The sequence below is a fragment of the Streptomyces sp. NPDC079167 genome (assembly GCF_040686735.1).
Classification (GTDB): domain Bacteria; phylum Actinomycetota; class Actinomycetes; order Streptomycetales; family Streptomycetaceae; genus Streptomyces.
Genome location: NZ_JBFBLO010000019.1, coordinates 1 through 115343 on the forward strand (window position 1 = coordinate 1; position 115343 = coordinate 115343).

Consider the following 115343-nt stretch of genomic DNA (forward strand, 5'->3'; position numbering starts at 1 on the left):
GCCGCCCACACCCTCACATCACCAGGTACCCCACCCATAACCAGCCCAACGACCAACCTGGCCACCAGTCACGCCAAACGCCGTTGCAGTACTAGGCACTGTTTCTCGGATCTCCTGACGTGGGTGGGGCGTTGGGTCCAGGCTGGCTGCATGGGCCGTGGGGATCTGACGAATGCGGAGTGGGATCGGCTGGAGTCGTTCTTGCCTCGTGATGGTGCGCGTGGTGGTCGGTGGAGTGACCACCGGCGGGTGATCAATGAGGTTCTCCACCGAGTGCGGACCGGCGTGCAGTGGCGGGATCTGCCCGAGCGGTTCGGGCCGTGGGAGACGGTCTATAAGCGACATCGCCACTGGTAAGCCGATGGAACCCGGCAGATGCTGCTGTCCGGCATCCAGGCAGCCCAGGACGCGGCGGGCGGGATCGACTGGGACGTGTCGGTGGACTCGACAGCGGTACGAGCCCATCAGCACGCCGCCGGTGCGAGGAAGGCTCCTCCGGCCGCCCTTCCTCAAAAGGGGGTCGAGCAGGGGACGAACCGGGTCGATCCGGTACTACGGATACTGGTGGCCCGGTTGGAGAAGGTGGTCAGATCGGCGAATGCCTGGGACGTTCCCGCGGAGGATTCACCACCAAGATCCACCTGGCCGCCGAGGGACGATTCCGGCCCCTCGCCTTCGTCCTGACACCCGGACACTACGGTGACGGACCCCAGCTCGAGCGGGTCCTGGAGCAGGTATCGGTGCCCCGAACCGGAGTCGGCCGGCCTCGAACCCGGCCCGAGAAACCGCCGCAACCTGCGACCACGCGGTATCCCGCACACGATTCCCGAACGCCTCGACCAGCAAAGACACCGCAAGAACGAGGCTCCCGAGGCGGTCGCCCCACCGGCTTCGACAGCGAGCGCTACAAGAAACGAACACCGTCGAACGCACCATCAACCGCGTCAAGGTCTTCCGGTCCGTCGCCACCCGCTACGAGAAACGCGCCTACATCTACCTCGGTACCGACACGCTCGCAGCACTCGTTATCTGGCTCAGAACGTGATCCGAGAAACAGTGCCTAGGTCGTTTCCTGCTGCCACGACGACGTAATGGAGGAGGCCCGAATCACCAGCTCCGGCAGCACCAGCGTGCGCTGCACCGGCCGGTTACGGCCCTCCAGCAGCCGCGCCATCATCATGTCGACGGCCGTCCGTCCGACCGTCGTCTTGGGCGGCCGGACTGCGGTGAGCGCCGGATGGGCGAGGTGCGCCACCTCGTCGTCGTAGCTGACGAGCGCCATGTCGTCGGGGATGGAGGCCCCCTGCTCCGTGAGGTACTGGGCCACGGAGATGGCGTCCGGGTCGCTGTGGACGACGAGCGCCGTGATGCGGTCGCGGCGGCAACGGTCGACGATCCCGCCGATGATCTGCCGGTGCCCGGGAATGTCCAGCGCGACGCTCTCGCGTACGACGAAGTCGTCAGGCAGGTCCAGCTCCTCGCAGGCGCGGTGCCAGCCGGAGGCCAGATGGGCGGAGGTGGGGCTGCCCTTGGAGAGTACGAGACCGATGCGCCGGTGACCGAAAGCGTGCAGGTGCCGGACGGCCAGCTCCAGTCCCAGCGCGTGATCGCTGCGTACCCATTCGAGCGGGCGGGGCGTCGGCGTCCAGCGCGGGGGCTGCCGCTCCACGAAGATGGCCGGCACCGAGAGACCGCCGATCCAGTCGATGAGCTCCGCGACGCCGGGCCCCTCCAGGCTGGGCGCCAGCAACAGGCCCTGCACCTGGCCGGATTCGACCAGGCGCAGGATCTGGCGGCGGTCCTCAGCCTGGTCGTAGCTCGATCCGCGCAGTTGGATGTGGGTCCCGTGCGCGGCGGCCGCGCTGCGCGCCCCGTTGACGACCTGGGGCCAGTAGAAGTCCAGCGACGGCACGACCATGCCGATAGTGAACGCCGGAGCCGAGGCACGTCTGCGGCGGGCCGGCGTCTGGTCCAGGACGGTCGGCAGAGTCGCCCCGCCGTGCACCCGGGTCAGCAGCCCGCGGTCGGCCAGTGCCGCGATGTCCCGCCGTATCGTCAGCTCGCTCACGTCCAGGGCGGCGGCCAGCTCGCGCACCCGGACCGCTCCATGCAACCGCAGCCGCTCCATGAGCCTCTCGTGGCGCTGCAGTGCGAACGGCTGTTCCTCGGCCATGGATCTCCCCCTCCGGCGGGCTTCCCGGGCCCGGTCCTCGATGTTCGATGATGAACGTTTGGTATCGAATCCGATCGAATGCTAGTCGTGGTGTGCGCCAGGCCACTATCCCTGACTCAGCGACTTCTGGCTGGAACTCGCTGGAAACCCGCTCGGCACGTGCCGTTCACGAGAGGAGCCCCATGCAGTCCAAGCCCCATGCCCTGGTGGTGATGAGCAGGCCGAGCTTCGAGGCCCACTTCGACTCGCCCCGGCTGCGGCGGCTGGCCGCTCTCGCGGACATCGACGACCCGTGCTGGACGGACGAACTCGACAGCCCGGCGGCCCGCGCCCGGCTGGCCCGTGCCGAGGTCCTGCTCACCTCGTGGGGCGCGCCAGCGCTGACTCCCGACAGGCTGGCCGCTGCGCCGCGTCTGAAGGCCGTCCTCCACGGGGCGGGGAGCGTGCGCGGGCTGATGGGCGACGAGGTGTGGAGCCGGGGCATCCGCGTGACGAGCGCGGCGGACGCCAACGCGGTGCCGGTGGCGGAGTACACCCTGGCGGCCATCATCTTCGCGGGCAAGAAGGCGCCATTCCTGGCTGCCAGCGCGCAGGACGCATACGGCGGCTGGGGGTCGGTCACCGGCTACGGCGACCTGTCCAACTTCGAGCGGTGCGTGGGCATCGTCGGGTTCTCCCGGATCGGCCGCCGGGTGGTCGACCTGCTGAAGGTGCTTCCGGCCACCACGGTCCTGGTGGCCGACCCGTACGCGGACCCCGCCGAGGTCGCGCGGGCCGGGGCCACCCTCGTACCGCTCGACGAGATGCTGCCGCGCGTGCACGTGCTTTCGGTGCATGCCCCCGAACTCGCCGAGACCCGCCATCTCATCGGTGCCGGAGAACTGAGCCGGCTCCCCGACATGGCCACCGTCATCAACACCGCCCGCGGCAGCCTCGTCGACTCCGACGCGCTCGCCGCGGAATGCGCCGCCGGGCGGCTGTTCGCCATCCTCGACGTCACCGATCCCGAACCGCTGCCCAGCGACTCCCCGCTGCGGCACACCGCCCAGGTCATGGTCACCCCGCACATCGCCGGGTCGCTGGGCAGCGAGATCGGCCGGCTGACCGATCACGTACTGGACGAGCTGGCCCGCTGGACGGCGCGCCGGCCGCTGCGGGCCGAGATCACCGCCGAGCACTGGGCGCTGGGCCTCAGCGCCTGAAGGGCGGCCGGCGCACCTCCCGTACCACCACCCTCATCCAAGGAGAGCCGCAATGAAGAAGAGCCTCGCAGCTTTCGGCCCACTCGCGGTGGCCGCCTGTCTGGTGCTCAGCGCCTGCGACGCCAGCGGAACGAGCGACACCGCCTCGTCCGACGGCCGGACGGTTGTGAAGATAGCGCTCTGGAACTACAAGTCGACGCCCGAGTTCAAGGCACTGATCGACGGGTTCGAGGCCAAGTACCCGAAGATCCACGTCCAGCCGGTCGACATCCTCGCCGACAGTTACCCGGACAAGATCACCACGATGCTGGCCGGCGGCGACACCACCGACATCCTGACGATGAAGAACGTCACCGACTACGCCCGCTACGCGACGCGCGGCCAGCTCAAGCCGCTCACCGACGCGGTCGGCAAGCTCGACAAGGCGTCCTACTCGGGGCTCGACGACTACAACGTCAAGGACCAGTACTACGCGCTGCCCTACCGGTCGGATTTCTGGGTCCTCTTCTACAACAAGGACATGGTCGGCAAGAACGATCTGTCGAAGCTGACCTGGGACGACTACGCGAAGCTGGCAAAGAAGTTCACCAAGGGCTCCGGCTCCGACAAGGTCTACGGCACCTACCTGCACACCTGGCGCTCCGTCGTCCAGGCCATCGCCTCGGCCCAGACCGGCGGCGACCAGCTGGGCGGCGACTACGCGTACTTCAAGAAGCAGTACGACATGGTGCTCGACCTCCAGAAGTCCAAGGCGACCCTGCCCTTCTCGACCGCCTCCACCCAGCAGATCACCTACGACTCCCAGCTGACGACAGGCAAGGCCGCCATGGTCCCGATGGGCTCCTGGTGGGCGGCGGCCCTGCTCGCCGAGAAGGCCCAGGGCAAGAACGACATCAACTGGGGCATGGCCCCCATGCCGCAGACCACCGCGGTCGGCGAGACCGTCACCTTCGGCTCGCCGACCGCGTTCGCCGTCAACAAGAAGGCGCGCCACGCGGCGGAGGCCGAGAAGTTCGTCACCTGGGCCTCCGGCCCCGAAGGCGCCGCCGCCGTCGCCAAGATCGGCGTCACTCCCGCGTACACCAGCGACAAGATCCTCGACACCTTCTTCTCCGTCGACGGCATACCCGACGACGCGCTCTCCCGCAAGGCCATGGAGCCGGGCAAGGTCCAGCTGGAGATGCCGGTCAGCGACAAGTCCTCCGACATCGACCAGATCCTCAAGGAGGAGCACGAGATGATCATGAGCGGTGAGAAGTCCGTCGACTCCGGGATCAAGGAGATGAACGACCGGGTCAGGGACGAGGTCCGGTGAGCACCCTCACGTCGTCCCCCGCCGGACACGGGGCGCCCGGCGCTTCCGCGGCCCACCGGGCCGCCGAGAAGCGCCGGCGGCGCCGCACCATTCTGGTCGGCTGGTCGTTCATCCTGCCCAATTTCCTCGGGTTCGCGGCCCTCACCCTGGTGCCCGTCGTCGGCGCCCTGGCCATCTCCTTCACCGACTGGGACTCGTACGGCACGCCCCACTGGGTCGGCCTGGACAACTTCGAACGTCTCTGGAACGACTCGAACTTCTGGGCCGCGCTCCAGAACACTCTCTACTACGCGGCCGGCCACATCCCCCTCACCCTTCTGGCCTCCCTCGGCCTCGCGGTCCTCCTCAACCAGAAGCTGCGCGGTGTGGGACTTCTGCGCACCGCGTTCTTCTTCCCGTACGTCACCTCGCTGGTGGCGGTCGCGGTGGTCTGGAACATGCTGCTGAGCCCGGAGGAGGGCCCGGTCAACCAGTTCCTGATGTCGCTGGGCATATCCGACCCGCCGGGCTGGACCAGCTCCCAGGACTGGGCGATGCCCGCGCTCATCATCGCCAGCGTGTGGCGGGACATGGGCTACTACATGGTGCTGTTCCTGGCCGGGCTCCAGACCATCCCCGCCGAGCTGTACGAGGCCGCGCGCATGGACGGCGCCGGCCCCTGGCAGCGGTTCTGGCACGTGACCCTGCCCGGTCTGCGGCCGACGACCTTCTTCGTCACCGTCATGGTCACCGTGTCGAGCTTCAAGGTCTTCGACCTGGTCCAGATCATGACCGAGGGCGGCCCCGGCCGCTCCACCCTCGTCCTGTCCCAGCTGATCTTCCGCGAAGGCATCACCCAGGGGCGGTTCGGCTACGCCTCCGCCGTCTCCCTCGCGCTCTTCCTGATCTGCCTGGTGATCACCGTGATCCAGTTCCGGATGCAGCGAAGGAGCGAGCGATGAACACCACCGTCCTGCGCAAGGAGAGCACACCGCCGGAGCACCGGCCCCCCTTCGAACCCACGGCGCGGCAGACCGGCCGGCGCACCGGCCCGCTGGAACTCACCGGCCGGGCGGCCTTGTACCTCCTGCTCGCCGTCGTGGCGGTGGCCGTGCTGCTGCCGTTCCTCTGGATGGTGATCTCGTCCCTGAAGGACGACCGGGACGTCTTCACGGTGCCCATCCAATGGATCCCCGAAGAGTTCAAGTGGTCCAACTTCACCGACATCTGGACCCGCGTCCCGTTCGCCGCCTACCTCGGCAACTCGCTCTTCCTGAGCGTCGTGATCACCTTTCTCCAGGTGGTCACCGGCAGCTTCGCGGCGTACGGCTTTGCCAAGATGCGCTTCCCCGGCCGGGACCTGCTCTTCACCGGCTACATCGCGACGATCGCGGTGCCGTGGCAGGCGTACATGGTTCCGCAGTACGTCATCATGCAGAAGCTCGGCCTGGTCAACTCCTACCTGTCGCTTATCCTGTTGCAGGCGTTCGGCGCGTTCGGCGTGTTCCTGATGCGGCAGTTCTACCTGACGATCCCGGACGAGATCAGCGAAGCCGCCCGCCTCGACGGCCTCACCGAGTACGGCATCTGGGCGCGCATCGTCCTCCCGCTGTCCAAGCCGGCCCTCGCCAGCCTGGCCCTGCTGACGTTCGTCACCACGTGGAACGACTACATGGGCCCGTTCATCTACCTCACGGACAACCGGCTGTGGACCGTACAGCTGGGCCTGCGCGCCTTCATCGGACAGTACGACGCCGAATCGGCCATGATCATGACCGGCTCCGTGCTCTCCGTCCTGCCGATCCTGGCCGTCTTCCTGCTCGGCCAGCGCTACTTCGTCCGCGGCATCGCCACCACCGGCGTCAAGGGCTGACAGGAAGGCGGTACGACCATGAGCGACGCACACACGCCCCGCACCGGACTCCGACTGAATGTGGCCCACAGCTCCTGGGAATTGATCTGGTCCCATGTCCACCGCGTCCTCGTCGTCAATCTCGGCGTCGCGGCCGCCAACCTCCCGCTGCTCGCGGCGCTCCAGGCCTGGCACGAACCCTGGCGCTACCCCCTGCTGTTCGGCCCCCTGCTCCTCCTGCTGCCCGGGCCCTCCCTCGCCGCCGCCTTCGCCTACTTCGACGCGGCCGGCCCGGACGGCACCGCGCCCGTGCGGCTGTACGCCGGCGCCTACCGCCGGCTGTTCGGGCGGGCGGTACGGGTGTCGGTCCCGTTCCTCCTCGTGGCGACCGCCGCCGTGGCCGAGGTCGCGGTCCTGCGGAGTACGCCCGCCGGTGCGGTCCTCGTACCGATGGCGGTGGTGGTGGGCGTCGTCGCGGCCCTGGCCTGGGTCGTCGCCCTGGCCGCCGAGGCGCGCGAACGGACCACCGGATGGCCGGTCCACTTGCTCGCCCCCTACCTCGTGGTCCGGCACGCCCCGATGAGCCTGTTCCACCTGGTCCTGCTCGGCGGCGGGCTCCTCCTGGTCAACCAGGCGCCCCTGGCCGGGCTGGCCGTCGTGCCCGGGTGCGTCCTCTTCGTCGTATGGCACCACTGCCGCTCCCACCCGCTCCCGGGAGGAACCACACCATGGCACTCGCCGCGAAACGCCACGAACTGATCCTCGCCGCGGTCCGCGCCTCCGGCATAATCCGCCTCGCCGACCTGGTGGAACGACTCGGCGTCACACCGGTGACGATCCGCCGTGACGTGACCCTGCTCGCCGACCGGGGACTGGTGCAGCGCGTCCACGGCGGCATCGCCCTGCCCAACCGCGCCCCCGTGCCGCAGCAGACCCGCGCCACCGCACCCGGCCCGCTCGGGCCCATGCGCACGCGCGCGGTCGTCGGCATGCTGGTGCCCTCCGTGGAGTACTACTGGCCCGCCGTCATCCAGGGCGCCCACACCGCAGTCGCGGCGACCGACGGGCGGCTCATCATGCGCTCGTCGGGCTGGGACGACCCGGCCGAGGACCGCCGCCAGATCGACGCCCTCCTCGAACGCGGCGCGCAGGCGCTCCTCGTCGCGCCCGCCACCACGGGCGGACCGGCCAGGGAACTGCTGCGTCGGCTCGGCACCCTCGCCCGCGACCTGCCCGTCGTCCTCGTCGAACGCACCCCGCCCAAGGACCTCTTCACCCTGCCCCTGGACGCCGCGACCACCGCACACGCCCTCGGCGCCGGCCTCGCGCTGCGCCACCTCGTCACCCTCGGCCACGACCGCGTCGCCCTCATCACCACCCGCCAGAGCCCCACCAGCACCGCGCTCCGGACCGGCTGGCAGGAGACCGTCGCGGCCCTCGGACTGCCCCCGCACGACGGGCTGGACATCGAGATCCCCTCGTACGGGGCCGCGGGCTGGGCCGACGCCTACGACAAGGTCCTCGACCACAGCCGAGACCAGGGCATCGGCGCCCTGTTCGTCCACTCCGACCGCGAGGCCATCGGCCTGATCGAACGCGGCTGGGAGCGGGGGATCACCGTGCCCCGGGACCTGGCCATCGTGACGTACGACGACGAGATCGGCGCCGCCTCCGACCCGCCGCTCACCGCGGTTCGCCCGCAGAAACACCGGCTGGGCCGGCTAGCCGCCGAACTGGCCCTGGCCCGGCTGGCCGACGTCAGCGGCGAGTGGCCCGTCCACCGCGTCGAGCTGTGGCCGAGTGTCGTCGTACGCGAATCCTGCGGCACCCTGCCCACGGCGACGGCCGCCGCCTGACCACCCGCAACGCAACCGGACGGTGAACGCATGACCCTTCTCCCGGACGCCCCGAGCGCCCTGTCCCCGTACACCGGCTGGGAACGGCACCACTGGGCGTCGTACGCCGACCGGCTGCTGGCCGCCCTCGACCCGTACCGCTCACCGGCGGGCGCGCGCATCCTGCTCCCCGGCCCGAACAGCTCCTACGGCCCTGACTCCGACGGCCTCGAAGGCTTCGCCCGTACGTTCCTGCTGGCCGGCTTCCGCATCGCGGGGGAACGGGGGAAGGACCCGGGCGGCCTGCTGGAGCGCTACGCCGAGGGCCTGGCGGCGGGGACCGACCCGCACCACCCGGAGGCATGGCCCAGGCCCGACGAACTCGGCCAGGCGAAGGTCGAGGCGGCCTCCGTCGCGCTCATCCTCCAGCTCACCAAGCCGTGGCTGTGGGACAGGCTGGACAGCGGCGTGCGGGAACGGACCGTCGCGTGGCTGGCCACCGTCATCGGACAGCCGTACCCGCCCATCAACTGGGTGTGGTTCCGCATCGTCGTGGAGTCCTTCCTGCGCGAGGCGGGCGGCCCGTGGTCGTCCGCCGACATCGAGGAGGACCTGGCCGTCCACGCCTCGCTCCGGCGCGCGGACGGCTGGCTCTCGGACGGCCAGGACCGCGCCTTCGACCACTACACCGGCTGGGCCCTGCACACCTACCCGCTGCTGTGGACCGCGCTGTTCAACGTCACGGGCACCCTCTGCGCACCCGCGCTGCGCCGGGAATGGGAGAGCGACCTCGGCCGCTACCTGGACGACGCGGTCCGCCTGACCGGCGCCGACGGCTCCCCACTCATGCAGGGGAGGAGCCTGATCTACCGGTTCGCCGCCGCCGCGCCCCTGTGGACGGGCGCCTTCACCGGGGCCTCCCGGCTTTCGCCCGGACTGACCCGGCGGGCGGCGAGCGGGGTGCTCGACCACTTCGCGCGCCGGGGCGTGCCCGGCGCCGACGGACTGCTGACCATGGGCTGGCACGGGCCCTGGCCCGCGATGCGCCAGTCCTACTCCGGGCCCGGCTCTCCGTACTGGGCGAGCAAGGGCATGCTGGGCCTCGCCCTGCCCGCGGACCACCCGGTGTGGACCGCCGTCGAGGAGCCCCTTCCGGTGGAGCGCGCACCGCAGGCCCGGGTGGTCGCGGCCCCCGGCTGGCTGGTGAGCGCGCGCCCCGATGACGGCATCGTGACCGTCCTCAACCACGGCACCGACCACGCCCACCCGGGCACGGTGAGCACCGACGCCCCGCTGTACGCGCGCCTCGGCTACTCCACCGCGACCGTCCCGCCCCTGACCGGCCTCACCGTCGACGACCCCGTGGACAACTCGGTCGCCCTGCTCAACACCGAGGGCCGGGCCTCGCACCGCACCGGCTTCGAGAGCCTGTACGCCATGGAGCTGCCCCATGGGGTGCTCGCCGCAGTCTCCACGGGTGCCGTGCACTGGGTGGACGCCGCCAGGGAGCTGGACCACGACCACGGTTCGGGGCGCACGGGCGCCTCGGCGGCGGGCCCCCGGGTGACCGTGGCCTCGGTCGTCCGCGACGGCACGGAGGTGCGGCTGGTCCGCGTCGACGGCCCGCCGGGGCGGGCGGTCCGGGTCCGCCTCGGGGGATGGCCGCTGGCCGGTGACCGACGGCCGGAAACGGAGACCGGGACGGACCCCGTGCGCGCGACGGCGACGGCCGGCGCCCTGACCTCGGACCTGAGAGGGCTTATGGGGCTGGATGAGGCGGGGCGGACCGGCTTTGAGCAGGCGGGCGTGACCGGCTTCGAGGAGGCGGGTGTGACCGTCGAGCAGGGCACCAGCCCCCTCGGGAACTGGACCGCCGTGCCCTGGCTCGCCGCCCCTGTGCCCGAGCCCGGTGCCGTCCTGGCGGCCCGTGTGGTCCTCACGCGCGGGACCGCCGCCGCATGGGGCGCGGCGACGGTCTCGGCGTACGGGGACGGGGTCGTCGTGCGATGGGGCGATGGCGTGGAGAGCGTTGTGCCGCTGGTCTAGGGCCGGCCGGGGCCCTCCCGTGAGTTCGCTCCGGAACGCCCGCCGGGGCTCAGCGCGGAAGGGCGGGCTCCGCGACCACCCGGGACGCCGCCGCCTCCCACGCCGCCCGGTCCCCGCCGGGCGCGAAGTGGCGGAGCTCCTGAGTGGTGGCGACGAGCCGCCGCATCGAGGAGAGGCCGCCGACGAGGCCGTGGGCGCGCGCCTGCACCAGGATGTTGCCGAGGGCGGTCGCCTCGGCCGGGCCCGCGACGACCGGGAGCCCGGTGGCATCGGCGGTGAACCGGCAGAGCAGTTCGTTGCGCGAGCCGCCGCCCACCATGTGGATGCGGGTGATGTGGCGGCCGGCCAGCTCGGCGGCCTGCCGCAGCGCCCTGCGGTGGGCCAGTGCCAAGTACCCACCATGCGCATCCGTTCACGTAGATTCGTCGTCGCACTGGCCGTCACCACGGCCGGCAAGACCGACCCCAACGCGGCCACCGAGAAGGGCCTGACCGTCGGGTTCCTGCCCAAGCAGGTCAACAACCCCTACTTCAGCACTGCCGACAAGGGCGGCGGGGCCGCGGTCGAGGAGCTCGGGTCCACCTTCAAGGAGGTCGGCACCAGCAGCGGCACGAACACCTCCGGGCAGGTGTCGTACGTCAACACCCTGACCCAGCAGCAGGTCGACGCGATCGCGGTGTCCGCGCAGGACCCGGGCGCGCTGTGCACCGCGCTCAAGCAGGCGATGAAGAACGGTGTCAGCGTCGTAACGTACGGCCCTAACACCAAGACCGACTGCCGCAACGCCTTCTTCTCGCAGGCGAGCGCCGAGGACCTGGGCCGTACCGAGGTGCAGCTGCTGGCCGAACAGATCGACTACAACGGCGAAACCGCGACCCTCTCGGCGGCCCAAACGGCCACCAATCAGGACACCTGGATCGACTACATGAAGGAGGAACCGAAGAACCCCAAGTACAAGGACATCAAGCTGGTCAAGACCGCCCACGGCAACGATGACGCCCAGCAGCCCTTCCAGCAGACCCAGGGCCTGCTCCAAGAGCACCGAACCCGAAGAGGATCATTTCCCCGACCACGGTCGGCATCAAGGCGGCCGCACAGTACCTGTCGGGCTGCAAGTACAAGGGCAAGGTCAAGCTGACCGGCCTCGGCAACCCCAACGACATGCGCAAGTACGTCAAGAACGGCACCGTCGAGGCGTTCGAACTCTGGGACTCCGCCAAGCTCGGCGACCTCGCCGCCCGTCCGCCGTCGCGCTCGCCTCCGGGCAGATCACGGTAAGGAGAGGGAGACCTTCAAGGCCGGCACCACCACCTTCACCGTCGGCAAGGACGGTGTCATCAACCTCGGCAAGCCCACCGTCTTCAACGCGCAGAACATCGACAGCTTCTCGTTCCAATCCCCTCAGTCCCCAGGAGATCACGATGATGCGACGCCGTACCCTGCTCGCCAGCGCCTACGCGGCCACCCCGGGCCCTTCGGTCACCAAGTCCGGCACCAGCCAACTCGACGCCAAGGCCCTGTTCTTCGTCTCCTACGACGGCCTGGTCAACAACAACTCGTTCCAGAAGAACGGTCTGCTCACCTACAAGGGCTATCAGTACGCCGCCTGGTACACGTCCGACCGCAACGCCGTCGTGGCACGCCGCGCCGTCGGCTCCACCACCTGGTCCACCGTCAGGGCGGGCCACACCCTCAAGGCCAACGACTCGCACAACGTCATCTCCATGGGCGTCTCCAAGTCCGACGGCCGGCTACACCTCAACATGGACTCGCACAGCAACGGCTTCACCTACGTGAAGTCAGGAGCCGGCCTCCTGGACAACCCAGCGGGCACCGCCTGGACCACGGCCGTGTTCGGCGCCCCGCAGTCCACGCTCGACGGCCTCGCGCTCACCTCACAGTTCACGTATCCCCAGTTCCTCTCCACGCCCGACAACAAGCTCCAGCTCAGCTACCGGGTCGGCATCTCCGGCAACGGCCGCAACGCCCTCGCCGAGTACAACGGCAGCACCTGGACCAACCTGGGGGAGTGGTCGAGCTCGACGGGGACCTACACCAGCGAGCACGGCTCCTCCGGCGCCCGCAACATGTACCTCCACGGCATCGACTACGACGGCAACGGCCGCCTGCACTCCTTCTTCACCTGGCGCGAGCAGTCGGGCTCCGTGATGTGCAGCGGCGGCGGCCTCACCAACCACGATACCGGCTACGTCTACTCCGACGACAAGGGCCGCACCTGGCGCAACAACGCCGGAAACCTCGTCGGGACCACGGGCACCTCCAACCTGGTCGCCGTCACCGACGCGGGTCTGGTCGTGGACCCGCTCAACCCGGACCACTCCCTGATGAACCAGGAGAGCCAGTTCACCGACTCCGTCGGCCGCCCGCACGCGCTCATCAGCTACGTACCGGGCCGGTTCGGGCAGTGCACCACGAGCTACGCCGCCGACCGCATCGCCAACGGTCGCGTCTTCCACGTCCGCCGCAACGCCTCGGAGGCCTGGCAGAAGACCGAACTCCCCGTCGCACCGGCCTCCAGCCAGCGCACCAAGCTGGTCCTGGACAAGTACGACAACGCCTACGCGGTCCTCCCGTACGGCAGGATCGTCGGCGCCTCCGCGTCCTCCGGCTACACCGACTGGAAGCTGCTCTACGACGGCAGCGGCCTGAACGCATTCGGGGAGGTCGTCATCGACGACCTGAGGGTGAAGGCCGACAACGTGCTCTCCATGCTGTACCAGGAGAAGTCCACGGGCGCCACACCGTCGCCACTGCACGTGGTCGACTTCAAGCTCCCTGCCTGAGGGGCCTGAGGGGGACACGTACCGCGGGGGCCGCCCGATCGCGGATCGGGCGGGCCCTTCGGTTGGTGCTCGGCAGCTCAGCCCACCGCCACCGTGGACGAGCGGATCACCAGCCGTCCCGGTTGCAGCTCCACTCCGCTGCGGGTCTGCCCGTCCATTGCCTGGAACAGCGCCTGGGCGGCGGCCGAGCCGATCCCCTGGAGATTGTGGTCGACGCTGGTCAGTCCGGGGCGGGCGCCGTCCGTGAAGGCACGCCAGTTGTCGAAACCCATGACCGCCACGTCCCCCGGCACCGAGTGCCCGCGCTCGCGCAGGGTGTCGAGAACACCTCGTGCGATCTGGTCGCTGCCGCACAGGATGGCGTCCGTCTCCTCGCGCCGGTCGAGGAGCATCGCGGCTGCCGCCCTGCCCCAACCCTCCGACCAGTTGCCGTACAGCGGTTCCTCGACCAGGCCCAGGTCCGCCGCCGCCAGGGCCTGCACGGTCCCCTCGGCGCGCTCCCGCGCGGCCAGGTACCCGATGTCGCCGGTGATGTGGGCGATCCGGGTGCGCCCGCTGGACAACAGGTGCTGGACGGCCATATGTGCGGCGCCGACGCCGTCGGGGACGATCGAGAGGTCGTGGTCGAGGTCGGACGAGGGCGCGTACGCGTACACGACGGGCACCGGGAGTTCCCGGCCCAGAGAGGGCCGCGGATCGGTGCGGGAGCCCACCACGATGAGGCCGTCGACGCGACGCTCCAGCAGGGCCTGCACATGGTGCTGTTCCCGGATCGAGTCGCCCCGCGCGTCGCAGAGGAACACCGCCGCCCGTCCCGCGCCGAAGGCGTCCTCCGCCCCCATCAGGATGGGGATGCTGAAGCGGCCTTCGAGGTCGCTGGTCAGCAGGCCGACCGTCCCCGTGCGCCCCGCGAGGAGGCTCCGGGCCAGCGGGTTCGGGCGGAAGGAGAGCTGCTCGGCGGCCTCCTTGACCCGGGTTCGGGTCTCCGCGCGTACCTGGCGGCGTCCGTTGAGCGCCTTGGACGCCGTTGCCACCGAGACCCCGGCGAGACGGGCCACGTCGGTGAGTGTGGGGCGGGAGGCGGCCATACTGCCGGCCGGCCGGGAGACGTCGGTGGACTTCATGGCCGTGAGTGTAGTCGAGATTTCGCAGTCAACCGAAACTTTTTCGGCCGCTTTCCTAGTCGTTGCACAGGTTGGGAAAGGTGTCTGCGCGACTATTGACCCCGATCTGGTGATGGCCTACGTTTCAGGCCGAAAACCTTTTCCTGATGTTTCGGCACCGCCTTCCCGGCGGTCTCATCGAAGGAGCGCCACCATGAGGAGAGCCGCCTCGGCCGGATCCGTCCGGCGCATGGCCGCAACAGCCGTCACCCTCGCCGTGATGACGGCTCTCGCCACGGGGTGCGGCAAGGGAGCCGGTGCCGCCGGGGGCGACGGAGCGAGCACGACAGGGAGCACGAAGAGCGTCGATGACGGTTCCAAGCTGACCATGTGGACCCGGGCGGCCACCCAGGCGCAGAGCCAGAAGCTGGTGAAGGCGTACAACGCCAGTCACAAGAACCAGGTCGAACTGACCGTCATCCCCACCGATGACTACCAGGCCAAGATCGGGGCGGCGGCCGGCTCCAAGAACCTCCCGGACCTCTTCGCCACGGACGTCGTCTTCGCCCCCAACTACGCCACCAGCGGGCTGTTCGCCGACCTGACGAAGCGCATCGGGGCCCTGCCGTACGCCGACGACCTGGCCCCCTCCCACATCGAGGCCGGCACGGTCGACGGCAAGGAGTACGTCGTCCCGCACACCCTGGACCTGTCCGTCCTCTTCTACAACAAGGCGCTGTACAAGAAGGCCGGCCTCGACCCGGAGAAGCCGCCGACGACGCTTGCGGAGTGGGACAGCCAGGCGCGCAAGGTCGACAAGCTCGGCGGGGGCGTCGACGGAACGTTCTTCGGCGGCAACTGCGGCGGCTGCGGCGTCTTCACCTGGTGGCCGTCCATCTGGGCCGCGGGCGACGAGGTCATGAACGACGAGGGGACCGCCGCGAAGCTGGACTCCGAGACCGCGAAGTCCGTGTACGGCGTCTACCGCGGCTGGGCGAAGGACGGGATCGCGGCCCCCGGCGCCAAGGACGAGTCCGGCGCCACGTGGACCGGCCTGTTCCCCAAGGGGAAGATCGGCGTCATGCCGATGCCCTCGACCACGCTCGGCCTGATGCCGAAGAACCTCGACTTCGGCGTCGCCCCGATCCCCGGCCCCGACGGCGGCAACTCGACGTTCATCGGCGGAGACGCCATCGGCATCGCAGCCACCAGCAAGAAGGCCGACCAGGCCTGGGACTTCCTCAAGTGGCAGCTCAGCGACAAGGCACAGGTCGACGTGCTCGCCGCCGGCGGTGACATCGTGGCCCGCACGGATCTGGCCGACAACAAGTACGCCGCGACCGACCCGCGCCAGGTCACCATCAACAAGCTCGTCGCCAAGGGGCGCACCCCCTACGCGGCCAAGTTCGGCCAGACGTTCAACGACCCGAACGGGCCCTGGCTCAAGCTGATGCGGGACGCCGTGTTCGGCGACGCGAGCCGCATCGCCGCCGACAACAAGTCGATCACCGCCTCGCTGTCCGACTGACGAGGACCGCCCGGTGGCCGGGCGCGGGCCCCGCCACCACTCCATCCACCCCGTCCCACCCGGCCCCGGCCGGCGCCCACGCACCGTCTCCCCGCGAGCGTGTGCGACCGCCCGGGGCCCGGCGACCGACCACCACCCACCAGCGCATCCGAGGCCCCAGCCATGCCCGACCCGTTGTGTGCGCGCCGCATTCCAGGGAGCACCATGCCCACCCGAGCCGCCGATCCGCCAACCCGTACCCGAACCGCTTCCGGGCAGGACCCCGTTCGCTCAGGCCGCCGCCGGCAGCCCTGGTGGCGGAGCCGGAGCGCCATGGGCATGGCATACGCAACACCCACCGCCCTCTTCGTGACGGTGTTCTTCGTGGTGCCCTTGCTGTTCGTCGGACGCATGTCCGCCAGCGACTGGCCGCTGCTCTCCGGCTACCAGGGTCTCAACGCCCCGGCGAACTACACTGAGGTGGCCGACGGCGACCTGTTGTGGCCCGCCATCCAGTTCACCCTGCTGTACACCGTGATCACCACGGTCCTGCTCATCGGCGTCGCCCTGCTGCTCGCCCTGCTGGTTCAGGAGATCCGGCCCGGCGTCGGGTTCTTCCGTACCGCCTACTTCCTGCCCAGCGTGCTCGGCCTGGCCTCCGCGTCCCTGCTGTTCTGGGGTTTCTACAGCCCCTCCGCCGGACCGCTCGCCGATCTGCCCCACCGCCTCGGCCTGACGGACGGCCCCGTCTCCTTCCTCGGCACACCCACCGCGGCACTCCTGTCGACGGTCGGCCTCGTGGTCTGGAAGTTTGCCGGGTACTACATGCTCATCCTGCTCGTCGGCCTCCAGGGCATCGGGAACGACGTGTACGAGGCGGCGCGCCTGGACGGGGCGAGCCGGAGCCGGATTTTTTTCCACATCACCCTGCCGCTCCTACGCCCCTCCCTCGCGCTCACCCTCATCCTCTCCGTCACCGGATCGCTCCTCGCCTTCGACCAGTTCTTCATCCTCACCAAGGGCGGCCCCGACAACAGCACCGTCACCATCGTCCAGCTCATCTACCGGGAGGCGTTCCAGCGCCTCGACCTGGGTACCGCCGCGGCCCTGTCGGTCCTCGTGCTGCTCGCCCTGCTCATCCTGAACCTCGCCCAGTTCCGCGGTCTGCGCCGCGCCGACGAATCCTGAAGGAGCCGCCGCCATGGCCTCCCCGAGCGCAACGCGCAGCCCCGGCCGACGCACCGGACTCGGCAGCACCCCCTACTACGTCGTGGCCGGCGGGCTCGCCGTCCTGTTCCTCTTCCCTCTCGTCTGGTCGGCATGGGCCTCCGTCTCCCCCTCCGCGGGCACCTCCCAGGACTCGGGCTACGGCTTGGGTAACTACCGCGCCCTGCTCGACTACGACGCCGGGCTGTGGCGCTACCTCGCGAACAGCGCCCTCGTGTCGGTGCTGACCGTCGTCTTCACCCTCGGCGTCTCCCTGCTGGGCGGTTACGCCTTCGCCCGCTTCGAGTTCCCCGGCAAGAACCTGCTGTTCCTGGTGACCCTGGCCATCCTGATGGTTCCCTACGCCACCCTGCTCATCCCGCTCTACGTCCTGCTCGGGATGACCGGTCTGCAGAACTCCCTGGTGGGCCTCAGCCTCGTCCTGGCCATGTTCCAGCTGCCGTTCGCGACCTTCATGATGCGCATCTCCTTCGAGGCCATCCCGAAGGAGCTGGAGGAATCCGCGCTGCTCGACGGCTGCGGCACCTTCCGGGCGCTGACCCGGGTCATGGCACCGGCCGTCAAACCGGGTCTGATCACTGTCGGCCTGTTCGCCTTCCTGGCCGCCTGGAACGACTTCATCGCCCCGCTGATCCTCATCAGCGACAGCACCAAGGCCCCCCTGCCCCTGGCCATCGCCACACTGCGCCAGCAGAGCATGGGCGCCATCGACTACGGCGCGACCGAGGCCGGCGTCACGGTGCTGGCCGTGCCCTGTCTGATTCTCTTCATCGCGCTCCAGCGGCACTACATGCGCGGCTTTATGTCCGGCGCGCTCAAGGGCTGAGAGCTCCGCTCCCGCGTCTCCTCCTCGCCCCGCGCCAACCCCGTCATCTCCTGTGAAAGGCCCCCTCCATGGCCCTGCCCTCCTCCCGCCCTGCCCCGTTGCTGCCCAGCCGCGGCCGGCTGCTCCCCCTCGGCATGGACGAGGTACGTCTGACCGGCGGCTTCTGGGGCCACCGACAGCACGTCAACGGCGCCGCCACGCTGGAGCACTCCCTCACCTGGATACGCAAGTCCGGCTGGATCGACAACTTCCGTGCCGCGGCCGAGGGCCGCGCCCACCGCGACCGCCGTGGCCCGATCTTCGCCGACTCCGACGTCTACAAGCTCCTGGAGGCGATGGCCTGGGAGGCGGGCCGCCGCGACGACCCGGAGCTCGACGCCGTCATCGACGAGGTCACCGCCGTCATCGTCACCGCCCAGAGCGACGACGGCTACCTCCACACCGGCTTCGGCGGCCCCGGACAGTCCGCACGCTACAGCGACCTCGAATGGGGCCACGAGCTGTACTGCTACGGCCACCTCATCCAGGCCGGCATCGCCCAGGCCCGCGCCCGGGGTGAGGGAGAACTGACCCGGGCCGCGTTGCGCGCGGCGGACCACGTGTGCGAGGTCTTCGGGCCCGGCGGCATCGAACGCGTCGGCGGACACCCGGAGATCGAGCCGGCCCTCGCCGAACTGACCCGCCTCACCGGAGACCCCCGCTACCTCGCGCAGGCCGCCCTCTTCATCGACCGGCGCGGCCGGCGCACCCTCGCGGAGATTCCCTTCGGCCGCCCCTACTTCCAGGACGACCTGCCTGTTCGCGAGGCCGACGTGCTGCGCGGACACGCCGTGCGCGCCCTGTACCTCGCGGCCGGCGCGGTCGACGTGGCCGTCGAGCGGGACGACGACGAACTGCTCGACGCGGTCGTGCGGCAGTGGGAGGCGACGGTCGCCCGGCGCACCCACATCACCGGCGGTATGGGGTCGCACCACACCGACGAGTCCTTCGGCGACGACTTCGTCCTGCCGCCCGACCGGGCCTACGCCGAGACCTGCGCCGGCATTGCCTCCGTCATGCTTTCCCAGCGCTTGCTCTTGGCCACCGGCGAGCCCCGCTACGCCGACCTCGCGGAACGCACCCTCTACAACGTCGTCGCCGGCTCCACGGGCGAGGACGGGCGGTCCTTCTTCTACGCCAACTCGCTGCACCAGCGGCGCCGCGGCGAGGAGCCGGACGCGCACGCGGAGAGCCCTCGCGCCGACTCCAGTATGCGGGCGCCCTGGTTCGCCGTCTCCTGCTGCCCGACCAATGTCGCCCGCACCCTGGCGACCCTGGGCACGCACCTGGCCACCCGCGACGACGACGGACTCCAGATCCACCACTACGCCGACGCGGACATCCGCACGGAGGTGGCGGGCACCGGCCCGGTGGGCGTCGACATGCGCACGCGCTACCCGTACGAGGGGGAGGTGACCTTGCGGGTCACCCACGCTCCCGGAACCCCGTGGACCCTCACCCTGCGCGTCCCGGCCTGGGCGCGGGGCGCGGTGCTGACCGACGCGGCCGGCGACCGCCACGATGTGCGGCCGGGCACGACCGAGCTGACCCGCACCTTCGCACCGGGCGACGAGATACGCCTGCACCTGCCCATGGCGCCCCGCTGGACGGCCGCCGACCCGCGTGCCGACGCGCTGCGCGGTCAGGTGGCCGTCGAGCGCGGCCCGTTGGTCATGTGCCTCGAGTCGGTGGACCTGCCCGACGGCCGCGACGTGGACACGGTCGTCGCCGACCCCTCGGTCCCGCCCCGCGACGGCACGGGCGGGGACGGGAGCACAGTGGTGGCCGGTGCGCTGGCGGACACCGTGGACGAGGCATGGCCCTATCCCGCTCTGAGCGAGCGCCTGGAACCGGCGACGGACCAGGCGGAGTTGCTGCTCAGGCCGTACTGCGCCCGGGGCAACCGAGGTCCGTCGACCATGCGCGTGTGGCTGCCGGCGGTCCGGCCGGACCACGGCTGACCGGCGCGGGCCACCGGAAACCCCACACCCCCCGAGCTCCGGGCGGACGCGGACGTCCCCGGCGTCCGCCCGGGCAACGAAACCCTTTCGTTCGAGGCCGCACCCGCTGGGGACGAGTGGGGCGGCCCGCCACCAAGGAGATCCCGCATGAGCAGGAGCACCGGCAACGGAGCCGCAGACCACTCGGTGTCCAGGCGCGACATCCTCCGGCTGGGAACGGCAGCAGGCGTGGGGGCGCTGGGGCTGGGCCTGACCACCGGGGCGGCCGGCCCCGCGGGCGCAGCCGACGCAGGCCTCGAAGTACTCACATCCCCGAACTTCAACGTCGGCATCAGCCGGGCGACGGGCGGCATCTACCGGTTCTCCAACCCCACGGACACGGCGTACCTCACCAACTACGTCCTGAACCCGCAGCTCCGGCCGGCCTTCGACATCAACGACTCGCGCTGGCTCGGAGACATCGTCCTCACCACGAACGGCGTCACCCGGGTCACCTCGCTCTCCGACGACATCCGCACGGTGACGCGCAACGGTGACGAGGTGAAGGTGGTCTACGCCGGCACCGCCGCCCACGCCAACGGCATCCGCGGCTTCGGCCTCACGCTCTCGTACAAGCTGTCCGGGACCGCCGCACTGGACTGGACCATCACCCTCACCAACACCTCCGGCGCGCCCCTGGAGGTCCAGGATCTCGGCATCCCCATGCTGATGAACTCCTGGTGGACCGGTGGAAACCAGACCGGCATCTACGAGCAGAACGTGGGTCGGCACTCCTTCGTCGCGAAGCACGGCTCGTACGTGTACTGGCAACGGCCCAACGGCGTCGGCCCCTACCTCGTCATGGCGCCCAAGGACGGCACCTCGCTGGAGTTCCGCGACAAGGCGCGCACGGCCGAGGGGCCCTTCGGCGAGGTCGACCCGTCGTGGGAGGGCCTCATCCAGTTCAACATCCACTCCAAGACCCTGCAGACCGCGCGCGCCAACAAAATCGGCGGGTACCTCCCGGCCACCTCACTGACCCTCGCGGCGGGCGCCTCCCAGACCTACAAGTTCACCTTCCGGTGGGCCCAGAACTACGCAGACCTCCGCAACGTCCTCTACGACACCGGCGTGGTGGACGCGGTGTCCCTGCCCGGCATGGTCATCCCCCAGGACCAGACGGCCACCCTCGCCGTCCGGGCCAAGGGCGGCATCGAGTCGGTCGTCGGCGAGAGCGGCAAGGGAGTCACCGTCACCTCCCGCGGCAGCGCCAACGGCTACTCACTGTACGCACTGGGTTTCGCCCAGCTGGGCCCCGCGAACGTCGTGGTGCGGTACGCCGGCGGGCGTGAGTCGGTGCTCCAGTACAACTCGATCAAGCCCATCGAGCAGCTGATCGACACCCACGGCACGTTCCTCGTCGACCGCCAGCAGGCCCGGAACACCGGCCACGGCTACGAGGGTGCCTTCCTCCAGTGGGACATGAGCCGGCAGCAGCTCGTCACCTGGCACAACTACCCGGGCGGCGGCTGGAAGCAGTGGATGGCCGGCGGCTCCGACGACCTCGGCCTCTCGCCCGCGGTCTTCCTCACCGAGAAGAACCTCCAGAAGCCCGACCAGGCGCAGATCACCGCCGTCGACTACTACCTCACCCACTTCATCTGGGGATACCTCCAGTCCCACACCGACTCCTCGGGCAACCGCACCTACCGGGTGTACCACTGGTACGACGGCACCGACGGCACCGGCCCGGGCACCGCCGACGGGAAGGCCACCTGGCGGGTGATGAACTACCCGCACGTGTGGAACACGTACTTCAACATGTACCGCATCGCGAAGACGTATCCGGCGATCACGACCGCGCTCACCGCCGATGAATACCTGATGCGTGCCTACCGCACGATGCGCGCCTACTTCCTGCACCCGAACGTCGGCACGCTCGACGACGCCTCCCGGACCATGGGCTCCATGGGTGAGCACACCATGCCCGAGATCGTCGCCGCGCTCCGTACGGAGAAGCACTCCGCACAGGCGGACGAACTGGACGGCTACATCAGGACGAAGGCCGACGCAATGCTGTCGCGTGCCTACCCGTTCGCCTCCGAGATGAGCATCGACACCACCGCCTTCGAGACGACATACACCCTCGCCAAGCGGTACGGCAACGACGCGATGGTCAAGAAAACCACGCTCGCCTCCCTCGCCGCCCGCGGCACACAGCCGCTCTGGTATTACTACGGCTCCGACAACCGCCACATGGGCGAGTCGTGGTGGAACCTCGGCTACGAGACCCAGCTCGGCGCCTGGCAGCAGCAGGACTACCTGCTTAACTACGACCCGTCGGCCGCCGGCCTCGACACCGACACCGTGCTCCGGTCGACGTACGGCGCCTACCTGGGAGGCTGGGCCAACATCAACTCCGGGCAGATCAGCGGCGGTGCCGCCAACATCGGCGCCGCCTCCTGGCAGTACCAGAGCGAAAAGGGCACCGGCGAGGGCACCTGGAGCTTCATGCCTCAGCTGAACAACTGGTGGGCCTGGTCGGGCGAAGCCGATCTCGGCTTCTGGGGCGGCCTCAAGACGGCCTGCGTGCACGTCGTCAACGACGGAATCGTCGGCCTCTACGCCTACGGCGGCACCGTGAGCCTCACAGGCGGCAGCTACGTGATCACTCCGAAGGACGGTGTGCGCAAGCGCCTCGCGGTCCACCCCACGCAGAAGTTCGCCCTCGAACTGGTGGCGGCCCGGTACACCCGGGCGCAGATCACCACCGACCTCCGAGACATCCGCCTCCAGCTGGAGAACGTCACCAGCGGCAGCTACTCCCCGACGATCAACCTGCGTAACCTGCCGTCCGGTACCTACAAGGCGACCGTCGACGGGGCCACTGCGAGCACCACGTTCACGAGCGACGGCAGGACGGCCTCCGTCCAGCTCCTGAACCTGTCGGGTTCGACGGCGTCCGTCAGGATCACCCGCTGACCCTGTGAGCCCGGAGCCGGCAGCAACTCTGCCGGCTCCGGGCGATCCGATGTGGTGTGGCGCCGACGGGGCCGTCTACCTGATCACACCTGTGGCCGTGTCAACGGTCCACGAGTCCCGGCAGGCGATCGACACGGTGGTTTCGCTGATGCCGAGCGGCTGCCAGATGTACCGTGAGTCGCTGAGGTTGCCGGAGTTCCACCGGTCGCCCATGAAGACGTAACCGGTCGTGCCGGAGCCGGTGATGGGCTGGATGGACGTGGTCTGCGAGTTGCACGTGTTGGTGCCGGACGGCGCGAAACTGCGCCAGGTCGACCAGGTGCCCGTGAGGGAGGTGGCGGTCGCGTACTGATTGTCGTTGGTCGACCAGCCGGTCAGGTGCGAGCCGAAAAGGTAGTAGGTGCCACCGATCTTGACCATGGTCGGCGACTCGTACTGGGGCAGGGTCTTGACCAGGGCGGCCACGCCGAGGAAGTCCGGTGAGAGCCGGTAGATCTGCAGCTTGGCGTTGGTCCTGTCCTCACTCAGGAGGTAGGCGGTGCTGCCGTCGAGGAACAGGTTGTCGTCCAGGCTGTCATGGCCGAGAGGCTTGAAACTGCCACGGTAGCTGTAGGCACCGCACACGCTGCTGCTCGTGGCCACACCGGCCTTCCGTTCGGAGTAGTTGCTGTTGTCGATGTGCATGTACATGACAAATTGTCGCGTGGAGCTGTTGTAGACGACGTGCGGCCGCTCGACGATTCGGTTGGGTCCGAGGTCCCCACTGGGCTGCCGCGTCAGAACATTGCGGACGAAACTCCAGTTCTTGAAGTCGGTCGACGAGTAGCACTTGATGTTCTGGAAGGGGGACCCGTCGGTCTTGTCCTCGCCCAGCCAGTAGTAGGTTCCGCCGACCTTGGTGATGCCTCCTCCGTGCGCCTGTATGACGTTGCCCGATGTGTCGTGCCAGACCGTGCCGGGGTAGCGGGTCACGGGTGCGGCCTGGGCGGGCTGGGTCACCGCGAGGAGCCCGAGAAGCACCCCGAGGACGGCAAGTACGCGTTTCATGGCATCTCTCCTTCGATGTCGGATCGCCACACCTTGGTAGAGCCGCCGTGGGCATCTGTGCGAGCGGGCGAACCGGATTCGGTCGGAAGCAATCAGAAGTGACCGTGTGCGCGCTCCCTCCGGGGCCTGAAGACCGCCCTGGCCGAAAACCGGTCCATGGTCCCGCCTCGCGGCCGGCGCTCTATGCTCTGAAGGTTGCCGGCCCCGTTACGGGAGGGGCTCGGGCCCGGGTGCCGTAGCACGCCGAGGGCGGGAGTCGGAAGGGAGCGGTGCAGCGGCATGACGAGTGTCACCGGCAGCTCGGAGCGGAAGAAGAGGGCCACCATCTGGGAAGTGGCGGAGCTGGCGGGTGTGTCGCACCAGACGGTGTCGCGCTACCTGAGGGACAGCAACGGCTTGAAGCCCGCCACGCGTCAACGTGTGCGGCAGGCGGTCGAAGAGCTGAACTACCGGCCCAACCTCGTCGCACGGTCGATGCGGACCCGGCGGTCGAACCGGATCGCGGTCGTGCTGCCCGAGCTGACGAACTTCGTCCCCGCCCCCGTGCTCAAGGGTGCCTCGGCTGCGGCGCACGAAGCCGGATACATCACTGATGTCGTGGGGTTGGCGGGCGGCGAGACGCGTCGTGCCGAAGGCGTCCAGTCCCTGCTGGAGACCCACCAGGCCGAGGGAGTGCTCTCCTTCGTACCTCTGGCCGATATGAGCGGATGGTCCGACGGTGCGGGAAGGCCCGTCGTGGTCGTCGGAGAGTACGACGACAACATGCACTCCCGGGGAGCTCTCGCCGCAGGGGAGCCCGCCGAGCACATCATCCGCCACCTCGCGGCCCTCGGTCATCGCCGGTTTCTGCATGTAGCGGGTTCACAGGAGTGGGCCTCCGCGCGCAATCGGCGGACCGTGTACGTGGAGACGGTGACCAGGCTCGGGCTGGAGTCCTACGGCGTGGTGGACGGGGACTGGTCCGTCCGCTCCGGATACGAGGCGGCCCGGGACCTCCCGGTGAACAGCGGAGTGACCGCCGTGCTCGCCGCCAACGACTACGTCGCCATGGGTGTGATCCGCGGCTTCCAGGACCGGGGACTGAAAGTGCCGCGGGACGTGAGCGTTTTCGGCTGGGACAACGAGCAGTTCACCGAGTACTTCTCTCCGACGATCTCGACGGTTCACCTCGACCGTGAGGCTCTGGGCCGCCGGGCGATGCAGTCCCTTCTCGGTCGCATCGGCGGGCAGCCCGCCCCGGAGCCCCGGAGAAGCACGCCGTTCCACCTCGTTCCGCGAGGTTCCAGCGGCCCGGCTCCCCGCTGAACGGCCTGCTCGGAGGCGCTCCTTCCTTCGGCCGGCCACGGTGACGTATCGAGTGGAAGGTGATCGATCACGGGGCGCTCTCCCTGGAGGGACCTCCATGTCGCGTTGATTGCATCCAGTGATGGCCGTGGGGAACGCCATCGCCACTGATCGGCCACGAAGCGCTGGTTGCTTCACGGCCAGTCGCGCGCGGAGGGTTGACGCCTTCAGTGATCGATCACTATGTTCACGTTGCCGTAACCCGCAAGGTGGTCCCGAGTCCAACCGATGCACTCGATGGCTCGCTGAAAAAGATCGGCAGGGGTCCTGCCGTCAGTCTTCCGTCGAGGTGAACGACGGCACATCCCTGGATGGGCGACCGCAAGTCGCCCCGTGGGCGGGGTGATCGTTCGTTGGTTGGCACGTATGCGTCATGCAGGCGGTCACGTCCCTGTCGAGGCCGGCGCAGTAACAAGTCCGGCCGTCCTCGCGCCCTATCCCAGCACGGCACTCCGCGAAGGAGATCAACATGGCACCCGAACGCGAAAGCAACCACATCGGCCGCCGGGCCCTGCTCGCCGGCGGCGGCGCCCTCGCCCTGTCGGCGTTCCTCGAAGCGCCCGCCTCCGCAGCCGAGGTCCCCCCGAACCCGTTGCAGAAGTCCGGCTGGACCCTCGACCGGCACGACGAGTTCAACGGCAGCCTCGACTCGAGCCTGTGGGTGACGAAGTACCTCGAGTCCAGGACGACCGCAGAACGCGCGGCTGCGCGTTACGGGTTCCGGAACAACGCCCTGATCCTCCGGATCGAGGACTCCCAGCCCACGTACTATGCGGGCAACCCCATGAAAGTGTCGAGCATTCAGACCGGCCAGATGACCGGCCTGCACAAGACGACTCCCCTCGACCACAGCATCCCCACGAAGTGGAACTACACTCCCAAGTACGGGTACTTCGAGATCCGCGCCAAGACCTCCGCGCGCAGCGGGCTGCACGCCGCCTTCTGGGCCGTCGGAACCCAGAACTCGGCCGGCCAGAACGCTGAGATCGACATTCTGGAGGACCCGGGCCCGAACCCGAACCAGTTCCTGTTCAATCTGCACAAGTGGTCGGACCCGAACCTCGCCGAGTCCAGCAACACGATCACCACCGGCTTCAACCTGAACAACGAGATGCACATCTACGCACTGGAGTGGAACCAGTCGCAGATCAAGCTGTACATCGACAACAAGCTGGTGAAAACGATCAACTCGTCCCCGGCCTACAACATGGCGTTCCTCCTGAGTATCTACGAGAACGCAGGGTGGACCGGCACCGTCGATCCCACCGACACCCGGCCGAAGGAGTTCGTGGTCGACTACTTCCGCGCCTACAAGCCGGCCTGACCCCTTCTCCATGGTGACGCAGCGAATATTGCCCTTCGAGGAAATATTCGCTGCGTCACCATGCAATGATTGCCGCATGAGACAGGGCGATGTGCTGAAGGCGCTCGGCGCGAGGGCGGCCGACCAGTGGGGTCTGGTGACCGCGGCGCAGGCGAAGCTGGACGGTGTGCAAGGAGTGCAGCTGTTGCGGCTGGAGCGCGCGGGGTTGCTGAGGAGTGTCGGTCACGGGGTCTACCTCATGTCCGACGTCGCGCCGCCGGAGCACCTCCGCGCCAAGGTCGCATGGCTGAGGCTCGCTCCCAAGGCCGCGGTGCGGCCCCGCCGTGCCGAAGGCCCGCGAGCGGGTGTCATCTCGCATGCCTCCGCCTGTGAGGTTCACGGGCTGGGCGATCTTCCTGCAGGCCGGGTCGAACTCACTGTCCGGACACGGCGCACCACACGTGACGAGAACGTGGTGCTGCACTGCGCGGAGATGAGGCCCGAAGAGGTCACCCTCGTCGAGGGCCTGCCGGTGACCACGGTGGAGCGAACCATCGGTGACCTGCTGCGAAGCCGCACCGAAGGCGCCCACGTGGGCGCGGTCATCGCCGACGCCGCCGCGAAGGGGGCGATCAGCGCGGACCGCCTGGCCGGGCGGGTCGAGCCCTTCGCCGGCGCGTACGGACTTCCGCCCGGGACACCCGGTCGGAAGCTGGTGGAAACGCTGTGCGAGCAAGCGGGACGCGTCCCGCCCAGCGAGACATCCGAGGCACCCGAGGCACGAGAGGCCGGCCCGGACAAGAAGCGGGCGACGATTTGGGAGGTGGCGCAGAGAGCGGGAGTCTCGCACCAGACCGTGTCCCGCTACCTGAAGAACGACGGCGGAATGAGACCGGCGACGCGGGAGAGGATCGACCGTGCCGTTGCCGAGCTGAACTACCGTCCCAACCTCATCGCGCGGTCGATGAGGACGCAGAAGTCCAACCGGATCACGATCGTGTTGCCCGAACTGACGAACTTCGTGCCCATCCCGATTTTGAGGGGAGCCTCGGCCGCCGCGCACGAGGCCGGCTACATGACGGACGTGGTCGGACTGGAGGGCGGGGAGTCACGGCGCGCGGAGAGTGTGCTCTCCCTGCTGGAGACGCAACAGGCGGAGGGAGTCCTGTCCCTGGTCCCGGTGGCTGGTCTGGCGGATCAGGCCTGGGACCGGCGCCGCCCCGTCGTAGTACTCGGCGAGTACGACGACGACATGCACGCGCGGGGAGAACTGGCGAACGGGCGGCCCGCCGAGCAGATCGTCCGCTACCTCGCGGGCCAGGGTCACCGTCGCTTCCTCCACATCGCCGGTTCCCGGACGTGGGCGTCGGCGCGCAACCGGCGGGCTGTGTACGTGGACGCGATCGACCGGTTGGGGCTGGAGTCCTACGGAGTCGTGGACGGGGACTGGTCGGTGCGGTCCGGATACGACGCGGCCCGTGACCTGCCCGCCGATTCCGGAGTGACGGCAGTGCTGGCCGCCAACGATTTCGTCGCCATGGGCGCCATCCGCGGATTTCAGGACCGCGGTCTGCGCGTGCCGCAGGACGTGAGCGTCTTCGGTTGGGACAACGAACAGTTCACCGAGTACTTCCTGCCGACGATCTCGACCGTGGACATCGACCGCGAGACGCTCGGCCGCCGGGCGATGGGCTCCCTGCTGGGGCTGATACGAGGCGAGCCGGAGGCGACGGTCGATGTCAGTGACCTCTTCCGCGTGGTCCCCCGCGCGTCGAGCGGCCCGGCCCCCGGCGCGTGGGGCGCGGTCGGCTCGTAAACGACCGGCCCTCGGTTCCGTCCGCCGGGTGGGCCGCAGGGGCGGCGAGGGCGGCAGGCCCCAAAAAGTGATCGATCACTGAGCAACTATTGACGCTCAGGGTGACCGATCACTAAGTTCAGGTTGCCGGCCCGTTACGGTGCCGTGCCACGCACTTCTCCAAATTCCGTTCCGTTTCGCTGGACCGCGCGCTGCGGCTCAACGCCCTGGTGGCACGTCGACGTGCCGGGGAAGGAAAGACATGACACGACGAGGTACAAGGCTGGGGAGACTGGCTCCCTCCCTGGTGGGAGTCACCATCACGGCTCTGGCCGCCGCCTCCCTCACCGCGTGCGGAGCACCCGGTTCCGAGTCGTCTTCGTCAAAACCGACCGAGCCGAAGAAGCCGTCCAAGCCGATCACCCTGACCGTCCTCGACGGCAGTGGTGACCTGGCAGGGGGAGGCAAGGAGGCCATCGACGCCTTCGTCAAGGCGAATCCGGACCTGGTCTCCGGCGTCACCTACCAGACCGCCGCCTCGACCGATGTCGCCGGGAAGATCAAGGCTCAGCAGAGCGGCGGGGACGTAGACATCTCGCTGGTTCTAGGCGGGCCCGACGTGCTCGGAGCCGCCCAGCAGCAGAAGCTGCTCATCAAGCAGCTGCCCGACCAGTCGAAGGCCTTCGACCTGGCCGCCATTCAGGACGAGCCGCGCAAGGCGCAGCAGGATTCGGCCGGTGGGTACGGGATCCTGGTCAACTACGACACGAACGGGCCGTTCATCGATTACAACGCGTCCGAGGTCACCGAGTCGAAGGCCCCCACCACTCCCGACGAGCTCCTGGCCTGGGCGAAGTCACACAAGGGCAAGTTCAGCTATGCGCAGCCCGCCGCGTCCGGATCGGGCCGCGCCTTCATCCAGGCCCTGCCCTACATGCTGGGCGACAAGGACCCCTCGGACCCCGGCAAGGGTTGGGACAAGACCTGGAAGTACCTCGAAGAACTCGGCCGGTACGTCAGCAGCTACCCGGCGAGCTCCACACTGCTGGCCCAGCAGTTCGGCGCCGGCCAGCTCGACGTGATACCGACGATCATCGCGCACGACGTGTCGAACCGTAAGAGCGGCACCTGGCCCGAGGACACCGGGATCGCGCTCTTCGACAAGCAGAACTGGATCAGCGACGGGCACTTCGCGCTGGTCCCCAAGGGCATCAGCCCTGAGACGTACTACGTCGTCCTCGAGCTCCAGTCCTACATGCTGCAGCGTGAGGCCCAGCAGAAGCGCCTGACGACCGGGGTGCTCACCACGGCCAACAAGAACGTCACCACCGACAACTCCGGCGCCACGGTCAAGACCTTCGTCGGCAAGTGGGGCCGTCCGGACTTCTATGCCAAGGCACTCAACACGGGCGAGGTCCGCCTTCCATTGACGCCGGAGAAGATGCAGGAGGCCTTCGACCTGTGGCAGCGAAACGTCGGCTCCAAGGTGGGCGGCTGACCCATGACCACCGCGACCATGAGCAAGCCCGCCGTGGGGTTTGAGAAGCTCTCGATGCGGGGCGTCACCCGCAGCTACGCTAAGGCCGCCGCCCCGGCCCTGTCCCACCTGGACCTGGAGCTGGCCCGGGGCGAGTTCGTCGCCCTCCTGGGGCCCTCGGGCTGCGGCAAGTCGACCGCGCTGGCCTGCATGGCCGGCCTGCAGCCACTGACCAGCGGGTCGATCTGGCGCGACGACGTCCGCCTGGACACCCTGCCGCCAGAGAAGCGCGGCTTCGGCATGGTCTTCCAGAACTACGCGCTGTTCCCGCACATGAGCGTTCAGAAAAACGTCGAGTTCGGCCTCAGCATGCGCCGGGTGCCCAAGGACCGGCGTCATGAGCGAGCGCAGCGGGCACTGAAGCTGGTGCAGTTGGAGGAGCACGCCGGCAAGCTGCCCTCCCAGCTCTCCGGCGGCCAGCAGCAACGGGTCGCCATCGCCCGGGCGCTGGCGATCGACCCGGAGATCGTCCTCATGGACGAGCCCCTGTCGAACCTCGACGCCGCCCTGCGCATCGAGATGCGTACCGAGATCAAGCGGCTCTACCAGGAGCGCGGGCTGACCGTCCTCTATGTCACTCACGACCAGGAGGAGGCTCTTTCCCTGGCCACCAGGCTGGTAGTCCTCCGGAAGGGCGTGCTGGAGCAGACCGGTACTCCTCAGGAGGTGTACACCAACCCGGCCAGCGCCTATGTCGCGGGCTTCATGGGCTACCGCAACCTCTTCCCGGCCAAGGTCGAAAGCACCGGCCCGGGCGACGACGTCAGCGTCGGGGCGCACGGCACCGTCCTGCACGGCACCCGTCGCGCAGCGTCCGGCGGCGCTGCCGGGGCCGCCGTCAGCGTGGCCATCCGCCCGGAGGACCTCGTCGTCGGCGGACGCGCGACCGGCAACTCGATCAAGGCGATGGCCGAGGTCGTGGAGTACCACGGACGGGAACTGTCCGTGCAAGCGCGCACCGGTCCGGACACGGTGCTGCACCTGAAGACGAACGAACCCGTCGTCGCCGGAGCTGTCCTCGACCTGGGCGTGGTCCCGGACCGTGTCCTGGTCTACCCGGCCGACGACGGCGGGGAGACGGGCCGGCCCCATGTCTGATCTCCTCGAGCGGCCGCGGGCCGCCGACACACCGCGCCATCCGCTGCGGCACCGGCTGGCGGAACGGGGGATCGACTGGTCCCTGCTGTTGCTGCTGCCCGCGGTGGCGGTGATCGCCGGGCTGTTCCTCTACCCGTTCGTCTACGGAGTCACGATCTCCTTCCAGCCCATGGAAGGCGGAGGGGCGTTCGCGAACTACCGCGACTTCTTCTCCGACTCCTACCAGCGCGACGCGATCTTCAAGACGCTGAAACTCGCCGTCCCGGTCGCCATGGTGAGCGTCGGTCTCGCCGCGCCCATCGCCTACCAGTGCCGACGCAACTTCCGCGGCCGCAAGCTGGTCACCCTCGCGCTCATGCTGCCCATCACCTTCGGCAGCATCCTCGTCGCCCAGGGCATGCTGCGGGTCTTCTCCCCCTACGGCTGGGTCAACCTCACCCTCGAAGAACTGGGCCTGCCCCACGGCACGTTCCTCTACAACTACCAGGGCACGTTCATCGCAGCCGTGCTGACGACCCTGCCCCTGTCCTTCCTCCTGCTGATGGGTTTCTTCGGCGGCATCGACCCGGCATTGGAGAACGCCGCCGCCACCCTCGGGGCCTCCCGCGCCACCCGCTTCTGGAAGATCGTCATGCCACTGGCGATGCCCGGCATCCTCACGGCGCTGATGCTCGCCCTGGTCGAGGCCTTCGCCATCTTCCCGTCGGCGATCCTGGTCGGTCAGCCCGACAATGCCACACACGTCCTGACCATCCCCATCTACCACGCCGCGTCGCAGCGTTCCGATTACACCCAGGCATCCGCCATCGCCATCGTCCTCACGGTGATCGAACTGCTGATCCTCGGGCTGATGGTCCTGCTCCGCAACACCCTGTACAAGGGCCCAGCGGTGGGAGGAAAAGGCTGATGAGCACGATCACCGCCCCGAAAACCGGCCGACCCGAACCCGCTGCGCCGGCGGAGCGCACCGCCCGCTCCCGTCCCACCGTCACCGCCGTAGTGAGCTGGGCCGTCGCCAGCCTGTTCACCGCGGTCCTCCTCGCAGTTCTGGGATCGGTCCTCGTGGCCGCCTTCGGCAGCACGTGGCGAGGAACCTGGCTGCCGAGCGGCTGGTCGCTCGACTGGTTCCGTCAGGCCTGGGACACACCGGGACTGGCCGACTCCATCGCCGTGACCTTCCAAGTGGCCGTGGCCGACGTCCTGCTGGCCCTGACCATCGGCGTGCCCGCCGGCTACGTCCTGGCCCGCAAGACCTTCCCGGGCCGCTCGGCAATCCTGCTGCTCCTGCTGTTCCCGGCCATCCTGCCGCCGCTCACCTACGCGGTGCAGCTGGCGGCCCTGATGTACCGCCTCGGCCTCGGCGGCACCCTGACAGCGGTCGTCCTCGTCAACCTGGTCCCGATCCTGCCCCTGGTCATCCTGGTCACCGTGCCGTTCGTCGAGCAGATCTCACCGGACGTGGAGAACGCGGCCAAGGTGTTCGGAGCCAACAATCTGCGACTGTTCCTTCGGGTGTTGGTCCCGTTGCTGATGCCCGGCATCGTCGCCGCCGGCGTCCTCAGCCTGGTCCGTGTCCTGGGATCTTTCGAGCTGACCTTCTTCGTCAGCAGTGCGAAGACCCAGACTCTGGTGGTGACGATCTTCGGCGCCATGTCCGACCCGGGCGGACCCCCGGCCGCTCTCACGGCTGCCATGACGGTCTTCTACATGGCCATCGCCCTGATCGGTCTCGTCATCAGCCTGCGCTTCGCCAACCCCGCCCAAGCTCTGTCGGGCCGAGCCCACGGCTCGTCCTGAGTCCTTACGAAAGAACCTTCATGCCCGAGCACTACCCGCCGATACGCGTGGCCGTCGTCGGCACCGGCAACATCGCCGAGACCTGCCACCTGCCCGCGATCCAGGCCCAGAACGGCGAAGTCACAGCCGTGGCCGTCGTCGACGTCGACCACGCCCGCGCCACCTCCTTCGCCACCCGTTGGGGCATCCCCGCCGTCTACGACAACCTGCGGCAGATGCTCCAGGACGCGAGCCCCGACCTCGTCATCGTGTGCACGCCCCCCGTCGCTCACCGCGAGGCCATCACCACCTGCCTCGACGCCGGCGCATCGGTGTGGTGCGAGAAGCCGCCCACCCTGTCGCTCGCCGAGTACGACGCCATCAGCGCCCACGAGCGCGAAGAGGGGCCGTACGTGTCCTACGTCTTCCAGCACCGCTTCGGCTCCGCCGCCCGGGCCCTCCAGGAGCACATACGCACCGGAAGCCTCGGCGCGCCCCTGGTCGGCATCTGCCACACCCTCTGGTATAGGGACGACGCCTACTTCGATGTCCCGTGGCGGGGCAAGTGGGAGACCGAGGGCGGCGGTCCCACCATGGGCCACGGGATCCACCAGATGGACTTGATGCTCACCCTGATGGGGGAGTGGACCGAGGTCCGTGCGGCCACCGGCACCCTGGCCCGCGACGTGGAGACCGAGGACGTCTCGATGGCTCTGGTCCGCTTCGCCAACGGCGCCATGGTGTCCATGGTGAACAGCGTTCTGTCCCCGCGCGAGACCAGTTACCTGCGCTTCGACTTCCCCGAGGCCACCGTGGAACTCGAGCACCTCTACGGCTACGACAACTCCCACTGGACCTGGACCCCGGCCGTTCACCGAGGCGACGCCACCGCCGCCGACCTCGGCGCGCCCGCCGACAACGACGCCAGCTCGCACGCCGCCCAACTGCGCCTCCTCATCGCTTCCTTGCGTGTCGGCCGACGGCCCGAGGCCAGCGGCGACGACGGCCGTCGCGTGCTTGCCTTCATCGCGGCCCTGTACGAATCGGCGGCGACCGGACACGTCGTCACGCCGGACGCGCTCACCCCCGACAACGCGTACTACCACTCCATGAGCGGGCGCCCCAGCGCGGCCCGGGCCGACGCCGACAAGGAGCAGAACCGTGTCTGACACCCACTTCGACATCCGCCACGACGACGCGGGCAACGAACTGGTGGTGTCGGCCGCCGGAAAAGACCTCGCCACATACGTCTACCGGCCGGACACCCCGATCGAGGAGTCCCCCAAGCCCTACCTCTACCCACTCAGGACCCTTTCCGGCGCGCCCCTGGGCGTCTACCGGCCCTGGGACCACCGCTGGCACAAGGGCCTGCAGCTGACCTGGTCCCATCTGTCCGGTGACAACTTCTGGGGCGGCCCCACCTTCACCCCGGGCGCCCCCGGCCACGGCTACGTGTGGCGCGAGAACCACGGCCGCCAGCTGCACCGTGCCTTCGTCGCTCAGGAGCACAAGGGCAGCGAGGTGTCCCTCACGGAGACCCTGGACTGGGTCGCATCGAGCGACGACACCTGGCTCGACGAGAGCCGCACGCTCCGCTTCCACAGCGCGGACAGCGCCGACGGCACCTGGGCGCTGGACTTTTCCACCGGCCTCACCAACGTCCACCACAAGCCGCTGCGCCTGGGCAGCCCCTCCACGCACGGTCGCTCCAACGCCGGGTACACCGGACTATTCTGGCGGGGGCCCAGAGCCTGGACCGGCGCTGACATCCACGCCGCCGACGGCGAGAAGGGCGATCACGTCATGGGCACACAAGGGGCATGGACGGCCGTCACCAGCGACCACGACGAGATCGACGGCGGCGCCACCGTCCTCGCTTTCGCCGGAACAACCAGTGCCGCCGTTCCGCTGAAGTGGTTCGCCCGAAGCAGCGCCTTCGCCTGCCTGAACCCCTCACCGGCGTTCGATGCGGAGATCGAACTCGAACCCGGGGAGACGCTGCACCTGAAGCACCGCTTCGTCTTCATCGACCGCAAGCTCGACCGTCGCGAGATCGAGTCGATCGCCGAGAGGCACACACTGTGACCGCCGCCCATCCCGACTTCCCCGGAGCGGTCGGCCTGAGCCAGTTGCAGGTGTACCCGTGGGCCACGGCCGACGACGAACACGGCGGATCACCGCACATGCACCTCACCTGCTCCGAGTGCTACGTCGTCGTCAGCGGCCGGGGGCGGCTGGAGACCCTCAACCAGGAGGGCCATCGCGTCAGCGACCTGCGCCCGGGAGACGTGGTCTGGTTCGGCCCCGGCACCATACACCGGGCCATCAACGACGGCGATCTGCGCGTGGTCGTCGTCATGCAGAACAGCGGGCTGCCCGAGGCGGGCGACGCGGTCATGACCTTTCCCCCGGAACACCTGACACCCGAGCGGTACCCGCTCGCGGCGTCGGTCGTCGACTCCGCCGGCGCCCCCAGTCAGGAACGAGCCAGGGAACGCCGGGACCTGGCCCTCGGCGGGTTCGCTGAACTGACACGGCAGTGGCGGTGCGGCGACCGGTCCGGGTACGAAGACTTCTGCCGAGCAGCCGCCCGCCTGGTGCAACCGCGGCTCGAGACCTGGGCCGGTACGGTCCATGACGGGGCCCTGGCAGCCGCCCAGACATCACTGCGCCAAATCGACGCCCTCAAGAGCGATGACGTCAGTCATCTTTTCGAAGCCGTTGTCACACGCATTGAGCAGCCCTCCCAGCAGATGCTGGGCATGTGCGGTTTCCTCCGAGCGTACGACCCCGTCCGCCGTGCCGGCGGTTCACCGGCGCACGGTTGAGGAGTCTTTGCCCGGCAGGCGGGGATGCGCTGAATTGTTATTGTTATCGCTCACACTCTGGTCGCATCGAGATATGCGCACGCCTGCATTTGTCACTCGCCAGAGGTTGAGCCTGATCGAGTTAGCGCTCACAATGCTGGGTGTGTATCAGTCCGAGAGAACTCCTCCAACCTCCTCCACGGCCCTCTTCGCCGGAGGCCCGCCCGTCTGCCGCCCCGACGCGTACTCCGGGCAGCGGTGGACCTTCGGCTTCCCCGGCGGGCTCGTGGCGGAGGTGCACACGCGCGGCGCCCGCCTCCACGGCCTCTGGGTGCCGGACCGGAACGGCGACATGGCCGACGTCGTCCTGGCGCCCGCCGACCCGGCCCGAACGGCCACCGCCGCACGGTACTTCGGCGCCACCGTCGGCCGCTACGCCAACCGCATCGCGCACGGCCGGTTCACCCTGGACGGCACGTCCCACCGGCTGACCACACAGGAGAACGGCCACTGCCTGCACGGTGGGGCGGACGGGTTCGACACCCGGCTCTGGGAAGCCGAAAGCGTGCACACCCCCGAGCGGACCGGGGTGCTCCTGCACCTCCGCAGCCCGGACGGCGACCAGGGCTTCTCCGGGAACCTGGACGTCACGGTCGGCATGCTCGTCGGCCGGGACGGCGACCTCACCTTCTCCTACGCGGCGGTCACCGACGCCGCCACCCCGGTCAACCTGACCAACCACGCCTACTTCAACCTCGAGGGCGAGGGCGCCGGCGACGTCCTCGGCCACGAACTGACCGTCAAGGCCACCCACTTCACGCCCGTCGGCCCGGACCTCATACCGCGCGGCGACCACCTCCCCGTCACCGGCACACCGTTCGACCTGCGCCGGCCGCACGCGATTCACGAGGCGCTGGCGTACCCTGCTCAGCAACTCCATGCGACGGGCGGTGGGTTCGACCACAACTTCGTACTGAAGGCGCGCCGGGGCGACGCGCCGCGCACCGCCGCCGTCCTGTACGCCCCGGCCACGGGCCGGTCCCTGGAGGTGCTGACCACCGAACCCGGCCTTCAGGTCTACACCGGGGGACAGCTGGACGGAGCTGTCGTCGGCAAGGCCGGTACGCGCTACCGGGCGGGCGCCGGCATCGCGCTGGAGACCCAGCACTTCCCCGACGCGCCCAACCGCCCCGGCGACCCGTCCACCGTACTGCGGCCCGGTGACGAGTACCGGTCGAGGACGGTCCTGCGGTTCGGCACCAGGGACTGACGAGACACGGCTGTGCCCGCCGGTTCACCGAACCGGCGGGCACAGCCGTGTCAGGAGAGGGTCAGGCGCCGGCCCTCCGCTTGTTCCACACGTCGAAGCCGACCGCGGCCAGCAGCACCAGGCCCTTGATGACCTGCTGCCAGTCGGTGCCCACCCGACCAGGTTCATGCCGTTGTCGAGCACACCGAGGACCAGGCCGCCGATGATGGCGCCCAGGACGGTGCCCACACCGCCGTTCATCGACGCGCCGCCGATGAACGCGGCGGCGACGGCCCCCAGTTCGAAGTTCACCCCCGCCTTCGGAGAGGCCGCGTCGAAGCGCGCCGCGAAGACGAGACCGGCCAGCGCGGCGAGCATCCCCATGTTGAGGATGACCGCGAACGTCACCTTCCGGTCCTTGACCCCGGACAGCTTCGCGGCGGGCAGGTTGCCGCCGATCGCGTACACATGGCGACCGATGACCGCGCGCATCACGTAACCGAAGCCGACCAGCAGCACGGCCAGGATCAGCAGGACCACAGGCGCGCCCTTGTAGCTGGCCAGCGGCAGCGTCGTGACCAGCACGGCCGCGACCAGGGCCGTCACCTTCAGCGCGAACAGGCCCGTGGGCAGGGTGTCCAGCGTGAACTCCCGCTGGCGCCGGCGGTCCTGCAGCTCTTGGAGCACCACGTACCCGGCCAGTCCGAGCCTCAGCAGCAGGGTGATGTTGTGGTAGTTCGTCTCCGGCCCCACCTCGGGCAGGAAGCCGTTGGCGACCCTCTGCATGCCCTCTGGGAACGGGCCGAGCGTCTGGCCCTTGGGGAAGATCTCCGTCAGCCCGCGGAACAGCAGCATCCCCGCGAGCGTCACGATGAACGAGGGGATCCGACGTACGCGATGAAGTATGCCTGGAGCGCCCCCCGCGACCGTTCCCAGCAGCAGCGTGAGGGGCACCGCGACCGGCCAGATGAGGTGGTGCTCGACCATCAGCACCGCGCCGACGCCTCCGACCAGGGCCATCAACGAGCCCACCGACAGGTCGATGTGCCCGGAGATGATGACGATCATGATGCCGATGGCCAGGATCAGGATGTGGCTGTTCTGCAGCACCAGGTTGGAGACGTTGCGCGGCAGCAGCAGCAGGTCGCCTCCCGTCCAGATCTGGAACAGCAGCACGATCAGACCGAGCGCGAAGAGCATCCCGTACTGGCGCATGTTCCGCCGTACGCCGTCCAGGAGCACCCGGACCGCCGGGGTCCCCGTCGGCGGTGCCCCGCCCTCGCCCGAGGGCGGAGTGGCCTTCGTGTGGGTGCCGACGTCGGTGCTCATGCCTGCCGTCCTTCGGGTGTACGGGGGTGGTGTCCGGGGTCCTGTGCCGCATCAGAAATTCCTGGGTGGCGGCCTCGCGCGCGACCTCGCCGGTCAGCCGCCCGGCGGCCATGGTGTAGATGCGGTCGCACATGCCGAGCAGTGCGAGCAGCTCGGAGGAGATGAAGAGGATCGCCTTGCCCTCGGCGGCGAGCCGGTCGATCACGGTGTAGATCTCGAACTTGGCGCCCACGTCGACGCCGCGTGTGGGCTCGTCGACGATGAGGACGACGGGGTCGGTGAGGATCCACTTGCTGAGGACGACCTTCTGCTGGTTGCCACCGGAGAGACAGCCGACCGGTTCGAGGATGTTCGGCATCTTGATGTTCATCGTCCGCCGGTACCGCTCGGCGACCTTGCGTTCCTCGTGGCCGTCGACGACGCCGCGCCGGGCGAGGGCGCCGAGCGAGGCGAGCGAGACGTTCCGGGCCACCGATTCCCCGAGGCCGAGACCGTAGTGCTTGCGGTCCTTGGTGACGTACGCGATGCCGTTCGCGACCGCCTCGGGGACCGTACGGGTACGCACCTCGCGGCCGTCCTTGAGGACGGAGCCCCGCTCGTAGTGGCCGTACGAGCGCCCGAAGACGCTCATCGCGAGTTCGGTCCGGCCGGCGCCCATCAGCCCGGCGATGCCCACGATCTCCCCGCGGCGGACCTGGAGCGAGACCCCGTCGACGACCTTGCGGCCGCGGTCGAGCGGGTGGCGCACCGTCCAGTCCCTGACCTCCGGGCCGGGCGGGCGTCGCTCTCACTGGTGTACGGCGTGCGGCCGGGGAAGCGGCTGTCGAGGTCCCGGCCCACCATGCCGCGGATGATGCGCTCCTCGGTGGTGGCCGGGTCGTGGACGTCCAGGGGCTCGATGGACCGACCGTCCGCAGTGGTGACGGAATCGGCGATCCGGGCGATCTCGTTCAGCTTGTGCGAAATGATGATCGAGGGATGCCCTGGTCCTTCAGCTCCCGCATCAGCCGCAGCAGCTTGACGCTGTCCTTGTCGCGGATCAGCAGCCGGACGTCCTTCGCCAGCGCCTTCGCGATTTCCACCAACTGCTGGTTGCCGACACCGATATCGGCGACCTAGGTCTCTGGGTGGTCGTCCGGACCGACCCGCTTGAGCAGCGCGGACGCCCCGCGCAGCGACTCGCGCCAGTCGATGATTCCCCGCCGGGCCGGCTCGTTGCCGAGGAACACGTTCTCGGCGATCGACAGATGGGGGACCAGGGGGAGCCCCTGGTGGATGATGACGATGCCACGCTGCTCGCTGGCCCGAATGTCCTTGAAGCGGCATGGTGCGCCGTCGAAGAGGATCCCGCCCTCGTAGTCGCGGCGGCTCTGGAGCTGGATTGTTAGCGTTCGCATCAATGGGTCGCAAGGGGCCTAAACCGTGTATCGAAAGTCGATCTTGGGCGATGAACTATCGCGATTCATGGGGCGGGGAGATCTCACGGACGAACAGTGGGTGGTGTTGGAGCCGTTGCTGCACAAGGGGGCGAAGGCGGGGCGACCTGTCATCTGGTCCCGGCGGCAGCTGATCGACGGCATACGGTTCCGAGTCCGAACGGGCGTTCCATGGCGAGACGTGCCCGCCGAGTACGGGCCGTGGGGCCGGATCTACGACCTGTTCCGCCAGTGGCAGCGGAACGGCACCTGGCACAGGGTCTTCAGCCGACTCCAGTCCCTGGCCGATGAGAAGGGTGCGATCGTGTGGGACCTGAGCGTCGATTCCACTGTGTGCCGTGCTCATCAGCGTGCCGCCGGGGCCCGGAAGCAGGGTGACTTGCAAAAGGAACCGCCGGGCGGTGTCTTCTCCGAACCCCTTGATCATGGACTGGGACGCTCGCGCGGTGGGTTCACCACCAAGCTGCACCTGGCCGTCGAGCAGGGCCAGAAGCCCATGTCGATCGTGGTAACGGCAGGTCAGCGCGGGGACTCGCCACAGTTCGAACCCGTGTTGGAGAAAGTCCGCGTGCCCCGCCTCCGGCCGGGCCGGCTGCGCGTCCGTCCCGATCGCGTGCGGGCTGACAAGGCGTACGCCTCCCGCAAGAACCGCGCTTACCTGCGTCGCCGGGGGATCCGCTGCACCATCCCGGATACGGCGGACCAGGCGCGCAACCGCCAGAAGCTCGGCTCTCGTGGCGGCCGGCCGCCACATTTCGACCCGGCCGACTACCGCGAGCGCCACGCGGTCGAGTGCGGGATCAACCGCCTCAAGAGGCACCGCGCTGTCGCCACGCGATACGACAAACTCGCGGTCCGCTACGAGGCGACCGTCCTCGTCGCGGCCATCAACGAGTGGCTGTGAACATCGCCCGTTGGTGTCAGGTCCGCAGTTGCGCCTGGGTCTTCTCCGGTACTGCATAGCCGGGCACGGACGGCCACCGAACAGTCAGTACCACCGACTCTTCCTCCGCGAACCACGAGTGATCAACTCCGCACCCCCACACGACGTAATCACCCTGCTCCTCCAGTAGAACGCTACGGCCGGACAGTTCGACGCGGAACCGGCCGCTGATGAGAACCAGGAGAGCTGTGCGTTTCTCGCCCCTCACCCACTGCGACCGCTCATCGGCGCGGGGGTGCACGCCCCATTTGATCTCCAGGGCCTCGCTGTGGCGCGGGTCGCCAACGTCCTTGAAATGCCCGAGAAGCCACCCTCGGTCCAGTGCCGCATCTTTGCCCGCGTTGCCCACATACACGCTGTCATTCACATGCCCGAACGCTAGCAGCCGCTCTTGTGCTGGCAGTCAGCCTCGATGCACGGCCTAGGAGACTTTTCTCACGTCGCGGGGCGGTCGTAACCGGAGGAAAGGGAGGTAATCGTGGCGGACCTCGCCGGTTCAACCTGTTCGCCGCGCTACGCGCGGTGGTGGGCGTCGCCGCCGGTCGGCCGGGAACGACAAAAGTACACACAGCCCTTGCCCCCAAGGATTGTGAGCGCTAACAATCAACGAGGGGTCGATTGTCGCCCCGCCCACCCCTGACGAGAGAGACCGCATCGTGACGCCACACGCCTCTTCCGACCCCGTCGACCCGCACCACCCCGAGGCCTGCACGGTCGGCGTGGACTTCGGCACCCTGTCCGGGCGCGCCGTGGTGGTCAGGGTCCGCGACGGCGCTGAACTCGGCTCGGCGGTCCACGACTACCGCCACGCCGTCATCGAGGAACGCCTCCTGCTGACCGGCGTACCGCTGCCCCCCGACTGGGCGTTGCAGCATCCCGAGGACTGGCGCGACGTGCTGCGCACCGCGGTCCCGGCGGCGGTCGCGGCCGCCGGCGTCGACCCGGCCCGGGTCATCGGCATCGCCACCGACTTCACCGCCTGCACCGTCCTGCCGGCCACCGCGGAGGGCCTCCCGCTCGCCCTGCTGCCCGAGTGGTCCGACCGCCCGCACGCCTGGCCGAAGCTGTGGAAGCACCACGCGGCCCAGGAGCAGGCCGACCGCATCAACGCCCTCGCGCACGACCGGGGCGAGAAGTGGATCAGCCGGTACGGCGGCAGGATCTCCTCCGAGTGGCAGTTCGCCAAGGCCCTCCAGGTGCTGGAGGAGGACCCCGAGGTCTACGCCGCCTGCGCCCGCTGGATCGAAGCGGCCGACTGGATTGTCTGGCAGCTCACCGGCACCGAGTCGCGCAACACCTGCACCGCCGGCTACAAGGGCATCCACCAGGACGGCGCCTACCCCTCGCCCAACTTCCTCGGCCGACTCCACCCGGACTTCGCGGACTTCCCCGCCACCCGCCTGGAGCACCCGCTGTCGGCCCTGGGCTCGCGCGTCGGCGGCCTGAGCGGGCGCGCCGCCGCATGGACCGGCCTGCCCGAGGGCATCGCCGTCGCCGCGGGCAACGTCGACGCGCACGTGGCCGCCCCCGCCGCCGGAGCTGTGGAGAACGGTCGGCTGCTCGCCATCATGGGCACCTCCACCTGCCACGTCCTCAATGGCGCCACCCTCGCCGACGTCCCCGGCATCTGCGGGGTAGTCGACGGCGGCATCGTGGACGGCGCCTACGGCTACGAGGCCGGGCAGAGCGCGGTCGGCGACATCTTCGCCTGGTGGCTCCGCCAGGGCGTGCCCGACGACTACCGCGCCGAGGCCAGGGACGCCGGCGAGGACCTGCACCAGCTCCTGACCCGCAAGGCCACGGGCCGCCCGGTCGGGGCGCACGGACTGGTCGCCCTGGACTGGATGAACGGCAACCGCTCCACCCTCGTCGACCACCACCTCTCCGGCGTCATCGCGGGGCTCACCCTCGACACCCGCCCCGAGGACGTCTACCTGGCCCTGCTCGAATCCACCGCGTACGGCACCCGGGTCATCGTCGAGACGTTCGAGGCCGGCGGGATCCCCGTCGAGGAGTTCATCGTCACCGGCGGGCTGAGGAAGAACGCCCTGCTCATGCAGATCTACGCCGACGTCCTGCGCCGCCCCGTCTCCCTCGGCACCTCCGAGCAGGGGCCCGCGCTCGGCTCCGCCATCCACGCCGCCGTCGCCGCGGGCGCCCACCCGGACGTCCGGACCGCCGCCGCCCGCATGGGGAGCGTCCAGCGGCACGCGTACACCCCCGACCCCGGCCGGGCGGACGCCTACGACGCCCTGTTCGCCGAATACCGCGCCCTGCACGACCACTTCGGCACCGGCGCCGACCTGCTCCTGCACCGGCTGCGCAAGATCCGCAACACCGCGCGCACCGCGACGGCCGGCTGACCGGCAGGACCCCCCGGGCCCGAACCATTCTTTCCCGCACAACAAGGAGCACACCCGACATGACGCTCGCCCAGCCCGACCGCGAGATCTGGTTTCTCACCGGCAGCCAGTCCCTCTACGGGGATGAGACCCTGGCCCAGGTCGCCGACCAGTCACGGGTCATCCGCGACACCCTCGCGGACCAGCCGCAGATGACCGTGCGCCTCGTCTGGAAGCCGGTCCTCACCGACGCGGCCGCCATCCGCCGGGTCTGTCTGGAGGCGAACGCCGATGACCGCTGTGTCGGCCTCATCGCCTGGATGCACACCTTCTCCCCGGCCAAGATGTGGATCTCCGGCCTCGACGCCCTGCGCAAACCGCTGCTGCACCTGCACACCCAGGCCAACCGTCAACTGCCCTGGTCCACCATCGACATGGACTTCATGAACCTGAACCAGGCCGCCCACGGCGACCGCGAGTTCGGCTTCGTGCAGACCCGCCTCGGCGTCCCCCGCAAGACCGTGGCCGGTCACGTCACCACCCCCGAGGTCGTCGACCGCATCGCCGGCTGGGCGCGCGCCGCCCTCGGCCGCGCCGAGCTCTCCGGCCTCAAGCTCGCCCGCTTCGGCGACAACATGCGCGACGTCGCCGTCACCGAGGGCGACAAGGTCGAGGCCCAGCTGCGGTTCGGGGTCTCGGTCAACACCTACGGCGTCAACGACCTGGTCGACGCGGTCGACACCGCCGACGAGGACACCGTCACCGCGCTCGTCAAGGAGTACCAGGACCTCTACGCCCTGGCCCCCGAACTGCGGCCCGGCGGTGAACGCCACGACTCCCTGCGCTACGCCGCCCGCATCGAGGCCGGGCTGCGCGCTTTCCTCACCGAGGGCGGCTTCCACGCCTTCACCACCAACTTTGAGGACCTCGGCGGACTGCGCCAGCTGCCCGGGCTCGCCGTGCAGCGCCTGATGGCCGACGGCTACGGCTTCGGCGGCGAGGGTGACTGGAAGACCTCGGTCCTGCTGCGCACCCTCAAGGCCATGGCCCACGGGCTGCCCGGCGGCACGTCCTTCATGGAGGACTACACGTATGACCTGACGCCCGGTCAGGAACTCATCCTCGGCGCCCACATGCTGGAGGTGTGCCCCTCGCTCACCACGGCGACCCCGGCCTGCGAGATCCACCCCCTCGGCATCGGCGGCCGGGAGGACCCGGTCCGGCTGGTCTTCGACGCGGCCCCCGGCCCCGCCGTCGTCATCGGGCTCGCGGACATGGGGGACCGGTTCCGGCTCGTCGCCAACCACATCGACGTCGTCACCCCGCCCGAGCCGCTGCCGAAGCTGCCTGTCGCCCGCGCCGTTTGGCGGCCCAGCCCCGACCTGCGTACCTCCACCGAGGCATGGCTGACCGCCGGAGCACCGCACCACACCGTCCTCACCACCGCGCTCGGCGGTGAGGAGCTGGAGGATCTCGCAGAGATGCTGCGCACCGAACTCGTCGTCATCGACCCGGACACCACTATCCGCCGATTCACCCGCGAACTGCGCTGGAACCAGGCCTACCACCGTCTGGCCCAGAGCCTGTGACCGCCGCCGACACCTCCACCAGGACGGAGCCCACCGTGGCCGGGACCGTATCGAAAGAGCTGCGCCGGGAAGTACTCGAAGCCAACCTCCGCATCCCCCGGGCCGGGCTCGCCACCCTCACCTGGGGCAACGTGAGCGGCGTCGACCGGGAGGCCGGCGTCTTCGTCATCAAGCCGTCGGGGGTCTCCTACGACGCGTTGGGCCCCGACGACCTCGTCGTCGTCTCGCTGGCGGACGGGAGCGTCGTGGAGGGCCGGCTGCGCCCGTCCACCGACACCGAGACCCATCGCAGCCTCTACCTGGCGTTTCCTTCGATCGGCGGGGTGACCCACACCCACTCCACCCACGCCGTCGCCTTCGCCCAGGCCCGGCGCGCGATACCGGTGCTCGGCACGACCCACGCCGACACCTTCAACGGGCCCGTCCCCGTCTCCGCCGCCCTCACGCCCGAGCAGTGCGCCAAGGACTACGAGTACAACACCGGGCAGGTGATCGTGGACCTCCTGGAGGGCGACGACACCCGGGCCCGGGAGGTGCCCGGCGCCCTGGTCGCCCACCACGGCCCCTTCACCTGGGGCGCCGACGCCACCAAGTCCCTGGAGCACGCGATCATCTGCGAGGCGGTCGCGGAGATGGCTCTGCACACTATCGCCCTGGGCACGGTCGTACCTCCGCAGCACCTGCTGGACCGCCACTTCACGCGTAAGCACGGCCCGGACGCCTACTACGGCAACCCCGGGGCCGCGTAACACCACCGCACAGCACCCGTGCCCGGGCCTCGCACACCGTGTGCGGGACCCGGGCACAAGTCGTTGCACGATGTCGAACGTGGCGTCCACGCGACCGACCGCGGTGGTGATCCCGTCGGTGCGCAGCCCGAAGAAGTCCGCCGTCCCGTCGTTCCGCACGAGCCGGACCACCGAGTCCCGCTGCCTGAGGTAGTACCCGGGATACTTCACCGACTCGAACGACACCGTGCCCGAACCGCTCAGGGCGGCCCGCAGCCGCCACTGGGCGTCCTGGAACGGATCGAAGGGCAGCTCACCGATGCGCCCCTCGAAGTTCTCGTGCCGCCGTACCGGGCGAGGAGCCGGTCCCGGTCAGCCGCGGTGATAGGACGGACCGTGTCGTGCTTCGCGTTCAGCGGAGCCGTGTACGACTGCCGGCCGGCCTGCGACCACTGCCCGGACACCAGGTCGCCCTCCCACAGGCCGAACCGCGCGTCGGGGCAGAACGTGTCGCCCCACAGCCTCCGGGCCGACCCGGAAGCGTGTGCCCGGACGGTTCATCGGTCAGCCCGTCACCCGGAAGGTGGCGTCGCTGCGCCCGGTGGGGTCGGCGATGGGGTCGAGCCGCAGCTGGAACGCGTAGTGCCGGAGATACCGGTCGGGCGCGTCGTACGACTGGAAGGATGCCTGGGCGGCGTCGGCCAGCCCGGCGACCCGCCGGAACGTCGCGGACTGCGCGAAGGCGGCGGTGCCGTCGTTCAGGGCGAGACGGACCTCCTGGCCGGCGTGCCGGAGGTAGTACCCGGGGTAGTTCACGGACTCGAAGGAGACCGTGCCGGAGCCCGCGAGGCCGGGCCTGAGGCGGAACTGCGCGTCCTGGGCCGGGCTCACGCTCGCGTCGATGCGCACCCCGAAGTTCCGGTGACGCACATAGCGGTCCGGGTAGTTGGCCGACTGCAGCCGCTGCGCGGGCGTGGCCGCCCAGCGTGCCTGTACGCGGCTCTCCTCGGCGGCGGTCAGGTTGAGGATCGAGCCGTGCCGCTTCTTCACCCCGCCCAGGTCGTAACTGCCCGCCGGCGGAAGCCGGAACGCACCGGGGCCGGACGGGTCGGACGTGAGCGTCGGCAGGTAGCCGCGGCCCGCAGCGTACTGGTCGAGGTACAGCGCCCACTCGCCGCGGTCACCGAACTTCATCCACATCGGACCCTCGACTTGGGAACCGGTGAGACCGATGCCGGAGAGGTTCCCCAGCGTGGTCCACTTCCCGAGGACGGAGTCGCTGCCCTCCAGGGTGATCTGGCCGTCGCCCGAGGCACGTACGTAGCGGTAGTCACCGGTTCCCGCGGGCACCTCGACGATCTGCGTGTCGATGATGCCCTGGGTGCCGGGGCGGTCGATGTAGAGCTGCGGCGCGGTGACCGAATGGAAATCGGTGGTCCGGGCGTAGTAGATGCGGTGCTTCAGAACGCCGTTGAGGGTGGCGTTCGTCGCCCAGTACAGGACGTAGGAGCTGGACTGCGGGTCCCAAATGGCCTCCGGCGCCCACGCGTTGCGGCCGTCGGAGATGGCACCGGCGACATTGAGCAGCCTCGGCGCCGACCAGGTGGCCAGGTCGGTGGACTCCCATACGACGAGGTTGCGGCTCCCGTTGTTCTGGGCATCGTCCCACGACTGGCCGCACCCGATGCACAGGTCCGTGGCGATGATCCAGTACCGGCTGCCGTCGGGGGAGCGGACCAGCGAGGGGTCCCGGACCCCGCGCGTCCCGACGGTCGAACGCAGGGCCATGCCACCGCCGTTGAGGTCGTTCCAGTGCAGGCCGTCCGTGCTGTGCGAGAAGTAGATCTGTTGGCCCTCGCTGCCCTCACCGATGAAGTGGGTCATGAGGTATCCCGGAGCGGCGGCGGCGGCCCGCTGGGGCGGGGACATGACGTGTGCGACGAGAAGGAGGCAGACGGCGACCAGGGTCGTCGCCAGCCGTGTGCATACCGCGCGCATTGCTTCTCCTGTCTGTCGTGCGGGTGCGATGGGTGGAAGCGGCCGTGGTCAGCCGCGCTGCCACCGGAAGGCGGCGTGGGCCGCTCAGGTGCGTTGTTCGAGAGGTGCGGCGTCGGCGGTGGACGCATCGGCGCCGGCCAGGCATTTGCCGCTGTGGCGGGGGACGAGCCGGAAGCGGCCGTCGTACGGCACCCGGCGGAACTGCTGGTGGCGCCCCCGTGACACCGCCACTGCACCACCTGGGCGCCCTCCGCCGTGGACCGGTCGCGCACGTCCAGATGGTCAGCGGCCCTTCCACGGCATGGTCATCAGGTAGTAGTAGTCCTGGTAGTACGTCATGTGCGGATGGGGGCCGCTGCTGTTCAGGGGGCTGGTGACGGGGGCGGCGTCGGCCGCGTGTGCCTCGTTCACCGGTGCCCACGCCGCCACCATCAGGCAGGTGGTGGCGATCAGGGCCGTCGGCAGGGACGTCAGCCGGTGGTGCGAATGCCGTGCGGGGCCGCGTAAACCGGCGGCCGTTGGTATGCGCGAGCGCATGGACGGTCTCCTCGTCGGTCAGAGGGTCGGCACGACCGGGTTGATGGAGCCGTTGGCGGCGAACGTCAGCCGGTCCAGGGCGACTTCACGGTTGGTTCCGTTGCCGGCCGGCACGGCGAAGCGGTGGTACGCGATGTACCAGGTGTCGGCGTCCGGTGCCTTGACGACGGAGTGGTGGCCGGTCCCCTTGATGCCGTCCCCCAACCGCTTCTGCAGGATGACGCCGCGCCGGGTGAAGGGGCCGAGCGGAGACGTACCGGTGGCGTAGGCGACCTGGTAGTTCTCGTCCCGGGTGTCGTTCTCGGACCACATGAAGTAGTAGACGCCGTCGCGCTCGAACACGAACGACGCCTCGCGGTAGCCGCTGGGCGTGATCGTGCGCACGGAGGCCGGATCGAACGAGGTCATGTCGGCGTTGAGCGGCACGACGTGGGCGGTGCCGTTGCCCCAGTAGAGGTAGGACCGTCCGTCGGTGTCGGTGAACACCATGGGGTCGATGGCCTGGCCCGCGTACGAGCCGGACGTGATGAGCGGTTTGCCCAGCGCGTCCCGGAACGGGCCGGTGGGGGAGTCGGAGACGGAGACCCCGAGGTGCTTCCCGGTGTCCCCGGTGGCGGCCCCGCCGCTGAAGTACAGGTAGTAGCGGCCGTTCTTGGCCACCACGGCGGGCGCCCAGGCCGAGTTGTCCGCCCAGGAGACGTCGGGTCCGAGGTCCAGGATGGTGCCGTGGGCGGTCCAGTGGACCAGGTCCGTCGAGGAGAACGCCTGGTAAAGGGGGGAGGCCCAGGACGCGTAGCCGTCCGTGGTCGGATACAGGTAGTACGTTCCGCCGAACCGGGTGAGGTGGGGGTCGGCGTACAGGCCCGGGATGAGGGGCCCCTTCGTGGTCTTGGGGCTCCACGGTTCGGTGAGCCGGAACGTGCTGTCGGCCTTGAACTGCGCGGTCGACTCGTTCGGGTCCAGCCACAGGCCGAAGTCGCGGTGGCGCAGCCGCCGGTCCGGATAGTTGTACGAGGCGAGCGTGACGGTGTCCGTCGTCGACCCCTCGGTGGGGCAGAACGTCGCGTCCTGGCGGAACGTCGGAGTGCCCGTGTTCGCCTCCAGGCGCACCCGCCGGTCCCGGTGGCGCAGGAACAGGCCGTCGGTGGCCTGGAAGGAGTAGCACGCGGGCGAGGCCAGTCCGGGGATCACGGTGAAGGTGGCGTCCTTCTTGTCCTGGGTCCCGGATGCGGACGTGACGGGGGCGATGCCGGCCAGCCCGTCGGCCTGGCGGACATACCGGCCCGGGAAGTTGAGCGACTCCAGCGAGTGGGCCCCGGTGGGCAGGGGCGCGGCCGCCGCCCGGGCGGGCGAGGGCTGGAGGGTGGCGGCGAAGAGAGCGGGCAGAAGTGCGAGTACTCGTCCTCGGTGACGCATCGGTTCTCCTGATCTCGGAGGTGGGGGAGAGAACGCGTTCGATGGGATGCGGAAGCCGGGCCCACCGGCCAGTTGTTAGCGATAACACTGACCGGCGACCAGAAGTTTCCCCTATGTCCGGGGGCGTGGGGCGTGGCGGAACCGGGGTGCGGCCGGCACCTCTTCCGTACGGTGCTCGGGAGGCGATACGGAAGAGGGCTGTGACGTGCGAGCCCGCCCAGGGGTGCGTCCCTGGGCTTCGGAGTTCCGTCAGTATGGGGGGGTGTTTGCGCTCACATCAATACGCGCGGCACGGATTGATGTGAGCGCCGGTGGCCCGGCTCAGCGGCCGATCGGTGCCCGCACGCTCTCGCGCCGGACGAGATCCGGGGTGATGACGGGCTGGGCGCCCTTCGTCTCGGCGCCGTTCATCAGGCCGAGCAGGAGGTCGAGCGTGGTGGTGGCCACTGCGCCGAAGTCCTGGTGCACGGTCGTCAGCGGCGGCGAGTAGTACGCCGACTCCGGCACGTCGTCGAATCCGACGATGCTGACCTGCTCAGGGACCGAACGCCCCCGCTCGGTCATGGCCCGCAGGGCGCCGAGGGCCTGGTGGTCGTTGGCGGCGAACACCGCGGTGACGTCGGGCATGCGCGCCAGCATCTGCCCTGCGCGGTACCCGGAAGCGGCGGACCAGTCACCCGTGCTGACCGGCGGCACCTCCGCACCGGCCTCCTGGAGCGCCCGGCGCCACCCGCGGATGCGGCCGGCCGCGTCGAACCAGTCCGGCGGGCCAGAGATGTGCCACACCGTCTCGTGGCCCGCCTCCAGCAGGTGCTGCGTGGCCTGGTGGGCGCCGTGCTCCTGGTCGACGGCTACCATCGGCGCGCCGCGCTCGGGGTCGCCGTCGATCGTGACCAGGGGGACTTCGGCGGGCGCCCCGGCCAGCGCCTCGTCCGCCGAGGCCGTGGGCGCGATGACCACGATCCCGGCCACCCGCTCGTCGCGGTGGCGCTCGACGGCGGCGGTGATCGAGGCCGGGCCCAGCTCGGGCACCCGGTGCACGCTCACCGCGAAGCCCTGGCGGGCGGCGGCGATCTCGAACGCGGCGAGGAGCGAGGAAGGACCGTAGAGCGTGGAGTTCTGTGCGATGACGCCGATCAGCTGGGACCGCCCGGTCACCAGGGCGCGCGCCGCGCGGTTGGGCCGGTAGCCCAGCTCCTTGACGGCCGCGAGCACCCTCAGGCGGGTCTGCTCGCGCACGTTGGGGTGGCTGTTGAGCACCCGGGACACCGTCTGATGGGACACGCCCGCGAGCCGCGCGACATCGGTCATCGCGGGTTCCCGCACCACTGGACTCGTCGCCGTGGCGTCCTCCACATCCATCTCCTTCTGACGGTGGCCGCCCCGCTCCGGCCGCCGACCGGAGACGCGGGTGATCCGCATGGAACGTTCAATCTACGCCCCGGCCAAGGTACGGCCCCGCGGCGCGGTGGTCATCGCCCGGCTTTCCTTCTGCCCAGGATCATAGTGAGCGCTAACACTTGCATTCATAACTAGCCCGCCCCGATGCCGAATTGTGGTTCCCCCAGGGGTTGACGCCGCAAATGTGAGCGCTCACTGTTGACGCCCGTGGCCCCCGATCGCTCGAGGTCGGGGGCAGGGACGCACGGATCACGATGGAGGACGACGCTGTGTTCAAGAAAATTGCGATGGTCGGCTGCGCCCTGGCCCTGGCCACGTTGACGGCCTGCGGGAGCGGCGACGGCGGCGGGTCCAAGGGGTCCGGCGGCGACAAGCTGGTCATGGGCTTCGCCCAGGTGGGCGCAGAGAGCGGCTGGCGTACCGCCAACACCAAGTCGGTGCGTGAGTCCGCCAAGAGCGCCGGTGTCGAGCTGAAGTTCTCCGACGCGCAGCAAAAGCAGGAGAACCAGATCAAGGCCATCCGCTCCTACATCCAGCAGAAGGTCGACGTGATCGCCTTCAGCCCGGTGGTGGAGACGGGCTGGGACGCCGTCCTGCTGGAGGCCAAGCGCGCGAAGATTCCGGTGATCCTCACGGACCGGGCCGTCGACTCCTCGGACAAGTCGCTGTACAAGACGTTCCTCGGCTCCGACTTCGTCGAGGAGGGCCGCAAGGCCGGCAAGTGGCTGACGGAGAACACCGACGGTCCGGCCAAGGTCGCCGAGATCCAGGGCACCACCGGCGCCGCCCCCGCCATCGACCGGCAGAAGGGCTTCAGGGAGGCCGTCGCCGGCAAGCCCGACATCAAGATCGTGGCCTCGCAGAGCGGTGACTTCACCCGGGCCGGCGGCAAGCAGGTCATGGAGGCGCTGCTGAAGTCGCACCCCGACATCAACGTCGTGTACGCCCACAACGACGACATGGGCCTCGGCGCCATCGAGGCGATCAAGGCGGCCGGCAAGACGCCCGGCACCGACATCAAGATCATCACGGTGGACGCGGTCAAGGCCGGCATGCAGGCCCTGACGGACGGCGAGATCAACTACATCGTCGAGTGCAACCCGCTCCTCGGCGACCAGCTGATGGACCTGGCGAAGAAGGTCGTCAAGGGCGAGGAGGTCCCGGAGCGCGTGGTCACCGACGAGACCGCCTTCACCTCGGAGCAGGCGGCCAAGGTCCTCAAGCACCGGAAGTACTGACAGGCGCCGCGGCCCCGCCACCGGGACGGGTGGCGGGGGCGCTCCTCCCTTGACGAAAGCACGGGTCATGACCGATTCCCCAGCGGCCGGCGCCAGCCCGGTCGTCGACATGCGCGGCATCACCGTAGAGTTCGCCGGCGTCAAGGCGCTCGCGGGCGTCGACTTCCGCCTGTTCCCCGGTGAGGTGCACGCCCTCATGGGCGAGAACGGTGCGGGTAAATCCACCCTGATCAAGGCCCTCACCGGGGTCTACCGGCCGACGGCCGGCACCATCCGGCTGAAGGACGAGCCGGTCGAGTTCACCACCCCCGGCCAGGCGCAGGGTGCCGGAATCAGCACCGTTTACCAGGAGGTCAACCTCTGCCCGAACCTGTCGGTGGCCGAGAACATCCTGCTCGGCCACGAACCGCGCAGGCTTGGCGCCATCGACGGCAGGGCCATGAGAGCCCGCGCCGCGGAACTCCTGGCCCGGATCGGTCTGACCATCGACCCGGCCTCCGTACTGAGCAGCCACTCCATCGCCGTGCAGCAACTGGTGGCGATCGCCCGGGCGCTGGTGGTGGACGCCCGGGTACTGGTCCTGGACGAGCCGACCTCCAGCCTCGACAGCGACGAGGTCGAGGAGCTGTTCCGGATAGTCCGGGTGCTGCGCGACGAAGGCGTGGCGATCCTGTTCGTCTCGCACTTCCTCGACCAGGTCTACGAACTGTCGGACCGGATGACCGTGCTGCGCAACGGCACGCTCGTGGAGGAGTACCTGCCCCAGGACCTCGACCGCATGGGCCTCGTGTCGGCGATGCTGGGCCGCGAGCTCGGCGTCCTCTCCGAGGTCGAGCGCCGCTCCGAGGAGCGGGCACCGGGCAGCTCCCCGGTGCTGGTCGCCCGCGGCCTCGGCCGGGCCGGCGCGATCGAGCCGTTCGACCTGGAGATCCACGAGGGCGAGGTAGTGGGCCTGGCCGGTCTGCTGGGGTCCGGTCGGACCGAACTCGCCCGGCTGCTGTGCGGCGCCGATCGCGCCGACAAGGGCACGCTCTGCGTCGACGGGGAGACGGTCCGGCCCCGGGGGCCGCGCTCGCTCATCGCCAAAGGCGTCGCCTTCTGCTCCGAGGACCGCAAGGCCGAGGGAGTCGTCGCCGACCTGAGCGTCCGCGACAACCTGATCCTCGCCACCCAGGCCTCCCGGGGCTGGGCGCGGCCGGTGCCCCGCCGCACCGCCGAGGCGATGGTCGCCGAGTACATCGAGCGGCTGGACATCCGCCCCGCCGACCCGGACGCCGTGATGGGCAACCTGTCGGGCGGCAATCAGCAGAAGGTCCTGCTGGCCCGGTGGCTGGTGACCCGGCCCCGGCTCCTCATCCTCGACGAGCCCACCCGCGGCATCGACGTCGGCGCCAAGGCACAGATACAGAAGGTGGTCGCCGAACTGGCGTACGAGGGCATGGCGGTGCTGTTCATCTCCGCCGAACTGGAGGAGGTGGTACGGGTGTCCGACCGGGTCGTGGTCCTGCGGGACCGGCACAAGGTGGCCGAACTGTCCGGCGGGGACGTCTCCGTGGACTCCGTCATGTCGGCCATCGCGGCCGATGCCCACAGCGAAGTGGCGGTGGCCTCGTGATCCGCGGACGTCTGCTCTGGCCGCTGATCGCACTCGCCGGCCTCCTCCTGCTCAACGTCGTCTTCACGCACTCCTTCCTGGCCCTGCGCATCCAGGACGGCCACCTGTACGGCAGCCTCGTCGACATCCTGCGCAACGGCGCCCCGACCATGCTCATCGCGGTGGGCATGACCCTGGTGATCGCCACCCGCGGCATCGACCTCTCCGTGGGCGCGGTCGCCGCCATCGCCGGGGCCATCGGCTGCACCTGGATCGCCGACGGCGGGGACGTCCCGACCGCGATCCTCCTCGCCCTGGCCGTGTGCGTGCTGCTCGGGTTGTGGAACGGCTTCCTGGTCTCCGTACTCGGCATCCAGCCGATCATCGCGACCCTCGTCCTGATGACCGCCGGACGCGGTGGCGCGATGCTGCTCACCGAGGGCCAGATCGTCACCGTCAGCAGCTCGGCGTACCGGCAGATCGGCGCGGGCTTCCTCGTCCTGCCGATCGCGATCCTGATCAGCCTCGTGGTCCTCGGCGGGGTCGCCCTGCTGACCCGCCGCACCGCTCTCGGGATGCTGATCGAGGCGGTGGGCGCCAACCCCGAGGCCAGCAAGCTGGCCGGAGTGCGCTCCCGCACGATCACCTGGACCGTGTACGTGTTCGCCGCGTTCTGCGCGGGCGTGGCCGGCCTGATGATCAGCTCCAACGTCAGCGCCGCGGACGCCAACAACGCGGGCCTGTGGATCGAGATGGACGCCATCCTGGCGGTCGTGATCGGCGGCACCTCGCTCGCCGGCGGCCGCTACTCGCTGGGCGGCACCCTCGTCGGCGCGCTCGTGATCCAGACCCTGACCACCACCGTCTACACCATCGGCGTACCAACCAACGTGACCCTGCTGTTCAAGGCGGTCGTCGTGATCACCGTGTGCCTGCTGCAGTCACCGCGCATGGCACACATCATCGGCGGCCTTCGCAAGACCTCCGTAACCGCACCCCGATCCCAGAAGGTGGCCGCCGGATGAGCACATCGGCCCTCGCGTCCGTACGACCGCGCCTTCCTCAGCGTTTCCTGCCCGTCGTCGCGACCCTCGTGGTGTTCGCGGTGACCTTCGGGGTCGGCTCGGTGCGTTACCAGGACTTCGCCTCCGGCCAGGTGGTGGCGAACCTCTTCATCGACAATGCCTTCCTCATTGTGCTCGCCGTGGGCATGACCTTCGTCATCCTCACCGGCGGCATCGACCTTTCCGTGGGCGCCGTCGCCGCGCTGTCCACCATGATCGCCGCGTCCGCGCTCCGGGCGGGCTGGCCGCCGCTGCTGTCCGTGCTCGCCGTGCTCGTCGGCGGTACGGTCCTCGGCCTGCTGATGGGCCTGGTCATCCACTACTTCGACGTGCAGCCGTTCATCGTCACGCTGGCGGGGATGTTCCTGGCCCGGGGGCTGTGCTTCCTCATCAGCGTCGAGTCGGTGTCCATCAACGACCCGGCCTTCCGCGACTTCGCCACCGGGACGATAGTGCTGCCCGGGGACGTCACGGTCACCTACAGCGTGCTCGTCGCCCTGGCCGTGGTGGCGGCGGCGGTGTACGTCCTCCACCTCACCCGCTTCGGCCGCACGGTCTACGCAGTCGGGGGCAGCGAGACCTCGGCGCGGCTGATGGGGCTGCCCACCACGAGGGCCAAGGTGGGCGTCTACGCGGTGAGCGGCTTCTGCTCGGCCCTGGGCGGCCTGCTGTTCGCTCTGTACATGCTCTCCGGCTACGGCCTCCACGCGGTCGGCATGGAGCTGGACGTCATCGCCGCCGTCGTGATCGGCGGCACCCTGCTGGCCGGCGGGGTCGGCTATGTGGCCGGCTCGATGGCGGGTGTGCTGGTCCTCGGCACCGTACAGGCGCTGATCTCCTTCGAGGGCACCCTCAGCTCCTGGTGGACCAAGATCGTCATCGGCGCCCTGCTGCTGGCCTTCATCGTCCTCCAGCGCGTCATCGTGCGGCAGCCCCGGTAGCCCGCCCGACGTGCACGCACGTCCGTGAAACAGCGAGGAACAGCGCATCCGCCCCACCGGACCACCCTCACCCGACGACGAGACGAGGAGCGCACACCATGACCTCAGCACTCTCCCGGCGCACCCTGCTGCAAGCCGCGGTGTTCACGGCGGCCGCACCCGCCATCGGCATAGCCCTCCCGCCGACGGCGGCCGCCGCACCCCTCGCGGCGGCTGCCCCGGCCCTCCCCGTGCCGTCCGCCTGGACGGTTCGCCCCTTCGCCCTCCAGGACGTCACACTCGGCTCCGGACTCTTCGCCGATAAGCGGCAGTTGATGCTCGACCACGCCCGCGGCTACGACGTGAACCGGCTGCTCCAGGTCTTCCGCGCCAACGCCGGCCTGGCGACCGGTGACGCCGTCGCACCCGGCGGCTGGGAGGGGCTGGACGGCGAGGCCAACGGCAACCTGCGCGGCCACTACACCGGCCATTTCCTCACCATGCTCTCCCAGGCGTACGCAAGCACCGGTGACACCGCCCACGCGGACAAGATCCGCACCATGGTCGGCGCGCTGACCGCCGTACACGAGGCGCTGAGCCGCGAGCCCCGCATGCTCGCCGTCCCCGGAAAGTTCGGCACCGGGCAGGACAACGTCCGCGGCTCTCACCAGTACGTGGACCTGCCCGACACCGTCCTCGGCACCGGGACCGCGCTCACCCTCTCCGCCTGGATCAGGCCCACCCACGCGGACAACTGGGCCCGGATCGCCGACTTCGGCAACGACACCACCCGCTATCTGTACCTCGCGGTCCGCGACGCGAAGGGCCTCCCCCGGTTCGCGATCACCACCAACGGCCCGGCCGGCGAACAGTCGCTCACCGGAACCGCCGCGCTGCCCCTGAACCAGTGGAGCCACCTCGCTGTCACCATCGGCGGCAACACAGGCACGCTGTACGTCAACGGCGCGGCCGTCGCCCGCAACACCTCGATGAGTCTCAACCCGGCGGCCCTCGGCGCCCTCGCCGACCACTGGCTCGGCCGCTCCCACTTCGCCTCCGACCCCGTGTTCGCGGGCGCCTTCGACGAGTTCAACCTCTGGTCCAGGGCGCTGACGGCGGCCGAGATCACCTCCCTCCAGTCCCGGCGGGCACCCGAAACCGCCGCCGGGCGCGGCAACCTCGCCTCGTACGACTTCTACGAGACCACCGGCGGCACCTTCACCGACGCCTCGGGCCGCGGTCTGAACGCCACCCTCCGCCGCACCTGGGGCGCCCCCAGCCACCTGGGCTTCCTCGCCGCCTATCCGGAAACCCAGTTCATCGAGCTGGAATCGATGACAACCGGCAACTACACAAAGGTGTGGGCCCCGTACTACACCGCCCACAAGATCCTGCGCGGCCTGCTGGACGCCCACGTCGCCATCGGTGACGCACGCGCCCTCGACCTCGCCTCCGGGCTCTGCGACTGGATGTACTCCCGGCTCTCCAAGCTGCCGGCGGCCACGCTGCAACGCATGTGGGGCATCTTCTCCAGCGGCGAGTTCGGCGGCATCGTCGAGGCGATCGTCGATGTGCACTCCCTCACCGGAAAGGCCGAACACCTGGCGCTGGCCCGGCTGTTCGACCTCAACCGGCTCATCGACGCCTGCGCCGCGAACACCGACGTACTCGACGGCCTGCACGCCAACCAGCACATTCCGATCTTCACCGGCTACGCCCGGCTGTACGACGCCACCGGCCACGACCGCTACCTCACCGCCGCCAAGAACTTCTGGGACATGGTCATCCCGCACCGCATGTACGGCATCGGCGGCACGAGCCAGGGCGAGTTCTGGAAGGCCCGCGACGTCATCGCCGGCACGATCAGCGCCACGACCGCCGAGACCTGCTGCGCGTACAACCTGCTCAAACTGAGCCGCACGCTGTTCTTCCACGACCAGAACCCGAAGTACATGGACTACTACGAGCGCACGCTTCACAACCAGATTCTGGGCTCCAAACGAGATCAGGCCGACGCCGAGAAGCCGCTCGTCACGTACATGATCGGCCTGTCGCCCGGCCATGTCCGCGACTACACCCCCAAGCAGGGCACCACCTGCTGCGAGGGCACCGGCATGGAGAGCGCCACCAAATACCAGGACTCCGTCTACTTCGCCCGGGCCGACGGCAAGGCCCTCTACGTCAACCTCTACAGCGCCTCCACCCTCACCTGGGCGGAACGCGGTGTCACCGTCACCCAGACCACCGACTACCCGCGCGAACAGGGCACCACCCTCACCATCGGCGGCTCCACCGCCGCCTTCGACCTCAAACTGCGGGTGCCCTCCTGGGCCACCGCCGGATTCCGGGTCACCGTCAACGGCACCGCCGTCGGCGGCACACCGACCCCCGGCAGCTACCTCACCGTCAACCGCACCTGGACCAAGGGCGACGTCGTCAAGGTGACGATCCCCTTCCGGCTCCGGGTGGAGAAGGCCCTGGACGACCCCACCCTCCAGACCCTCTTCTACGGCCCCGTCAACCTGGTCGGCCGCCACTCCTCGACCACGTACCTGTCGGCAGGCCTCTACCGCAACGCCGCACTCTCCGGCGACCTGCTCCCCTCCCTCACACCGGTGTCCGGCAAACCTCTGCACTACACGCTGGGCGGCGTCGAATTCGCCCCCTTCCACGAGGGCACCACCGACCCGACCCACGCCTATGTCCGGCGCACCGAACCCCGCCTGGTCTTCGGCGGCACGGACTCGGGCGTCGCCAACCCGGCCCGCGCGGACGGCACCACGCTGCTGGACGAGATCTGGTCGGCCGCGCCGTTCACCTCCAAGGACGCCCTGGTGAACCGGGTCCGGACGACGGTGAACAGCTGGGTCTCCGCGGGCCTGCTCGGCCAGGCGGACGGGCAGAAGGCCTTGACCACCGCGCAGAACGCGTCGTACGTGGCCTGATCCGCCTCTCGTCAGCGGGTGTCCGCCGCCGCTCCGAGTGTGGGGGAGGCCGTGAACAGCGCCTGGACGGCGGCGGTGACCCGGGCGGCGACCACCTCGGGGGTGGAGGCGTCCAGCTTGCCGTCCAGGTGCAGGAACGCCAGGCCGTGGACGAGGGCCCACACGGTCGTCGACAGCGCCTCCTGGTCCGCGCCGGGGGAGGCGGCGCGCACGATGCCGCGCACGTCCTCGGAAAGGGCGGCCGTCGCGGCGACCCGCTCCTCACTGGCCGGGTCGCACGGCTCGGCGAACACCGCCCGGAAGAGGGCCGGGTGCTCCAGGGCGAACCGTACGTAGGCGACGACGATGGCTGCCATGTCGTCCGGCGCCGACGGGGCGGGGTAGGCCGCCGCCAGGGACTCCGCGAGCTCGCGGTACCCCTCCGCGGCGACCGCGGAGATGAGCGCCTCGCGGTCCGCGTAGTGGCGGTAGGGGGCCGTGGCTGAGACGCCGGCCCGTCGTGCGACCGCGCGCATGGACAGGGCCGCGCTGCCGTCCTCCTCCAGCAGTTCACGGGCCGCACGCAGGCAGGCGGCACGCAGATCACCGTGATGCTACGTGCTGGTCTGTGCCATGGGTCCTTCTCGGTCTTCCGGTGCGTCCGCTGCGCGCAATCGGTGTAAATGGTGCATACATCCAAGGGGATTCCGGCCCGGAAGCGGAACGCCGGCGGCTGGCTCCCGCTGTTGTTGACGGTGCTCACATTGGGTCGACGGTTATGTGTACGCCGCTTACATGGGAGTGAGGAGGGCCGTCATGTCCCCGTCCGCCCCGCAGCAGGACACCGTCGCCGTCGAGCTGGGAGGCCGCGAGGTCTGTGTCCCCCAGGGGGCCTGTACGACAGGTACCGGATGAACCCCGACCTCGACGTGATCGCCCGGGACCCACGCGTCGGCGCAGTGGACTTCTTCCGGAAGCCCCCCCAAGATCCGAGTCGGGATCGGGGCGTTCGCGGTGTCGCCTTGGGTGGTGAAGAGTTCGAGGAGCTGGTGCAGGCCGTCGAGGTCGTCGGTGATCCGGGCCCGGGCTAACAAGTTGCCCTCGTGGTCGACCAGGGCGACGTCGTGGTGGTCGCTGGCCCAGTCGATTCCGCAGGTGCCGGTCATCGCGTCGTGTTTGTCCTCTCGGGCGGGGGCGGGCTGCTGGTCGCAGCCGGGCGGGGGCACGCGTCTCCCTAATGGAAGGACTCGATGGCCCTGCATCCGATCAGCCGTTCGTGACCCCAGCGGCCCGCAGGGCCCTCGGTCTGCTCCAGAGATCGGCGGCTCCAGGCGTGGTGAGAGGTGACCCCTGTGGGTGGCTCGGACCACAAACCTCAACGATCCGATCATCGGACTGGATGCGGTCGCCGTACGAGCTCGTGACGCTGGACGGTCCCGGAGGCCGAGTCTTGTCCAAGGGATCCAAGTCCCTGGGGGTGTGTGCGGCTTCTCCGGCACCGACCACCGACACGAGGACGATGCGGGGCCCGCAGTCTCTTTCAGGGCCTCGATTGGGCCGGGTGGGCCTGGCGGTGCCCCGCATCACTGCCCATTAGGGTGGGCCTCCAGGAGTATCTCGATCCGCCCCGCCAGCAGTTTCCGCTGGTCAAGGACGGCGGCCAGGGAGCCGGCCAGGCTTGGGACGATCAGTGCGGCCGCCTCGGTGCCGGGCACCACCACCGTCTGCTCGTCCAGAGCGGTGAAGATGTCCTCGACCAGACGCTCGGCCATCCTCGGGGCCTTCGGCCGTAACAGCGTGACCAGGCGGCGCCGTCCGGCCTTGCGAATCTGGGCCGGTGACCCGAACCGTTCCAGCAGCGTGAGGACGGCCGGGTGCTGCAACCGCGGCCCCAGCACCCGCTCCAGCGACGGATGGATCTGGGTCAGCAGGCCATGGAGCCGGTTCGCGACCCTGGTGGCTTCGCCGGCCAGGTCATCGTCGAAGCCGACGATCATCTCCAGCTCGGCGATCGTCTCGTCCTCGCCATCGATCGCCCGCAACGTGTGAGGCATCGCGCGGGCCGCGTCCGCGATGATGAATGCGTCCCTCGCATCCGTTTGGGCCTCGCCTGGGTAGAGGTCGGCGATCCGCCGCATCGTCAGGCCGGGCAGGTAAGCGACCGGGCAGCCCATGTCCCGGGCGACTGCCAGCGGCAGGGCTCCGATCGAGGCCGGCTGGTCGACCACGACGAGCACCGTTCCGTGCTTGGCCTGCAGTTTCGCGAACAGCTCGCGGAGCTTGGGCTCGGTATTGGGCAGCCGTTTGTCGAAGACCTTCTTCCCGGCCGGGGTGATAGCAGTGGCGTGGTGTTCGCCCTTGCCGACGTCCAGGCCGAGGAAGACGTCGATGGTGCTGGTGTCGATCACGTGCAGGCCCCTCCATCAGGCTTTCGTCCGGCCTTGCCTCGGCACCGAGCTGCCACATCCGACGTTTTCCGTTACGTCGAGGTCGAGTACAACGGCAGCCGGCTCCGTCGGCACCCCGACTACGGGTACGTCACCCCGCTCGAAACGAGATCCTTGCTCAGGCAGAATCTCCCCCCGGCAGCGTAAACACCTGCTGTCCAGTTCGCGGGGGGAACTTCACCCCGGAACACCTTGACCAGACCGTCCAGCGCGGCCTATGGCACATCCGCACCGCAGTTATCTCATAGACGGCCGTCTCACCGAGACAGGTCTTACCATCCGACCTGCTATCAGTAGCACGCCATCCGGAGTGCAACCTCAGCAGTAATCGCAACCTACGCCCGCACCTACGTTTACGTTGCGGGCCATCACCGTGCTTCCAGGCCATTGACTTGATCTGCGCAACAGTCCTAGCCTGGCGGCAGTATACCGAACGTTGTTCGAAATGTCGAACGAAGAGGGTTTGGGTTAATGAGAAGTGCGCGGTCCTGCCAAGTTCACGGCTTTCGGCGCTCCCCGGCCGATACATTCCGACGGTCGGCGAGGGGCACCCGATGAGCGCCGCCGTACTGGTCACGAGGCCGGGAGTGCACAAGCTGGTGACGCAAGGGGCTGCCCCCCTGGGCGCGTCCGAGGCGTTGGTGCGGATTCACAGCAATGGCCTCTGCCACAGTGACGCGGACATCCTGAGCGGAACACGACCGAGCGACTACGTGCGGTATCCGCTCATCCCGGGCCACGAGTGGTCGGGTGTCGTGGAAGGAGTCGGCTCGGAGGTGAGTGACGAACTCGTGGGGCGGAAGGTGGTCGGTGAAAGCATTCGGGGGTGCGGCGCCTGTGTACGGTGCCGTGCTGGCGAGAACACGTTGTGTCTGGCGGGATATGAAGAGACCGGATTCACGAAGTCGGGAGGCCTGGCCGAAACGGTGGTGGTGCCAGTGAGGTGCCTGCATGTGCTGCCCGATGACGCCGACCTGGCAGCCGCGGCTTTGCTGGAACCAGCCGCGTGTGCGATGGCTGCCGTGCTTAAGGCTAGCGTCCTTCCTCATGAAAGCGTCATCGTTATTGGGGACGGTGTGCCCGGGCTGCTGGTCGCCCAGCTCCTGACTGGATCGGGCGCGCGCAGGGTGACAATTGCCGGCTCGGGCGGTCGCCGACAACTGGCCCTACAGCAAGGTGCGGCCGCCTATGTTTCTCCTGGTGAGTCAATAGCTCGGCAATACGACGTCGCCATCCATACTGCGGGAGACGCTGGCTCTGCCAGCCTACCCCTGCTGTCACTGCGCCCGGGCGGCCGACTTATCTGTACAAATAGCGCGCTTGCCCCGCTCAGTCCGTCGGAGATCGTGAGATCGCAGCTGACAGTCCAATCAGTGTTCGGTGCGTCATCGCAGGCCTGGGCGTTCGCGGTGACCGCATTTACATCGGGCGAGCTTATGACGAGTCACCTGATTACGCACACGTTCGCTCTGGATGCCTATGGCGAAGCCGTCGGACTCGTGTACTCCGGCGACCCAACTGTGGGCAAAGTACTGCTGCGACTAAATGAGCCCCTTCCAACCTGGGAGGGCGCCAATCGGTAAATGTTTAGCGTGAGGTTGCGAGTGTTGGGACACTTCGTCGGTGACCGGTTCTGCACTGCCTCAACTGCTCCGCCCTCGCGCCCTGAAGCCCGGAGATCTCGTCGTTATCGCATCGCTGTCCGCGCCGCTCCACGCTGCTTACGAGCCTGACCTCGAGCAGGCGGTGGTCGTGCTCGAGCGGATGGGATTCCGCGTGCTTCGGGCACCGCTCCTCGAAGCAGGGCGGCACCACTGGTGGAGCGCGAGTCGGCCGGCGGAGATCGCCGAGGAGTTCAATGGGCTACTGCGTGATCCTGAGGTGCGCGCGATCATCGCGCATGACGGCGGCCAGACGGTGCTCGGCTACCTCGACCTGATCGACGTTGAGGCGATCGCGGCCGACCCCAAGCCGATCCTCGGCTACAGCGACATCTCACTGCTGCATCTGGTGCTCTACGCGCGCACAGGTCTAGTCGGATTCCACGCCGACGTGGCCACCACCGGACTCGGCAGGCACTGGCAGGCCGCGCCAGCAGCACGCAGAGCGGAACTCGAAAAGCTCTACTCGACGCTGCTGACCGGCGCCGAGGCGATCGGTGCGCTGCCAGCCACCCCGTCGTGGGAGTGCTGGCGTGCCGGTCGCACCGAAGGCCGGCTGATCGGCGGGCTGCTCAATCGCATCGCGCTGGCGCAGGCCACACGTTTCGCGCTGCCGCTCGAACGGTTCGACGGCGCGGTGCTCTTCTGGGAGGAGGCGGGCAGCCAGGCATCGCATGTGTGGAGCTATCTGCAGGTACTGCGGCACTCCGGCATCCTCGACCACATCTCCGGCATGGTCGTGGGCGTCCCGCACGCCATCGGCGGACTCGACTCGTCCGACACGTCCCCGACCCTCCCCGAGCTGATTCTCGACGTCCTCGGCGACCGCGACATCCCCGTCCTGGGCAACGTCGAGTTCGGACATGCCGGCCCGAATCTGCCGATGCCGGTCGGCATCCGCATCGGCCTCGATGCGCAGCAGCGGACTCTGTCGCTGCTCGAGCCGGCGGTACGGCCTCTCATGGCGAGGGGATCGGTCGGCTGAGCAACGCGGAGTACCGCGTCTCGGCACTTTCGGTGCGGAGCGCCGGCGACTGGGAGCCCTCAACCGCAACGGTGCGCTCCAGCACGTGCCCGTGTCGAAGGGAGCGGCGGTAGGTGGACTGAATGAGCAGTGTTCAACCTGACGGGTGGTTGCACGGACCCCCGGCGGCGGGCATGGAGAAAGTTCCTGGTAGACGGGCTCACGACCAAGATCACCAGACTGCCAGGAGCTTCGCGTGCTTGTCTACCCGTCCGTATCGATCTGTCCAGCCGCGCCCTGCAGCACCTCTCCGGTCTCCTCGCAGGTCACCGTCGTCGGATCGGCTCGCCTTACCTGTGGCCGGCAGGCCCTGCTCGTCCTGGCCCACCTTCGCTGCGGTGACACCTACGCCCGCCTCGCAGCAGATTCCGCATAGGGATCGCCACGGCCTACCGCTACATACGCGAGGCCGTCGACCTCCTGGCCGCCCTCGCGCCCTCGCTGGAGCAGGCCATGACGACCGTGAGGAAGAGGGCGTATGTGATCCTGGACGGCACCGTGCTGCCGATCGACCGCATCGCCGCCGACCGCCCGTACTACTCGGGGAAGAAGGAGCACCACGGGATGAACGTGCAGGTCCTCGCGGATCCCGCCGGCCGTCTGATCTGGGTCTCGGACGCGCTACCCCGAGCTATGCACGATCTGACCGCGGCCCGGACCCACGGCATCCCCGACGCTCTCGCCGTCGATGACATCAAGTGCTGGGCGGACAAGGCGTATCAGGGGGCAGGTCCTGGTGTCCGTGTTCCGTTCCGGGGCAAGAATCTGCGCGGCTGGCGTCGGCGTCACAACCGCGATCACGCCAAGATCCGCAGCCTCGGCGAACGCGCCATGACCATCCTCAAGTGCTGGCGGCTCCTGCGGAAGCTCCGCTGCAGCACCACCCGGATCACCGCCGTCGTCCGAGCCGTCGTCGCCCTCGAACTCGCCACCTGATCAAGATGGAAAAGGCTCAGTGGTCGAGCGGCCTTTTGTAAGCGGCGGTGGCGGCTTCCTGGTCGTTCGCCTGGTTCACCCCCGGTGCCGGAGGAGCGACCGCCGAGTCCTGAGGCGGGCGGGCGGGGGTGGTCCGAGGAAGACTCAAACGGACGTTGCGTAGGGCTGGTGTCGCGTCTCGGTAGGGCGGCTACAGGTTGTCAGTCGACGACTTCCGGACCGCCTGACGGGGAGTCAGTAAAGTGAGCAACCAGTGAGCATCAGTCCTCAAAAACCTGGGGAAGCTGACCGAACTTGCGACTCGCTGTAAGATAGGGAAACAGCACTTGACCTGCAAAAACGCAGGCAGGAAGCCTAGCCCGGGAGTAGCTCCATGATGCGCACCATGTTCAAGTCCAAGATCTAGCTATTTGGCGTCGCCGCAGGTCAGGGGCATCATGTGCCCCCCTCAGGTCAGCAAACGGTCAGCATGCGTCCCGGACGTGTCTGCGCTTGCTGACCTGCGACCGGCAGTGCGGCGCCTGAGCATGATCTTGGGCTGGAACGGATGGTGCGACACATGGCCCGACAGCTCGCCCGCGGCATGGGGTCCTTCTTCAAGGACTGCGGCTGCGCGAAGCCGACCCGCTGCCCTCACCCGTACTCGATCCGTTTTCGGGACGCGCTCGGCAAGCAGCGCGAGGAGTCCGGTTACGGCACGCAGGACGATGCGATCGAACGCCTCACACAGCTGTATGCAGAGAAAAAGACCACGGCTCCTTCGGTGGCGGCGGCCCGCCGAGAACTGGGGCAGCAGACGGTCGAGGAGTACGCGAAGCAGTGGCGTCCCCGGCAGCGCAAGATGACGGATTACTCCACGGGGGAGCACGTCGACAGCTCGATCAACGTACATATCGTCCCACGTCTGGGATCGCGGAAGCTGAACTCGGTTACACCGATGGTGGTCGAACGCTTCCTGGACGAGATGGAGAGCGACGGCGTCGGCCGGGGAAACCAGGTGAACATATTTCGAGTCCTTAAGACCGTCCTGCGGGACGCCTACACCAAGGGGGCCATGGCGGAAGACCCGGTGAAAGGGATCCAGGAGCCCGAATACGTTCGGTCAACGGTTGCCATTCCCTCTCTCACCTACGTGACGAAAGCACTGGCCGCTGCCGATGAGGACCTGGCGCTGGAGATTGTCATGATGGCGGGATGCGGCCTGCGCAACGGTGAGGCGCGGGCGGTGAACGTCAACAACATCGTCGCGCAGGACGTGTACCGGGTGCGCGAGCAGATCCACTCCAACACGCTGAAGCCGGCGAAGCTGAAGCACCGCAAGACGGGGGAGTTCCGCGAGGTGCCCCTGCCCCGGTCGGTCCGGGAGGCGATCGAGCGGTTCGCGGAGACGCACGGCACCACGAAGGACGGCTACCTGCTGCGCGGCCCGGGCGGCTACTTCACCGAAGGCATGGAGCGGCGGCGGGTGAAGAAGCTCTTCACGGGCCTCCCGCCGGAAGAAGGGGTGGGGATGTACGGCTTCCGGCACTACTTCGCCTCGAACGCCCTCGGCAATGGCATACCCATCACTGATGTGGCGGAGTGGATGGGCCACAAGTCCATCGAGGAGACGTACCGCACCTACCGGCACCTGATGCCGGGCAGCATCACCAAGGCCGCCCGGATCCTCGACGCCGGCCTCTGGGAAGCAGCCTGATTTCCGGCTTCGAGGGAACAGCAGGTTCTTCGTCTGCTGGTGGTACACGGTCCGCACGGCTGTTGACCAGTGGAAACGTGTCTCTTGGTGGTCTTCAGCGGAGCTTGGTCCGGGAATGGCCCGGATCTTAGCCGAGGCCCGGCCGCACTTGGGAAACGACACATCGTCGATCACCTACACCTGTGGCGCGATCACTTCCGACAGCCGCCGGGCGATCCGCCGCCGCACCGGCAACGGATCCCACGGCGACTGATTCACGAACTGCTGCAGGGCCTGCATGTTCCCGTCCGGCAGCCGCTCGGCCATCGGCTGGGTCGACTTACGCCGACCGTCCAGCATCAGGCCCCGCAGAACAGGCACCCCACCGCCGCTGATCCTGCCGCGGCAACGAACCGAACACATCACCCACGAACTCCGCCAACTCACCCCGGAGCCGCTAGACGTCCCCCAGTTTCACACCCTCAGGATTCCCACCACCAGGCAAGATCACTCAAGGTGACGAAGCGCTATTAGATGTCATGCGCGGCGCCGGGGAGCAGGCGAGGCCCACAGCAGGCGGCCGATGGAGACACGCTCGCCCGTCAACGGATCAGGCGTTCTGCTTCACGCCACTGAACCGCAAAGCCGGCCTCATCAGGCGGCGGTGAGATCGAGGGCGATGTCGATGATCATGTCTTCCTGGCCGCCGACCAGGCGGCGCCGGCCGCACTCCATGAGGATGTCGCGGACGTCGACCTCGTACCTCCGGGCAGCGAGCTCGGCGTGGCGGAGGAAGCTGGAGTAGACGCCCGCGTAGCCGAGGGTGAGGGTCTCGCGGTCGACGCGGACCGGGCGGTCCTGGAGCGGGCGGACGATGTCGTCGGCAGCGTCCTGCAGCTTGAACAGGTCGCAGCCGTGCTTGTAGCCGGACAGGTCGGCGACGGCGACGAACGCCTCGATGGGGCAGTTGCCCGCGCCCGCGCCGTGGCCGGCGAGCGAGGCGTCGACCCGTCGGACGCCGTTCTCGACCGCGACGACGGAGTTGGCCACGGAGAGCGAAAGGTTCTCGTGAGCGTGGATGCCGATCTCCGTGGCCGGGTCGAGCACGTCCCGGTAGGCGCGGACCCGGGCGGCGACGTCGTTCATGGTCAGCCGGCCGCCGGAGTCGGTGACGTAGACGCAGTGGGCGCCGTAGGACTCCATCAGTTTGGCCTGCCGGGCGAGCTTCTCGGGCTCGGCCATGTGCGAGAGCATCAGGAAGCCGGAGACGTCCATGCCCAGCTCGCGGGCGGCGACGATGTGCTGGGCGGAGATGTCGGCCTCGGTGCAGTGGGTGGCCACGCGCACCGAGCGGACGCCGAGGTCGAAGGCGTGCTTCAGCTCGTCGATGGTGCCGACGCCAGGCAGGAGCAGAGTGGTGAGGCGGGCGTTCTCCAGGACCGAGGCGGCGGCCTCGATCCACTCCCAGTCGGTGTTCGAGCCGGGACCGTAGTTGAGCGAGCCGCCCGCCAGACCGTCGCCGTGGGCGACCTCGATGGCGTCCACGCCGGCCTCGTCGAGGGCCGAGACGATGCGCTTGACGTCGTCGGGTGTGATCCGGTGCCGGACGGCGTGCATGCCGTCCCGGAGGGTGACGTCCTGGACGAAGATGTCGGTGCTCACTTCGCGGTCTCCTTCTCGGCGGCGATCCGCTCGGCCATCCGTACTGCGGCCGAGGTCATGATGTCGAGGTTTCCGGCGTACGCCGGGAGGTACATGCCCGCGCCCTCGACCTTGAGGAAGACCGACACCTGGTGGGTCGACCGGGAGCCCTCTCCGTCCGCGAGGAGGGTCTCGACCGGCTGGTCGGCCGGTATCTCGCTGATCTGGACGTCCTGCACCATCGTGTAGCCCGGGACGTAGGAGGAGACCTCGGCGACCATCTTCTCGATCGAGGCGGTGATCGCTCGCCCGGCGGCGGCCTGCTCCTCCTCGCTGTCGGGCAGGCTGACCAGGGCGAAGACCGTGTCGCGCATCATCAGCGGTGGCTCGGCCGGGTTGAGGACGATGATCGCTTTTCCGCGCCGGGCCCCGCCGACCTCGACGATCGCGGCGGAGGTGGTCTCGGTGAACTCGTCGATGTTGGCACGGGTGCCCGGACCTGCAGATTTGGAGGCGATCGAGGCGACGATCTCGGCGTATGCCACCGGGACGACCTGGCTGACCGCGGCCACCACCGGGATGGTGGCCTGGCCGCCGCAGGTGACCATGTTGACGTTGGGCGCGTCGAGGTGCTCGTCGATGTTGACGGCCGGGATGACGTAGGGCCCGATGGCGGCCGGTGTCAGGTCGATCATCCGGATACCGAGAGGGCGGAGCCTTTCGTCGTTGTGGCGGTGCGCGCCGGCCGAGGTGGCGTCGAAGACGATGCCGATCTCATCGATCTGCGGCGACTTCAGCAGTCCCTCCACACCTTCGGCGGTTGTCTCAAAGCCGAAGCGGGCGGCGCGGGCGAGGCCGTCGGAGGCCGGGTCGATGCCGACCATGACGCCCATCTCGAGGTGCTGTGCGGTGCGCATGATTTTGATCATCAGGTCGGTGCCGATGTTGCCCGACCCGATGACGGCGACCTTCGTCTTGCTCATCGTGTTTCCTTGTCCGGGGAGGGGGTGTCAGGAAAAGGTGACCGACACGGTGCCGAGCCCGGTGACGGTGGCCTGGACGGCGTTGCCCGGCGTCACCGGGCGCATCGGGCCGAGTGCGCCGGAGAGGACGACCTGACCGGCGCGGAGCGGAGAGCCCAGCTCGCGGGCCTGGCGGGCGAGCCAGACAAGGGCGGTGACCGGGTCGCCGAGGCAGGCTGCGCCGTTGCCGGTGGAGACGGTCTCCCCGTCGATCATCATCGTCATCTCGGCCGTGACGGGGTCGAAGTCGGTGAGGGGGACCTGGCGGGCGCCGAGTACGTAACCGCCGGCGGAGGCGTTGTCGGCGACGGTGTCGCCGAAGCTGATGTCCCAGTCGGCCACGCGGCTGCCGCAGATCTCGAGTGCGGCCACGGCGTGGCCGACGGCTCCGCTGACCTGGGCGTGGTCGAGCAGGCCCTCGGTCAGGTCGTCCTTCAGCACGAAGGCGATCTCGGCCTCGACCCGAGGCTGGAGGATCGCTTCGGCCGGAACGGCCGAGCCGTCGGAGTACGCCATGTCGTCGAAGAGGACGCCGAAGTCGGGCTGGTCAACGCCGAGTTGCTGCTGGACGGCGGTCGAGGTCAGGCCGATCTTGCGGCCGACGACCGTGGCGCCCGCCTTGATCCGCTCGGCGGTGAGCCGTGTCTGTACGGCGTACGCGGCCTGGACGTCGTCACGGCCGATCAGGTCGCGTACCGGAATGGTCGGGACGCCGGTTGCGGCTGCCTCGCGGAGTCGTGCCGCAGCGGCGGCGATGCTGTCCTCGGGGACAGTCAGGTGGGTCTGTGCCATGACGTCCAATCTGCGGCACGGCAGGTGAGGGGGCCATGGTTGCGTTCCACTCAGCGGTACGCTCTTTCACGTGGAGGAGCGTGGGAAAGGCCCTGACGGGGATCGTGACACAGTGTTGGGTAAGGCGCTGGCGATCCTGCGGGCGTTCGGTCCGGCGGACTCCGTGCTTCCGCTCGCCGAGCTGGTCCGGCGGACGGACTTGCCGAAGGGGACTGTGCACCGGGTGGCAGGGGATCTCGTACGGCATCGGCTGCTGGACAAGACGGCGCACGGGTACCGGCTCTCCGGAGGGCTCTTCGAGCTGGGTCTGCGGGCCGCGGCGGAGCGAACGCTGCTCGAACTGGCGATGCCCTTCCTGCAGGACCTCTACGAGCGCACCCACGAGACGGTGCACCTCGGAGTGCGGGAGGGCCGCGAGGTCGTCTACATCGCGAAGATCGGCGGACACCGCCAGGCGAAGGCACCTTCCCGCACCGGCGGGCGGATGCCGATGCACTGCACGGCGTTGGGGAAGGTCCTGTTGGCCCATGCCGGGGAGGAGGAGTGGGCCGCCGTGCTGACCGGGCCGATGGAACGCCGGACGCCACGGACGGTCATCGCGCCCGGTCTGCTGCGCGGGCAGTTGATCCGGGCGGTGGAGACGGGGGTCGCCTACGAACGGGAGGAGTCGACGCAGGGCCTGCTGTGCGTGGCGGCGCCGGTCCCCGCCTCCGACGGGCGGACGGCGGTGGCGGCCATCAGCGTCTCGGGCCCGGTGGGCCGCTTCCGTCCGGAGTCCCACGCCAACGCGGTGCGCGCTGCGGCGACGGCGCTGGGGTCGACGCTGGCACGCCGGGGTCACTGACCGGCGGCGACCGTCCGCGGTGCTGTGCCCGGGCGGTGCGGGGACCGCACCCTTCCTCCTGCGGATCGGCTCAGGCGGTGTCGAAGGAAGGTTCGGCGAGGCCGCCATGCAGCCGTCGATGACGGTCCGGGCCCGGCCCGTGGGAGAGGGGGCAGAGGTGGGCGTGGGCACCGGCCCCCACAGAATCCGCTCATGGCGAGGCCCCCGCGACGACCGTGAGCCTTCCCGGTATGTCAGCAGGTCGGTCTGTCGACGCGTTCGTGTTGGGCGACCGTCATGGAGCGTGTGACCCGTTTCGCCGTTCGGCCTCGGACGGCCCGGCGAGAACCGTCGTCTCAGTTCTCTGCGAGCTCCGGGTCGTACGGCACCCCGGCGCGAAGAGCCGCCTGTCGCACCAGGTGCCAGATCGAGTCGAGAAGCATTCCGGTCAGTGCGGTCGCGTCCCAGTCCTCCCCGGCGCTCACCGACACGTAGAGCCCGTCGGCGCCGGCCATGGTGAACTGCGCCAACCGGGCGGGGAAATCGGGGTCGTGGGACGTCACCTCGGGCGGGAGGATCTGTTGCCACCAGTCGGAGATCAGATCCAGGCGGCCCTGCCGGATGTCGAGGAACATCTGGCGCGCCGCCGATTCGTGCAGCCGGCGTTCCAGGGCGAGCAGGAGACCCAGCCGCCAGAAGCTGGTGGGCTCCGTGGCTTCGAAGGTGCGACCGGAGATCATCTTCTCCAGCTGGTGTGACGGTGACTCCTTCGGGCGGAAGAGCCAGTCCTGCCGGCCCTCCCATTCGTCCAGGCTGTGCTGGAGCAGCGCGGCGAACAGCTTGTCCTTGTTCTCGAAGTGCCAGTACACAGAGCCGACCGGCAGTCCGGAGCGCTTGGCGACCTGGGCGATCGCGGTCCCCTCGTAGCCCTGCTCCGCGGCCAGTTCCAGAGTGGCTTCCAGGATGCGCCTGCGTGATTCCTCGGTGCGCTGGGCCCGGCCCGAGGTTGCTGTCTTCTTCTGCACGCTTCTTGCTATCACGGTGCTCGGCTCCTGTGTGACACTCGCACTCCGGAGGGCTGCGTCCAAGCTGAGATCGTGCCGCGCGAAGGGGGGCGGATCCTTCGGCGTACGTCGGGGATGAACCTGCGCCGGGGCCGTCATCGGGGCTCCGAAGTCCACGTGGTCGAGCGGTCGACCGCCGGTCAGGTCCGCGTGCCGTCCGAGGCCGCCGGCGATCTCGTGTGGCGCGCCTATCATGGCTCGCGCGACGTGCGACAAGATGATCACACACCGAACGGATGCGGCGGGCAGTGGGTAAGGAACAGCGGTCCGAGGCACCGGGCGCGCGGGAACGCATTCTCGACGCCACCTTCGCGCTGCTGGCTGAGGAGGGCCGCCACGCCGTTGACATGAAGCGGATCACCGAGGCGGCGGGGGTGAAAGCCAGCTCGGTGTACTGGTTCTTCCGGGACAAGGACGATGTCGTCCTGGAAGCGGTCGGGCACGGCACGCTGGAGTGGATACGGCGCAAGTTTCCCCTGGCCCCGCCGGTGGGGGACCCGGGCGAGGCCGCCTTCGCACTGTTGCGGCATCTGACCGACGACTTCTCCGAGCGGGCCGACTTCTGGCGCATCGGCCTGCAGATGTCCCTGCCCAGGCAGGGTGGCACCGTGGCCCGGCGAGTGGCCGAGATGCGGGAACGGACCGGTGAGGAGGTTGCTTCCTGGTGGAGCGTCGTCGAGCCGGAACTCGACGGTGACACAGCGGTGTCCCTGGCCAGGCTGACCATGTCCGCTGTGGGGGCCCTGCTGATCGCCCGCCGGGCCGACGCCGGTTTCCCGACTCGCGTCGCGGCCGGGAAATGCGGGCACGCCCTGGCAGGGCTGGCCGGCCGACTGGCCGCGGACCCCGAGGCGTTTGCGTCCGCCGGGCCGATGCCTGTCTCCCGATCCGCGCCGCACCCGGCGGAGGACGTGACGGGCAGCCGCGAGCGGATCCTCGCGGCGACCCTGACGGTGCTGGCCGAGGAGGGGTATCGAGGAGCCACCATCGCCCGGATCACCCGCCGCGCCGAGGTCGGTACGAGCTCGGTGTACTGGGTGTGCGACAACAAGGAGGACTTGGTGAGGCAAGCCATCGGCCGGGCCGCCGACGGCTGGTACTCCACCGTGCCTGCCTGTCTGCCGCTGGCCGACCCGGCGTCCTGGCCCGCGTACCTGGACGAGGGCTTCGAGCGCTATCTCTTGGCGAACCTCGCCGCCCCGGACTTCGTACTCGCCGGTCTGCAGCTCACGCTGGACGAGGAACCCGACGAACCACCCGCCGGCTACACGCTGTACCGCGAGATTCGTGAGACCGTCCGTGAACGGACGGCCCGGTGGCTGCAGGTGGTGGCGTGCGCCGGGGGGCCTCCCGCGGAACTGCGGGCCGAGGACTTCGCGTCATGGATCCATGCGCTGATGGACGAGACGTTCACGCAGTTGGTGATCGCCCGCACCGACGCGGTTCCGCATCGGCATGTGCGGCTGACCGTCGCCCTTCTGGAGGTTCTGGCCGCCCGGCGGTGACGTCGGGCCGGGCCTCCTGCGCCCGGCCCGACGCTCGTGATCACTGCGCCACGGTCTCCAGCGGGGGCCGCCGGTCGGAGACCCCGGCACGCTTCGCGGCCTCGGCCGAGACCTCACCGTTGGCGAAGAACTGGTGGATCACCTGGTTCACGATCTCGGGCTGGTCGGTCTGGGTCTGGTGGCCGGCGTCCGGGACGTAGAAGAACTGCGTCCGGGGCAGCGCGTCCTCCTGCAGGTGCGCGACCGCGACCGACTCGTTGGGATCGTCCCGGCCGAACAGATAGATCCCCGGGATGTCCAGCTTGTCGAGGCGGCCTTTGGTGGCCAGGCGGGCGGCGCTGTTGGCGTCGTGGTCCCGGCCGCTGAGTGAACCGAAGACCCAGGGGAAGATCCGCTCGTAGATCTCCTTCTGTAGATTGGCGGCGTGGGTGCGCATCTTCACGACATCGGGATCGATCTTGCTCTCGTCCAGGACGATCATGCCGAGCATCTTCCGCATGGACTCCTCGGTGCCGTCGAACGGCGGGGGCCCTTGGTATGCCTTGGCCGGCCGCGGATCGGCGGCCTGGATCTGCTCGTTGGTGATCAGATCTCCGATCCGCCCGGCGATCATGAAGTAGCTCTGCACCCGCTCGGGGTGGGACACCAGGAAGTGCGCCGTGTTGACGCAGCCCATGGAGTTCCCGCCGAGGTGGAAGGTGTCCAGGCACAGGGCGTCGGCGAAGTCGCGGAGGAAGTCGACGTAGCCGCCCCAGCCGTAGGTGTAGCGGTCGTACGGGTCGCGGGTGAGGCCGAAGCCGGGGAAGTCCGGGCAGTACACGCGGAAGCCGCGCTCGCCCAGGTAGGGGGCGAGGAGCCGCCAGCCGCCGGCTCCGGATCCGCCCATGATCCCTCCGTGCAGCAGGACGACGGCGGGGCCGTGGTCGCCGGAGGTGGAGTAGTGGACGCGGGCTCCGGTCGGGAGCTGGACCCAGCGGCTGGCCAGACCGGGTTCGGCCACAAGATGCTCGTCGGTGAGCGCCATGGGTGTTCCTTTCGGATGGTGCGGACCCGGGGAGGAGTGCCTCGTCGGGCGCTCAGAACATGCCGAAGGGCTGTGCGTCCGGGGCGAAGATCAGCTCGGTGAACGGCCCGTAGACGGTGGTGGGGTCCGAGCCGAAGTGGCTGCCGCCGACCTGCATGTCGCGGTAGTAGCGCTCCATCGGCAGGTGCGTCCAGCGGGAGGCGGAGCCCGCGTGCCGCCAGATCAGCTCCAGCGCGCCCATCACCCGGGAGCAGCCCACCTTCTGATGTGCCGCCAGGGTGACCCGGTCCTTCAGGGTGATCTCCTCGCCGGCGACCGCCTTGTCCCACATCTCGCCCCACAGCTTGTCCAGATGGGCGATGGTGGCCTCGAGTTCCGACTCGGCGTGCACCAGCGCGCGCTGCTGGTGCGGGTCGCTCTTCGCCTCGCTGCCGAAGGTGGCCCTGCGGTCCTTCAGGTAGTCGGCGAACTGGTCGAGGAAGCCGCGGAAGATGCCGCACAGGGCATGGGCGATCGAGGGGCCGAAGACCGCGACGAACGGGATGCGATACAGCGGCTCGTCCGGCTGGGCGTCCCAGTAGCCTCCGGCCATCAGGCGGCCCTGCTCCAGGGTGTGGTGGGCGGGGACGAACACGTCCTTCACCCGTACCCGCTTGCTGCCCGTGCCCTGGAGGCCCATCACGTTCCATGAGTCCGGGACGATCTCGACCTCCTCACGCGGAAGGACGACGTGCACCGGGCGTGGAGGAGTCGCCGGGGCGCCGTCCTCGCCCAGAACCATGCCGGCCAGGATGAACCACTCGGACACGTCACAGCCGGTGGAGTAGACGACCTCGGTCGAGAACCGGTAGCCGCCGTCGACCGGGGTCAGCCTGCCGACCGGCGCGTAGGGGGAGGCGGTGACGGTGTCGGGGTCGTCGCCGTAGATCTCTTGGCGCACCTGGGGATCGGCGACCGAGATCTCCCACGCGTGGACGCCGCAGACCCCCGCGACCCAGCCGGCCGAGGGGTTGTAGCGGGCGACCGTACGCACCCATTCCGCGAACACCCGAGGGTCCTCGGCGTAGCCGCCGAGGTCCTTGGACAGTAGCAGCCGGAAACCGCCGGAGAGCTTGAGGATCCCGACAGTCCGGTCGGTCAGGTGACCCAGCTCGTCACACTTGGCGTGCTCCTCGCGGAGTACGTCCGCGTGCTCATGGATGACGCGTATCGCCTTGTGCATGTCTCGCCCTTCACCCGGTCTCCGTAGCGCCGCTCGTCCACGGATGATGTAGCGGGGACTGTAAGAATCGTTCCAGGGGAATGTCAATGCGCCAGGTGTGGACGAGCCGGTCATGGGCAGTTGCGCCGAACGGCTGCCTCGCCTCTGGAATATACATTTCAGTGTGCTGTGCAGTCCGGTCCGATGGAGCGTCCTCGATTTTTCCCGTACGCCTCTTGCCGTCGCAGCCATTCGCGTCTAGGTTGCATTCAACCTAGAACGGTGGTTCTAGAACCACCGTTCATGTCGGTGATCCTCAGGAGGCAGCATGATCAGGTCATTGGCGTACCTCGGTGTCACCACTCCGGCGATCGAGGAGTGGAGGTCCTTCGGCCCGGAGGTTCTGGGTCTGGACATGGCAGCCGGCCCGGGCGGCGGGCTGCGGTTCAAGATGGACGAGGCGCAGTGGCGTCTCGCCCTGCACCCCGGTGAGCGTGACGGCGTCGACTACGTCGGCTGGAGTGTGGTGGGCGAGGCAGAGGCGCGAGAGATTGCGAAGAAGGTCGCGGCCACGGGCATCGTGGTCCATGACGGTGACGCCGAGCTGTGTGCGGAGCGGGCGACAGCGGGCCTGCTGTGGTTCGAGGACCCTTTCGGGATCCGGCAGGAGCTGAGCTGGGGCCGGCTGATCGTCCAGTCCTCGTTCCGCCCGGGTCGGGCGATGTCAGGCTTCAAGACCGGTGAACAGGGCATGGGCCATGTGGTGTTCATGGTCCCGGACATCAAGCAGGCGGACGAGTTCTACAGCGAGGTCATGGGCTTCAAGCTCTCCGACCGCATCATTCAGGGGCCGCTGAACGCGCGCTTCTACCACATCAACGGACGTCACCATTCCCTCGCGGTGGCCGAGGCCCCTGGCGTGGTCGGTTTCCAGCACCTGATGCTGGAGGTCAACTCGCTGGACGACGTCGGTCTCGCGCTGGACGAGTGCGAGCGGCGCGCGGTCCCGATCACGATGACGCTGGGCCGCCATGTCAACGACCTGATGACGTCGTTCTACCTGGAGTCGCCGTCGGCGTTCCACATCGAGTACGGATATGGCGGTCTGCAGGTGGACGACCTGTGGGAGCCGAAGACGTTCGACCGGATGAGCATCTGGGGCCACCACCACGACCAGGCGCCCGACGCCGGGCCGGGCCTCATCCTCAATGCCGAACCCCCCGCCGGCGCCTGATCTCGGGGCCGAGCGAGCCCACCGCGGTCGGCACGCCACCCGCACGTCCCGACCTCCTGCGAACGTACAAGGAGTCACCGCATCATGAGTTCCCTCTCCCCCGAGGCCACGAGCCGCGAGATCCGCACCCAGGACGGAAGGATCCACTTCCATGATGCGGGCGAGGGCCACCCGATCGTGCTGCTGCACGGATCCGGCCCCGGCGCCACTGCCTGGGGCAACTTCGCCCCCAACATCGACCATCTCGCGGAGCGTTTCCGTGTGCTGGCCGTGGACCTGCCCGGCTGGGGTGGCTCCGAGGCCGTGCCGATGTCCGAGCGGGACCACCCCGGGGCCGTCATCCGCCTGCTGGACGAGCTCGGCATCGAGAAGGCCGCGCTGGTCGGAAACTCGATGGGTGGGGTGGTCTCCCTGACCACCGCGGCGCTCCACAAGGACCGCGTCTCTCACCTGATCACCATGGGGCCCGCCTCCAAGCCGCGGCCCGGCCTGTTCGCCGCGGGCGGCGGCCCCTCGGAAGGGATGAAGATTCTCTTCAAGGGCTACGCCGACCCGTCGGTGGAGACCATGGCGAAGCTGGTCGACGTGATGACCTACGGTTCCGACTTCGCCTCCGAGGAACTGATCAAGCAGCGCGCCGACGGCGCGCAGGTCAACCCGCAGCACCTCCAGCACTTCATGGAGGGCGTGGCCGAGGGCCGCACCCCCATCACGCGGTGGGCCACCCCCGAGGAACTGATGGGCATCGCCGCGCCCACCCTCCTCATCCACGGCCGCGACGATCGCGTCGTCCACTTCGAGTCCAGCCTCGAGCTGGTCTCGCTGATCCCCGACTCCCGGCTGGTTCTGCTCAACCGCTGTGGCCACTGGGCCCAGTTGGAGCACGCCGCCGAGTTCAACCGCCTGGTCGCCGACTTCGTCGCCCACAGCTGACCACCCACTCGACAAGGAAGTCGATCATGAGCAAAGTCATCGAACGCATCGCCGACAATGCGGCCTACTTCCGGGACCACGCGCAGGAGGCCGAGGACCTCGGCAAGCTGCCCGACCACACCGTGGCGAAGATCCGTGAGACCGGCCTGGACCGCATGTTGCAGCCCAAGCAGTACGGCGGGCTGGAGACGGACCCCGTGGAGTTCTTCGAAGCGGTCATGGAGCTCGCGCAGAACTCCGCCTCCGCCGGCTGGGTCGGCGGCCTGATGAGCATCCACGCCTTCGAGCTGGGCGGCGCCGACCCCAAGGCGCAGGAGGAGATCTGGGGGGAGAGCCCCGAGGCGTGGATCTCCTCGCCGTACGCGCCGTTCGGCCGGGCCAAGCCCGTAGAGGGCGGGTACCTCTTCTCCGGCCGCTGGCCCTTCTCCTCCGGAACGGACCACTGCGAGTGGGCGTTCCTCGGCGGCATGGTCACCGATGCGAACGGTGAGATCAGCGGTCCACCGGACATCCGGCACTTCCTCGTCAAGCGCGACCAGTACGAGATCGTCGAGGGCACCTGGGACACGGTCGGCCTGCGTGGCACCGGCAGCAAGGACGTCACCGTCAAAGACGCGTTCATCCCCGCACACCGGGTGATCGAACAGGGCCTCGTCATGACCGGCGACCTCGCCCGGACCAACCGCCCAGACAACGCCATGTACTCGCTGCCGTTCGGCACCATGTTCGGCGGCGTCATCGCGGCCACCACCATCGGCATCACCCAGGGGGCCCTCAGGGCATCCGTGGAGTACACCCGCAAGCGCATCTCCTTCTCCGGCGCCCGCATCTCCGGCGACCCGCACCAGCTCAACCTGCTCGGTGAGGCGTGGGCGGACATTGAGGCGAGCCGGGTGCACTTCCTGGCCGATATCGCCAAGTACCACGAGCAGGTGCTGGCGGGCCGGCCGATGGACGTCTCCCAGCGGATCACCGCCCGTCGCAACCAGGTGCGGGCCTCCCGGCGTTCGGTGGACGCCGTCGACCGCCTGTTCATGCACGCCGGCGGCGGCTCTCTGCACCGCAGCCAACCGCAGCAGATGTTCTGGCGCGACGCCCACGCCGCCATGAACCACATCTGCAACGTGGCCCCGCCCATCTATACCGGCTTCGGCGCGGACCTGTTCGGCGAGCCGGTAGCACCGGGCGTCTTCCACTGACGTCCGCGGCTCGAAGCGGGCTTCCCGCTCCGGATGCCTGCCACTCGCGCCGCCCGCCCTGCTCTGCGGGTGGCGCGAGCCCTCTTCCCGCACAGGACGCCTCCCAAGCACCTGAAGGATCCGCAGTGCCCGGCGCGTCCGGGCCCCAGGACGACCGATCCGCGCGCGCCGGGACCCCGCCCACGGTCGGCACCGACCGCCCACCCCCGAAAAGCTGATAATCAGGAGGAACAGCGTGTTGATCCCAGAGCCCCGGGCCGTCGCGCCCGCCGAATACCGCCGAGTGATGGGCCACCATCCGACCGGCGTCAGCGTCGTCACCGGGATGCGCGAGGGTGCGCCGATCGGCATGGTCGTGGGGACCTTCAGTGCCGTGTCGATGGACCCGCCTCTGGTGTCCTTCATGCCGACCGTCGCCTCTGGCACCTATGCCCTTCTGAGGGAAGCCAACAGCTTCTGCATCAACGTGCTGGCGGCCGACCAGATGGAATTGTGCCGGACAATGGCGGCGCCCCGCCCGGACAAGTTCGATGGTGTCCCGTGGACGCTCTCTCCCTTCGGCGCCCCGCGCCTGGCCGGTGCGGTGGCGTACGTGGACTGCGTGCCGGGACAGGAGGTGCCGGCGGGGGACCACTGGATCACGCTGTGCCGGGTGCAGGCGATGGAGATCGGGCGGGAGACGTCCCCGCTCGTCTTCTTCCAGGGAGGCTACGGGGAGTTCGCCCGGGCCGGGCGCGCGGACGCCGAGCTCCACGAGTACCTGGCTCAGTACTCCGACTTCGCCATGTGAGGCTGGAACCGAGGACGCTGCCCTGACAGGGCGTGAGGGCCGCCCGGCGCCGGCGAGATCAGTCGTGCACGAGGACCCTGACCCGGGCCAGATTGTCGATGCGGGCGAAAGCCGTTTGCGGATCGGCGTCGCGCTGTGTGCTGACCCGTACGGTGACGAACCGCGTGCCGGGGCCGCGGTAGGTGTGCCGGCGTTCGAGCCGCAACCGGGAGACGGGTTCCGTCACTTCGTCGACCTCGTACGTGCCGTCCCCGTCCAGATCCCACTGCACACGCACGATGCTGCCCGTGCCCGGCGGGACTTCGATGGTCGCCGCCAGGGTTACGGGTGCGCCGACGCGGACGTCGGCGCGTTCGGCACCGTCCGCGGTGATCCGCACCACTGGCTGGACCCCGCCGCGCTCGGCGGCCGAGTCGGGCACGACGACTTGACCCTCCCGGATCTCGTAGCGAGTGCCGGAAGATGGTGTGACACCCTTTTCCACCCAGTCGGCGAGGCTGCGCAGCGCCTCGTGCAGGACGCCCAGATAGCTCACGGTGTGGGTCGGGTGTTCCTGACGTTCGGCATCGGCGTGCAGCGCGTTGTCGATGTACCAGAGCCGGAAGTGGTCGTCGAGGGCCTCCCCGAGGTGCTGTGCGGCCTGGCTCCGATACCAGTCGGCCTGCCAGGGAAAGGCCTCTCGGTCGAGCAGGCAGGACACGAGGATCATCTTGCCGTCGAACCGCCCGGTGGGCACCTGCCCGGCCGCCGCGGCGGCGAACATCGGGGCCAGCAGAAAAGGACGCTGCGGGAGAAGCGGAGCGCCGGAGGCGTCGCGGTGCTGGTCCCAGACCCGGTACTCGGGGCCGGGCACCTGATGGCGGTGATAGGTCTGGGCCGCGAGGAAATTGCTGTTGTCGACGCGGACGGTGTCACCGGGGCGCACGTTGTCCGGGGGTTGCTCGGCGTCGCTCATGTCGAGGACGGCGAGGTCGTGCCAGAGCCCCTTCAGGCGCAGCCGGGTTCCGGCGGCCTCACCGCTCGTCACCGTCAGTTCGGCCCCCAGAGTTTCGGTGCCGGGCACGGCTGAGAGGCGCAGCGCGACGACGGTGTCGTCCTTGTCCGACGGTCCCTTGAACGACTCGTCCACACCTCCCTGCGGAGCCTGGGCAGGGCCGGTGAAGGGGCCGAGATCAGGTGTGTCGCGCCGCACGAGGACTTCACCGACCGTGCTGTCGAAGCGGACACGGTCCCGATGGACCGAGGAGTCGGGGTCCGCACCGAGATACCCGGGCGTGGTCCAGAACTCCTCGAAGTATCCGGGGTCCACCGTGACGATGTGCGGGTACAGCGTGCCGAAGGCGTGCGTCCCCATGGTGCGATGCGCGAACCACGAACGGAGCGGGAAACCCATGCGCGTCACCTCGGACAGGGCGGCACTCTCCTCGGGGGTCAGGTCCCGGTACGGGTCCCCGCTGCCGCCGGGCTCCATCGCGTCCACGACCCGGTCGAACACGTGGCGCAGCACCCGCTGGGCATGCATCCGCACGGCGAATACGTTGGGGACGGCCATCGGGCTGCCGGGGACGTAGGGGACGAAGCCGTCCCACACTCCCGTGGTGTGCTCCGCGCAGCCCATGGTCCGGAAGGCGCCGCCGCTGCCACCGTAGGCATAGCCGTAGGGGCGGTGGTCGCCGTACACCTGGCGGGCTATCACCTTGGAGTGCTCTGCGGCGGCGGCGTTCGCACGGTAACCGGCGATCGTCGGATCCGTGGCCGAGCCGGGGGCCCCGGAGGATCCGCCTCCGTTGGTCTCCAGGAAGTAGCCGCCTGCGGCGAACGCGAACCCAATCTTGTCCTCCTGCCCGGTCGCGGACTGCGCCAGGTGCTCGCTCTCGGGGACCGGGGTGATGTGCTGGAAGAAGCGTCCCCCGTAGTTTTCCAGCGGGGGGAAGTAGAGGGAGAACCGGGTGTCGGTGCCCTTGAAGTATCCGTGTATGTACCGGTGGGGCCGAGGTGTGTCGCGCCACTCGTCGGCATCCACGTACGGGTGGTCAAAAGTGTGTGCGGTCATGATCCGTTTCCAGGTGGTCAGAGGCCGTTTCCGGGGCGGTTGAGGACGGCCAGTCCCTCGATCCAGTTCTGGCCAGTGAGGCGGCGGACCCCGTCCACCAGTGCCCCTCCGCAGTCGAAGTCCGGGTCGCCGAGGCGGGCCAGGGCCAGGCCGTCCCAGAGCGCGAGGATCTGCCGGGCCGTCTCCCGGGCGTCCAGCCCGGGGTGGGCCAGCCCGTCGCGCTGTCTTTTCGCGATCAACCCGGTCCAGACGTCCATCGCCCGCTTCTGCCGGCGGGTGAAGTACTCGCCGGCGGGGTGTTCCGGCGTCGCGGACTGGCCTCGCAGCATCACGAACAGACGCAGTCGACGTTCGTGCGCCGACACCGCCGCGGTCGCGACGGCGCGCAGAGCGTCGAGGTCCAGCGCGAGTTCTCCGTCCCCCACGGTCGCAAGGTCCAGTTCAAGGTCGTCCCAATGGTCTAGGGCGGAGACGAGCAGGTGATCCTTGGTCGGGAAGTGGTAGAGAACCGTCGGTTCGCTGGAGCCCGACCGGGCGGCGACGAGTGAGGTGGTGACTCTCTCGTGACCCAGCTCGTCGACCAGTCCGAGCACGGTGAGTGCGATGCGTTCCCGACGTTCACGGGACCGCTGGTAGGGACCGCGCTTGCGCGGGCGTGCGGCAGCCTCCACGGACTGCCCTCCTCTCAATATTGAGTGAACGCTAATCAATATTTCATCAATCGACAAGCATCACGTCCCCGGGAGTCTCTTGGGACTGTGAATACTGGTGTGGGGATAGGTTTCAGGCGGTCGAGGCGTGTCCGAAGTTGTTCACGACGTCGGGTCCCTTGCCATGATCTCGTCGACCAGGCCCCACTCGTGCGCCTCTGTGACGGACAGCGCGGTGCCGGGCAGGCCAGGTAGGCGGTGCCCTCCCGGCCGATGCGAGCGGGCAGGCTCGCGGAGCCCCCGCGCCGGGGAATCAGACACATGGCAATCTCGTGCGGCCGGATCACCGTGTCCGGAGCGGCCGTCACCCGCCCGACGAAGGCGGCCAGTTCGATGTTCGCGCCGACGCAGACACCGCGCAGGTGGGCGGTCACTGTGCCGGAGCAGCCCGGGGCTTACAGGTGACCCGCACCCGGTGCGCCTCGGCGGTGCCCCTGGACGTATCGAACTCGGTGAGAGCGCCCCGCTGCAAAACGCAGGCCCGGTGCCTCGGAGGCCGACGCAGGTGGTCACGGGTCTGTTTTGCACACCGGTGGCCGTCGCCGTCAGTACCGGCGGTCCGCATCTCAGTGAGCCGGCGGTCAGGTGACCCCTCAGGCGAGGTGATGTGCGAGGCACGGTGGTTGGTGTAGCCCCCTACACCACCGCGGGGTGCTGTGCTCTCCTGCCCCTCCGCATCCATCTGCCTAACCTGGGCGACATGTGGAAAGCAATGGTGCAGGCCAAGCGGGCAACGGTACAGCTGTGCAGGTCGGTGGCGATGGTCTTCGCCATGTGCCTGTTCGTCTGCGTGCTCCTGATCACGGCCGTGGGCACACTGGCCGTGGTCGGCGCCTGGTTGCTTCCGGAAACGCTGCTCCTGGTTCGCCGCATCGCCGGCGCGAAAAGGTTCCTGGTGGCCACGTGGACCGGCCGTGAGATTCCGCAGGCGTATCAGCCGATCACCGGCCGTCTGCGACAACGTCTCCGCATCGTGCTGCGTGATCCCGGCACCCGGTCCGACCTGCGGTGGATGGCTGCCTTCTACGTATATGGCTGGATGGGCCTGCTGGCCGTTCCGCTGTGGCCGCTCGGCCTGGTCGTGGACGGCGTGTGGAGTGGCCTCCTGCGGCGGCAGCCGGTCGTTCTGCCCCTGATCAGCCGCCTGGCGGACCTGGAAGCCGACTGGTCGACCGCTCTGCTCAAGCCGCCCCCGCAGGCTCTGCTGGCCGCCAGGGTCGACGAACTGACCGCTACCAGGGCGGGCGCCATCGCCGCACACGAAGCCGAACTGCGCCGAATCGAGCGCGACCTGCACGACGGAGCACAGGCACATTTGGTATCGCTGTCCATGCGCATCGGGCTCGCCCGACGTGCTTACGATCACCGGCCCGAGACCGCTCGCCGACTCATGGACGAGGCACAGGAACAAGCGGAGGAGGCCCTCGCGCAACTGCGGCATGTGGTGCGCGGCATCCATCCCCCCATCCTTTCCGATCGCGGCCTGGTCGGGGCGGTGCGCGCGCTGGCAGCCAGCAGCGGCCTCGACGTGGTCGTGAATGTCGTCGGGCTCGCCGACGACGGGCCCAGGGCACCGGCGGCGGTGGAGGCAGCCGCGTACTTCGCCATCGCAGAGGCGTTGACCAACGCGGCGAAGCACAGCGGCTCCGTACGTGCCTCCGTCCGCCTCGAACGTCTGCGCAACGCCGTGCGGGTCGTGGTGAGGGACGAAGGCGCAGGTGGCGCGGACGAGGCCGGCGGCACCGGGATGATCGGCATCCGTCGCCGGGTCGCGGCTCTGGACGGTACGGTTACGGTGACCAGTCCTGAAGGAGGACCGACTGCCGTGACAGTGGAACTGCCTTGCGTGTGGTGATCGCAGAAGACAACGCATTGCTGCGTGAGGGCCTGGTCCTGTTGCTCACATCAGTCGGACACGAAGTCGCGGCCGTCGTCGGGACCGGTCCCGAGACCCTCCCGGCCCTGCTGGAGCAGCGTCCGGACGTGGCCGTACTCGATGTGCGCATGCCTCCCGGATTCCGGGACGAAGGGCTGCGCGCGGCGCTCGCCGCGCGTGAGCAGATCCCGGGCCTTCCGGTTCTGGTTCTCTCGCAGTACGTCGAGGAGTCGTACGCCGCCGAACTGCTGAGCGGCGGCAGCAGCGGGATCGGGTACCTGCTCAAAGACCGCGTGGGCCGGGTGGACGAGTTCCTCGACGCGCTGGAGCGGGTGGCGGCCGGTGGTACCGCTCTGGACCCGGAGGTGGTCACCGAGCTCCTCACCCGTCGCCGGGACTCCCCTCTGGACTCGCTGACCCCGCGTGAGCGCGAGGTGCTCAAGCTGATGGCGGAGGGACACGGAAACACCGCCATCGCCGAGGCGTTGGTCGTGACGGAACGCTCAGTGAGCAAGCACATCGGCAATGTCTTCCTCAAGCTCGGTCTGCCGCCCAGCGACAGCGGGCACCGCAGGGTGCTGGCCGTGCTGACGTACCTGAAGGACCCCAGGAAGGCCGTCTGACGCTGCGCCGGCAAACGTCCGTCGCCTCCCAGGCCTCTCGTCGGGGCGTCGTCCACGACGTCCGGGCCGCTCCCGACGGGTCTGCCTCTCGCCCGGTGGTGTAGCGGGCTACACCACCGGTTCGGGAGATCACTCCCTCGTCGCGGCACGCGCCGGACGGGATCGTGGAGAGCAGAGGGCACACCCCCTCGCATCCGTCGAGCGGATGCGGGGCCAGCCCGTTTTCCCTGTTCTGTACCGCTGATGTGGAGGCGTTCTCCCCGCCATGGCAACTTTCCTGTACCAAGTCGGTCGTATGGCCTTTCGGTGGCGATGGCTCGTCACGCTCCTGTGGGTGGCCGTTCTGGCCGCCGCGGGCTTCGCCGCCGTCAAGGCTCCGGCCGCACCCGACGACGGGTTCGCCATGCCGGGCCTGGAATCGCAGAAGGCGTTCGACCTGATGGACGAGCGTTTCCCGGGGTCGGGAGCCGAGGGCGCGAGTGCTCGGCTCGTCTTCATCGCGCCTGACGGGGAGAAGGTCACCGCCACGCAGAACAAGGCGGCCATCGAGGAACTGGTCGACGAGGCCGGTGACGGCTCACAGGTGGTCCGTGCCGTCGACCCCTTCCAGGCGGATGCCGTCAGCGCGGACGGCTCCGTCGCATACTCGACCGTCACCTTCGAGGTGGCGGCGGCGGACCTCACCGACGCGAGCAAGGAACAGCTGGAGACAGCCGTCGACCAGGCCAGGGACACCGGTCTGACGGTCGAGATCGGCGGTAACGCCCTGGCGACGCAGCCCGCGGCCGGCGGATCGGCCGAGGCGATGGGCATCGCGGTGGCCGCAGTGGTCCTCCTGATCACCTTCGGCTCCATGGCCGCAGCCGGACTTCCGCTGCTGACCGCGATCATCGGTGTCGGTGTCAGCATGACCGGCATCATCGCTCTGGGCAGCACCTTCGGCCTCTCCCTGACCACCGGCACGCTCGCCTCCATGCTCGGACTGGCATGCGGCATCGACTACGCCCTGTTCGTCGTCTCCCGCTACCGCGAGGAGCGCGCCAAGGGACGTGCCCCGGAAGAGGCCGTCGCACTCGCCGCCGGCACCGCCGGATCCGCCGTGGTCTTCGCCGGCCTGACCGTGGTCATCGCTCTCGCCGGCCTGTCGGTGGTGGACATCCCGATGCTCACGAAGATGGGCCTCAGTGCCGCCGGTGCCGTCGTCATCGCGGTCCTCATCTGTCTCACACTGGTGCCGGCCCTGCTGGGATTCTGGCCGAAGGCCGTACTCGCCCGTCGTGTCCGCAAGGGGACCAAGCGCGACCGCCCGGGAGCCGGACACGATCGAGGCGGGTCGACCGAGAACGCCGGCAGCCGCTGGGCCCGCCTTGTAGTGCGCCACCCGCTGCCCGTGCTCCTGCTGGGCGTGGTCGGTCTGGGAGCGGTCGCCATACCGGCGACCGGCCTGCAGCTGGGCATGCCCGGTGACGAGTCCAAGCCCACCTCCACGACCGAGCGCCGCGCTTACGACGCCCTGGCCGACGGTTTCGGTCCCGGCTTCAACGGCCCGCTGACCGTCGTGGTGGACACCAAGAACAGCGACGACCCCGAGGCCGCCGTGAGCACGATCTCCAAGGAGATCGGCTCCACCGACGGGATCGTGTCCGTCTCCCCGGCCCAGTTCAACCAGGCCCGCGACGCGGCCGTCATCACCGCCACCCCGTCCACCAGCCCCACCGATGCGGCCACGATCGACCTCGTGAAGACCATCCGCGGCGAGCGCCCGGCCGTGGAGCAGCAGGCGAGCGCCACCTATGAGATCACCGGCAGTACCGCCGCCAACATCGACTTCGCGCAGAAGTTCCAGTCGGCGCTGGTGCCTTACCTGATCGTCGTGGTGGGCCTGGCCATCGTGCTCCTGCTGCTGGTCTTCCGCTCCATCCTCGTGCCACTCAAGGCGGCTCTGGGATACCTGCTCTCCGTGCTGGCTGCCCTGGGCGCAGTGGTCATGGTGTTCCAGCACGGGCACGGCGCCGAGCTGCTCGGTGTCGAGCAGACCGGTCCGATCATGAGCATGATGCCGATCTTCCTGGTGGGCATCGTCTTCGGCCTCGCCATGGACTACGAGGTCTTCCTTGTCTCCCGTATCCGCGAGGCGTACGTCCACGGTGAGCGGCCGGGCCAGGCCATCGTCTCCGGCTTCCGCTCGAGCTCACGCGTGGTCGTCGCCGCCGCGCTGATCATGATGGCGGTGTTCTCCGGCTTCATCGGTTCAGCCGAATCCATGATCAAGGTAATCGGTTTCGGCCTGGCAGTCGCCGTCTTCTTCGACGCCTTCGTGGTCCGGATGGCCATCGTGCCCGCGGTCCTCGCCCTCCTGGGCGACCGCGCGTGGCGCCTGCCGCGCTGGCTCGACCGGCTCCTGCCCAACGTCGACATCGAAGGTGAGGCGCTCACCAGCAAGCACACCACCCCGGACGCACCGGCTGACCAGCCCGAGAGCGTGCCCGCGTACCGCGGGTAGAGCACGCCGCAACCTCGGTGGGTGGCCTTCCACGCGCCCACCGACGAACCGGGGCCGCACCCAGCGGCAACGGCCCCATGACTCGCCTCGCCCGTGGGGACGGGGCGGCGAGTCCCACGCCCGGTGGCCCGAGCGCATTCCGCTCGGGCCACCGGGCCCGTGCGTTCCCGCGTCTGCGGAGCTGTCGGGCCGGCCCGGTCCTGTGCCGTTCCGGGGCGGCCCACCCCCGCCGGGTGCGGTGCGACCGGTGTATTCCGCTACACCACAGGTCGGGGGGCGTGCTGTCTCGTCCTGACCGCCTGTTCGACGAGATCGTGAAGACCTGGCAACTCGCTTCCACGGCCAGTAGACGCGCGCGACCCCGGTCGGGCAGAGCCGTGGGCGGGCGTGGGGGCAGACCGTACGTTCCGATTGGAGAGCTCGTCATGAACACCCCGGTTGCTGTGGCCCTTGCGCTCGCCTCCGTCGTCGCTTACGCGGTCGCGGCCGCGATGCAGCACCGCGTGGCCGGGAAGAACACCGCCACGGGCGGCCTGCGGGCGGTGTTGACGGACGCCGCCTGGTGGGTGTCCACCGGCACCAACGCCCTGGGTGCTCTACTGCACGTCGCGGCTCTCGCCTTCGGACCGCTGAGCCTGGTGCAGTGCCTCGGTGCGCTCACCGTCGTCCTCGCCGTCCCGATCGGCGCCCACGCAGCCGGCAGGCGCGTCAGCCGCGCCGAATGGAAGGCCCTCTGCCTGACCGCAACCGGTTTCGCCCTGCTCATCCCGCTCACCTTCACCACCGGGTCGGGCGGCTTTCTCACCGCCTCCGGTGCTCTCGGCGTTGCGACAACCGCCTTTCTCGCTGTCCCCCTCGCGCTGTCCGTCCGGCACCCCGCCCTGCGTGCACCGGCGTTAGCCGCTGCTTCCGGAGTCGTCTCCGGCAGCGGTTCGGCCCTCACTCAGACCGTGCTGAACGCGGACCGTCTGATCTCCTGGCAGACGGCCTTGGTGGCGCTGCCGACGATCGGCCTGGCCATGGCCGGTCTGCTGCTGTCCCAGGCCGCGTACACGGGCGGCCTCGGAACGCCCCTGGCGATCCTCACCCTCGTCAACCCGTTCACGGCGACGCTCATCGGTGTGGCGCTCCTCGGCGAACGGGTACCGGGAGGTCCTTGGGGGGCCGCTCTGGCTCTCACGGGTGCCGCGTTGACCGCACGCGGGGTCTTCCTGCTCACGCGGCACAGCTCTGCAGCCGTCAAGCCCTGTGATGTCGTGGCAGCGCCTTCACGCGCAGCGTCCGACAGTGACTGTCCGGCCGGTGCCGCGGTCGTTTCCGTGTGAGCCCGTCCCTCCCCAGGGCTCCGCGAAGGCGGGGATACCGCGCTGTGTACGGGTTCCGGGCGTTACCCGATCTTGACGACGTACACCTTGTGAACGGCCACAGGCTTCCTATTGGCTACTGACGCGCGTCAGTACGCCGCTTCCACCATGTGGGCGGCAGCTCCATCGAGCCGCCCTGCCCGGCCGACCAACACCGAGCGCCCGCATCCCGAACAGACTGAGAGACCATGGTCATGTCCGTCACACCAGCCATCGCCGGATTCCACCCCGACCCTTCGGTCTGCCGCGTCGGTGACACCTACTACCTCGCCAACAGCAGCTTCGAGTACGTACCGGCCGTCCCCGTCCACCGCAGCACCGATCTGCTCACCTGGACCCACATCGGCAACGTACTGACCCGTCCGAGTCAGCTCGCGCCGCACACCGGTTACGCCGGCTCGGGCATCTACGCGCCGACGCTCCGCCACCACGACGGCAGGTTCTGGCTGGTGACGACGAACATTCACGAGATACGCCGGGGACACCTGATCGTGTCGTCCGAGAACCCGGAAGGACCGTGGAGCGATCCGGTGCACGTGGCAGGAACCATCGGCATCGATCCCGACCTGGTCTGGGACGAGGCAGGGGTATGCCACCTCACCTGGGCTTCCTTCCTCCCCGGCCTGCACGGCATCGCGAGCGTGCCGATCGATCCCATGACGGGCGACATGCTGGCGGACCCCCGCCTGCTGTGGAACGGCACCGGTCTCGCGGCGCCGGAAGGCCCTCACCTCTACCGTGTGGGGGAGTGGTGGTATCTCCTGCTGGCGGAAGGCGGCACCGAGCGAGGCCACGCCGTCACCGTCGCCCGCGCCCGGACCCTCGACGGGCCTTTCGAGGCGGCTCCCCGCAACCCGGTCCTCACGCACCGCAGCACGGATCACCCGGTGCAGAACACCGGGCACGGCGACCTCGTCGAACTGGCCGACGGCTCATGGGCCCTCGTCTATCTGGGCGTGCGGCCCCGTGGAGCGACGCCCAAGTTCCATGTCAACGGGCGTGAGACATTCGTCGCCGGTGTGGACTGGGTGGACGGCTGGCCGGTCGTGGACGAGCAGCGGTTCGCGGTCGAGCCGCAGGAGCACAGCTTCACCGACAGGTTCGAGGCGCCTGAACTGGATCCACGCTGGGTCGCACCCGGCACGAACCCCGCTGTCTTCACCCGCCGTGAGGGCCGAGGCCGCCTCATCCTCGAAAGGCAGGGGCAACAGGAGGCGCCGGTGATGCTCCTGACACGCGCCCGGGACACCCAGTGGACGGCGCAGGTACGGATGGACACCTCCGCCGGCACCGGACGTTTCCTGCTCCGGATCGACAGCGACCACTGGTACGGACTGACCGCCGACGCGGACAGCGTGGAGGCGACGGTCTCGATCGGCCCCGCCGTCAGTTCGGTCGCACGGGAGCCCCGTCCCCTCGGGAAGCCGGTCACCCTGCGGATCACCGTCCGTGACTCCGATCGCCCAGGGGTGTTCGGTACACCCGCCCAACCCGATCTCGTGGAACTCGCCGTAGTGGACGACGACGGGGCCTGCAGTGTCCTGGGTACCTTCGACGGGCGCTACCTCTCCACGGAGGTGGCTGGGGGTTTCACCAGCCGGATGCTCGGCGTCGAGCTGGTGGACGGCCAGATCGTGCTCGCAGAGGTGGCCTACTCCACACATCAGGGGTGACACGGCCGTCAGCCAAGCCTCGCAGTCCCAGCGAACCTGACGAGGCGTCTGCACCTGTGTCGGTTGGCCGGGTGGGCCCTCTTCGGCGCACAGCGCCCATGTGAGGGTGGTTCAGGGCCGGGTCCTCGCGGGGCCCGGCCCCCTGGCGCAGGGTGTCAGGCCGCCTGGCCGGCCTCAACGGTGTCGACCGGCCGGGCCTTCGGGATGGTTGCCACCAGAAGTGTTCCCACCGCGCAGGCGCCGGCCACGAGCAGGAACGCGTTGGTGAAGCCGGAGTCGCGATAGAACTGTGTGCCCTGTGCGACCACGCCGTCGCGGGCCATGGTCGAGAAGACCAACTGGGTGATGACGACCTGCATCACGCCCTGCACGAGCCACTGTGAGCCGTTGGCGAGGGCCTGCTCCTTCGGAGCCACCGACTGGATCACCATGATCGGCATGATGGAAACGACCAGACCCATACCAGGGCCGGCGATCAGGCCCATCGCGACGAACTGCCATTCGTTGTGGTGCAGTTGCGACGCGACCAGGTAACCGGTCGTGATCAGGGCGCCACCGATGGCCAGGAGGATCCTGGTGTCGACCCGGCGGGCGAACTTGCCCGCCAGAGCGGCGATCACGATGACCAGGACACTGGTCGGGGCGCTGACCACGGCGCTCTTGGTGACCGACCAGCCCAATCCGTCGGAGACATCGGGGATCTCCGGCATGAGGGTGAGGATCATGGTCACCGTGCCCACCGCGTAGGCCGCGCCCGCGGCCACGGAGGTGGCGAGGAAGACCGTCCACACCCGGCGCCTCCTGATCAAGGTGAGAGGGACGAGCGGATGTGCCACCTTGGCCTCGTAGGGGATGAAGGTGAGTACCGCCAGGACGCCCACCTCGATCCAGGTGAGGGTCTTGCCACTCGTCCAACCCCAGTGAGAACCCTCGCCGATGGCATAGACGACAGCGGTGAGGCCGCCGCCCAGCAGCAGGCCACCGATCCAGTCCATGCGCTGGTCCGGCTCCCGCACCGGGCTTTCGGGGATGCAGAAGAGCTGAAGCAGCAGGCATGCGGCGGCGGAGCAGGCGATGAACCAGAGCGCGGCTCGGAAGCCGTTGCTGTCGAGCAGCCAGGCCGACAGGAAGGGGCCGCCCAGCCCGACCAGCCCGATACTGGCCGCGAGAACACCACTGGCCGTGCCGACCAGGCGTTTGGGGAACACGTCACGGGCCATCGCATAGGCGATGAATGCCGAAGGGCCGTAGACACCGGCGAAAATGCGTCCTACCAACAGGGTCTCGTAGTTGGTCGCCATCGCCGCGATCACGTCACCGACGAGTCCGAGGATGGTGATGACGACCAGGACCCGCTTCTTGCCGTACATGGCCGCGGCCTTCATGGCGAAGGGTGTCAAGAAGGTGCCGATCAGAGCGGCGCCCAGAGTGAACCACGCGATCTGCGTGGTGCGGAAGTGAATCGCCACTTCCGCCTGGGCATTGCCGGCGAGCAGTCCGGTGATCGGATTGAGCGCGACGGTCCACAGCAAGGCGACGAGCGCGAGTGCGTGGCGGGTGGAGAAGCCGCCCTCCTCGGGTCTCGTGCCCGGGGCGGATTCGGTTGAGGACATGGTTCACCTTTCTGGGCGGAGCCCGTCACGCGGTCGTTCCGACGGACACGGGTGATGCCTGTCGTGACGAAAAGACCGACGGGGCCGTGCTGTGGATGGAGGGCAATGAGGGGATCGCGCTGCGCTGAATCGATTCAAGCCAGCCGACGAGAGGGTGAGGCCGCAGAGCGTTCGGGGTGGTGTGTGCCGGTCGCCGGACCGGTGCGGCCGCCGAAGCCGGCTGTCCGGCCCGCTCTGGTGGTCCAGCAGGCTACTGATGCGCGTCAGTGGCGCGCGTCAGTAGCAAACAACAGTGGTGCTACCTCAGCAAGACACTCGTTGGTAACGAGTGCACAACGGAGGTCATCGGGTGGGTGGTGGGCACTCTTTCGAGTTGTGCGCGGAGCCTGCGGCAGTTCACCGGTGCGGCGGACTCACGTGGTGGACCGCTGCACCAGCCGCAGGCTGGCGGTGGGCGACGGGGAGCGCGGGCGCCCTCCACCGAGGTCGGCCACCACCGCTTCGGCCCGGTGACGCCCCGCCTCCTGCAGATCGAAGTACACCGTGGACAAGGCGGGCACGGCGAAGCGTGCCATCGGAATGTCGTCGGCTCCGACGACGGCCAGGTCCCCGGGAGCCCGCAGACCGACGTGGTGCATCGCAGCGAGCAAGGCGATGGCGTACTCGTCGTTGAAGGCGCAGACCGCTGTGACGGAAGCCTCGCGCCAGCGTCCCAGCGGCCGCACGAGGTCCTCGATCTCCATGTCGGAGGCCAGGGCCAAGGGGGGTTTCACGCCTGCGTCCGCGCAGGCACCGGCTACACCCTGCAACCTCTCCTCGGCCATGCTCCGGAACTTGATCTCCGTCGGCAGGAGGTAGCCGATCCGGCGGTGTCCGCGGGAGATCACATGCTCCGCCTGCAACCGCCCCAACGGGGCCATCGAAGGCAACAGGCCTCTGTTGTGGGGAGAGATGACGGTGACTCCGAGCCGCTGCATGGCCTGCACGACGTCGTCGTCGAACGCCTCGAAGCCGAGCACCGAGGACGCTCCCACAGCGGCGCACACGTCGGGAAGACTCCGGGACTGTCCCGCCATCAGGTGGGTGACGAGGGTGAGGCCGTGTTCGGCGAGCGAGGACGCCAGCTCCTCCACGAGGCGGCTGATGCTGGGGCCGATCGGCAGGTCGGGGATGGACAACAGGACGATGTCGCTCCTGCCCGCCGCGAGTGCACGGGCGGAGGAGTTCGCCCGGTACTGGAGGCGCTCGGAGGCCTCCATGACGCGCCGACGGGTCTCCTCGGGGATCACCTCCCCGGGCCGGTTGTTGAGCACGTAACTCACAGTGGTACGTGAGACCCCCGCCGCTCTGGCGACGTCGGCGCTGGTGCTCCGTTTCCGAGGGTGCGTCATCGTCTCCAGCCCGTCCCAGCCGTCGGTATGACGCGGTCCGGCCCGCGGCAGCCCTGTTCGCCGCACGTCGCGACAGTGTGTCGATGATACGTTCCACGCACCGTCGTGGAACGGGCTGGTGCGACCGACGGCCTTTTCTGGCGTCTGGGCTTTCCACTCTCCCACCAGGGTCACCGGCAGGGACGATCCGCGCACCGAGGCGCGGTCTCCGGGGGACACGGGAGACCGGGGGCCAGCGCGACACCGGGCGACTGTCCTTCACCGCTCAGGTCTCCTGCCGTGCCGGTCCACCCCTCCCGCGCCCCTCGAGATGATCCAGTCGCCGATGAGTGCGGTGCCCGCGGCGAAGTGCGGTCGGTGCGGTCGGTCCAGGAACCCGTGCGGGGCCTCCTGGACGACATGGTGAGTGACAACGGTGCCGGAGGCCGAGAGCTCTCCGGCGAACGCTTCGCCGGAGGCCCGGAGGGTGTCACGGTCCGCATCGACCATCAGGGAGGGCGGCAGCGGTGGCAGCCGATGGCCGCCGGGGAAGGCGAACGGGAGCGCCATCGCCTCGGCGGACCCCGCGTAGTTGTGGTTCATTCGCCGTACGGTGTCCGGACGGAACTGGACGAGCCCGTGACGGCCGCGCACCCGGCCGCGCATCTCCTCGGGGATCGGCGGAAGTTCAGCGTGGAAGGTGCCGTACGCCAGCACGAGACCTGCGGGCAGCGCATCCTCCTCGGCGTGCATGCGCAGCGCGGCGGCCGCGGCGAGGCAAGCCCCGGCGCTCGCCCCGCCGAGCAGGACGGGACCCCGCTCGCGTGACACGGCGCCGAAGGCATCCACGACGTCGTCGAGCGGTACAGGAAAGCGCACGCCCGGAAGCCGGCCGGGACGAGGGTCGCGCCACGGACTCCACCGCGGCACTCGGCGGTAGTCGACCGCGACGACCTCGACCCCTCGCCGGACCAGGGCGGCGCCCACGGCATGGGACTCGAGCTGGTCTAGACCGCCGTGGGAGAACGCGCCGCCGTGCAACCAGACCAGAGTGCCCACCGGCGGGCCGTCGGGACGGTAGCGCCTGACCGGGATGCCGCCGTGGCGGCCCGGCACGGAGTCGTCGGCATGGTCGATGCCGTCGAGCAGCGCGGCCATCACCCGTGCAGTCCTGCCCCTCATGACCGAGAGCCTTCGCCGGGACCGGGCGCGGCGGCGGACTTGCCGAACAAGGCGCGCAGATCCCGCTCCAGGTCGGCGGCGGTGTCGGGCACGCGTGCCGCCATGGCCGCGAGCGGCATGTCGTCGATGTGGTCACCGGCTGCCTTGATGGGAACACCGGGGAAGTAGGTCTGCAGCACATCAAGGACGGCCGACCACAGCTCGGCATCACGTCGGATGTCGCGGATGGGTGTTTCCATGGTGATCTCGGGACGGACGCTGGTACCCGAGGCGTGGTAGCGCCATGAATGGTCGCCGGCACCGACGTGCTCGACGAGCTGCTCCGGGTGCAGGGGCAGCTCGACGGTCGCCGTCGCGCCTTCGGGCACCGTGACGTCGACCAGCATGTCCTCGCCTTCGAAGCGCCAGGAGACCTCGGCACGGCCGAGGACGGTGTCGTGTGCCGCCCGTGCCGAGGTGAGGCCGCCCCCCGGCCGGGGGGCCACGCGGAAGCGACGCCAGCCGGGTTCCACGCGTTCGAGCCCTCCCACGACGCGGTGCAGCCAGTCGGCCACGGCTCCGAGGGCGTAGTGGTTGAGCGAGGTCATGCCGGTGGAGTTGAGCGTGCCGTCAGGCAGCACGGAGTCCCACCGTTCCCAGATGGTGGTCGCTCCCATCGTCACCGGATAGAGGAACGACGGGGCCTTCTCCTGGAGGAGCAGGTCGTATGCCTCGGCGAGATGGCCGGTCACCGTCAACGCGTCCGTGATCAGCGGTGTGCCGGCGAAGCCCGTGGCGATGGCGAAGTCCGCCTTGCGTACCAGCGCGGCGAGCCGGTCGCCGGCGGTCGCGAGCTGGTTCTCGTCGAGGACTCCGAACATGACGGCCAGGGCGTACGCGGTAGCGGACTCGTTCACGACCCGGCCGGCGGACGACACGTACTCCCTGCGGAACGCCGCACGCACCCGCTCGGCGAGCCGGGTGAAGTAATCGGCGTCCGCGGTCTCGCCGAGGATCTCGGCGGTCCGTGCGAGCTCGCGTGTCGTCCTGCAGAGGTAGGCGGAGGCGACCAGATGGGCGTCGGTCTTCCCGCCGGCCGGGTTGTCGGACGGCGCGTCCGGGTCGAGCCAGTCCCCGTACTGGAAGCCGCTGCTCCACAGTCCGTGCTCGTCGAGCATGGGTTCGACCGCGCGCATGAAGGTGGTCATGGAGGCGTACGAGGCACGTAGTACGGCGGGATCGCCGTACTCCTGGTACAGCTGCCAGGGAAGGCTGATGGCGACGTCACCCCACAGTGCGGTGGGCGTGGACCCGGTCCGCAGGACGTCCGGGACGACCATCGGTACGTTCCCTGTCTCCGCCTGCTCGGCCGCCAGGTCACGCAGCCAGGACTCCAGGACGCCCCGCACGTCGTAGAGATACGTGGCGGTGGGGGCGAAGGCGTTGAGGTCGCCCGTCCAGCCGAGGCGCTCGTCGCGCTGCGGGCAGTCGGTGGGGACACCGACGAAGTTGTCCCGCATCGACCAGACGGTGTTCTCGTGCAGCTTGTTCACCAGCGGGTGGGACGTCTCGAACCAGCCGGTGCGCGTCATGTCGCTGTGGACGACGACGGCACGCACTGCCTCGGCGTCGAAGTCACCGGGCCAGCCGTCGATCTCTGCGTAGCGAAAACCGTGGAAGGTGAAGCGCGGCTCCCAGGTCTCCTCGCCTTCACCGGACAGTGTGTACCGGTCGGTGGCGGCGGCGGTGCGGTTGGTCTCGGTCTCCAGCTCCCCTTCGGGTGTCAGGATCTCGGCATGCTGCAGCGTGACGGTGTCTCCCGCCCGGCCCCGGACCCTCAGACGCACCCAACCCGAGATGTTCTGTCCGAAGTCGACGATCGTGCGCCCGGAGGGACTGGTGAGCACGACCTTCGGTGACAGCTCCTCGATGCGCCGGATCGGCGGCGTCATCGGTGCCCGCAGCGTTTCGAGGTTCCATTCGAAGGGCGCCGCACGGTCCCAGCCGGAGTCGTCGAAGCCGGGGCGGTTCCAGCCGTCCGGCTCCAGGCGGGCGTCGTGGGTCTCACCCGCGTAGATGCCGTTGGCGCGCACGGATCCGGTGCCGACGCGGAAGGACCCGTCGGTACCGACGATCTCCACGCGGTCGTCGTCGAAGTGCAGCTCCAGCTGTGCGAACAGGGCAGGCCGGTCGCTGTAGTTGTGGCGTCGGTTCTCCCAGGTGAGCGGTCCCACCGCCCAGCCCTCGCCGACGACGGCCCCGAGGGCGTTCGCTCCTGCCGTCAGCAGGTCGGTCACGTCGTGCGCCGAAACCGTGAGGTGGTGACGGTAACTGGTCCAGCCGGGCGCGAGTACTTCGTCACCGACCCGGACGCCGTTGACATACGGTTCGACGATGCCCAGGCCGGTGACGTGCAGTACGGCTCGCCGGAGGCCGTCGGTCACCTCGAACTCCCGGCGGAAGTACGGTGCCGGATCGCCCTCGGCGGACGGAGCTGCGGCGCTGATGAATGAGGCCTGCCACGGGTGCGGCATGGTTGTTTCTCCCTGTGGATGCTTGAAGACCGGCATGGAGGCCGGCTGGTCAGCGCGCGTCGTCACGACAGGCCGGGACGGTGAGCGTGCGGCTGTCCGCGATCCGCTCACTGCTGGTGCCGACGAGGACGGTGACGTCGCCCTCCTCGATGCCGCGGGTGCCATCGGCCATGGTGTAGAACAGGCGGCTCACCGGGGCTTCGAGCACCGTCTCGGCGCTGCCGCCCGCCCGCACGGTGACGCGGGCGAAGGCGATCAGCCGGCGTACCGGCCGTACGACCGACCCGTGCTCGTCACGGGCGTAGACCTGGACGACCGTGGAGCCGTCCCGGTCGCTCCTGTTGGTGGTGCGCGTGCGCACGGTGAAGGTGGAACCGTCGTCCGAGAGCGTGACGTCATCGAGGTGGACCTGCAGATCGGCGTAGCCCAGACCGTGTCCGAACGGGTAGAGCGGACCGTCGTCCAGGTCGTTGTAACCGGGGCGGCGGCCGGTCGGATGGGCGTATCCGCTGCCGTACGGGTGGCCGTGGAACAGGGGGAGCTGTCCGGTGTCCCGGGGAAACGTCATCGGCAGGCGGCCACCGGGTTCCACGGCCCCGGCAAGGACGTCCGTCACCGTCGCCGGGCCGTGTGCGCCGAGGAGCGGTGCGAGGAGCACCGCTGCGGACGCCTCGGCGACGTCGGGGACGATGAGAGGCCGCCCCGTGATGAGTACCGTCACCAGGGGGACACCGGCCTGCGCGAGCACCGACACCAGCTCGTGCTGGTTGCCCGGGAGCCGTAGCCTGGCCGAGGTCTGTCCCTCGCCGGCCGTGTGCTCGCCCGCCCAGCCGGTGCGCTCACCGACGACCGTGACGACCACGTCCGCGTCGCGCACCGCGCCGAGCACGGCACCGGCGTCGATCGGCCCGGTCGCGTCGGGCGAGCCCGCGTCGACGAACGTCACCTCCAGACCCGGCACGGCCGACAGGGCGCCCAGAAGCGTCGGGGTGCCCGCGTGCTGCTCGCGGGTCATGATCTCGAACCGAGGGCCGATACCCGGGATACGCGTGTTGAACAGCTCGGTGAAGATGTACTTCTCGGGGTCGATTCCGGGAACCTGGCCCGAGCGGATCAGCTGCATCGCCAGCGGGACCTCGGCGTTGGCAACGTCGGTGTAGGCGCCGAAGTGGATGCGCAGATCGTCGGCGAGACTGCCGACGACGGCCACCTTGGTGCCGGGGCGCAGCGGGAGCGTGCCGTCGTTCTGCAGGAGCGTCACGGCGTGTTCGGCGATCTCCCGTCCGACGTCGGTGGCTGTCGTGCGGTCGAGTGGCTCGGGCGCGCGCAGCCGCCGGCGCGGTACGTAGTCGGGCACCAGGCCCATGTCGCGCTTGACCTCCAGGACACGTCCCACGGCGGTGTCCACCCTCTCCTCGCTGACCAGACCGGTCTCGACGGCCTCGCGCAGCTTCCGGAAACTCTCGTCCGCGGGGAGTTCCACGTCGAGGCCGGCCGAGAGAGCCTGAGCGGCGGCTTCCCGCTGGTCGCGTGCGGTGTGGTAGACCGAGTGCAGCATCGTGACGGCGTCGTAGTCGCTGACGACCAGTCCGGTGAAACCCAGTTCGCCACGCAGCAGGTCGGTGAGCAGCCACCGGTCGGCCGCGGCCGGTACGCCGTCGATCTCGTTGTACGAGTTCATGACGATCGAGAGTCCGGCCTCGTCGATCGCGCGCCGGAACGGCACGGCCACTTCGTCGGTGAGCTGCCTGCGTCCGAGGCTCGTCCGCGCCTGGTTGAGGGCGCCGTCGGAACTGCCGTACCCGAGGAAGTGTTTGCCCGTCGCGAGGACTCCCGTGCCGCCCTCGCGACCGTTGATGCCTTGGATGAAGGCGACGCCGATCTGGGCCGCCAGTTCCTGGTCCTCGCCGAACGTCTCGTGGACCCGGCCCCAGCGCGGGTCGCGCACCACGTCGAGGACAGGGGAGAAGCACAGGTGGATGCCGTAGTCACGGAACTGTGCGCCGGTGAGAGACGTGCTGCGCTCGACGAGTTCCGGCATCCACGTGGCCGCCTGGGCCCACGCGGTGGGAAACTGGATGCCCGTGCCGTGGACCAGTCCGTTGAGGCCTTCGGCGTGGATGAGGGTGCCGATGCCGAAGCGGCTCACCTCGCGTGCCTTCGTCTGGACATCGGCGAACACACGCCGCAGTCCGTCGGCCGGCAGGGGCAGCATCCAGGCCAAAGACAGATGTCCCAGCCCGTGCGGGCGCAGCTCGGCGAGCCGGTCGATGTCGACGAAGAACGCTGCCTTGCGACCCTCCTCGGTGCTGAGGTCGACTCCCGGCTCCTGGCGTACCGAGAACAGGGCGGGGAGAATCATGCCGTTCAGCTGGGCGATCTTCTCGTCGAGGTCCAGCTTGCGGACGAGTGCGCTGAGGTCGCTCATGCGGAGGTCTCCAGATCGGTCGTGCTGACAGCGGTGGCGGTGGCGCCGACCGGGGCGGGGGAGTCGGTCAGAGGGCTGCGGGCCGCGGTGACGGTGAGTGCGAGACGGGCAGGCGCGCAGCCATCGGCCACCGCTTCGACGGTGATCGTGCCGGACCCGGTCGGACGGACGACTGCGAGGGCGCGTCCGTCGAACGTGCGCCGGACGGCTCCGTGGAAGGTCTCCCCGGTGACCGGGGCCCCGCTACCGAGTCCCTGCAGGATGCCGGCGCCGGAGACCGTCACCCGCACGTCACGGTCCAGGGCGTTCTGCAGGACCCCTCTGTCGTCGGTGAGCGTCAGCGCGACGAACGCGAGGTCCCGGGTGCCGGCGCACAGCTCGTCGCGGTCGGCGGCGACGGTGAGCCGCAGGTTCTTCCTCGCCGAGACGAGGAGCGTACGGCCGGTCTCGGCCCCCGCACGATAGGCGACCGCGACCAGCTCGCCAGGGTGGTGGAGGACCTCGAAGTCCGCCTGGAAGGCCCGTTCGGTGCCGACGGGGGCACGTCCGAGCGACTCACCGTCGAGCAGCAGCTCGACCTCCTCGGCTTCGGCGTACACCTCGACGTGCACGGGGGCGTCCTCGAATCCGGGCCAACTCCAGCTGGACACGGAGTCGGACCACGCCCACGGCGTCGACACGGTGACGGGAACGCCATGGTGCTCCGGGCGCCGTACGGCGATGTAGGGCTCGCTCCGCCGGCCGAACACGATCTCGCGGTAATACGACACAGGCCTGCGGTGGCCGGTGAGGTCCAGGTCGCCGCAGAACGCCGACAGACCCGGATAGGCGGTCGAGAAGCCTTGGCCACCGTCGGCGGCAGCCGCGTACTTGACGACGCCGATGCCGGTCTCCCCCAGGTAGTCCAGCCCGGTCCAGGTGAAGTCGCCGATGACATGCGGGTGCTTCTCGACGAGGGCCCAGTTGCGGTCGATGACGGTCGGCCACGTCTCGGTGCCGACGATGACGCGGTCGGGGAAGAGATCGTGGTCGAGGGCGTAGCGGGACTCGCCGTAGTTCATGCCGGCGACGTCGAGCGCCGCGAACGACTCCTCCGTGCGCTCGGTGACCATGGGGGAGGAGATGATCTGGCCCATCATCTCGCCGAACGCGTTCATCATGCCGTTGACGCCGCCACCGGCCTGTTCGTCTCCGGGCACGTCGGCCGACTGCGCCGCCGCCCGGCGTTGCGCCATGCCGCCCAGGACGAGGTCGAGGACGGACACGAAGCCGTTGATGCCGTTGGTCACCAGGCGGGTGCCGTCGAGGGCGCGCAGCTTCTCGGCGAGTCTTCGGCTCCACCGGCCGCCGTCCGGTGTGCCGGTCTCGGGGATCTCGTTGCCGATGCTGTAGAAGACGACGCTCGGATGGTTCAAGTCCTTGGCGACCATGGCCTCCAAGTCGCGCTCCCACCACTCGGGGAAGTCGGCGGAGTAGTCGAAGTCGCTCTTGCCCTGCGTCCACATGTCGAAGGCCTCGTCCATGACGTACATGCCGAGGCGGTCGCAGGCGTCGAGCAGGGCGCTGCTCGCGGGGTGGTGGGAGCTGCGGATCGCGTTGAAGCCGGCCGCCTTCAGCAGCTCGATCTTGCGCTCCTCCGCGCGGCCGATGGCCGCGGCACCGAGCGGGCCGTTGTCCCCGTGCAGGCAGGCTCCGCGGAGTTTGACCTCGGTTCCGTTCACCCGCAGGCCGCGCCGGGCGTCGACCTGGATGGTGCGGATCCCGAACGGCACCGACACCTCGTCGACCACCTGCTCACCATCGGTGAGCCACACACGTGCCCTGTACCGGGCCGGCGTCTCGGCGCTCCACAGGCGCGGACGGTCGACCAGCAGGCGCAGCCGCGCCGTCTCCTCGTCCGCGGGCAGCAGCGTGAGCGGAGTCCGGCCCCTGGCGACCTCCGTCCCTTCCTCGTCGGTGACGACAGCCGCCAGACGCAGGGTGGAGGTCATGGCGCCCATGTTGCGTACCCGTACCGTGACTTCGGCGATCGCGACCTCATGGTCGACGTCGGGGGTCGTGACGCGGACACCGTCGACGGCGATGTGCGCGGGATTCTTGACGATCAGGCGCACGTCCCGGTGGATTCCGCAGCCGGTGTACCAGCGGCTGTCCAGGTGGGTGCGGCAGGATACGCGGACCTCGTTGTCGGCCCCGGACCGCAGATGGGGATCGACGCGCACCAGGAAGCGGGAGTAGCCGAACGCGTGGCGGCCGGCGAGCGCGCCGTTGACCGTCACGACGGCGTCCCGGTACACACCGTCGAACTCCAGGTACACCGGCTTGCCGCGGTCCTCCTCGGACACGGCGAACGTCTTGCGGTATTCGAACGTCCCCCCGGTGAAATACCCATTGGTGTGTCCGTCCGGCGCGTCAGCCCGCCGTTCGGTGGTGATCAGCGCATCGTGCGGCAGCGTCACAGGCGTCCAGGGAGAACCGGCTGTCCCGCCGAGTTCCTGGAACGGCGTCACTTTGCGGCGGTAACTCCAGCCTTGGTTGAAGTCCGTGTAGGTCATGGTTGACTTCCCTTTCACCGAACGCCCTTGACCCGGGCCAGGATGATGAAGCCGCCGACCAGTGCGAAAGCGCCGGCGACGATGTAGAGCAGGGGGTAGTTGTCGCCTCCGCCGAGCGCCAGGACCAGAGGCGCGGCGAGAGGCGCCGCCGCCTGCGGGACCGTCGTCGAGAACTGGTTGATCGCGTTGTAACGGCCGGCCTCCGTGTCGCGCTCGGGCAGAACGTCCAGGACCAGTGCCTGGTCCACCGCGGAGAAGACGCCCAGACCGAGGTTGGTGAGGAACGAGCCGATCACCAGCACGGTGAGGTCGGGTGCGACGGCCATCGTCAGTGTGCCGACGGTGAACAGGATTCCGGCGCCGAATACGAAGGAGCGGCGTCGACGCAGCTTGTCCGACAGGAACCCGCTGATCCCCGCTCCACCCATGGTCGCGACGAGACCGACAGCGCCGACCACCGCCACGAGTCCGCCGATCTCGGTGACGGGCTTGTCCAGCTTGTCGGCGAAGAAGAACGTCGTGAACGTCGTGGCGAGCGTCAGCCCGAACATGAACAGGAACCGGCCCAGCCAGTTCCAGGAGAAGTCGGGGTAACGACGTACGTCGAAAACGTACTTCGACAGCACCAGCTTCACCGTCATGCTCTCGCCGGGGGGAAGGTCCTGGCTGCCGTCCTCGTGGACGAGCAGGGCGAACAGCAGCACCGTCACGGCGCCGAGCGCCGCGGGCACCAGGAACAGCAACAGGTTCGAAGACGTCAGCATGCTCGCGATCGCCACGCCGATGATGGAGGCGGCCATCTGCGCAACACCTGCCAGGCCCGCCACCTTGCCCCGCTGGGACTCATGCAGGCGGTCCGCCATCGAAGCGCCCAGCAGGGCCAGCGCGCTGCCGAAACCGAGCTGCACGACTATCCAGCCGACGATCAGGACGGCGATCGAGGGCGCGAGCGCGACGCAGCAGAAACCGGCCATGCCGACGGCCACCGTGGCGGGCAGCCATGGCCGGCGTCGGCCCAGACGGGAGCGGGTGCGGTCACTCAGCACCCCGAGAACTGGCCCGGACAGGACCAGGGCCAGCGAACCCGCGCCGACCACATAACCGAGGCTTCCCTCGTTGTCGGGGGCCAGTTGATCGACACGGACACTCAGGGAGTAGCCCATCGGCGCCACGATGGCCGCATAGAGGCCGAACTGGGCGAGGACCAGCAGCACGATGTATCTGGCGTCGACCTTGAGCCGGTCGTCGGTCTTCGTGACGGTCGCTGGGCCGGACGGGGCGGCCAGGGCTGCTGCTTCTGCCGTGGGCGGTGTGGCTGATGGGGGGACATGGGGCGGCACTGAGGACATGGCGGCTCCTTGATTGTGAGCCATCGCCGGGCACGGCGGACGCTCGCGGCATTGGTATCACGTGATACTTGAAGGTGCCTAGGGGTAGCACGTGATACCTGCCGGTCCGATAGGGTCGGTAGTGCTCGCCCAGGCCCAGGGCGGGCCGATCTGTCGCAGAGATACGAAAGGCGCCGACGAGGATGAAGAACGGCCCGCGTCCCGCGACCGCCACTGATGTGGCGGTGCGTGCCGGGGTGTCGCGCGCCACGGTCAGTCACATTCTCAACGGCCGGGAAGGGCGGTTTCCCGAGGAGACACGGACACGTGTGCGCACTGCCGCCGAGGAGTTGGACTACCGGCCTTCGCCGGCCGGACGCAGCCTGGTCACCGGGCGAAGCGACATGATCGTCGTCGTGATGCCGGAGACCACCGTCGGACAGAACCTGCAGAACGCGCTCGAGTACCTCAGTGACGACGCCGCGGGTCTGGGCTCCAACGTGGTACTGCGGTTCGCCGGTCCGGATCCCGGGAAGACCGCCACGGCTCTGGTGAGACTTCGCCCGCTTGCTGTGGTCGACTTCGGCTCACTGGACCGGCCCGCCCGCAGCCGGCTGGCCGCTCAGGGTATCCCGGTCGTGCCGGATCTCGACGGCTCCCGGCCTCGTCGGCCCCATGACGAGATCGGCGAACTGCAGGTGGCGGAGCTGACGAAACGCGACGACCGCCAGATCGTCTACGCCTCGATCTCCGACCGGCGGACGGACCCGTACGGGCCGGGCAGGTACGCCGGCATCGCGGCCGCGTGCGCGCGGCGAGGGCTCGCCGTGCCGTTGTCCGTGCCGGTGCCCACACATCTCGTGTCGGCGACAGCCGTACTGCGTGAGCTTCCCCGGCAAGTTCCGCTCGGTGTGGCCGCCTACAACGACGAGGTCGCACTGGCCGTCCTGGCCGCGGCCGCGCGGATGGAATGGGCGGTCCCTGACGACCTGGCCGTCGTGGGCGTCGACGCCACGGACGTCGGCCAGTTGTGGGTCCCGCCTCTCACCACGATCGAGGTCGACATGCACGCGTTCGTGGGCACCGTGGTCGACGAACTCGCCGCCGCGCTGGGGCGGGAGGCTCCGCCTGGAGGTGCCAAGGACAAGAGGATGCTCCGCCTCGTGTCCGGCGGTACGACATGAGGCGCAGGCCGTCGTCCGCAGTGCTGCTCCCTCTGCGGCCAGCAGATCATTCGCGTCGGTGAGGCGTTCGGCCGCGGCCGCGCCCCGCCTCCACGCCCTCGTCGTCGGTCACGACGGCTGAGAGCCGCAGGGTCGATGCCGCCTGCGCGGCGCTCTCCACCCGCATGGCGACCTCGACTACCGCCAGTTAGCCGTCGACGTGGGGGCATCACGCCGCCCCCTGTCCACGGCGACGTGCGCAGGTTCGGAGCCGCCCATCGTTTTCTGTTTGGAGGGACTGGCGCGACAATGCGCGTATGGGCATCTCGACAGAACTCCCAGCCGACGGCCTGGCGATCCGGCAACCGCGTCAGGAACGCACCCGGCAGGCATGGGCGCGCATCCTGGACGCCGGTGTGGAGATCATCGAGGAGGGCGGCTACGAAGCGTTCACCATCGCCGCTGTGTGTGAACGTGCCAAGGTAGCCCCCCGCGCCGTCTACGACCGGACCTCCAGCAAGGACGCACTGTTCTTGGCCGTGTACGAGCACGGAGTCGCTCGTGTCCTCGTCGACCAGCAGATCTTCACCGAGACCTCCCGCTGGGAGGGCTTGCCACCGACCGAACTGATCACCGACGTGGTCACGGAATTGACAGCCTTGTTCGCCCGGCACACCGCCTTCCTCAAACCCGTCCTCCTGCTGTCCGGCGCCCATCCCGAAGTCCTGCGTCGCGGACGCGACCATGTCCACCTGCTCGCTGACGCCGTCACCGGCCTGTTGCTCACCGTGCAGGGGCACTTCACCCGCCCCGACCCCGAGGCCGCGGCCCGGCAGTGTTTCGCCACAGCCTTCTCCGCCTGCGTGGTCCGCACCGCCCACGGCGCGGACTTCGCCACCACGCCGGTTGACCACGACACATTCACGGCCCACCTGGCCCTGAGCATCACACGCACGCTGCTCGCTCCTGATCCCGTCGCGTGAGAAACCGGCGCGCCCGAATTCGCGGCGCGGACGACGCCGAAGCCGCGACGGGCGGAGGCTGGGCCCCGGCATCCGTGACGTCGATCGTCCGGCATGTGCACAACGGATCTCACACTCCCTGTCAAGGCTGTCACCTGCGAAGTTACGCTCCGCTGGTGACAGCGACATGGGAGATCAGCAAGGGTGTGGCGACGGTACGGCTGGACCGGCCACCGGTCAACGCCTTGGACATCGCGACCCAGGACCGCATCCGGGAGATCGCTGAGGAAGTCGGCGGACGGGAGGATGTCAGGGCGGTCGTGCTCTGGGGCGGTGAGAAGGTGTTCGCGGCGGGCGCGGACGTGGAGGAGATGCAGTCCATGGACCACGCGGCCATGGCACTGCGCGTGCGCACTTTGCATGAGTGCTACGACGCTGTGGCCGGCATTCCCCAGCCTGTGGTGGCCGCGGTCACCGGCTACGCGCTCGGGGGCGGCTGCGAGCTGGCTCTGTGCGCCGACTACCGCATCGCGGCGGACACCGCGCGTCTCGGGCAGCCGGAGATCCTGCTCGGGCTCATCCCCGGCGCGGGCGGCACGCAGCGCCTGGCCCGGGTCGTCGGACCGTCCAAGGCCAAGGACCTGATCTTCACAGGCCGCCAGGTGAAGGCCGAGGAGGCTCTGCGGCTCGGACTCGTCGACCAGGTCGTCCCTGCCGACGAGGTGTACGAGGCCGCCTTCGCCTGGGCGGCCCGACTGGCCACCGGGCCGGCACTCGCGCTGCGAGCCGCCAAGGAAGCCGTCGACCAGGGGCTGAACACCGACCTGGCGACCGGACTGGCTATCGAACGCGCCCTGTTCTCCGGTCTGTTCGCCACCGAGGACCGTGAGACGGGTATGCGGAGCTTCATCGAGGAAGGGCCGGGCCGGGCCCGGTTCCGCTGACCGGGCGGCGCGGGGAACGGCAGGAGGGGGAGGAGCGCCGCGGCGCTCCTCCCCCTCCTGCTCGTCCCGCCCGTACTCGCTCGCCGCAGCCGCTCAGCGGAGCCCTGCGTGCGGATCAGTACGGTTCGGCCAGCCGGGCATGAGCCGCGGGCATCGGGATCTCCAGCATCTTGCGGTCCTGCTCGGTCGGGGTGCCCGACTCGGTGCGCAACAGCGCGGCCGAGTACTGCTGGACGAATCCGGCCCGCGGCATGCGCCGCTCCCACCAGGACCGTAGCGCCTCGTCCAGGTCGTCGGACGCGTCGAGGCAGTGGGCGAGCACCACGGCGTCCTCGGCGGCCATGGCCGCGCCCTGAGCCATGTGCGGGCTGCTGGCGTGGGCGGCGTCCCCGGCCACCGCGATACGCCCTCGGTACCACGGCTCGTCCACCGTCACCTGCTCGATCGGGCTGTAGGCGGACGGCGCGTCCTCGCTCAGCGTGCCGCCCAGCTCGCCGATCCAGCCGCTGAACTCACCCAGCAGGGACTGGATGCGCTCGACGATCTGCGCGGAGGACGGTCGCGAGCGGATGCTCTCCTCGGGGACGACGAGGGCCACGTAGCAACTGGTCTCGCTGAGCGGGATGAGGGTGGCCTTGATGCTCCCGGCGAGGGCGTAGACGATCCGGTCCAGCTCCGGCGGGCGCGGCAGACTGATCCGCCAGCACGCGAACCCCGTGTACTCGGCGTCGTACCGGTCGCCGAAGAGGTGACGGCGGACCTGCGAGCGGATGCCGTCGAAACCGACCAGGAGGTCGTACCGCCCGTTCGCCGGCACGACGGCGTCCGTCATGGCCGCACTGAACGCGACGTCCACGCCGTCGGGGCCCTCTGCGACGGAGGCGATGGTCGAGCCGTGGTGGAGCCGCGCCCCGGCATCACGTGCCGCACCGAGCAGGACGCGGCACAGCTCGGCCCGCTGGATCGCGTTGTTCGGCGGCATGCCCTGGAACAGGGCGGGAGGGAGGTCCACCATCGTGCTGCTGTCGGACGCCGCCATACGCAGGTCACTGAACTGGTAGCCGGCCCGCAGACATTCGTCGAGGACGCCGATCTCCTCCATGACGCCCAGAGCGTTGCCCGGCTGGTTCAGGCCCACGCCGAGCACGGAACCGGGCGGACGGTGTTCGACGACGTCGACGTGGACGCCTCGCTGGGCCAGCGCGGTGGCGGCCACGAGGCCGCCGATGCCGCCGCCCTGGACCAGGACACGGGACACGGAGGTCATGAGGGGCTCCCGGTGCGGTGCGTGCGACGGCTGCGTGCCGGCGGCACGGGATGTACCTCCGGGCCTGCCACCAGCCGGTTCTCGATGTGGCCGATGCCCTCGGTCTCCATGCGGACGACGTCGCCCGGCTGCAGAGGGGCCGGGGCGGTGTCCGGGCTGGTCTTCCACAGTTCGCCGAGGCAGCCGGTGCCGCAGGTGCCGGAGCCTAGGACATCGCCTGCCCGGACCACGGTGCCGCGTGAGGCGTACGCGAGCATCTCGGGGAAGGTCCAGGACATGTGGGCGGAGGTGTCACCGCCGGTGCGCTTCCCGTTGAGGAAGACCTGCGAGGTGAGGGACAGCACACCGTCCTCGTCCCAGACGTCGGCGAACTCGTCCGCGGTGACCAGCCAGGGGCCGAGCGTGGTCGCGGTGTCCTTGGACTTGGAGGGGCCGAGCGGCAGGGTGAGTTCCCGCGTCTGGAAGTCGCGTGCCGACCAGTCGTTGAGGATGGTGAAGCCGAGGATGTGCTCCCGGGCGTCGGCCACCGAGAGGTCGGAGCACGTCTTTCCGACGACGGCGCCGAGCTCCAGCTCGAAGTCGAACCTCTGGGCGCCCGGCGGTACGGGGACCGGGGCGTAGGGGGCGACCACCGCGACGGGGTTGGAGAAGTAGAAACCGGGCTCGGCGAACCATCCCTCGGGGACGTTGTCCATGAGGGCCGTGACGTGGTTCTCGTACGTGAGGTAGTCGCGGATGGACGGCGGTTGCAGGAGTGGGCCGAACACCGCCTCGCCCAACGGGAGTACGGCACCTCGACGGACCCGGCGGGCCACGTCGTCGAGGGCCTCCTGCCCGCCCTCGATGACCTGGAGCAGGGTCTCGGGAGTGGGCAGTGCGCGGACGCTGTCGCCGTCCCGCACCCCCACCCGAGGCCCGTCGGGGGTGAGAAGCGTGGTGAGTTTCACGGGTATGACGTCCTTGTCACAGGATGTGTGGACCGGAGCGGTCGCACGGCGCGACCGCTCCGGAGATGGTCATTTGACGGCGATGGGATTCACGGGGGAGCCGACCGCACCCGTGAAGGGCAGGGGCTGGGCGGCGAGCAGGAACTCGTACACGCCGTCGCCGGCGCAGTCCTCCGCCAGCGCCTCCGGGTCCCACATCTCGCCGACGAGCAGGCCGATGTGCGGCAGGGCGACCTGGTGCAGCGGCTGGAAGGAGCCGGGGAACTCGTTGGGGCGGACCTCGAAGCCCCAGGTGTCGGTGGCGATCGCGGCGATCTCGGAACCGTGCAGCCAGCCCGCGGTGCCGAAGGACAGGCCCGGCGCGGGTCCGCCCGCGTAGGTGCCCCAGCCCTCGCCTCGCGACAGCGCCCGTCGGACACGGGCGAGCTGACCGGTGCGCACCAGTACGATGTCGCCCCGGCGGATCTCCGAGGTTTGACCCTGCCGCTCCACCGTGGCACGCAGGTCGTCGGTGGTGATGGCGTAGCCGTCGTCCAGTTCGCCGTCCGGCCCGCCGAGCGCCCGCCCGACGTCGAGCAGGACGCCGCGCCCCACCAGGGGAGCCGCCAGGTGCTCGATGCCGGTGGCGGAGTCGCCCTCGCTCGTGACGGTCTCCGCTCCCTTACGGCCGTTCCAGCCGATGCCGTGATCGAAGACGTGGCCGAGACCGTCCCACTGGGTTCCGCACTGGAGCGGCATGAACACCGCGTCGTCGGCGGCGGTGAGACCGTGCGGGGTGCCCATCTGCTCGGCGGTGTCCTGCCCCGTCGACATCATGGTGTGCACCGGGTTGACCCGGCGCTTCCAGCCGTTCTGCGGGCCGTTCGCGTCCAGCGGGAGGGACAGGGAGAAGGACGTGCCTCGCCGGGCGAGCGCCGCGGCGGCGGAACGTGCCCCATCGTGCAGGAAGTTGACGGTTCCCAGGGCGTCGTCCTCGCCCCAGCGGTTCCAGTTGCTGTAACGGGCCGCCGCCGTGGCGATGGCGGCCTCCGGGTCGGTCCCGTACTCGTCCAGAACATTCATGGCTGACCTCACACGGGGGGCGCGACGAAGCAGCCGCGGTCGACGTCGTTCTGGGACTCCTTGGCCACGAGCTCGCTGAAGGGGTTGGCGGTGCCCCACTGATCCTGGTTCTCCGGCTTGGACACGTCGTACTGGCTGGGGTGCCAGATGTCCTCGTCGAGCAGTTCCAGTTCGGTGGTGTACTCGACGGTGTTGCCGTGCGGGTCGAGGAAGTACGAGAAGGTGTTGTCGCCCGCCGCGTGACGTCCCGGGCCCCACACCTTGTGCACGCCCGCCCGCAGTAGCCGTCCGGAGCCGCGCATGTACTCGTCCAGGCCCCGCATCTCGAACGAGATGTGGTGCAGGGAGGTGTGCGGGCCGCGGGCGATGGCCATGCTGTGGTGCTGGGGGTTGCAGCGCATGAAGTACATGAGGGCGCCCATGTGCGGCAGGGTCAGCGCGTCCGACAGGTCGAAGTCGAGGTGCTTCTCGTACCAGGCGCGAGTGACCTCCGGGTCCGCGGAGTTGACCACGACGTGGGAGATGCGCACGGGGATCGCCTCGCGCTCCTCGATCTTGCGGTGCCTGCGCTCCGCGACGCCGGAACTGACCTCGATGGTCCGGCCGTCGACGTCGAAGAAGCGGAAGCCGTAACCGCCGCCGGCCGTCCGCAGCTCACGCGGTTCGTGCACCAGCTGGACACCGTCGTGTCCCAGGCGTGCCGCCAGCGCGTCGACGGAGGCGCGGTCCGCGGCACCGTAGGCGATCAGGTCGAGCCGCTTCTCCTTGTCCCTGCGCAGCCGCACGATGTACTGCTCCGGGGAGCCCTCGGCGGCCAGGAAGCAGACTCCGTCGTCGTCGGCGACCGGGGTGAGGCCCCACAGGGTGGTGTAGAACTCGCGCTGCTTGTCGAAGTCGGGTACCGCGAGATCGACGTGGCGCAGGTGGGTGATCAGGCGTTCCGTCATCGGACACCTCCGGTGGGTGCGGGCGGGAAACCGGGCAGGGGGCCCAGCAGGCGTTGTGCGTTGCCACCGCGCACGGCGGAGACGGTGGCGGCGTCGAAGCCCGCGGCGAGCAGCCGCTCGACAGGGTTGTCGACGCCCATGTCGAAGGGGAAGTCGCTGCCGAGGGTGACCTGGGTCGGCCCCATGACGTCGACGAGGTGACGCAGCTGCTGCGGTTCGTAGACGAGCGAGTCGACCCACATGCGGCGCAGCTGGACGCTGGGGGGTTCCGTGGTCGTGCGCGCGTCGGGCCGGGTGTTCCAGGCATGGTCGGCGCGGACGACGTACGAGGGAAGGTAACCGCCACCGTGAGCCGCCCAGATCCGCAGACCGGGGTGCCGTTCGAGCAGCCCGGAGAAGGCGATGCGCGAGAGGGCGAGTGCGGTCTCGACGGGGTTGCCGACGGTGTTGAACAGGTAGTAGGCGTTGAGCCGTGCGCCGAGCGTGCAGCCCCAGGGATGGATGAGGACGGCGGCGCCCAGTTCCTCGGCGGCCTGCCAGAACTCGGCAAGGCTCGGGTCGTCCAGTTCCACGCCCGGGGCCGCGGCGGTGGAGATCTGCACCCCGCGCACACCGAAGGACGTGACAGCTTCCCGGAGCTGTCCCACGGCCAGGTCGGGGTACTGGAGCGCCACGGTGCCGATCGGGACGAGCCGGTCCGGGCGCCGGGCGCAGTACTCGGCCACCGCCTCGTTGGACAGGGCCGCGATCCGCTCGGCGAGATCCCGCCCGGCCCAGGCGTGGGGCAGGGGGACGGCGCTGACCGCCTGGATGTCGACTCCGCCCCTGTCCATCGCCGCCAGGCGCAGGTCCAGGCTGGTCAGGCGCGGGCCCAGCGCTTCGATCTGCTCGATGTTGGCGGCCATGGACGCCGGGCCCTGAGCGGTAGCGTCGGTCTCGCGCTGCCGCGCCAGCCCGGGTTCGCCCTCGATCAGCGCGTCGACGGCCGGCACACCGAGGTGGGCGTGCAGATCGACGCTGGGTACGTCCTACGGCTGGACGGACATCACGCCGCCGTCACGCAGCGGTTGCGCTGGGAACCGAGGCCGGTGATGGCCGCGTCCATGACGTCGTCGGGGCGCAGCAGCCGGCCGTGGACCAGGCCGTTGCCGGCCGGGCTGCCGGTGAGCACCAGGTCGCCGGGGAGGAGGGTGGCCATCTTCGAGCAGTGGGCGACGATGCGCGCCACGTCGAAGATCATGTCCCTGGCGGACTCGTCCTGCATGACCTGGCCGTTCAGCTTGAGCGTCAGCTGGAAGTCGGCCGGGTCGGGGGCTGCCGAGCGGGGCACGATCACCGGACCGACCGGCAGGAAGGTGGGCGCGTTCTTGCTCGCCATCCAGTCGGCACCGAGCTCGGGCATGTCGCGGCGCAAAACGAGTTCCCGCAGGGTCAGGTCGTTGACGATCACCCAGCCTGCCACCGCGTCCAGAGCCTGGGAAGGATCCAGGTCGCGGGCCGGCCGGCCGATGACGGCCGCCAGCTCCAGTTCCCAGTCCGGCTGTTTGCCGTATGCCGGCAGGACGACATCGTCGTACGCCCCGCAGATGGCGCTCGGCAGACCGGTGAACACGTACGGCGGGTGTTCCAGTCGCTGGTCCATCTGGTCCACGGCGTCCGCGCGCACCTGTTCCGGGGTGCGCCCGTCGGACGGGTCGTGGTGCTTGACCGCGAGATCGATGACGTGCGTGCGGTAGTTGGCGCCGGCCTGGAAGATCTGCCGGGGCACGACCGGGGCCGCGACCTGGAGCCCGTCCAGCGGGGTCCACCGCTCCCGGTCCGGGGCTGCCGCGAGGGACTCCAGCACGGGCCGGACGGTGTCCCAGTCCTCCATCAGGGCGAGGACGGAGGCAGGCCGGCCGGCCTTCTCCTCGGCGGCGAGATCGAGAACCCGGTCGCGGCACAGCAGCCCCGGGAACGGGGACCGCCCCGCCCGGGAGAAGCTGCCGAGCGCCCATGGTCCGGCGTGGTCGATCGAGGACACCATGCACGTGCTCCTTCGCAGGCTGATCGGCCGACGCCATGTAACGTCGACGTGAACAGCAGCATGCGGGCCGGCCCTGTCGGCAGGCCAACAAATGATCCGTATGGTGAGCCATCCATGGTGCCGATGGCCGCTGAACGAAGGCCTACGGAGGGCACGTTGGAGCTTCCCGCGCTCGATCTGAACTTGATCGTCGTGCTGCACGCACTGCTCCAGGAACGCAATGTGACCCGGGCCGGGGAGCGGGTCGGGCTCAGCCAGCCGGCCACCAGCGCCGCGCTAGCCCGGCTGCGACGGCACTTCGACGACCAGCTCCTGGAGCGGACCGGCAGCCACTACGAGCTGACCCCGCTCGCCCAGGGGCTGCGGGCGGAGCTGGGGGAGACGGTGGAGCAGCTCTCACGCCTGCTCACCGCCCAGCCCCGATTCGATCCGGCGACCACCACCCGTCGCTTCACGGTGCAGTGCTCCGACTCCGTCCTCACCGCGCTGGGCGCACCCCTGGTCGCCTCCCTGCACCGAGCCGCACCGGGGGCGGGCATCGACTTCCGGCCGGTCAGCCGCAGCATGCTGGGCGATCCGCTGCTGGCCCTCAGCGACATCGACGTGCTGGTCATGGCCCGGGGCCTGCTGTCGGACCTGCCCAACGAGGATCTCTACACGGACCGCTGGGTGTGCGTGGCCTGGGCGGAGAACGCGACCGTCCCGGACGTCCTGACAGCCCGGGACGTACGGGAGAGCCACTGGGTCGTCCCCTACGGCCCGTCCCCCCAGGCGTCTCCGGCCGACGCCCATCTGGCCGCCCTCGGTCTCGAGCGACGCGGCACCGTGACCGTGCAGAGCTTCACCGCGCTCTGCCGACTGGTGGTGGGCGGCGACCTGCTGGCCCTGGTCCACCAGCGCGATCTGCTGGCCGCACCGGACGTGCCACTGCGCAGCGTCGCACTGCCGACGAAGATGCCGGCCCTCAGCCAGGCCGCATGGTGGCACCCCCGACGGCAACTGGACCCCGGACACCGGTGGCTCCTGAGCCTGCTCTCCGACACGGCGGCGGCACTGCCTCCTCTGTGATCACGGACGCCGGGGACCGCCCGGAGCGTCGCCCCCGTCCGCCCCGCCGTCGAGCCGGGACGGCGAGCGCCCTCCGGGAACACCTCGGGGAAACATTCCTCAGGCCCGTTGACATCACCTGGGCTGGTGACCAATGCTCGCGATACCGTAGTGCAAACTACGCTTTGGTCACCCGGTACAAGGCGGTCTCCGCCCCTGCCTAAAGGTGACCGGGTCGCACTCAGCAGGGTGAGTGCCGTCCTGCCGAGCCGCCCGCTTCCGACTCTTCGGTCCGAGGGCCACCCACATCACCGAGCCGACGCCCCTGTCGCGCCTCACGGAGGGACCCACCATGAGCACCCGCACCGTCAAGCCGGGCCGCGTCGCCGTCATAGGCGCAGGCCCGGCGGGCATGGCCACGGCCCTGTCCGTCCACCAGGCCGGCCACGAGGTCGCCCTCTTCGAGCGTTACCCGCAGGCCCGGCCGGCCGGCAACATCCTCAATCTCTGGCCGGCGCCCATCAAGGCGCTCGGGCTGATGGGCGTCGACACCGGCGACCTGGGTGCACCCTGCAAAACGGTGTTCCGCAACGTCCGTGGACGCCAGCGCGTGGTCGTGAACCTGCCCGAGGACATCATCCGCGACTACGGCGGCGGCTTCATCGGCCTGCTCCGCCCCGAGCTGTACGAACGGCTGCTGGCCGCACTGCCCGAGGGCGTCCTGCGCACCGACCGCGCCGTACAGCGCATCGAGCAGGACGAGTCCGGCGTCCGGCTGCACTTCGCCGACGGGAGCACCCACGAGGCGGACGTCGTCGTGGGCGCGGACGGCATCAACTCACTGGTCCGGAGCACGCTGTGGGGTGAGAGCCCGCTCCGGCAGCACAACCTGCACATCTTCGGCGGCTTCCTCCTCGACGACGACGACATCCCCGCCGAGCCCGGTCTGTGCCTGATCGCCCACGACCGGTCGGTGCAGGCGAGCGTGACGGAGATCCGGCACCACGGACGCTCCGGCCGCCAGTGGTGGCTGCTCGAAGCCCACGACGCGCGCGAGGAGTACACCGGGGATCTCCACGCCCGTGCCACTGAGCTGGCCCGCCGCTTCAAGTCCCCGGTTCCGGAGCTGGTGGCGGCCACCGACCCGTCCCACGTGCAGCACTGGCCCATCCGCGACCGCAAGCCGATCAAGCAGTGGTCCAAGGGCCGCGCCACTCTCGTGGGCGACGCCGCACACCCCACCTCGCCCTATGCCGCGTACGGAGCCGGAATGGCCACCGAGGACGGTTACTTCCTCGGCCGCCGACTGGCCGGTGTGGACCTGAGCAACCACGCGCAGGTGCGCCGGGCGCTGCAGGACTTCGAGACGCCGCGCAAGCCGCACACCGCTCGGCAGTCACAGACCGCATACGTCCTCGGTCAGGTTTTCCACCACGCGCCGAAGCCGCTGCGACCGGTCCGGGACGCGATCCTCGACCGCACGCCGCTGCTGCAGAAGGTGGTCGGTGAGGGGACACCGGGGGAGATCCTCAAGCAGATCGACGAGATCGACCGCGCGGAAGCGGAGTTCGACAAGCTCTCCGGCACCCGCAAGCACGCAGGCTGACCCGGGACCGGAGAACGGACCGGTCCTGCCCGGCAGGACACCTCTGCCCGGCCGGCTCCCGCGAGGGACGCGCGGCCGGGCGGACGTCAGGCGCCGGCGTCGATGCCGCCGAGCAGCGTGTCGTGGAAGTACCGGGCCACCTCGGCCGCCGAGCGTCCGCCGCCCGGCCGGAACCACTGGTAGGCCCAGTTGCACATGCCCAGGATCGCCATCGTGGTCAGGCGGGGGTCGGCGATGCGGAACTGCCCTGCGGCGATGCCCCGTGCAAGGACGTCGAGCAGCATGCCCTCGTACCGGTCACGCTTGTCGGCGACCTCTTTGCGGACCGGCTCCGGCAGCTCGCGGTAGTGCTCGAAGAACACGCG

At 69.3% G+C, this 115343-nt stretch carries 82 protein-coding genes and 14 pseudogenes (1 of these 96 running past the window's edge); 56 read left to right on the forward strand and 40 right to left on the reverse strand.

Annotated elements, in window-relative coordinates; genetic code table 11:
* Nucleotides 1–150: 150 nt before the first annotated feature.
* Nucleotides 151–1045 (forward strand): annotated as a pseudogene (locus AB0P41_RS29890) (IS5 family transposase).
* A gap of 15 nt (nt 1046–1060) precedes the next feature.
* On the opposite strand, the gene AB0P41_RS29895 reads toward AB0P41_RS29890, so the two are convergent.
* Nucleotides 1061–2173, reverse strand: coding sequence for a substrate-binding domain-containing protein (locus tag AB0P41_RS29895; protein ID WP_365935197.1), 1113 nt, complete (start codon nt 2171–2173; stop codon nt 1061–1063).
* Nucleotides 2174–2355: 182 nt separating this feature from the next.
* On the opposite strand from AB0P41_RS29895, the gene AB0P41_RS29900 reads away from it, so the two are divergent.
* The 7 genes from AB0P41_RS29900 to AB0P41_RS29930 are packed head-to-tail and all read left to right on the forward strand — an operon-like array spanning nt 2356 to nt 10402.
* A complete protein-coding gene (locus AB0P41_RS29900) occupies nt 2356–3375 on the forward strand; it encodes a hydroxyacid dehydrogenase (protein ID WP_365935199.1) in 1020 nt (339 codons plus the stop codon).
* A gap of 52 nt (nt 3376–3427) precedes the next feature.
* Complete coding sequence (locus tag AB0P41_RS29905; protein ID WP_365935201.1) at nt 3428–4690, forward strand: sugar ABC transporter substrate-binding protein; 1263 nt, start codon at nt 3428–3430, stop codon at nt 4688–4690.
* On the forward strand, nt 4687–5631 hold the full coding sequence (locus tag AB0P41_RS29910) for a sugar ABC transporter permease (protein WP_365935203.1): 945 nt from the start codon (nt 4687–4689) through the stop codon (nt 5629–5631). Before AB0P41_RS29905 ends, AB0P41_RS29910 begins: the two co-directional genes overlap by 4 nt.
* Nucleotides 5628–6542: a carbohydrate ABC transporter permease gene (locus tag AB0P41_RS29915; RefSeq protein WP_365935205.1), complete on the forward strand. Its 915-nt coding sequence runs from the start codon at nt 5628–5630 to the stop codon at nt 6540–6542. The genes AB0P41_RS29910 and AB0P41_RS29915 overlap by 4 nt, the downstream gene beginning before the upstream one ends.
* 18 nt (nt 6543–6560) lie before the next feature.
* Nucleotides 6561–7280: a hypothetical protein gene (locus tag AB0P41_RS29920; protein ID WP_365935207.1), complete on the forward strand. Its 720-nt coding sequence runs from the start codon at nt 6561–6563 to the stop codon at nt 7278–7280.
* A complete protein-coding gene (locus tag AB0P41_RS29925; RefSeq protein WP_365935209.1) occupies nt 7250–8377 on the forward strand; it encodes a substrate-binding domain-containing protein in 1128 nt (375 codons plus the stop codon). Before AB0P41_RS29920 ends, AB0P41_RS29925 begins: the two co-directional genes overlap by 31 nt.
* Before the next feature lie 30 nt (nt 8378–8407).
* Nucleotides 8408–10402 (forward strand): DUF2264 domain-containing protein, encoded by a 1995-nt coding sequence (locus tag AB0P41_RS29930; RefSeq protein ID WP_365935210.1) that lies wholly within the window; start codon nt 8408–8410, stop codon nt 10400–10402.
* A gap of 49 nt (nt 10403–10451) precedes the next feature.
* Here the strand turns inward: AB0P41_RS29930 and AB0P41_RS29935 are convergent.
* Nucleotides 10452–10793: pseudogene (locus AB0P41_RS29935) on the reverse strand (FGGY-family carbohydrate kinase); the annotation flags it as partial.
* A gap of 9 nt (nt 10794–10802) precedes the next feature.
* Here AB0P41_RS29935 and rhaS point away from each other — a divergent pair.
* Nucleotides 10803–11795, forward strand: a pseudogene (gene rhaS, locus AB0P41_RS29940) (rhamnose ABC transporter substrate-binding protein); the annotation flags it as partial.
* 31 nt (nt 11796–11826) lie between these two features.
* Nucleotides 11827–13206, forward strand: a complete 1380-nt coding sequence (locus AB0P41_RS29945) for a BNR repeat-containing protein (protein ID WP_365935306.1) — start codon at nt 11827–11829, stop codon at nt 13204–13206.
* A gap of 77 nt (nt 13207–13283) precedes the next feature.
* On the opposite strand, the gene AB0P41_RS29950 is transcribed toward AB0P41_RS29945, so the two are convergent.
* Complete coding sequence (locus AB0P41_RS29950; protein ID WP_365935212.1) at nt 13284–14330, reverse strand: LacI family DNA-binding transcriptional regulator; 1047 nt, start codon at nt 14328–14330, stop codon at nt 13284–13286.
* A 193-nt stretch (nt 14331–14523) separates the two neighbouring features.
* Here AB0P41_RS29950 and AB0P41_RS29955 point away from each other — a divergent pair, with 193 nt between their 5' ends.
* From AB0P41_RS29955 to AB0P41_RS29975, 5 genes are all read left to right on the forward strand, one after another.
* Complete coding sequence (locus AB0P41_RS29955; RefSeq protein WP_365935214.1) at nt 14524–15837, forward strand: sugar ABC transporter substrate-binding protein; 1314 nt, start codon at nt 14524–14526, stop codon at nt 15835–15837.
* Nucleotides 15838–16155: 318 nt separating this feature from the next.
* Nucleotides 16156–17004 (forward strand): sugar ABC transporter permease, encoded by an 849-nt coding sequence (locus AB0P41_RS29960; RefSeq protein ID WP_365935216.1) that lies wholly within the window; start codon nt 16156–16158, stop codon nt 17002–17004.
* Between the two features lie 13 nt (nt 17005–17017).
* Complete coding sequence (locus AB0P41_RS29965) at nt 17018–17869, forward strand: carbohydrate ABC transporter permease (protein ID WP_365935218.1); 852 nt, start codon at nt 17018–17020, stop codon at nt 17867–17869.
* A 68-nt stretch (nt 17870–17937) separates the two neighbouring features.
* The gene (locus AB0P41_RS29970; RefSeq protein ID WP_365935220.1) at nt 17938–19869 is read left to right on the forward strand and encodes a beta-L-arabinofuranosidase domain-containing protein; all 1932 of its coding nucleotides are present in this window, start codon (nt 17938–17940) and stop codon (nt 19867–19869) included.
* A 147-nt stretch (nt 19870–20016) separates the two neighbouring features.
* Entirely contained in the window at nt 20017–22830 is a 2814-nt protein-coding gene (locus AB0P41_RS29975; RefSeq protein WP_365935222.1) for a DUF5695 domain-containing protein, read from the forward strand.
* A 75-nt stretch (nt 22831–22905) separates the two neighbouring features.
* On the opposite strand, the gene AB0P41_RS29980 is transcribed toward AB0P41_RS29975, so the two are convergent.
* Nucleotides 22906–23877 (reverse strand): family 43 glycosylhydrolase, encoded by a 972-nt coding sequence (locus AB0P41_RS29980; RefSeq protein WP_365935224.1) that lies wholly within the window; start codon nt 23875–23877, stop codon nt 22906–22908.
* Nucleotides 23878–24156: 279 nt separating this feature from the next.
* Between AB0P41_RS29980 and AB0P41_RS29985 the strand changes: the two genes are divergently transcribed.
* From AB0P41_RS29985 to AB0P41_RS30035, 11 genes are all read left to right on the forward strand, one after another.
* Nucleotides 24157–25182, forward strand: coding sequence for a LacI family DNA-binding transcriptional regulator (locus tag AB0P41_RS29985; RefSeq protein ID WP_365935225.1), 1026 nt, complete (start codon nt 24157–24159; stop codon nt 25180–25182).
* Nucleotides 25183–25690: 508 nt separating this feature from the next.
* Nucleotides 25691–26545: a glycoside hydrolase family 16 protein gene (locus tag AB0P41_RS29990; protein WP_365935227.1), complete on the forward strand. Its 855-nt coding sequence runs from the start codon at nt 25691–25693 to the stop codon at nt 26543–26545.
* Between the two features lie 76 nt (nt 26546–26621).
* A complete protein-coding gene (locus tag AB0P41_RS29995) occupies nt 26622–28340 on the forward strand; it encodes a substrate-binding domain-containing protein (protein ID WP_365935228.1) in 1719 nt (572 codons plus the stop codon).
* A gap of 241 nt (nt 28341–28581) precedes the next feature.
* On the forward strand, nt 28582–29817 hold the full coding sequence (locus tag AB0P41_RS30000; RefSeq protein WP_365935230.1) for an extracellular solute-binding protein: 1236 nt from the start codon (nt 28582–28584) through the stop codon (nt 29815–29817).
* A gap of 3 nt (nt 29818–29820) precedes the next feature.
* A complete protein-coding gene (locus AB0P41_RS30005; RefSeq protein ID WP_365935232.1) occupies nt 29821–30954 on the forward strand; it encodes an ABC transporter ATP-binding protein in 1134 nt (377 codons plus the stop codon).
* A complete protein-coding gene (locus tag AB0P41_RS30010) occupies nt 30947–31861 on the forward strand; it encodes an ABC transporter permease subunit (RefSeq protein WP_365935234.1) in 915 nt (304 codons plus the stop codon). The genes AB0P41_RS30005 and AB0P41_RS30010 overlap by 8 nt, the downstream gene beginning before the upstream one ends.
* Nucleotides 31861–32751 (forward strand): ABC transporter permease subunit, encoded by an 891-nt coding sequence (locus AB0P41_RS30015; protein ID WP_365935235.1) that lies wholly within the window; start codon nt 31861–31863, stop codon nt 32749–32751. Before AB0P41_RS30010 ends, AB0P41_RS30015 begins: the two co-directional genes overlap by 1 nt.
* A gap of 20 nt (nt 32752–32771) precedes the next feature.
* Complete coding sequence (locus tag AB0P41_RS30020) at nt 32772–33899, forward strand: Gfo/Idh/MocA family oxidoreductase (RefSeq protein ID WP_365935236.1); 1128 nt, start codon at nt 32772–32774, stop codon at nt 33897–33899.
* Nucleotides 33892–34815 carry a PmoA family protein gene (locus tag AB0P41_RS30025; RefSeq protein ID WP_365935238.1) on the forward strand — a complete coding sequence of 308 codons (924 nt, stop codon included), beginning with the start codon at nt 33892–33894 and terminating at the stop codon, nt 34813–34815. The genes AB0P41_RS30020 and AB0P41_RS30025 overlap by 8 nt, the downstream gene beginning before the upstream one ends.
* Entirely contained in the window at nt 34812–35558 is a 747-nt protein-coding gene (locus AB0P41_RS30030; protein WP_365935239.1) for a cupin domain-containing protein, read from the forward strand. The genes AB0P41_RS30025 and AB0P41_RS30030 overlap by 4 nt, the downstream gene beginning before the upstream one ends.
* Nucleotides 35559–35700: 142 nt before the next feature.
* Nucleotides 35701–36807 (forward strand): aldose epimerase family protein, encoded by a 1107-nt coding sequence (locus tag AB0P41_RS30035; protein ID WP_365935241.1) that lies wholly within the window; start codon nt 35701–35703, stop codon nt 36805–36807.
* Between the two features lie 61 nt (nt 36808–36868).
* On the opposite strand, the pseudogene mmsB reads toward AB0P41_RS30035, so the two are convergent.
* A pseudogene (gene mmsB, locus AB0P41_RS30040) lies at nt 36869–38115 on the reverse strand (multiple monosaccharide ABC transporter permease).
* A 43-nt stretch (nt 38116–38158) separates the two neighbouring features.
* Nucleotides 38159–39473, reverse strand: a pseudogene (locus AB0P41_RS30045) (sugar ABC transporter ATP-binding protein); the annotation flags it as partial.
* Nucleotides 39474–39579: 106 nt separating this feature from the next.
* On the opposite strand from AB0P41_RS30045, the gene AB0P41_RS30050 reads away from it, so the two are divergent.
* A complete protein-coding gene (locus AB0P41_RS30050) occupies nt 39580–40455 on the forward strand; it encodes an IS5 family transposase (RefSeq protein WP_365935308.1) in 876 nt (291 codons plus the stop codon).
* 16 nt (nt 40456–40471) lie between these two features.
* Here AB0P41_RS30050 and AB0P41_RS30055 read toward each other — a convergent pair whose 3' ends face one another.
* Nucleotides 40472–40861, reverse strand: coding sequence for a signal peptidase I (locus tag AB0P41_RS30055; protein ID WP_365935243.1), 390 nt, complete (start codon nt 40859–40861; stop codon nt 40472–40474).
* Between the two features lie 289 nt (nt 40862–41150).
* Here AB0P41_RS30055 and araB point away from each other — a divergent pair, with 289 nt between their 5' ends.
* Genes araB through araD form a run of 3 tightly spaced genes read left to right on the forward strand, consistent with a single transcriptional unit; the run spans nt 41151 to nt 45174 of the window.
* Complete coding sequence (gene araB / locus AB0P41_RS30060) at nt 41151–42857, forward strand: ribulokinase (RefSeq protein ID WP_365935245.1); 1707 nt, start codon at nt 41151–41153, stop codon at nt 42855–42857.
* A 59-nt stretch (nt 42858–42916) separates the two neighbouring features.
* On the forward strand, nt 42917–44425 hold the full coding sequence (araA, locus tag AB0P41_RS30065; RefSeq protein WP_365935247.1) for an L-arabinose isomerase: 1509 nt from the start codon (nt 42917–42919) through the stop codon (nt 44423–44425).
* 35 nt (nt 44426–44460) lie between these two features.
* The gene (araD, locus tag AB0P41_RS30070; protein WP_365935249.1) at nt 44461–45174 is read left to right on the forward strand and encodes an L-ribulose-5-phosphate 4-epimerase AraD; all 714 of its coding nucleotides are present in this window, start codon (nt 44461–44463) and stop codon (nt 45172–45174) included.
* Between the two features lie 192 nt (nt 45175–45366).
* Here the strand turns inward: araD and AB0P41_RS30075 are convergent.
* From AB0P41_RS30075 to AB0P41_RS30105, 7 genes and pseudogenes are all read right to left on the reverse strand, one after another.
* Nucleotides 45367–45474, reverse strand: a pseudogene (locus tag AB0P41_RS30075) (AbfB domain-containing protein); the annotation flags it as partial.
* 243 nt (nt 45475–45717) lie between these two features.
* Nucleotides 45718–47151, reverse strand: a complete 1434-nt coding sequence (locus AB0P41_RS30080) for a glycoside hydrolase family 43 protein (RefSeq protein WP_365935250.1) — start codon at nt 47149–47151, stop codon at nt 45718–45720.
* 84 nt (nt 47152–47235) lie between these two features.
* A pseudogene (locus AB0P41_RS30085) lies at nt 47236–47400 on the reverse strand (RICIN domain-containing protein); the annotation flags it as partial.
* 33 nt (nt 47401–47433) lie between these two features.
* The gene (locus AB0P41_RS30090) at nt 47434–47688 is read right to left on the reverse strand and encodes a hypothetical protein (protein ID WP_365935252.1); all 255 of its coding nucleotides are present in this window, start codon (nt 47686–47688) and stop codon (nt 47434–47436) included.
* Between the two features lie 18 nt (nt 47689–47706).
* Nucleotides 47707–48570 (reverse strand): annotated as a pseudogene (locus AB0P41_RS30095) (family 43 glycosylhydrolase); the annotation flags it as partial.
* Between the two features lie 42 nt (nt 48571–48612).
* A pseudogene (locus AB0P41_RS30100) lies at nt 48613–49104 on the reverse strand (AbfB domain-containing protein); the annotation flags it as partial.
* Between the two features lie 321 nt (nt 49105–49425).
* Nucleotides 49426–50526 (reverse strand): LacI family DNA-binding transcriptional regulator, encoded by a 1101-nt coding sequence (locus AB0P41_RS30105; RefSeq protein ID WP_365935254.1) that lies wholly within the window; start codon nt 50524–50526, stop codon nt 49426–49428.
* A 266-nt stretch (nt 50527–50792) separates the two neighbouring features.
* Here AB0P41_RS30105 and AB0P41_RS30110 point away from each other — a divergent pair, with 266 nt between their 5' ends.
* The 5 genes from AB0P41_RS30110 (at nt 50793) to AB0P41_RS30130 (ending at nt 58266) form a co-directional block, all read left to right on the forward strand.
* Complete coding sequence (locus AB0P41_RS30110) at nt 50793–51743, forward strand: ABC transporter substrate-binding protein (RefSeq protein WP_365935309.1); 951 nt, start codon at nt 50793–50795, stop codon at nt 51741–51743.
* Between the two features lie 67 nt (nt 51744–51810).
* Nucleotides 51811–53358: a sugar ABC transporter ATP-binding protein gene (locus tag AB0P41_RS30115; RefSeq protein WP_365935256.1), complete on the forward strand. Its 1548-nt coding sequence runs from the start codon at nt 51811–51813 to the stop codon at nt 53356–53358.
* Nucleotides 53355–54362, forward strand: a complete 1008-nt coding sequence (locus AB0P41_RS30120) for an ABC transporter permease (protein ID WP_365935258.1) — start codon at nt 53355–53357, stop codon at nt 54360–54362. Before AB0P41_RS30115 ends, AB0P41_RS30120 begins: the two co-directional genes overlap by 4 nt.
* Entirely contained in the window at nt 54359–55342 is a 984-nt protein-coding gene (gene yjfF / locus AB0P41_RS30125) for a galactofuranose ABC transporter, permease protein YjfF (RefSeq protein ID WP_365935259.1), read from the forward strand. Before AB0P41_RS30120 ends, yjfF begins: the two co-directional genes overlap by 4 nt.
* 98 nt (nt 55343–55440) lie before the next feature.
* Entirely contained in the window at nt 55441–58266 is a 2826-nt protein-coding gene (locus AB0P41_RS30130; protein WP_365935261.1) for a beta-L-arabinofuranosidase domain-containing protein, read from the forward strand.
* An 11-nt stretch (nt 58267–58277) separates the two neighbouring features.
* Here AB0P41_RS30130 and AB0P41_RS30135 read toward each other — a convergent pair whose 3' ends face one another.
* Nucleotides 58278–58847: a TetR/AcrR family transcriptional regulator gene (locus AB0P41_RS30135; RefSeq protein ID WP_365935311.1), complete on the reverse strand. Its 570-nt coding sequence runs from the start codon at nt 58845–58847 to the stop codon at nt 58278–58280.
* A gap of 214 nt (nt 58848–59061) precedes the next feature.
* On the opposite strand from AB0P41_RS30135, the pseudogene AB0P41_RS30140 reads away from it, so the two are divergent.
* A pseudogene (locus AB0P41_RS30140) lies at nt 59062–59231 on the forward strand (acetoacetate decarboxylase); the annotation flags it as partial.
* A 90-nt stretch (nt 59232–59321) separates the two neighbouring features.
* Here AB0P41_RS30140 and AB0P41_RS30145 read toward each other — a convergent pair.
* A pseudogene (locus AB0P41_RS30145) lies at nt 59322–59636 on the reverse strand (hypothetical protein); the annotation flags it as partial.
* Nucleotides 59637–59840: 204 nt separating this feature from the next.
* Nucleotides 59841–60653: pseudogene (locus tag AB0P41_RS30150) on the reverse strand (IS110 family transposase); the annotation flags it as partial.
* Between the two features lie 593 nt (nt 60654–61246).
* On the opposite strand from AB0P41_RS30150, the gene AB0P41_RS30155 reads away from it, so the two are divergent.
* The 4 genes and pseudogenes from AB0P41_RS30155 (at nt 61247) to AB0P41_RS30170 (ending at nt 66009) form a co-directional block, all read left to right on the forward strand.
* Nucleotides 61247–62275: an alcohol dehydrogenase catalytic domain-containing protein gene (locus tag AB0P41_RS30155; RefSeq protein WP_365935263.1), complete on the forward strand. Its 1029-nt coding sequence runs from the start codon at nt 61247–61249 to the stop codon at nt 62273–62275.
* A gap of 40 nt (nt 62276–62315) precedes the next feature.
* The gene (locus AB0P41_RS30160; RefSeq protein WP_365935265.1) at nt 62316–63338 is read left to right on the forward strand and encodes an LD-carboxypeptidase; all 1023 of its coding nucleotides are present in this window, start codon (nt 62316–62318) and stop codon (nt 63336–63338) included.
* 235 nt (nt 63339–63573) lie between these two features.
* Nucleotides 63574–64313 (forward strand): annotated as a pseudogene (locus tag AB0P41_RS30165) (transposase family protein).
* A gap of 559 nt (nt 64314–64872) precedes the next feature.
* A complete protein-coding gene (locus AB0P41_RS30170; protein ID WP_356715156.1) occupies nt 64873–66009 on the forward strand; it encodes a tyrosine-type recombinase/integrase in 1137 nt (378 codons plus the stop codon).
* 177 nt (nt 66010–66186) lie between these two features.
* Here the strand turns inward: AB0P41_RS30170 and AB0P41_RS30175 are convergent.
* The 4 genes and pseudogenes from AB0P41_RS30175 to AB0P41_RS30190 form a co-directional block, all read right to left on the reverse strand.
* A pseudogene (locus tag AB0P41_RS30175) lies at nt 66187–66409 on the reverse strand (transposase); the annotation flags it as partial.
* Between the two features lie 233 nt (nt 66410–66642).
* Nucleotides 66643–67650 carry a 4-hydroxy-2-oxovalerate aldolase gene (dmpG, locus tag AB0P41_RS30180; protein ID WP_365935267.1) on the reverse strand — a complete coding sequence of 336 codons (1008 nt, stop codon included), beginning with the start codon at nt 67648–67650 and terminating at the stop codon, nt 66643–66645.
* Complete coding sequence (locus AB0P41_RS30185; RefSeq protein WP_365935268.1) at nt 67647–68612, reverse strand: acetaldehyde dehydrogenase (acetylating); 966 nt, start codon at nt 68610–68612, stop codon at nt 67647–67649. Before AB0P41_RS30185 ends, dmpG begins: the two co-directional genes overlap by 4 nt.
* A gap of 27 nt (nt 68613–68639) precedes the next feature.
* A complete protein-coding gene (locus AB0P41_RS30190) occupies nt 68640–69443 on the reverse strand; it encodes a fumarylacetoacetate hydrolase family protein (RefSeq protein ID WP_365935270.1) in 804 nt (267 codons plus the stop codon).
* Between the two features lie 112 nt (nt 69444–69555).
* Between AB0P41_RS30190 and AB0P41_RS30195 the strand changes: the two genes are divergently transcribed.
* Nucleotides 69556–70287, forward strand: a complete 732-nt coding sequence (locus AB0P41_RS30195) for an IclR family transcriptional regulator (protein ID WP_356715164.1) — start codon at nt 69556–69558, stop codon at nt 70285–70287.
* A gap of 335 nt (nt 70288–70622) precedes the next feature.
* Here AB0P41_RS30195 and AB0P41_RS30200 read toward each other — a convergent pair whose 3' ends face one another.
* Nucleotides 70623–71306, reverse strand: coding sequence for a TetR/AcrR family transcriptional regulator (locus AB0P41_RS30200; RefSeq protein WP_365935273.1), 684 nt, complete (start codon nt 71304–71306; stop codon nt 70623–70625).
* Nucleotides 71307–71578: 272 nt separating this feature from the next.
* On the opposite strand from AB0P41_RS30200, the gene AB0P41_RS30205 reads away from it, so the two are divergent.
* Nucleotides 71579–72835, forward strand: coding sequence for a TetR/AcrR family transcriptional regulator (locus AB0P41_RS30205; protein WP_356715168.1), 1257 nt, complete (start codon nt 71579–71581; stop codon nt 72833–72835).
* Between the two features lie 40 nt (nt 72836–72875).
* Here the strand turns inward: AB0P41_RS30205 and AB0P41_RS30210 are convergent, their stop codons facing one another.
* Nucleotides 72876–73859, reverse strand: coding sequence for an alpha/beta hydrolase (locus tag AB0P41_RS30210; RefSeq protein WP_356715170.1), 984 nt, complete (start codon nt 73857–73859; stop codon nt 72876–72878).
* A gap of 52 nt (nt 73860–73911) precedes the next feature.
* Complete coding sequence (locus tag AB0P41_RS30215) at nt 73912–75081, reverse strand: hypothetical protein (RefSeq protein WP_365935275.1); 1170 nt, start codon at nt 75079–75081, stop codon at nt 73912–73914.
* A 307-nt stretch (nt 75082–75388) separates the two neighbouring features.
* Between AB0P41_RS30215 and AB0P41_RS30220 the strand changes: the two genes are divergently transcribed.
* The 4 genes from AB0P41_RS30220 (at nt 75389) to AB0P41_RS30235 (ending at nt 79216) form a co-directional block, all read left to right on the forward strand.
* Nucleotides 75389–76294 carry a VOC family protein gene (locus AB0P41_RS30220; RefSeq protein ID WP_365935276.1) on the forward strand — a complete coding sequence of 302 codons (906 nt, stop codon included), beginning with the start codon at nt 75389–75391 and terminating at the stop codon, nt 76292–76294.
* Between the two features lie 84 nt (nt 76295–76378).
* Complete coding sequence (locus AB0P41_RS30225; protein ID WP_356715176.1) at nt 76379–77227, forward strand: alpha/beta hydrolase; 849 nt, start codon at nt 76379–76381, stop codon at nt 77225–77227.
* Nucleotides 77228–77253: 26 nt separating this feature from the next.
* Complete coding sequence (locus AB0P41_RS30230; RefSeq protein ID WP_356715178.1) at nt 77254–78426, forward strand: acyl-CoA dehydrogenase family protein; 1173 nt, start codon at nt 77254–77256, stop codon at nt 78424–78426.
* Between the two features lie 235 nt (nt 78427–78661).
* The gene (locus AB0P41_RS30235) at nt 78662–79216 is read left to right on the forward strand and encodes a flavin reductase family protein (RefSeq protein ID WP_365935279.1); all 555 of its coding nucleotides are present in this window, start codon (nt 78662–78664) and stop codon (nt 79214–79216) included.
* Nucleotides 79217–79274: 58 nt separating this feature from the next.
* Here the strand turns inward: AB0P41_RS30235 and AB0P41_RS30240 are convergent, their stop codons facing one another.
* Together AB0P41_RS30240 and AB0P41_RS30245 are read right to left on the reverse strand one after the other, a co-directional pair.
* Nucleotides 79275–81269, reverse strand: a complete 1995-nt coding sequence (locus tag AB0P41_RS30240) for a hypothetical protein (protein ID WP_356715182.1) — start codon at nt 81267–81269, stop codon at nt 79275–79277.
* A gap of 17 nt (nt 81270–81286) precedes the next feature.
* Complete coding sequence (locus tag AB0P41_RS30245) at nt 81287–81940, reverse strand: TetR/AcrR family transcriptional regulator (RefSeq protein WP_356715184.1); 654 nt, start codon at nt 81938–81940, stop codon at nt 81287–81289.
* Between the two features lie 739 nt (nt 81941–82679).
* Between AB0P41_RS30245 and AB0P41_RS30250 the strand changes: the two genes are divergently transcribed.
* The 5 genes from AB0P41_RS30250 (at nt 82680) to AB0P41_RS30270 (ending at nt 90018) form a co-directional block, all read left to right on the forward strand.
* On the forward strand, nt 82680–83834 hold the full coding sequence (locus tag AB0P41_RS30250; RefSeq protein WP_356715186.1) for a histidine kinase: 1155 nt from the start codon (nt 82680–82682) through the stop codon (nt 83832–83834).
* A complete protein-coding gene (locus tag AB0P41_RS30255; protein ID WP_356715188.1) occupies nt 83822–84478 on the forward strand; it encodes a response regulator transcription factor in 657 nt (218 codons plus the stop codon). Before AB0P41_RS30250 ends, AB0P41_RS30255 begins: the two co-directional genes overlap by 13 nt.
* A gap of 265 nt (nt 84479–84743) precedes the next feature.
* The gene (locus AB0P41_RS30260; protein ID WP_356715190.1) at nt 84744–86981 is read left to right on the forward strand and encodes an MMPL family transporter; all 2238 of its coding nucleotides are present in this window, start codon (nt 84744–84746) and stop codon (nt 86979–86981) included.
* A 425-nt stretch (nt 86982–87406) separates the two neighbouring features.
* A complete protein-coding gene (locus AB0P41_RS30265) occupies nt 87407–88306 on the forward strand; it encodes a hypothetical protein (RefSeq protein ID WP_356715192.1) in 900 nt (299 codons plus the stop codon).
* Between the two features lie 233 nt (nt 88307–88539).
* Nucleotides 88540–90018, forward strand: a complete 1479-nt coding sequence (locus tag AB0P41_RS30270; RefSeq protein ID WP_356715194.1) for a family 43 glycosylhydrolase — start codon at nt 88540–88542, stop codon at nt 90016–90018.
* A gap of 155 nt (nt 90019–90173) precedes the next feature.
* On the opposite strand, the gene AB0P41_RS30275 is transcribed toward AB0P41_RS30270, so the two are convergent.
* From AB0P41_RS30275 to AB0P41_RS30305, 7 genes are all read right to left on the reverse strand, one after another.
* Nucleotides 90174–91631, reverse strand: a complete 1458-nt coding sequence (locus AB0P41_RS30275; RefSeq protein WP_365935283.1) for an MFS transporter — start codon at nt 91629–91631, stop codon at nt 90174–90176.
* 413 nt (nt 91632–92044) lie between these two features.
* On the reverse strand, nt 92045–93022 hold the full coding sequence (locus AB0P41_RS30280) for a LacI family DNA-binding transcriptional regulator (protein WP_365935314.1): 978 nt from the start codon (nt 93020–93022) through the stop codon (nt 92045–92047).
* Between the two features lie 258 nt (nt 93023–93280).
* Nucleotides 93281–94183 carry an alpha/beta hydrolase fold domain-containing protein gene (locus tag AB0P41_RS30285; protein WP_356715198.1) on the reverse strand — a complete coding sequence of 301 codons (903 nt, stop codon included), beginning with the start codon at nt 94181–94183 and terminating at the stop codon, nt 93281–93283.
* On the reverse strand, nt 94180–96696 hold the full coding sequence (locus tag AB0P41_RS30290; RefSeq protein ID WP_365935285.1) for a glycoside hydrolase family 78 protein: 2517 nt from the start codon (nt 96694–96696) through the stop codon (nt 94180–94182). The genes AB0P41_RS30285 and AB0P41_RS30290 overlap by 4 nt, the downstream gene beginning before the upstream one ends.
* A gap of 49 nt (nt 96697–96745) precedes the next feature.
* A complete protein-coding gene (locus AB0P41_RS30295) occupies nt 96746–99124 on the reverse strand; it encodes a glycoside hydrolase family 3 N-terminal domain-containing protein (protein WP_356715202.1) in 2379 nt (792 codons plus the stop codon).
* A complete protein-coding gene (locus AB0P41_RS30300; protein WP_356715204.1) occupies nt 99121–101679 on the reverse strand; it encodes a glycoside hydrolase family 2 TIM barrel-domain containing protein in 2559 nt (852 codons plus the stop codon). Before AB0P41_RS30300 ends, AB0P41_RS30295 begins: the two co-directional genes overlap by 4 nt.
* Before the next feature lie 14 nt (nt 101680–101693).
* Nucleotides 101694–103028, reverse strand: coding sequence for an MFS transporter (locus AB0P41_RS30305; protein ID WP_365935288.1), 1335 nt, complete (start codon nt 103026–103028; stop codon nt 101694–101696).
* 182 nt (nt 103029–103210) lie between these two features.
* Between AB0P41_RS30305 and AB0P41_RS30310 the strand changes: the two genes are divergently transcribed.
* From AB0P41_RS30310 to AB0P41_RS30320, 3 genes are all read left to right on the forward strand, one after another.
* Entirely contained in the window at nt 103211–104191 is a 981-nt protein-coding gene (locus tag AB0P41_RS30310; RefSeq protein ID WP_356715208.1) for a LacI family DNA-binding transcriptional regulator, read from the forward strand.
* A gap of 296 nt (nt 104192–104487) precedes the next feature.
* Entirely contained in the window at nt 104488–105153 is a 666-nt protein-coding gene (locus AB0P41_RS30315) for a helix-turn-helix domain-containing protein (RefSeq protein ID WP_356715210.1), read from the forward strand.
* Nucleotides 105154–105308: 155 nt separating this feature from the next.
* Nucleotides 105309–106076 carry an enoyl-CoA hydratase-related protein gene (locus AB0P41_RS30320; RefSeq protein WP_356715211.1) on the forward strand — a complete coding sequence of 256 codons (768 nt, stop codon included), beginning with the start codon at nt 105309–105311 and terminating at the stop codon, nt 106074–106076.
* 115 nt (nt 106077–106191) lie between these two features.
* Here the strand turns inward: AB0P41_RS30320 and AB0P41_RS30325 are convergent, their stop codons facing one another.
* The 6 genes from AB0P41_RS30325 to AB0P41_RS30350 all read right to left on the reverse strand — a co-directional run bounded on the left by AB0P41_RS30325 (nt 106192) and on the right by AB0P41_RS30350 (nt 112325).
* On the reverse strand, nt 106192–107343 hold the full coding sequence (locus AB0P41_RS30325) for an FAD-dependent monooxygenase (protein WP_356715213.1): 1152 nt from the start codon (nt 107341–107343) through the stop codon (nt 106192–106194).
* Nucleotides 107340–108290 carry a fumarylacetoacetate hydrolase family protein gene (locus AB0P41_RS30330; RefSeq protein WP_356715215.1) on the reverse strand — a complete coding sequence of 317 codons (951 nt, stop codon included), beginning with the start codon at nt 108288–108290 and terminating at the stop codon, nt 107340–107342. The genes AB0P41_RS30325 and AB0P41_RS30330 overlap by 4 nt, the downstream gene beginning before the upstream one ends.
* A gap of 69 nt (nt 108291–108359) precedes the next feature.
* Nucleotides 108360–109352: a cyclase family protein gene (locus AB0P41_RS30335; protein WP_356715217.1), complete on the reverse strand. Its 993-nt coding sequence runs from the start codon at nt 109350–109352 to the stop codon at nt 108360–108362.
* Nucleotides 109353–109360: 8 nt separating this feature from the next.
* On the reverse strand, nt 109361–110299 hold the full coding sequence (locus AB0P41_RS30340) for a VOC family protein (RefSeq protein WP_356715219.1): 939 nt from the start codon (nt 110297–110299) through the stop codon (nt 109361–109363).
* Complete coding sequence (locus tag AB0P41_RS30345; RefSeq protein WP_365935316.1) at nt 110296–111309, reverse strand: amidohydrolase family protein; 1014 nt, start codon at nt 111307–111309, stop codon at nt 110296–110298. The genes AB0P41_RS30340 and AB0P41_RS30345 overlap by 4 nt, the downstream gene beginning before the upstream one ends.
* A gap of 35 nt (nt 111310–111344) precedes the next feature.
* Nucleotides 111345–112325, reverse strand: a complete 981-nt coding sequence (locus AB0P41_RS30350) for a fumarylacetoacetate hydrolase family protein (RefSeq protein WP_356715223.1) — start codon at nt 112323–112325, stop codon at nt 111345–111347.
* A 156-nt stretch (nt 112326–112481) separates the two neighbouring features.
* Here AB0P41_RS30350 and AB0P41_RS30355 point away from each other — a divergent pair, with 156 nt between their 5' ends.
* Nucleotides 112482–113393 (forward strand): LysR family transcriptional regulator, encoded by a 912-nt coding sequence (locus AB0P41_RS30355; protein ID WP_356715225.1) that lies wholly within the window; start codon nt 112482–112484, stop codon nt 113391–113393.
* A 331-nt stretch (nt 113394–113724) separates the two neighbouring features.
* Nucleotides 113725–114978: an NAD(P)/FAD-dependent oxidoreductase gene (locus tag AB0P41_RS30360; protein WP_356715227.1), complete on the forward strand. Its 1254-nt coding sequence runs from the start codon at nt 113725–113727 to the stop codon at nt 114976–114978.
* Between the two features lie 86 nt (nt 114979–115064).
* Here AB0P41_RS30360 and AB0P41_RS30365 read toward each other — a convergent pair whose 3' ends face one another.
* Nucleotides 115065–115343: the 3' end of a TetR/AcrR family transcriptional regulator gene (locus tag AB0P41_RS30365; protein WP_356715229.1), read on the reverse strand. 333 nt of this gene lie beyond the right edge of the window; 279 of the gene's 612 nt are visible here — the last part of the coding sequence; its start codon lies beyond the right edge, outside the window; it ends in the stop codon at nt 115065–115067.

Bases quoted from the DNA above. Each gene is read 5' to 3' on its own strand.
- AB0P41_RS29895 (WP_365935197.1), bottom strand. From the start codon at position 2,173: ATGGCCGAGGAACAGCCGTTCGCACTGCAGCGCCACGAGAGGCTCATG.
- AB0P41_RS29900 (WP_365935199.1), top strand. From the start codon at position 2,356: ATGCAGTCCAAGCCCCATGCCCTGGTGGTGATGAGCAGGCCGAGCTTC.
- AB0P41_RS29905 (WP_365935201.1), top strand. From the start codon at position 3,428: ATGAAGAAGAGCCTCGCAGCTTTCGGCCCACTCGCGGTGGCCGCCTGT.
- AB0P41_RS29915 (WP_365935205.1), top strand. From the start codon at position 5,628: ATGAACACCACCGTCCTGCGCAAGGAGAGCACACCGCCGGAGCACCGG.
- AB0P41_RS29920 (WP_365935207.1), top strand. From the start codon at position 6,561: ATGAGCGACGCACACACGCCCCGCACCGGACTCCGACTGAATGTGGCC.
- AB0P41_RS29925 (WP_365935209.1), top strand. From the start codon at position 7,250: ATGGCACTCGCCGCGAAACGCCACGAACTGATCCTCGCCGCGGTCCGC.
- AB0P41_RS29930 (WP_365935210.1), top strand. From the start codon at position 8,408: ATGACCCTTCTCCCGGACGCCCCGAGCGCCCTGTCCCCGTACACCGGC.
- AB0P41_RS29945 (WP_365935306.1), top strand. From the start codon at position 11,827: ATGCGACGCCGTACCCTGCTCGCCAGCGCCTACGCGGCCACCCCGGGC.
- AB0P41_RS29950 (WP_365935212.1), bottom strand. From the start codon at position 14,330: ATGAAGTCCACCGACGTCTCCCGGCCGGCCGGCAGTATGGCCGCCTCC.
- AB0P41_RS29955 (WP_365935214.1), top strand. From the start codon at position 14,524: ATGAGGAGAGCCGCCTCGGCCGGATCCGTCCGGCGCATGGCCGCAACA.
- AB0P41_RS29960 (WP_365935216.1), top strand. From the start codon at position 16,156: ATGGCATACGCAACACCCACCGCCCTCTTCGTGACGGTGTTCTTCGTG.
- AB0P41_RS29965 (WP_365935218.1), top strand. From the start codon at position 17,018: ATGGCCTCCCCGAGCGCAACGCGCAGCCCCGGCCGACGCACCGGACTC.
- AB0P41_RS29970 (WP_365935220.1), top strand. From the start codon at position 17,938: ATGGCCCTGCCCTCCTCCCGCCCTGCCCCGTTGCTGCCCAGCCGCGGC.
- AB0P41_RS29975 (WP_365935222.1), top strand. From the start codon at position 20,017: ATGAGCAGGAGCACCGGCAACGGAGCCGCAGACCACTCGGTGTCCAGG.
- AB0P41_RS29980 (WP_365935224.1), bottom strand. From the start codon at position 23,877: ATGAAACGCGTACTTGCCGTCCTCGGGGTGCTTCTCGGGCTCCTCGCG.
- AB0P41_RS29985 (WP_365935225.1), top strand. From the start codon at position 24,157: ATGACGAGTGTCACCGGCAGCTCGGAGCGGAAGAAGAGGGCCACCATC.
- AB0P41_RS29990 (WP_365935227.1), top strand. From the start codon at position 25,691: ATGGCACCCGAACGCGAAAGCAACCACATCGGCCGCCGGGCCCTGCTC.
- AB0P41_RS29995 (WP_365935228.1), top strand. From the start codon at position 26,622: ATGAGACAGGGCGATGTGCTGAAGGCGCTCGGCGCGAGGGCGGCCGAC.
- AB0P41_RS30000 (WP_365935230.1), top strand. From the start codon at position 28,582: ATGACACGACGAGGTACAAGGCTGGGGAGACTGGCTCCCTCCCTGGTG.
- AB0P41_RS30005 (WP_365935232.1), top strand. From the start codon at position 29,821: ATGACCACCGCGACCATGAGCAAGCCCGCCGTGGGGTTTGAGAAGCTC.
- AB0P41_RS30010 (WP_365935234.1), top strand. From the start codon at position 30,947: ATGTCTGATCTCCTCGAGCGGCCGCGGGCCGCCGACACACCGCGCCAT.
- AB0P41_RS30015 (WP_365935235.1), top strand. From the start codon at position 31,861: ATGAGCACGATCACCGCCCCGAAAACCGGCCGACCCGAACCCGCTGCG.
- AB0P41_RS30020 (WP_365935236.1), top strand. From the start codon at position 32,772: ATGCCCGAGCACTACCCGCCGATACGCGTGGCCGTCGTCGGCACCGGC.
- AB0P41_RS30050 (WP_365935308.1), top strand. From the start codon at position 39,580: ATGGGGCGGGGAGATCTCACGGACGAACAGTGGGTGGTGTTGGAGCCG.
- araA (WP_365935247.1), top strand. From the start codon at position 42,917: ATGACGCTCGCCCAGCCCGACCGCGAGATCTGGTTTCTCACCGGCAGC.
- AB0P41_RS30080 (WP_365935250.1), bottom strand. From the start codon at position 47,151: ATGCGCGCGGTATGCACACGGCTGGCGACGACCCTGGTCGCCGTCTGC.
- AB0P41_RS30090 (WP_365935252.1), bottom strand. From the start codon at position 47,688: ATGCGCTCGCGCATACCAACGGCCGCCGGTTTACGCGGCCCCGCACGG.
- AB0P41_RS30105 (WP_365935254.1), bottom strand. From the start codon at position 50,526: ATGCGGATCACCCGCGTCTCCGGTCGGCGGCCGGAGCGGGGCGGCCAC.
- AB0P41_RS30110 (WP_365935309.1), top strand. From the start codon at position 50,793: ATGGTCGGCTGCGCCCTGGCCCTGGCCACGTTGACGGCCTGCGGGAGC.
- AB0P41_RS30115 (WP_365935256.1), top strand. From the start codon at position 51,811: ATGACCGATTCCCCAGCGGCCGGCGCCAGCCCGGTCGTCGACATGCGC.
- yjfF (WP_365935259.1), top strand. From the start codon at position 54,359: ATGAGCACATCGGCCCTCGCGTCCGTACGACCGCGCCTTCCTCAGCGT.
- AB0P41_RS30130 (WP_365935261.1), top strand. From the start codon at position 55,441: ATGACCTCAGCACTCTCCCGGCGCACCCTGCTGCAAGCCGCGGTGTTC.
- AB0P41_RS30155 (WP_365935263.1), top strand. From the start codon at position 61,247: ATGAGCGCCGCCGTACTGGTCACGAGGCCGGGAGTGCACAAGCTGGTG.
- AB0P41_RS30170 (WP_356715156.1), top strand. From the start codon at position 64,873: ATGGCCCGACAGCTCGCCCGCGGCATGGGGTCCTTCTTCAAGGACTGC.
- AB0P41_RS30185 (WP_365935268.1), bottom strand. From the start codon at position 68,612: ATGAGCAAGACGAAGGTCGCCGTCATCGGGTCGGGCAACATCGGCACC.
- AB0P41_RS30190 (WP_365935270.1), bottom strand. From the start codon at position 69,443: ATGGCACAGACCCACCTGACTGTCCCCGAGGACAGCATCGCCGCCGCT.
- AB0P41_RS30210 (WP_356715170.1), bottom strand. From the start codon at position 73,859: ATGGCGCTCACCGACGAGCATCTTGTGGCCGAACCCGGTCTGGCCAGC.
- AB0P41_RS30215 (WP_365935275.1), bottom strand. From the start codon at position 75,081: ATGCACAAGGCGATACGCGTCATCCATGAGCACGCGGACGTACTCCGC.
- AB0P41_RS30220 (WP_365935276.1), top strand. From the start codon at position 75,389: ATGATCAGGTCATTGGCGTACCTCGGTGTCACCACTCCGGCGATCGAG.
- AB0P41_RS30225 (WP_356715176.1), top strand. From the start codon at position 76,379: ATGAGTTCCCTCTCCCCCGAGGCCACGAGCCGCGAGATCCGCACCCAG.
- AB0P41_RS30230 (WP_356715178.1), top strand. From the start codon at position 77,254: ATGAGCAAAGTCATCGAACGCATCGCCGACAATGCGGCCTACTTCCGG.
- AB0P41_RS30240 (WP_356715182.1), bottom strand. From the start codon at position 81,269: ATGACCGCACACACTTTTGACCACCCGTACGTGGATGCCGACGAGTGG.
- AB0P41_RS30250 (WP_356715186.1), top strand. From the start codon at position 82,680: ATGTGGAAAGCAATGGTGCAGGCCAAGCGGGCAACGGTACAGCTGTGC.
- AB0P41_RS30260 (WP_356715190.1), top strand. From the start codon at position 84,744: ATGGCAACTTTCCTGTACCAAGTCGGTCGTATGGCCTTTCGGTGGCGA.
- AB0P41_RS30265 (WP_356715192.1), top strand. From the start codon at position 87,407: ATGAACACCCCGGTTGCTGTGGCCCTTGCGCTCGCCTCCGTCGTCGCT.
- AB0P41_RS30270 (WP_356715194.1), top strand. From the start codon at position 88,540: ATGTCCGTCACACCAGCCATCGCCGGATTCCACCCCGACCCTTCGGTC.
- AB0P41_RS30275 (WP_365935283.1), bottom strand. From the start codon at position 91,631: ATGTCCTCAACCGAATCCGCCCCGGGCACGAGACCCGAGGAGGGCGGC.
- AB0P41_RS30280 (WP_365935314.1), bottom strand. From the start codon at position 93,022: ATGACGCACCCTCGGAAACGGAGCACCAGCGCCGACGTCGCCAGAGCG.
- AB0P41_RS30285 (WP_356715198.1), bottom strand. From the start codon at position 94,183: ATGAGGGGCAGGACTGCACGGGTGATGGCCGCGCTGCTCGACGGCATC.
- AB0P41_RS30290 (WP_365935285.1), bottom strand. From the start codon at position 96,696: ATGCCGCACCCGTGGCAGGCCTCATTCATCAGCGCCGCAGCTCCGTCC.
- AB0P41_RS30295 (WP_356715202.1), bottom strand. From the start codon at position 99,124: ATGAGCGACCTCAGCGCACTCGTCCGCAAGCTGGACCTCGACGAGAAG.
- AB0P41_RS30300 (WP_356715204.1), bottom strand. From the start codon at position 101,679: ATGACCTACACGGACTTCAACCAAGGCTGGAGTTACCGCCGCAAAGTG.
- AB0P41_RS30305 (WP_365935288.1), bottom strand. From the start codon at position 103,028: ATGTCCTCAGTGCCGCCCCATGTCCCCCCATCAGCCACACCGCCCACG.
- AB0P41_RS30310 (WP_356715208.1), top strand. From the start codon at position 103,211: ATGAAGAACGGCCCGCGTCCCGCGACCGCCACTGATGTGGCGGTGCGT.
- AB0P41_RS30315 (WP_356715210.1), top strand. From the start codon at position 104,488: ATGGGCATCTCGACAGAACTCCCAGCCGACGGCCTGGCGATCCGGCAA.
- AB0P41_RS30325 (WP_356715213.1), bottom strand. From the start codon at position 107,343: ATGACCTCCGTGTCCCGTGTCCTGGTCCAGGGCGGCGGCATCGGCGGC.
- AB0P41_RS30335 (WP_356715217.1), bottom strand. From the start codon at position 109,352: ATGAATGTTCTGGACGAGTACGGGACCGACCCGGAGGCCGCCATCGCC.
- AB0P41_RS30340 (WP_356715219.1), bottom strand. From the start codon at position 110,299: ATGACGGAACGCCTGATCACCCACCTGCGCCACGTCGATCTCGCGGTA.
- AB0P41_RS30350 (WP_356715223.1), bottom strand. From the start codon at position 112,325: ATGGTGTCCTCGATCGACCACGCCGGACCATGGGCGCTCGGCAGCTTC.
- AB0P41_RS30360 (WP_356715227.1), top strand. From the start codon at position 113,725: ATGAGCACCCGCACCGTCAAGCCGGGCCGCGTCGCCGTCATAGGCGCA.